Annotated in this window: 106 protein-coding genes, 2 tRNA genes, 5 pseudogenes and 1 riboswitch (1 of these 114 cut by a window edge); of the genes and pseudogenes, 49 read left to right on the forward strand and 64 right to left on the reverse strand. The window is 57.9% G+C overall.

The annotated features are described in order from the left end of the window. Positions 1-343 precede the first annotated feature (343 nt). Entirely contained in the window at positions 344-703 is a 360-nt protein-coding gene (locus HMPREF1287_RS02285; protein WP_023017562.1) for a hypothetical protein, read from the forward strand. Positions 704-772: 69 nt separating this feature from the next. Here HMPREF1287_RS02285 and HMPREF1287_RS02290 read toward each other — a convergent pair. Both HMPREF1287_RS02290 and HMPREF1287_RS02300 read right to left on the reverse strand, forming a co-directional pair. Then, positions 773-1,991: pseudogene (locus HMPREF1287_RS02290) on the reverse strand (IS3 family transposase). A gap of 98 nt (positions 1,992-2,089) precedes the next feature. Then, the gene (locus tag HMPREF1287_RS02300; protein ID WP_023017559.1) at positions 2,090-2,761 is read right to left on the reverse strand and encodes a hypothetical protein; all 672 of its coding nucleotides are present in this window, start codon (positions 2,759-2,761) and stop codon (positions 2,090-2,092) included. Positions 2,762-3,333: 572 nt separating this feature from the next. Here HMPREF1287_RS02300 and HMPREF1287_RS02305 point away from each other — a divergent pair. The 18 genes and pseudogenes from HMPREF1287_RS02305 to HMPREF1287_RS02385 form a co-directional block, all read left to right on the forward strand. Continuing rightward, a pseudogene (locus tag HMPREF1287_RS02305) lies at positions 3,334-4,131 on the forward strand (tetratricopeptide repeat protein); the annotation flags it as partial. Continuing rightward, positions 4,131-5,114 (forward strand): HAD-IIA family hydrolase, encoded by a 984-nt coding sequence (locus HMPREF1287_RS02310; protein WP_023017557.1) that lies wholly within the window; start codon positions 4,131-4,133, stop codon positions 5,112-5,114. The pseudogene HMPREF1287_RS02305 and the gene HMPREF1287_RS02310, both read left to right, overlap by 1 nt. Further along, the gene (locus tag HMPREF1287_RS12565; protein ID WP_005279308.1) at positions 5,105-5,266 is read left to right on the forward strand and encodes a hypothetical protein; all 162 of its coding nucleotides are present in this window, start codon (positions 5,105-5,107) and stop codon (positions 5,264-5,266) included. Before HMPREF1287_RS02310 ends, HMPREF1287_RS12565 begins: the two co-directional genes overlap by 10 nt. After that, positions 5,266-6,072, forward strand: a complete 807-nt coding sequence (locus HMPREF1287_RS02315) for a TlyA family RNA methyltransferase (RefSeq protein ID WP_023017556.1) — start codon at positions 5,266-5,268, stop codon at positions 6,070-6,072. Before HMPREF1287_RS12565 ends, HMPREF1287_RS02315 begins: the two co-directional genes overlap by 1 nt. Further along, positions 6,072-6,953 (forward strand): NAD kinase, encoded by an 882-nt coding sequence (locus HMPREF1287_RS02320; protein ID WP_005279304.1) that lies wholly within the window; start codon positions 6,072-6,074, stop codon positions 6,951-6,953. Before HMPREF1287_RS02315 ends, HMPREF1287_RS02320 begins: the two co-directional genes overlap by 1 nt. Then, positions 6,953-8,623, forward strand: a complete 1,671-nt coding sequence (recN, locus tag HMPREF1287_RS02325) for a DNA repair protein RecN (RefSeq protein WP_023017555.1) — start codon at positions 6,953-6,955, stop codon at positions 8,621-8,623. Before HMPREF1287_RS02320 ends, recN begins: the two co-directional genes overlap by 1 nt. Positions 8,624-8,633: 10 nt before the next feature. After that, positions 8,634-9,794 carry a putative cytokinetic ring protein SteA gene (gene steA / locus HMPREF1287_RS02330; protein ID WP_198010361.1) on the forward strand — a complete coding sequence of 387 codons (1,161 nt, stop codon included), beginning with the start codon at positions 8,634-8,636 and terminating at the stop codon, positions 9,792-9,794. A 14-nt stretch (positions 9,795-9,808) separates the two neighbouring features. Continuing rightward, complete coding sequence (locus HMPREF1287_RS02335) at positions 9,809-10,720, forward strand: copper transporter (protein WP_023017553.1); 912 nt, start codon at positions 9,809-9,811, stop codon at positions 10,718-10,720. Then, positions 10,720-11,358 carry an NUDIX hydrolase gene (locus HMPREF1287_RS02340; RefSeq protein ID WP_023017552.1) on the forward strand — a complete coding sequence of 213 codons (639 nt, stop codon included), beginning with the start codon at positions 10,720-10,722 and terminating at the stop codon, positions 11,356-11,358. Before HMPREF1287_RS02335 ends, HMPREF1287_RS02340 begins: the two co-directional genes overlap by 1 nt. Beyond that, complete coding sequence (gene xerD / locus HMPREF1287_RS02345) at positions 11,355-12,245, forward strand: site-specific tyrosine recombinase XerD (protein ID WP_023017551.1); 891 nt, start codon at positions 11,355-11,357, stop codon at positions 12,243-12,245. Before HMPREF1287_RS02340 ends, xerD begins: the two co-directional genes overlap by 4 nt. A gap of 152 nt (positions 12,246-12,397) precedes the next feature. Continuing rightward, entirely contained in the window at positions 12,398-13,270 is an 873-nt protein-coding gene (locus HMPREF1287_RS02350) for a ParA family protein (RefSeq protein ID WP_023017550.1), read from the forward strand. A 6-nt stretch (positions 13,271-13,276) separates the two neighbouring features. After that, positions 13,277-14,074 (forward strand): ScpA family protein, encoded by a 798-nt coding sequence (locus tag HMPREF1287_RS02355; RefSeq protein ID WP_023017549.1) that lies wholly within the window; start codon positions 13,277-13,279, stop codon positions 14,072-14,074. 37 nt (positions 14,075-14,111) lie between these two features. Next, positions 14,112-14,666 (forward strand): SMC-Scp complex subunit ScpB, encoded by a 555-nt coding sequence (scpB, locus tag HMPREF1287_RS02360; protein ID WP_023017548.1) that lies wholly within the window; start codon positions 14,112-14,114, stop codon positions 14,664-14,666. A gap of 55 nt (positions 14,667-14,721) precedes the next feature. Further along, positions 14,722-15,633 (forward strand): pseudouridine synthase, encoded by a 912-nt coding sequence (locus HMPREF1287_RS02365; RefSeq protein WP_023017547.1) that lies wholly within the window; start codon positions 14,722-14,724, stop codon positions 15,631-15,633. Then, complete coding sequence (cmk, locus tag HMPREF1287_RS02370; protein ID WP_023019837.1) at positions 15,633-16,325, forward strand: (d)CMP kinase; 693 nt, start codon at positions 15,633-15,635, stop codon at positions 16,323-16,325. The genes HMPREF1287_RS02365 and cmk overlap by 1 nt, the downstream gene beginning before the upstream one ends. Next, the gene (der, locus tag HMPREF1287_RS02375; RefSeq protein WP_023017545.1) at positions 16,322-17,905 is read left to right on the forward strand and encodes a ribosome biogenesis GTPase Der; all 1,584 of its coding nucleotides are present in this window, start codon (positions 16,322-16,324) and stop codon (positions 17,903-17,905) included. Before cmk ends, der begins: the two co-directional genes overlap by 4 nt. 75 nt (positions 17,906-17,980) lie before the next feature. After that, positions 17,981-18,649 carry a GNAT family N-acetyltransferase gene (locus HMPREF1287_RS02380; protein WP_232218884.1) on the forward strand — a complete coding sequence of 223 codons (669 nt, stop codon included), beginning with the start codon at positions 17,981-17,983 and terminating at the stop codon, positions 18,647-18,649. A gap of 285 nt (positions 18,650-18,934) precedes the next feature. After that, the gene (locus tag HMPREF1287_RS02385) at positions 18,935-20,320 is read left to right on the forward strand and encodes an anaerobic C4-dicarboxylate transporter (protein ID WP_005279282.1); all 1,386 of its coding nucleotides are present in this window, start codon (positions 18,935-18,937) and stop codon (positions 20,318-20,320) included. On the opposite strand, the gene HMPREF1287_RS02390 is transcribed toward HMPREF1287_RS02385, so the two are convergent. Next, positions 20,321-21,136, reverse strand: a complete 816-nt coding sequence (locus HMPREF1287_RS02390; RefSeq protein ID WP_023017543.1) for a class I SAM-dependent methyltransferase — start codon at positions 21,134-21,136, stop codon at positions 20,321-20,323. A 37-nt stretch (positions 21,137-21,173) separates the two neighbouring features. Between HMPREF1287_RS02390 and HMPREF1287_RS02395 the strand changes: the two genes are divergently transcribed. The 3 genes from HMPREF1287_RS02395 to HMPREF1287_RS02405 are packed head-to-tail and all read left to right on the forward strand — an operon-like array spanning position 21,174 to position 25,326. Further along, the gene (locus HMPREF1287_RS02395; RefSeq protein WP_034654032.1) at positions 21,174-22,607 is read left to right on the forward strand and encodes an ABC transporter ATP-binding protein; all 1,434 of its coding nucleotides are present in this window, start codon (positions 21,174-21,176) and stop codon (positions 22,605-22,607) included. Further along, positions 22,607-24,349 carry an ABC transporter ATP-binding protein gene (locus HMPREF1287_RS02400; protein WP_023017541.1) on the forward strand — a complete coding sequence of 581 codons (1,743 nt, stop codon included), beginning with the start codon at positions 22,607-22,609 and terminating at the stop codon, positions 24,347-24,349. The genes HMPREF1287_RS02395 and HMPREF1287_RS02400 overlap by 1 nt, the downstream gene beginning before the upstream one ends. After that, positions 24,346-25,326: a PHB depolymerase family esterase gene (locus tag HMPREF1287_RS02405; RefSeq protein ID WP_023017540.1), complete on the forward strand. Its 981-nt coding sequence runs from the start codon at positions 24,346-24,348 to the stop codon at positions 25,324-25,326. The genes HMPREF1287_RS02400 and HMPREF1287_RS02405 overlap by 4 nt, the downstream gene beginning before the upstream one ends. On the opposite strand, the gene HMPREF1287_RS02410 is transcribed toward HMPREF1287_RS02405, so the two are convergent. Next, positions 25,323-26,573, reverse strand: a complete 1,251-nt coding sequence (locus HMPREF1287_RS02410; protein ID WP_023017539.1) for a site-specific DNA-methyltransferase — start codon at positions 26,571-26,573, stop codon at positions 25,323-25,325. The two genes, HMPREF1287_RS02405 and HMPREF1287_RS02410, sit on opposite strands and share 4 nt — an antisense overlap. 161 nt (positions 26,574-26,734) lie before the next feature. Here HMPREF1287_RS02410 and HMPREF1287_RS02415 point away from each other — a divergent pair, with 161 nt between their 5' ends. Next, complete coding sequence (locus tag HMPREF1287_RS02415) at positions 26,735-26,932, forward strand: antitoxin (protein WP_005279274.1); 198 nt, start codon at positions 26,735-26,737, stop codon at positions 26,930-26,932. Positions 26,933-27,060: 128 nt separating this feature from the next. Here HMPREF1287_RS02415 and HMPREF1287_RS02420 read toward each other — a convergent pair whose 3' ends face one another. The 4 genes from HMPREF1287_RS02420 to HMPREF1287_RS02435 form a co-directional block, all read right to left on the reverse strand. Continuing rightward, positions 27,061-27,678, reverse strand: a complete 618-nt coding sequence (locus HMPREF1287_RS02420) for a response regulator transcription factor (RefSeq protein WP_005282866.1) — start codon at positions 27,676-27,678, stop codon at positions 27,061-27,063. Then, positions 27,671-28,807 carry a sensor histidine kinase gene (locus HMPREF1287_RS02425; RefSeq protein WP_023028788.1) on the reverse strand — a complete coding sequence of 379 codons (1,137 nt, stop codon included), beginning with the start codon at positions 28,805-28,807 and terminating at the stop codon, positions 27,671-27,673. Before HMPREF1287_RS02425 ends, HMPREF1287_RS02420 begins: the two co-directional genes overlap by 8 nt. A 163-nt stretch (positions 28,808-28,970) precedes the next feature. Beyond that, complete coding sequence (locus HMPREF1287_RS02430) at positions 28,971-29,600, reverse strand: ABC transporter permease (protein WP_232218805.1); 630 nt, start codon at positions 29,598-29,600, stop codon at positions 28,971-28,973. A 43-nt stretch (positions 29,601-29,643) separates the two neighbouring features. Then, complete coding sequence (locus tag HMPREF1287_RS02435; protein WP_023017536.1) at positions 29,644-30,570, reverse strand: ABC transporter ATP-binding protein; 927 nt, start codon at positions 30,568-30,570, stop codon at positions 29,644-29,646. A 96-nt stretch (positions 30,571-30,666) separates the two neighbouring features. Here HMPREF1287_RS02435 and HMPREF1287_RS02440 point away from each other — a divergent pair, with 96 nt between their 5' ends. After that, positions 30,667-31,236, forward strand: coding sequence for a cadmium resistance transporter (locus HMPREF1287_RS02440; protein ID WP_023017535.1), 570 nt, complete (start codon positions 30,667-30,669; stop codon positions 31,234-31,236). A gap of 59 nt (positions 31,237-31,295) precedes the next feature. Here the strand turns inward: HMPREF1287_RS02440 and HMPREF1287_RS02445 are convergent. The 3 genes from HMPREF1287_RS02445 to HMPREF1287_RS02455 form a co-directional block, all read right to left on the reverse strand. Further along, a tRNA-Pro gene (locus HMPREF1287_RS02445) sits at positions 31,296-31,369 on the reverse strand. A 76-nt stretch (positions 31,370-31,445) separates the two neighbouring features. Next, positions 31,446-31,844 (reverse strand): YchJ family protein, encoded by a 399-nt coding sequence (locus HMPREF1287_RS02450; protein ID WP_023017534.1) that lies wholly within the window; start codon positions 31,842-31,844, stop codon positions 31,446-31,448. Then, on the reverse strand, positions 31,844-33,004 hold the full coding sequence (locus HMPREF1287_RS02455) for an alpha/beta fold hydrolase (RefSeq protein WP_023017533.1): 1,161 nt from the start codon (positions 33,002-33,004) through the stop codon (positions 31,844-31,846). Before HMPREF1287_RS02455 ends, HMPREF1287_RS02450 begins: the two co-directional genes overlap by 1 nt. Before the next feature lie 87 nt (positions 33,005-33,091). On the opposite strand from HMPREF1287_RS02455, the gene secA2 reads away from it, so the two are divergent. From secA2 to HMPREF1287_RS12680, 6 genes are all read left to right on the forward strand, one after another. Beyond that, positions 33,092-35,383, forward strand: coding sequence for an accessory Sec system translocase SecA2 (secA2, locus tag HMPREF1287_RS02460; RefSeq protein ID WP_023017532.1), 2,292 nt, complete (start codon positions 33,092-33,094; stop codon positions 35,381-35,383). An 85-nt stretch (positions 35,384-35,468) separates the two neighbouring features. Continuing rightward, entirely contained in the window at positions 35,469-35,903 is a 435-nt protein-coding gene (gene odhI / locus HMPREF1287_RS02465; RefSeq protein ID WP_023017531.1) for an oxoglutarate dehydrogenase inhibitor Odhl, read from the forward strand. Positions 35,904-36,003: 100 nt separating this feature from the next. Continuing rightward, positions 36,004-36,750, forward strand: a complete 747-nt coding sequence (locus tag HMPREF1287_RS02470; RefSeq protein ID WP_023017530.1) for a MerR family transcriptional regulator — start codon at positions 36,004-36,006, stop codon at positions 36,748-36,750. Positions 36,751-36,788: 38 nt separating this feature from the next. Further along, positions 36,789-37,382 (forward strand): bifunctional nuclease family protein, encoded by a 594-nt coding sequence (locus tag HMPREF1287_RS02475; RefSeq protein WP_023017529.1) that lies wholly within the window; start codon positions 36,789-36,791, stop codon positions 37,380-37,382. Between the two features lie 146 nt (positions 37,383-37,528). After that, complete coding sequence (locus HMPREF1287_RS02480; protein ID WP_005282882.1) at positions 37,529-38,092, forward strand: MerR family transcriptional regulator; 564 nt, start codon at positions 37,529-37,531, stop codon at positions 38,090-38,092. A gap of 194 nt (positions 38,093-38,286) precedes the next feature. After that, a complete protein-coding gene (locus HMPREF1287_RS12680) occupies positions 38,287-38,850 on the forward strand; it encodes a DUF2283 domain-containing protein (protein WP_023017528.1) in 564 nt (187 codons plus the stop codon). 513 nt (positions 38,851-39,363) lie between these two features. Here the strand turns inward: HMPREF1287_RS12680 and HMPREF1287_RS02490 are convergent. The 3 genes from HMPREF1287_RS02490 to HMPREF1287_RS02505 all read right to left on the reverse strand — a co-directional run bounded on the left by HMPREF1287_RS02490 (position 39,364) and on the right by HMPREF1287_RS02505 (position 42,715). Then, positions 39,364-40,556 (reverse strand): IS3 family transposase gene (locus HMPREF1287_RS02490; protein ID WP_156905094.1). Its coding sequence is split into 2 segments (ribosomal slippage): positions 39,364-40,277 and positions 40,277-40,556, totalling 1,194 coding nucleotides; the frame shifts between segments, so codons are not numbered across the junction. A 166-nt stretch (positions 40,557-40,722) separates the two neighbouring features. After that, entirely contained in the window at positions 40,723-42,045 is a 1,323-nt protein-coding gene (locus HMPREF1287_RS02500; protein WP_023017527.1) for a hypothetical protein, read from the reverse strand. After that, positions 42,038-42,715, reverse strand: a complete 678-nt coding sequence (locus HMPREF1287_RS02505; RefSeq protein WP_084519553.1) for an ATP-binding cassette domain-containing protein — start codon at positions 42,713-42,715, stop codon at positions 42,038-42,040. Before HMPREF1287_RS02505 ends, HMPREF1287_RS02500 begins: the two co-directional genes overlap by 8 nt. A 213-nt stretch (positions 42,716-42,928) precedes the next feature. Here HMPREF1287_RS02505 and HMPREF1287_RS12685 point away from each other — a divergent pair. Next, positions 42,929-43,118: pseudogene (locus tag HMPREF1287_RS12685) on the forward strand (hypothetical protein); the annotation flags it as partial. 163 nt (positions 43,119-43,281) lie between these two features. Here HMPREF1287_RS12685 and HMPREF1287_RS02515 read toward each other — a convergent pair. The 3 genes from HMPREF1287_RS02515 to HMPREF1287_RS02525 all read right to left on the reverse strand — a co-directional run bounded on the left by HMPREF1287_RS02515 (position 43,282) and on the right by HMPREF1287_RS02525 (position 46,358). Next, a complete protein-coding gene (locus HMPREF1287_RS02515) occupies positions 43,282-44,121 on the reverse strand; it encodes a vWA domain-containing protein (protein WP_023017523.1) in 840 nt (279 codons plus the stop codon). 49 nt (positions 44,122-44,170) lie between these two features. Beyond that, positions 44,171-44,983, reverse strand: coding sequence for a hypothetical protein (locus tag HMPREF1287_RS02520; protein WP_042404057.1), 813 nt, complete (start codon positions 44,981-44,983; stop codon positions 44,171-44,173). A gap of 67 nt (positions 44,984-45,050) precedes the next feature. After that, the gene (locus HMPREF1287_RS02525) at positions 45,051-46,358 is read right to left on the reverse strand and encodes a DEAD/DEAH box helicase (RefSeq protein WP_023017521.1); all 1,308 of its coding nucleotides are present in this window, start codon (positions 46,356-46,358) and stop codon (positions 45,051-45,053) included. Positions 46,359-46,585: 227 nt separating this feature from the next. On the opposite strand from HMPREF1287_RS02525, the gene HMPREF1287_RS02530 reads away from it, so the two are divergent. Then, positions 46,586-48,115 (forward strand): DASS family sodium-coupled anion symporter, encoded by a 1,530-nt coding sequence (locus HMPREF1287_RS02530; protein WP_023017520.1) that lies wholly within the window; start codon positions 46,586-46,588, stop codon positions 48,113-48,115. 63 nt (positions 48,116-48,178) lie between these two features. On the opposite strand, the gene gndA is transcribed toward HMPREF1287_RS02530, so the two are convergent. Further along, positions 48,179-49,630, reverse strand: a complete 1,452-nt coding sequence (gndA, locus tag HMPREF1287_RS02535; RefSeq protein ID WP_023017519.1) for an NADP-dependent phosphogluconate dehydrogenase — start codon at positions 49,628-49,630, stop codon at positions 48,179-48,181. A gap of 59 nt (positions 49,631-49,689) precedes the next feature. Here gndA and HMPREF1287_RS02540 point away from each other — a divergent pair, with 59 nt between their 5' ends. Then, on the forward strand, positions 49,690-50,145 hold the full coding sequence (locus tag HMPREF1287_RS02540; RefSeq protein WP_023017518.1) for a PaaI family thioesterase: 456 nt from the start codon (positions 49,690-49,692) through the stop codon (positions 50,143-50,145). Here HMPREF1287_RS02540 and corA read toward each other — a convergent pair. Continuing rightward, positions 50,142-51,215 carry a magnesium/cobalt transporter CorA gene (gene corA, locus HMPREF1287_RS02545; RefSeq protein ID WP_023017517.1) on the reverse strand — a complete coding sequence of 358 codons (1,074 nt, stop codon included), beginning with the start codon at positions 51,213-51,215 and terminating at the stop codon, positions 50,142-50,144. The genes HMPREF1287_RS02540 and corA overlap by 4 nt on opposite strands. Before the next feature lie 116 nt (positions 51,216-51,331). Between corA and HMPREF1287_RS02550 the strand changes: the two genes are divergently transcribed. After that, positions 51,332-51,934, forward strand: a complete 603-nt coding sequence (locus HMPREF1287_RS02550; protein ID WP_023017516.1) for a bifunctional 2-polyprenyl-6-hydroxyphenol methylase/3-demethylubiquinol 3-O-methyltransferase UbiG — start codon at positions 51,332-51,334, stop codon at positions 51,932-51,934. Between the two features lie 4 nt (positions 51,935-51,938). Here HMPREF1287_RS02550 and HMPREF1287_RS02555 read toward each other — a convergent pair whose 3' ends face one another. From HMPREF1287_RS02555 to HMPREF1287_RS02570, 4 genes are all read right to left on the reverse strand, one after another. Next, positions 51,939-53,474, reverse strand: a complete 1,536-nt coding sequence (locus tag HMPREF1287_RS02555) for a bifunctional hydroxymethylpyrimidine kinase/phosphomethylpyrimidine kinase (RefSeq protein WP_023017515.1) — start codon at positions 53,472-53,474, stop codon at positions 51,939-51,941. After that, entirely contained in the window at positions 53,467-54,096 is a 630-nt protein-coding gene (thiE, locus tag HMPREF1287_RS02560; protein WP_023017514.1) for a thiamine phosphate synthase, read from the reverse strand. Before thiE ends, HMPREF1287_RS02555 begins: the two co-directional genes overlap by 8 nt. Then, positions 54,093-54,917, reverse strand: a complete 825-nt coding sequence (gene thiM, locus HMPREF1287_RS02565; RefSeq protein ID WP_023017513.1) for a hydroxyethylthiazole kinase — start codon at positions 54,915-54,917, stop codon at positions 54,093-54,095. Before thiM ends, thiE begins: the two co-directional genes overlap by 4 nt. Further along, a riboswitch (TPP riboswitch) is annotated at positions 54,905-55,000 on the reverse strand. Its footprint overlaps the gene before it by 13 nt. A gap of 106 nt (positions 55,001-55,106) precedes the next feature. Then, the gene (locus tag HMPREF1287_RS02570; RefSeq protein WP_023017512.1) at positions 55,107-56,459 is read right to left on the reverse strand and encodes an NAD(P)/FAD-dependent oxidoreductase; all 1,353 of its coding nucleotides are present in this window, start codon (positions 56,457-56,459) and stop codon (positions 55,107-55,109) included. Between the two features lie 204 nt (positions 56,460-56,663). Here HMPREF1287_RS02570 and HMPREF1287_RS02575 point away from each other — a divergent pair, with 204 nt between their 5' ends. Next, entirely contained in the window at positions 56,664-57,977 is a 1,314-nt protein-coding gene (locus HMPREF1287_RS02575) for a class I SAM-dependent methyltransferase (protein WP_005279232.1), read from the forward strand. A 15-nt stretch (positions 57,978-57,992) separates the two neighbouring features. Here HMPREF1287_RS02575 and HMPREF1287_RS02580 read toward each other — a convergent pair. The 4 genes and pseudogenes from HMPREF1287_RS02580 to HMPREF1287_RS12035 form a co-directional block, all read right to left on the reverse strand. Further along, positions 57,993-58,897, reverse strand: a pseudogene (locus tag HMPREF1287_RS02580) (Dyp-type peroxidase). Positions 58,898-59,557: 660 nt separating this feature from the next. After that, positions 59,558-59,722, reverse strand: coding sequence for a hypothetical protein (locus HMPREF1287_RS12570; protein WP_023017510.1), 165 nt, complete (start codon positions 59,720-59,722; stop codon positions 59,558-59,560). A gap of 16 nt (positions 59,723-59,738) precedes the next feature. Beyond that, positions 59,739-60,440, reverse strand: coding sequence for a YceI family protein (locus tag HMPREF1287_RS02590; protein ID WP_023017509.1), 702 nt, complete (start codon positions 60,438-60,440; stop codon positions 59,739-59,741). Between the two features lie 3 nt (positions 60,441-60,443). After that, the gene (locus tag HMPREF1287_RS12035) at positions 60,444-60,785 is read right to left on the reverse strand and encodes a hypothetical protein (RefSeq protein WP_042403724.1); all 342 of its coding nucleotides are present in this window, start codon (positions 60,783-60,785) and stop codon (positions 60,444-60,446) included. A gap of 127 nt (positions 60,786-60,912) precedes the next feature. Here HMPREF1287_RS12035 and HMPREF1287_RS02600 point away from each other — a divergent pair, with 127 nt between their 5' ends. Next, positions 60,913-61,290 carry an RNA polymerase-binding protein RbpA gene (locus HMPREF1287_RS02600; RefSeq protein ID WP_023017508.1) on the forward strand — a complete coding sequence of 126 codons (378 nt, stop codon included), beginning with the start codon at positions 60,913-60,915 and terminating at the stop codon, positions 61,288-61,290. Positions 61,291-61,367: 77 nt separating this feature from the next. Here HMPREF1287_RS02600 and HMPREF1287_RS02605 read toward each other — a convergent pair whose 3' ends face one another. The 3 genes from HMPREF1287_RS02605 to HMPREF1287_RS02615 are packed head-to-tail and all read right to left on the reverse strand — an operon-like array spanning position 61,368 to position 64,402. After that, a complete protein-coding gene (locus HMPREF1287_RS02605; RefSeq protein ID WP_023017507.1) occupies positions 61,368-62,267 on the reverse strand; it encodes a polyprenol monophosphomannose synthase in 900 nt (299 codons plus the stop codon). 14 nt (positions 62,268-62,281) lie between these two features. Beyond that, complete coding sequence (gene lnt, locus HMPREF1287_RS02610) at positions 62,282-63,763, reverse strand: apolipoprotein N-acyltransferase (protein WP_369707517.1); 1,482 nt, start codon at positions 63,761-63,763, stop codon at positions 62,282-62,284. 36 nt (positions 63,764-63,799) lie between these two features. Continuing rightward, positions 63,800-64,402 carry an FxsA family protein gene (locus HMPREF1287_RS02615; protein ID WP_023017505.1) on the reverse strand — a complete coding sequence of 201 codons (603 nt, stop codon included), beginning with the start codon at positions 64,400-64,402 and terminating at the stop codon, positions 63,800-63,802. Between the two features lie 64 nt (positions 64,403-64,466). On the opposite strand from HMPREF1287_RS02615, the gene HMPREF1287_RS02620 reads away from it, so the two are divergent. Next, complete coding sequence (locus HMPREF1287_RS02620) at positions 64,467-65,279, forward strand: precorrin-3B synthase (protein ID WP_232218807.1); 813 nt, start codon at positions 64,467-64,469, stop codon at positions 65,277-65,279. Here HMPREF1287_RS02620 and HMPREF1287_RS02625 read toward each other — a convergent pair. The 13 genes from HMPREF1287_RS02625 to HMPREF1287_RS02685 all read right to left on the reverse strand — a co-directional run bounded on the left by HMPREF1287_RS02625 (position 65,276) and on the right by HMPREF1287_RS02685 (position 80,566). Next, a complete protein-coding gene (locus HMPREF1287_RS02625) occupies positions 65,276-66,022 on the reverse strand; it encodes an SDR family oxidoreductase (RefSeq protein WP_023017503.1) in 747 nt (248 codons plus the stop codon). The two genes, HMPREF1287_RS02620 and HMPREF1287_RS02625, sit on opposite strands and share 4 nt — an antisense overlap. Then, complete coding sequence (locus tag HMPREF1287_RS02630) at positions 66,023-67,144, reverse strand: Xaa-Pro peptidase family protein (protein ID WP_023017502.1); 1,122 nt, start codon at positions 67,142-67,144, stop codon at positions 66,023-66,025. Positions 67,145-67,178: 34 nt separating this feature from the next. Further along, complete coding sequence (locus tag HMPREF1287_RS02635; protein ID WP_023017501.1) at positions 67,179-69,995, reverse strand: RNA helicase; 2,817 nt, start codon at positions 69,993-69,995, stop codon at positions 67,179-67,181. 21 nt (positions 69,996-70,016) lie between these two features. Beyond that, entirely contained in the window at positions 70,017-71,126 is a 1,110-nt protein-coding gene (gene tatC / locus HMPREF1287_RS02640; protein WP_369707511.1) for a twin-arginine translocase subunit TatC, read from the reverse strand. Positions 71,127-71,250: 124 nt separating this feature from the next. Continuing rightward, on the reverse strand, positions 71,251-71,520 hold the full coding sequence (tatA, locus tag HMPREF1287_RS02645; RefSeq protein ID WP_005279210.1) for a Sec-independent protein translocase subunit TatA: 270 nt from the start codon (positions 71,518-71,520) through the stop codon (positions 71,251-71,253). 114 nt (positions 71,521-71,634) lie between these two features. After that, positions 71,635-72,588 carry a YafY family protein gene (locus tag HMPREF1287_RS02650; protein WP_023017499.1) on the reverse strand — a complete coding sequence of 318 codons (954 nt, stop codon included), beginning with the start codon at positions 72,586-72,588 and terminating at the stop codon, positions 71,635-71,637. Positions 72,589-72,592: 4 nt separating this feature from the next. Further along, on the reverse strand, positions 72,593-73,579 hold the full coding sequence (locus HMPREF1287_RS02655; protein ID WP_023017498.1) for a YafY family protein: 987 nt from the start codon (positions 73,577-73,579) through the stop codon (positions 72,593-72,595). A 35-nt stretch (positions 73,580-73,614) separates the two neighbouring features. Then, the gene (pafA, locus tag HMPREF1287_RS02660) at positions 73,615-74,994 is read right to left on the reverse strand and encodes a Pup--protein ligase (RefSeq protein ID WP_042404059.1); all 1,380 of its coding nucleotides are present in this window, start codon (positions 74,992-74,994) and stop codon (positions 73,615-73,617) included. A 38-nt stretch (positions 74,995-75,032) separates the two neighbouring features. Beyond that, entirely contained in the window at positions 75,033-75,224 is a 192-nt protein-coding gene (locus HMPREF1287_RS02665; RefSeq protein ID WP_005279201.1) for a ubiquitin-like protein Pup, read from the reverse strand. A 31-nt stretch (positions 75,225-75,255) separates the two neighbouring features. Beyond that, positions 75,256-76,800, reverse strand: a complete 1,545-nt coding sequence (gene dop / locus HMPREF1287_RS02670; protein ID WP_005279199.1) for a depupylase/deamidase Dop — start codon at positions 76,798-76,800, stop codon at positions 75,256-75,258. Next, on the reverse strand, positions 76,785-78,365 hold the full coding sequence (gene arc, locus HMPREF1287_RS02675) for a proteasome ATPase (protein ID WP_023017496.1): 1,581 nt from the start codon (positions 78,363-78,365) through the stop codon (positions 76,785-76,787). Before arc ends, dop begins: the two co-directional genes overlap by 16 nt. A gap of 82 nt (positions 78,366-78,447) precedes the next feature. Continuing rightward, complete coding sequence (locus HMPREF1287_RS02680; protein WP_005279195.1) at positions 78,448-79,284, reverse strand: tRNA (adenine-N1)-methyltransferase; 837 nt, start codon at positions 79,282-79,284, stop codon at positions 78,448-78,450. Positions 79,285-79,312: 28 nt separating this feature from the next. Further along, positions 79,313-80,566, reverse strand: coding sequence for a M18 family aminopeptidase (locus HMPREF1287_RS02685; protein WP_023017495.1), 1,254 nt, complete (start codon positions 80,564-80,566; stop codon positions 79,313-79,315). A gap of 46 nt (positions 80,567-80,612) precedes the next feature. Between HMPREF1287_RS02685 and HMPREF1287_RS02690 the strand changes: the two genes are divergently transcribed. Continuing rightward, a complete protein-coding gene (locus tag HMPREF1287_RS02690) occupies positions 80,613-81,434 on the forward strand; it encodes a RecB family exonuclease (protein WP_023017494.1) in 822 nt (273 codons plus the stop codon). A gap of 6 nt (positions 81,435-81,440) precedes the next feature. On the opposite strand, the gene HMPREF1287_RS02695 is transcribed toward HMPREF1287_RS02690, so the two are convergent. The 9 genes from HMPREF1287_RS02695 to HMPREF1287_RS02735 form a co-directional block, all read right to left on the reverse strand. Further along, positions 81,441-83,108 carry a formate--tetrahydrofolate ligase gene (locus HMPREF1287_RS02695; RefSeq protein WP_023017493.1) on the reverse strand — a complete coding sequence of 556 codons (1,668 nt, stop codon included), beginning with the start codon at positions 83,106-83,108 and terminating at the stop codon, positions 81,441-81,443. A gap of 147 nt (positions 83,109-83,255) precedes the next feature. Next, positions 83,256-84,563, reverse strand: coding sequence for an anaerobic C4-dicarboxylate transporter (locus HMPREF1287_RS02700; RefSeq protein ID WP_005279191.1), 1,308 nt, complete (start codon positions 84,561-84,563; stop codon positions 83,256-83,258). 325 nt (positions 84,564-84,888) lie between these two features. Further along, positions 84,889-86,448, reverse strand: a complete 1,560-nt coding sequence (aspA, locus tag HMPREF1287_RS02705) for an aspartate ammonia-lyase (RefSeq protein WP_023017492.1) — start codon at positions 86,446-86,448, stop codon at positions 84,889-84,891. Between the two features lie 111 nt (positions 86,449-86,559). Continuing rightward, the gene (gene hisG / locus HMPREF1287_RS02710) at positions 86,560-87,405 is read right to left on the reverse strand and encodes an ATP phosphoribosyltransferase (protein WP_023017491.1); all 846 of its coding nucleotides are present in this window, start codon (positions 87,403-87,405) and stop codon (positions 86,560-86,562) included. A gap of 42 nt (positions 87,406-87,447) precedes the next feature. Further along, positions 87,448-87,711 carry a phosphoribosyl-ATP diphosphatase gene (locus HMPREF1287_RS02715; protein WP_023017490.1) on the reverse strand — a complete coding sequence of 88 codons (264 nt, stop codon included), beginning with the start codon at positions 87,709-87,711 and terminating at the stop codon, positions 87,448-87,450. Between the two features lie 43 nt (positions 87,712-87,754). Then, positions 87,755-88,477: an HAD family phosphatase gene (locus HMPREF1287_RS02720; protein WP_023017489.1), complete on the reverse strand. Its 723-nt coding sequence runs from the start codon at positions 88,475-88,477 to the stop codon at positions 87,755-87,757. Between the two features lie 121 nt (positions 88,478-88,598). Beyond that, positions 88,599-88,982, reverse strand: a complete 384-nt coding sequence (locus HMPREF1287_RS02725) for a hypothetical protein (protein ID WP_005279186.1) — start codon at positions 88,980-88,982, stop codon at positions 88,599-88,601. Positions 88,983-89,006: 24 nt separating this feature from the next. Further along, entirely contained in the window at positions 89,007-90,245 is a 1,239-nt protein-coding gene (gene mshC / locus HMPREF1287_RS02730) for a cysteine--1-D-myo-inosityl 2-amino-2-deoxy-alpha-D-glucopyranoside ligase (RefSeq protein WP_023017488.1), read from the reverse strand. A gap of 33 nt (positions 90,246-90,278) precedes the next feature. Continuing rightward, positions 90,279-91,133, reverse strand: coding sequence for an undecaprenyl-diphosphate phosphatase (locus HMPREF1287_RS02735; RefSeq protein WP_034654042.1), 855 nt, complete (start codon positions 91,131-91,133; stop codon positions 90,279-90,281). Between the two features lie 66 nt (positions 91,134-91,199). Between HMPREF1287_RS02735 and HMPREF1287_RS02740 the strand changes: the two genes are divergently transcribed. Together HMPREF1287_RS02740 and HMPREF1287_RS02745 are read left to right on the forward strand one after the other, a co-directional pair. Continuing rightward, on the forward strand, positions 91,200-92,252 hold the full coding sequence (locus HMPREF1287_RS02740; protein WP_005282979.1) for a hypothetical protein: 1,053 nt from the start codon (positions 91,200-91,202) through the stop codon (positions 92,250-92,252). 3 nt (positions 92,253-92,255) lie between these two features. Beyond that, on the forward strand, positions 92,256-93,371 hold the full coding sequence (locus HMPREF1287_RS02745) for a quinone-dependent dihydroorotate dehydrogenase (RefSeq protein ID WP_023017486.1): 1,116 nt from the start codon (positions 92,256-92,258) through the stop codon (positions 93,369-93,371). A gap of 66 nt (positions 93,372-93,437) precedes the next feature. Here HMPREF1287_RS02745 and HMPREF1287_RS02750 read toward each other — a convergent pair whose 3' ends face one another. After that, the gene (locus HMPREF1287_RS02750) at positions 93,438-93,830 is read right to left on the reverse strand and encodes a hypothetical protein (protein WP_005279178.1); all 393 of its coding nucleotides are present in this window, start codon (positions 93,828-93,830) and stop codon (positions 93,438-93,440) included. Continuing rightward, a complete protein-coding gene (locus HMPREF1287_RS02755; RefSeq protein ID WP_005279176.1) occupies positions 93,830-94,369 on the reverse strand; it encodes a YbhB/YbcL family Raf kinase inhibitor-like protein in 540 nt (179 codons plus the stop codon). Before HMPREF1287_RS02755 ends, HMPREF1287_RS02750 begins: the two co-directional genes overlap by 1 nt. A gap of 238 nt (positions 94,370-94,607) precedes the next feature. Between HMPREF1287_RS02755 and HMPREF1287_RS02760 the strand changes: the two genes are divergently transcribed. From HMPREF1287_RS02760 to HMPREF1287_RS02770, 3 genes are all read left to right on the forward strand, one after another. After that, positions 94,608-94,693 (forward strand) — tRNA-Leu (locus HMPREF1287_RS02760). A 102-nt stretch (positions 94,694-94,795) separates the two neighbouring features. Further along, positions 94,796-95,536 (forward strand): TVP38/TMEM64 family protein, encoded by a 741-nt coding sequence (locus HMPREF1287_RS02765; protein WP_023017485.1) that lies wholly within the window; start codon positions 94,796-94,798, stop codon positions 95,534-95,536. A 29-nt stretch (positions 95,537-95,565) separates the two neighbouring features. After that, complete coding sequence (locus tag HMPREF1287_RS02770) at positions 95,566-96,138, forward strand: hypothetical protein (RefSeq protein WP_023017484.1); 573 nt, start codon at positions 95,566-95,568, stop codon at positions 96,136-96,138. Between the two features lie 26 nt (positions 96,139-96,164). Here the strand turns inward: HMPREF1287_RS02770 and HMPREF1287_RS02775 are convergent, their stop codons facing one another. Continuing rightward, positions 96,165-97,004 (reverse strand): DUF3097 domain-containing protein, encoded by an 840-nt coding sequence (locus tag HMPREF1287_RS02775; RefSeq protein ID WP_023017483.1) that lies wholly within the window; start codon positions 97,002-97,004, stop codon positions 96,165-96,167. 33 nt (positions 97,005-97,037) lie between these two features. Here HMPREF1287_RS02775 and HMPREF1287_RS02780 point away from each other — a divergent pair, with 33 nt between their 5' ends. Next, complete coding sequence (locus tag HMPREF1287_RS02780; RefSeq protein ID WP_023017482.1) at positions 97,038-97,811, forward strand: hypothetical protein; 774 nt, start codon at positions 97,038-97,040, stop codon at positions 97,809-97,811. A 22-nt stretch (positions 97,812-97,833) separates the two neighbouring features. On the opposite strand, the gene HMPREF1287_RS02785 is transcribed toward HMPREF1287_RS02780, so the two are convergent. The 3 genes from HMPREF1287_RS02785 to HMPREF1287_RS02795 all read right to left on the reverse strand — a co-directional run bounded on the left by HMPREF1287_RS02785 (position 97,834) and on the right by HMPREF1287_RS02795 (position 102,450). Beyond that, on the reverse strand, positions 97,834-98,907 hold the full coding sequence (locus HMPREF1287_RS02785; RefSeq protein ID WP_023017481.1) for a ferrochelatase: 1,074 nt from the start codon (positions 98,905-98,907) through the stop codon (positions 97,834-97,836). Positions 98,908-98,939: 32 nt separating this feature from the next. Beyond that, positions 98,940-100,295 carry an NlpC/P60 family protein gene (locus tag HMPREF1287_RS02790; RefSeq protein WP_023017480.1) on the reverse strand — a complete coding sequence of 452 codons (1,356 nt, stop codon included), beginning with the start codon at positions 100,293-100,295 and terminating at the stop codon, positions 98,940-98,942. A gap of 1,651 nt (positions 100,296-101,946) precedes the next feature. After that, positions 101,947-102,450: a DUF6676 family protein gene (locus HMPREF1287_RS02795; protein WP_023019838.1), complete on the reverse strand. Its 504-nt coding sequence runs from the start codon at positions 102,448-102,450 to the stop codon at positions 101,947-101,949. Between the two features lie 374 nt (positions 102,451-102,824). Here HMPREF1287_RS02795 and can point away from each other — a divergent pair, with 374 nt between their 5' ends. Both can and HMPREF1287_RS02805 read left to right on the forward strand, forming a co-directional pair. Further along, entirely contained in the window at positions 102,825-105,641 is a 2,817-nt protein-coding gene (gene can, locus HMPREF1287_RS02800; RefSeq protein WP_023017477.1) for an aconitate hydratase, read from the forward strand. A gap of 194 nt (positions 105,642-105,835) precedes the next feature. Next, positions 105,836-106,411, forward strand: a complete 576-nt coding sequence (locus HMPREF1287_RS02805; RefSeq protein WP_005279159.1) for a TetR/AcrR family transcriptional regulator — start codon at positions 105,836-105,838, stop codon at positions 106,409-106,411. Positions 106,412-106,540: 129 nt separating this feature from the next. On the opposite strand, the gene HMPREF1287_RS02810 is transcribed toward HMPREF1287_RS02805, so the two are convergent. Continuing rightward, positions 106,541-108,034: an integrase core domain-containing protein gene (locus HMPREF1287_RS02810; protein WP_023017476.1), complete on the reverse strand. Its 1,494-nt coding sequence runs from the start codon at positions 108,032-108,034 to the stop codon at positions 106,541-106,543. Between the two features lie 221 nt (positions 108,035-108,255). On the opposite strand from HMPREF1287_RS02810, the pseudogene HMPREF1287_RS12040 reads away from it, so the two are divergent. Beyond that, a pseudogene (locus HMPREF1287_RS12040) lies at positions 108,256-108,408 on the forward strand (IS110 family transposase); the annotation flags it as partial. A 203-nt stretch (positions 108,409-108,611) separates the two neighbouring features. Here HMPREF1287_RS12040 and HMPREF1287_RS02815 read toward each other — a convergent pair. The 5 genes from HMPREF1287_RS02815 to HMPREF1287_RS02835 form a co-directional block, all read right to left on the reverse strand. Next, a complete protein-coding gene (locus HMPREF1287_RS02815; RefSeq protein WP_023017475.1) occupies positions 108,612-109,766 on the reverse strand; it encodes an ATP-binding cassette domain-containing protein in 1,155 nt (384 codons plus the stop codon). After that, a complete protein-coding gene (locus HMPREF1287_RS02820) occupies positions 109,757-110,449 on the reverse strand; it encodes an energy-coupling factor transporter transmembrane protein EcfT (protein WP_023017474.1) in 693 nt (230 codons plus the stop codon). The genes HMPREF1287_RS02815 and HMPREF1287_RS02820 overlap by 10 nt, the downstream gene beginning before the upstream one ends. Continuing rightward, positions 110,449-111,195, reverse strand: coding sequence for an ECF transporter S component (locus HMPREF1287_RS02825; protein ID WP_005283022.1), 747 nt, complete (start codon positions 111,193-111,195; stop codon positions 110,449-110,451). The genes HMPREF1287_RS02820 and HMPREF1287_RS02825 overlap by 1 nt, the downstream gene beginning before the upstream one ends. A 120-nt stretch (positions 111,196-111,315) precedes the next feature. Then, complete coding sequence (locus HMPREF1287_RS02830; RefSeq protein WP_023017473.1) at positions 111,316-112,293, reverse strand: nucleoside hydrolase; 978 nt, start codon at positions 112,291-112,293, stop codon at positions 111,316-111,318. 18 nt (positions 112,294-112,311) lie between these two features. Further along, positions 112,312-112,980 carry an NAD(P)-binding oxidoreductase gene (locus HMPREF1287_RS02835; protein WP_023017472.1) on the reverse strand — a complete coding sequence of 223 codons (669 nt, stop codon included), beginning with the start codon at positions 112,978-112,980 and terminating at the stop codon, positions 112,312-112,314. A 115-nt stretch (positions 112,981-113,095) separates the two neighbouring features. Between HMPREF1287_RS02835 and HMPREF1287_RS02840 the strand changes: the two genes are divergently transcribed. Both HMPREF1287_RS02840 and HMPREF1287_RS02845 read left to right on the forward strand, forming a co-directional pair. Then, entirely contained in the window at positions 113,096-113,365 is a 270-nt protein-coding gene (locus HMPREF1287_RS02840) for an ACT domain-containing protein (protein ID WP_034654051.1), read from the forward strand. 1 nt (position 113,366) lies between these two features. Continuing rightward, positions 113,367-113,537: the beginning of a PFL family protein gene (locus HMPREF1287_RS02845; protein WP_023017471.1), read on the forward strand. 1,194 nt of this gene lie beyond the right edge of the window; only the first 171 of its 1,365 coding nucleotides appear in the window; it begins with the start codon at positions 113,367-113,369; the stop codon falls past the right edge of the window.

The raw sequence follows: 113,537 nt of genomic DNA on the forward strand, positions 1-113,537 counted from the left end.
CCGGAAGCTAAGCCTGTACGCGCTGATGGTACTGCAACCGGGAGGTTGTGGGAGAGTAAGTCACCGCCGACACCAAACAACAAAACAACAAAATAGTGATTCTGGTAGTCCCCGAAAGACCACCACCCCGAATAATTCTGGGTGGTTGGTGTTTCGGGGACTACTTGGTGTTTTACCCCCGTTGGTATTTGCGACGTGTACCCTGTCGAGCTGGGGGAATGCGTGGTAGGTGTCGTGGTTTTACCCCCTAGTGTCAGGTGTGGTGGATAGGGTGAATCCCTGTTAGGCGAAAACACATTCGACACTTTTGAGGGTGTAGTACTCCCCGGGGGATACGACCACGATGACAACTAACACACCACCACCTACCACGACAGACCACGAGCCAGTAGGCGACACCACGCCGGGGAATACCCGTAAAGCCGGCGAGCCACTGGACTACGACACCAACACTGATCCTGATTACGACTCTGATGGTGAGGCTGAGAGGGAGGTACCGGTAGTCTTTTACGCCACCAACACGCCAGACAATCCTATTGCCGCAGCTGGAGCACACGCCCGGAAGAACTCCTGGTTTTTCTATCAGTCACTGTTGCCAGACCTCGACGACGACGTTGACTTGACACTGACCAGCCTGGCTAAAGATTTAGGCTTAACCTACAGCACCCTGTCGGGGATTATTCGCGCACACTTCCGCATGTAAGAACTACCGCTAGTGCCAGCCACTGGGGTTGCCCGCAAATCGTGGACACGTAGTGGAGCTACCTAGTGGTTAGGCAGCTATTTCTTTTCTGCTGGTGGTTAAACCAATCTGGTTCTCGAAGTCGACGGGGCTGACCATCCCGAGTGCGGAGTGCCGGCGCCGACGGTTGTAGACGGCTTCAATCCAGTAGGCAACGGCCTGACGCGCAGCATCGCGGGTTGGCCAGCGCTTCCGGTCGTAGAACTCGGTCTTAAGCGTCGACCAGAACGACTCAGCCATCGCATTATCGAAACACACCCCAGTACGCCCCACAGACTGAGCAACACCTAGGTTGCGGCACACCTCCCAGAGCTGCTCGCTGGTAAATTGTGTTCCCCGGTCGGCGTGAAACACCAGCCCGTCAGGAACGTCACCACGGAAGTGTATGTGCCATCCGCAGTGCTCGTTCGACCAGGAATGTATCTTGCACGCTATCCATAGCCCAGCCCAGCACCCTGCGGGAATGACCATCGCAAACTGCGCATAAGTACAACCAACCCTCGCCGGTTCGCAGGTAGGTAATGTCTGACATCCATACTCGATTGAGCTCGCCGGTATCAAACATGCGCTTTACCAGGTCAGGAAGACTCGACTTACGTTTAGATTGAATCGTTGTCGCTGGGACGAAAGCACGCGGTGAAATTCCTTCAATCCCCATCAGGCGCATCCGCTTAGCCACAGTCTTGCGGTTAAGAACAATCTGGTAGCGCTCACCTAGTTCTGCGGTGATTCGCGGGGCACCGTAGACCTCGTTGGAGTCTTTCCAGATCTGATGAATCTTGCGATCAACATCATCGTAAAATGCTGCACGATCATCCTTACCGGATAAGCGTTGCTGCTGCATATGGGCCCATTTGTAGTATCCAGACCGAGATACCTTCAACAAGCGTGCCATGCGCTTGATACTGAAATTCGCCTTGCTCTGGCTGCATTAATTCGAACTTTTCTGATCGCGTTGCTTCGCGGCGAAGAAGGCTGTCGCTTTTGACAAAAACTCATTATCCATCTTCGCTTCTGCTAATTCACGGCGCAGACGAGCATTTTCAGCACGAAGATCAGCCTCGCTTAGCCCATCAGAGGATCCTCGACGCTCACGCTCATTTTTCACCCACCGACCTAAAAGGCCAGGTGCGACACCAATTTCTTTCGCTACATGAGCAATCGGGCGTTCTGACTCGATTACTAGGTTTGCGGCTTCACGCCGGTACTCCGGCGTGTATTTCTGGCGTTGTTGACTCACAATGAACATCCTCTCTTACGGACACAAGATCCGCACTAATCGGGTGTCCACTAAACGAGGGTAACCTCACGCTCACATCTAGAGCGTCGGGGCGGTGGTCTTTGTCTTTAGTTGTCTTTATCGTTCTTGTCACGAGGAATATCTAGGAACTCATGCGAGGCAACGTTTACCAACTTTCTAAGTGAATCCTCCATCTTCGGGCCTATCGCATTCATTTCCATAGCGACCACCCCAACTTCCCCTTGACCCCTACGTTCAGCGTCTAATAATTCCCTGTACTCCTCGTTAGTGCTGTCCATTAAGTGGCGAATCGCCATCTTTACTTGCGCGTTGGAAACCTCAAGTTCTGCAACATTAAGCGCACGTACAATTGCGCGGTAAAAGGATAGTAGTTCTGTGCCTTTATCAATGTAAATGTCCAATTCAGAAACATCTTGGTCGGTTGGTATACCCACTCGTAAGTTACCAAGCGGGGGAAATTCTTCCTTGACAACAGATATGCAGTCGGCCACTGCCCGGCGTTGCCGTGTCCAATCCTCACGCCGTAGTTGTTCGCGCCGTTCCCGTTCCCGTCGGTCGTCGTCGGCCTTACGCCTAGCGTCCTCGGCCGCTTGGTCGTCTTTGCGCCGTTGGTCGGCCGCCGCTTGGTCGGCACGACGCCGCTTATCGGCCGCGCGGTTGTTCCACCACGTCGTGACAAGGACACCTACAAGGGCAACGAGGGCAACCAACAACGACACGCCACTTTGAGAGGTGAACCACGAAAAGAAAGCTTCCATGAGACAAGCATAGAGGCGTTGGCCCCTACCCAGACCCCACCGACGCCCGTTCAACGCCTTAAATCGCGTTTCCCACCTGCATGTTTGCAACCCAAGGCGGTGGCAGTGTCACTAATCGACTTACCCCCACAAGGGTTTACACCAATCCACTGATTAGCAACCTCGTCACCCTCTGCCAACACCACCACAACATCAAAACCGACAAACGCGTCCACTACATCATTGACCCGGTCACTGGCACCATCGCCTGGCTACACACCGACGGCACCTACCACATAGACCACCCCCAAGGACCATTAGCCACCACAAACACACACTGGCACTACACCTGGACACAATTCCTCAACCACAAAAGAAACAAACACAACAACAAAAATAAAAGCCCACCAACCCAACACCACCACACCAGTTCGCCCAAAAGCAGTGGCCGGGTTCATCAAACTACGGGCAATCGACGAGGATATTCTAGATTCTTTGAATGTCGTTTGGCACTGTAGAATGGGTGCGGTATTTCTGTGCGAGTTCCAACCAAGAAAGGGTAGGACTGAATGTCGGAGCGCAACCAGCACGGCCGTAATGGCCGCGGACAAGACCGTCGGGGTCGAAATCCACGCAACTCGGGGGACCGCGATTCTCGCGGCGGGGGAAAGAAGAAGTCTTTCTCTCCACAGCGCTCTGGGTATCGGGAAGAGCGAATCAACCGTCGTATGACCGATCCGGATATTCCTGAAGAGGTCGATATCAATGACTTGGACCCATTGGTGCTCCAAGACCTGAAGTCTCTCTCTAAAGAGAACTCGGAGGCCGTCGCTAAGCACATGATCATGGCAGCAACCTGGATGGACGATGATCCTAAACTGGCGCTGCGGCATGCGCGTGCGGCTAAGGATCGTGCAGGACGTGTGGCTATCGCTCGGGAAGTTAACGGTATCGCTGCATACCGCGCCGGCGAGTGGAAAGAGGCGCTCGCTGAGCTTCGTGCTGCCCGTCGTATTTCTGGCGGCCCGGGGATGCTCGCGGTTATGGCCGACTGTGAACGTGGGTTGGGTCGGCCGGAAAGGGCATTAGAGCTGGGGCGCAGCGAAGAGGCGAAGGAACTAGACAAAGAATCCGCCATTGAATTAGCGATCGTGCTGGCGGGTGCTCGCCTTGACCTCGATCAACCTGAATCAGCGGTGGTTACAATTCAGCGGGCACAACCGGACCGCAGCGATCGTGGAGTAAGTGCTTGTAGGTTGTCGTATGCCTATGCAAATGCTCTGCTTGCCGCAGGGCGCAAGGACGAAGCCCGAGAGTGGTTCGGGCACACCATCGCCATTGATGAGGGTGATTGGACCGATGCCGTTGACCGATTGGCGGAATGTAAGTAATGAGTGTTTTAAGCAAACATGATGCCTTATTGTTGGACTTGGATGGAACCGTCTGGGAAGGCGGTCGTCCGCTCAGCAACGTCGTAGACGTTATTAATACGTGCGGTGTTCCCGCAGTATATGTAACAAATAATGCGTCGCGCAGCCCTGAAGCCGTTGCGACGATGCTAACGGATATCGGCTTGACGGCTGATTCAGGTGACATCGTCACCTCCGCCCAAGCGGTATTGCAATTGGCTGCCGAGGAAATTCCTTCGGGTGCCAAGGTACTAATTATTGGCGCGGATTCTTTCCGCGATTTGGCTAAAGACAGGGGTTTTTCCGTGGTCTCGAGTGCCGATGATAAACCAGCCGCCGTCCTGCAAGGTTTTGATAAGTCCGTTGGTTGGGAACAGTTAACGGAGGGGGCTCTGGCTATCCGGGCAGGCGCGAAATATTTTGCGTCGAACTTGGATACGTCCCTTCCAATCGAGCGAGGACTAGGCGTTGGCAATGGTTCCCTTGTTGCTGCTGTCCAGAAGGCGACGGGAGTAGAGCCCGTTTCTGCCGGCAAACCTGAACCAGCGATGTTCTTCCTCGCAGCGAAAAAGGTCGGGTCGAAAAAGCCATTGGCGGTGGGCGACAGGCTAGATACGGATATCGTTGGGGGTAACACCGCAGCGATGAATACTTTCCATGTATTGACCGGTGTCTCGGGCGAGCTTGAGCTTATCGAGGCCCCCGTGGAGGCGCGGCCCAACTTTATTGGTGCGGGCATGCACGAGCTTTCATTGCCTATTTCGCAGGTGCGACCGGGGCCGCAAGGAGACTTTACCGCGCGGTGCGATGGGTATGACGTTCTTTTGCAGGGCGGAAATGAGTCCTCTACCTCGGTGCAAGCATTGCGGACCGTATTGGAAGTGGCGTGGTCAATGCCGGCACCACCTCGGTATATTCAGCCGCGTAGCGAATTTGCGGAAAAGGTTGTGTCGAAATGGCGGTAAAGCCACACGATTTTCGGGCCGTGAAAGAGCCTGAAGCAGTAGATTCGGAGATTTCGACAATTCTTGGCGAAGATGCGCCATCACTTGCAGAAGAAGTCGATCAACTGGACAGGGCGCATTCCGTATTGCGGAATGCTTTGCAGGAGAACTAATGCCACCACAACGCCGCAGGCTGGATGCAGAACTTGTGCGCCGAAAGATTGCGCGATCTCGTGAGCAAGCCCGCGAGATGATCAAGTCTGGCCGTGTGACGGTCGGCGGATTCAAAGCAGAAAAGCCTGCAACAGTTGTGGATCCTGAAGTCTCCATCAAGGTCGAGGAGTCCGAGGAAGACAAGTGGGCGTCCCGCGGCGCACATAAGCTCTTGGGCGCGCTTGCCGCATTCGACGTCGACATGGACGGTCGCATCTTAGATGCAGGGGCATCGACGGGAGGCTTTACGGATGTGTGCCTGGCCTCTGGTGCGAGGGAAGTGCTTTCTGTTGACGTTGGGTATGGGCAATTACTGTGGCGGCTGCAAAATGACGACCGCGTAACCGTCTTGGATAGGACCAATATCCGCACTATTAATCCAGAAATGACCAATGGCCTGTGTGATGGCATGGTCGGGGATTTATCCTTCATTTCCTTAAAGCTGGTACTGCCAGCAATTGTGGAGTGTATGAAGGACGGAGCGTGGCTGCTGCCGATGGTTAAGCCGCAGTTTGAGGTGGGCAAGGATCGCATTGGCAGCGGCGGGGTGGTCCGCTCTCCCGAGATGCGGAAAGAGGTTACACAGGATGTCGCCGAGTTTGCCGTGTCTTTAGGCCTTAGCCTGCACGGTGTTGTGGCTTCACCATTGCCTGGCCCGAGTGGAAACGTGGAATATTTCCTTTGGCTGAAAAAGGACGGTATGTCAACGGACGCAGCTACAATGAAACAGATGATTGATACTGCCGTTGAAGAAGGTCCGCAATAATGCGAGAGATATTGTTGGTTCCGCATGCCAATCGTGCAGAGAACCTGCAGGCTACCTCCCGTGCAGCCGAATTATTGCAGGAAGCGGGGATAACGGTGCGCGTGTGCGCGGACGAAACCGTCTTGCCGGGACTCCAACATGTGTCGCATTCTGATGCTGCTGCGGCGGGATGCGAACTGGTCCTTGTTTTAGGCGGTGATGGCACCTTCCTGCGCGCCGCCGATATGGCGCGGGCGGTAGATATCCCGGTCCTCGGAGTGAATCTGGGCCACGTAGGCTTCCTCGCGGAATGGGAAGTGGAGTCATTAGACCGTGCCGTCGCTCGCGTGATTGAGAAAAGCTACCGGGTAGAGGACAGGTTGACGGTGGATGTCTCTATTTCGGATGCCAACGGTCACCAACTGGCTAGCAGTTGGGCTTTGAATGAGGCCTCGGTTGAAAACCAGAACAGGTCGGGCGTGCTGGATGCGATTTTGGAGATCGACCGGCGCCCCGTTTCGTCGTTCGGTTGTGATGGCGTACTGATTTCTACCCCAACGGGTTCTACGGCGTATGCGTTTTCAGCTGGAGGCCCAGTGCTGTGGCCATCCCTGGATGCAATCTTGGTCGTGCCGAATAATGCCCATGCGCTCTTTACCAAACCATTAGTGGTTTCCCCGAACTCTTTGGTGGCGGTGGAATCAACCATGCAAACCACACCGGCCGTGGTTATCTTGGATGGGTGCAGGGAACTTATTATGCCGCCGGGTGCCCGCGTCGAGGTGGTGCGCGGTAAGCGCCCCGTACGCTGGGTGCGGTTGGATGATCAGCCCTTTACGGATCGATTGGTCTCTAAGCTGCGGTTGCCCGTGGAAGGCTGGCGCGGACCGAAGGAGAAATAGTGCTTGTCGATATTTCTATTAATGATTTAGGAGTCATTCGCCATAGCTCTGCGGAATTGTCGGAGGGCTTGACCGTATTGACCGGTGAAACCGGTGCAGGAAAAACCATGGTGGTCACGGGGCTTCGACTGTTGGCAGGCGGGCGTGCGGATGCCTCTCGGGTGCGCGATGGCGCTAAAAAAGCAGCCGTGGAAGGCCACTTTAGTTCCGCGAAAGAGAGCATTAGCCAGCTGGTGGACTCGGTGGGCGGCGAGCCAGATGAAAATGGTGAATTTATTGTCTCGCGCACCGTTTCAGCTGCGGGGCGATCGCGGGCGTATCTGGGTGGCCGCGCCGTACCGGCCGCCACGTTGGGAGATTTCGCGCGGGAGATAATTACCGTGCATGGTCAGAATGACCAATTGCGCCTCCTAGCCCCAGAAGAGCAGCTCGCGGCGGTAGACCGTGCGGACCCGCAATTGGCGGGCATCCGGGAAGACTATGTGGAGGCCTTTAAAAAGTGGCGTGGTTTAGCCAAGGATTATCGCCGGCGCACCGAGTCCCGTAGGGAGCTTGCCCAGGAAGCTGACCGCCTGCAATATGCCTTAGAGGAAATCAACGGTGTGGCACCCGAGCCAGGCGAAGACGCGGAGCTGGTGCAGTTGGTGCAGCGCTTGCAAGACGTCGACGGCCTGCGCGAATCCGCGCACACTGCCTTGGCAGCGATCGATGGTACTGAAGAGCTTGATGAGGCTGCGTCTTCGCTGCTCGGGCGCGCGGGCTCGGCGCTGGTGGGATCCTCGGATAAACAGTTGGCGGATTTGGGCGAGCGCATCTCTGAGCTCACCTCGCAGCTAGGCGATATCTCGGCCGAGCTCGGTGGATACCTCGCGGGGCTGCCGGCGGATCCGAATCTGTTGGAAAAATCGCTGCAGCGCCAGCAGGATCTTCGAGCATTGACCCGGAAATACGCCAGCGATATCGATGGCGTTTTGGCGTGGCGCGATGAGGCGGAGGCCAAACTGCAGTCGATGGATACCTCGACGGAGGTCCTCGAGGAACTTAAGGCACAGGTCAAAGAGGCCGAGCAGGAGATGAAGCAGAAGGCGGCGGAGCTTACGAAGGGCCGCCAGAAAGCCGCGGAAGCGCTGGGCAAGCTGGTGACTGAGGAGTTGCATGGATTGGCTATGCCCAATTCCACGTTGTCGGTTGAGCTGTCCACGGCTAAGTATTCCAAGACGGGCGCCGATGCCGCGGAGTTGCAGCTCAATGGGAAGCCTTTGGCCACCGCGGCCTCCGGTGGCGAGCTGTCTCGCGTCATGCTTGCCCTCGAGGTCGTGCTCGCCAGCGAAGACGGTGCGACCTTGGTCTTCGATGAGGTCGATGCCGGCGTGGGCGGGCGTGCGGCGGTAGAAATTGGGCGTCGGCTAGCGCGGCTCGCTGCGCATAATCAGGTTATCGTCGTCACCCACTTGCCGCAGGTAGCTGCGTATGCAGATGCGCATTTGCATGTTTCTAAGGATAAATTTACCTCTGGGGTAGCCGAATTATCGGAACAGGAGCGCGTGGAGGAATTGGCGCGCATGCTGGCCGGTTTGGATGACACGGACACTGGGCGCGCGCACGCCCAAGAGCTTTTTGACCGCGCACAAAAGGAAGCTTCCGCGCGCCTTACCCAGCTGGCGGACTAAGCAAGGAAGAATGGGGCACATGGCTCTGTTTTCCCGTACCCCTGAGCAACCCGGTGAGTCTGCCGCATTGCGCGATTGCACCCCGGGCGCGAAAGGTCTTAAGAAGTTTTCTGCAGGTGATATCGCCGTTATCGATGCGGCGAATATTTCCCGGCCCGAGGCACAAACGCTTGTGGACTTGCAGCCCTCCGCGGTGGTCAATGTCGCCAGGTTTTCTACCGGTTCCATCCCTAATTGCGGTCCGCACATGCTTCTCGATGCCGATATTGACCTCCTCGAGGGCCTCGGCGAGGAATTTATCTCGGAGTTTAAAGACGGCAAAAAGGCGCATATCGGCGAGGATGGAAAGGTCTACGTTGGCGATAAAGTAATCGGGACGGGGCAGAAGATTTCCCGGGAGCGCGCAGACAAGAACTTCAAGGCGGCACAAAGCGCACTCATTGACCACATGGAGTCCTATTTTGCGCGTTCCATTGATTTCATTAACTCTGAAGGCCCGCTGCTTATCGATGGCCTCGGTGTCCCCGCATCCGGTGCCGAGATAGCTGGCAGGAAGGTCATTGTTTTATCTCCCACCGAAGACCACCGAGCCCTGCTGAAAGACTTGCGGAATTTCATCCGGGAATATGAGCCGCTGCTCGTTGCGGTTGAGGAAGCCGCGGATTCCTTGCTGGAGCAGGGATATAAGCCTGACTTCGTTATTGGGGATCCGGCCAAGGTAAGCGATGAGGCGCTGCGCTGCGGCGCGCGCATCGTCGTACCCGCGGATCCAGAAGGCAGCGTGGAAGGCCTTGACCGCATCCAAGAGCTGGGTATTGGGGCCATGACGTTCCCGGCGGCATCGGAATCGGCCACGGATTTAGCGCTGCTCTTTGCTGATTACCACGGTGCGGGCCTCATCGTGCAGGCAGGCGGCGGCTTTGACCTCGATGATGTTTTTGCCAACCGGGTGGCACCGTCTGCCGTCTTGTCTCGGCTGAAGGCTGGAACCAAGGCGGTTGATGCGGAGGCTGTGATCAACCTGTATTCTGTTCCATCTTCACACCTTGGCTGGCTATGGGCCCTCCTCAGCATCTTGGTCGCGATTGCAGCGATCATCTTGATCGTGGGCTTTGGCGGGAGCCAGGATTTCTTGAGTAATTTGAGCCAAACGTGGTCGAGCCTATTCTGAGCGGGGGTAGCAGTATGGCGAAAACGCAACTAATTACGGGCCTTGGACTCGGCGCAGCGGTCGGTGTAGCCCTCGGAGCCTTGGTGATCGCGCCCAACCTGACTACCAGCGTGGCCGATGATGACCCGATCCGTGCGGAACACCGCAAGGTGGTGCAAGAAAACAAGATCTTGCAGAACCAAAATGAGGCGAGCGATGACATAGTCAAGAACGTGGCACCGGACTTGGTATCTGGGACGTTATCGCAGCGGCCAGTGCTGGTCATTTCCACCGATGATGCAAATAGCAGGGACCTGTCTGATATCACGAAGCTCTTAGAAGCCTCCGGGGCCACCAAGGCAGGAGAAATCAAGCTGAGCAAAGACTTCCTGCGCGGGGAAAGCAAAGACGATATCGTATCGATCCTTAAAGATAAGGCCCCGAAAAAGGCAGATCTCAAGGGGCTCGATAAAACCGTGGGAAGCTATGGCGGCGAGGCTTTGGGCGCGGCCCTCTCCATGGACCAAGAAAGCACGGAGCCGCTCGCAAGCGTGAAGGAGCGATCTGAGCTGCTGCGTGCTTTGCGCGACAAGGAATTTATTGATTATGAAGACGGGACCATCCTTCCCGCCCAGTCCATCATCATCGTCTCCGGCAGCGGGGTGCGCGGATATTATTCGGATACCTTGGCAGAGTTCGCCACCGCCTTGGACGAGGTCAATGGCAGCGTGGTCCTTAGCGCGCGGGCCAAACAGACCCAAGATGAAAAGACAATAGAGCAGCTGCGCACCAAAGACGTGGATCTTTCTACCGTAGATGGCATCGAGCGAGCAGTAGAGCGCATCGCCGTCATTTCTGCCACCGAGGAACAGCTCAATGGGGGCAGGGGAGACTACGGTTCTGCAGAAAGCGCGGATTCCGCCCTACCTGAAGAGGAGAAAGAATAGTGGCCCACGATTTTCGAGTCTTGGATTCAGAGTTAATTTTTGATGCCCCGATCGTCGCCGTACGCCGCGATACGTTGTCCATGCCGGGAGGAAACACCGCGGATAGGGAGATCATTGAGCACCTGGGCGCCGTCGCGGTGGTGGCCCTAGATGCGGATCGGCGCATCGCGATGGTGCATCAGTACCGGCATAGCGTCGGCAAGCGGCTCTGGGAGCTGCCTGCAGGACTGTTAGATGTAAAGGGCGAGGATGAGCTTTCCGGCGCGCAGCGCGAGCTGCAGGAGGAAGCGGGCCTTGCCGCGAAGGACTGGGAAACTCTCACGGATATGGTGACTTCACCGGGGTTTTGTGAGGAAGCCGTGCGGATTTTCCTTGCCCGCGACCTTAGTGAGGTCCCAGCGCTGCACGATACCGGCGATGAAGAAGCCGATATGGATTTTGCCTGGGTGGATTTAGACAGGGCAGTAAATAAGGTGCTGGCCGGTGAGATAGTTAATTCCGTCGCATGCGCGGGTATTTTAGCCGCATATGCCACGGTGATTGGTGGGAAGCCGACGCGTTCGGTGGATGCGCCGTTCGATTTGCGCCCGACCCATATGGCTGCCCGCCGCAGCGGACCGGACCTGAAAAAGCAGTGACTGCTGCGGAGGATGTCGCTCAGACTTGGTTGAATCACCTCGCCGTCGAACGCGGGGTGTCAGCTAATACCCTGAGCAACTACCGGCGGGATATTCGCCGGTACGTGGATTGGCTGGCGGACAATGGGGTCCAGGACCTGCGGCAGGTAACCCGGCCGATGGTGGAGGCCTATTTGAAGGACCTGCGCGAAAAGATGGCGGTGTCTTCTGCCAACCGTGCCCTCATCGTGGCGCGCGGGTTGCACAAATTCGCCGTTGCGGAAGGTGAAGTCGATAGCGATGTTGCCGCCGAGGTGAGCCCGCCTTCCACGGGGCAACACCTGCCAGAGACCTTGAGCGTTGATGAGGTGACGCAGCTTATCGAAGCGACGCCGACGGAAACGCCGGTCGACCTTCGCGATAGGGCGCTATTGGAAGTACTCTATGGCACTGGGGCGCGCATTTCTGAGGTAATTTCGCTCAACGTCGATGACGTAGCTACTGGCGATGACGTCCTAGTCCTGCACGGCAAAGGTGATAAGGAGCGGCTCGTACCCCTTGGCTCGCATGCTCGCCAGGCCATCGATGCCTATCTGGTGCGCGCCCGTCCCGTGCTGGGAAAGGGCAAAACGGCTGCGCTGTTTTTGAATACCCGCGGTGGCGCGCTATCGCGGCAAAGCGCGTGGTCCATCATTAAGACCGCCGCGCAGCGCAGCCAGTTGGATAAGTCCATTTCCCCGCACACGCTGCGTCATTCCTTTGCCACGCACCTTCTCGAAGGCGGTGCCGATGTGCGCACCGTGCAGGAGCTTTTAGGGCATTCCTCCGTGACTACCACGCAGATCTATACGCACGTGACTGCTGATTCCTTGCGGGAGGTGTGGCGGACAGCGCATCCGCGGGCGTAGCTTTCAGCGTTTAAGTCAAAGTTAGAGGCTTGATATTTGCAAAGTCTCGGTAGTCATAAAGGGGAGCGGGTACGCTATAGTTACAACGTTGTAAGCAACCCTATGCCAAATGTCATGGTCCATGACTTGGCGTCAAGGAAGAAGGTTTGACTGTGAGCGAAGAGGGTCTCTTTTCAACCTCTGATGTAGAGACGGGGCTAACTGGCCGCCCTGTCCGCGAGCTGCCGGAACCCGCCCCCTTGGAAAAACATGGGCCCGCCACCATCATCTCGATGTGTAACCAGAAGGGCGGCGTGGGCAAGACCACGTCCACCATCAATATGGGGGCCTGCCTCGCAGAGTATGGGCGCAAGGTCCTCTTGGTTGACTTGGACCCGCAGGGTGCTCTTTCGGCTGGGCTGGGATTAAACCATGATGACATCGAGGACTCGATTTATGACGTGATGCTGGATAGCCATACCTCTATCCACTCCGCCATTCACCACACCAGCGTGTCCGGCATGGACCTCGTTCCGGCCAATATTGACCTTTCCGCAGCAGAGATTCAGATGGTCAATGAAGTAGGCCGCGAGCACACCTTGGCCCGCGCCCTGCGTCCGGTGCGCCGCGACTATGACTTCATCATCATTGATTGCCAGCCTTCTTTGGGTCTGCTTACGGTCAACGCCCTAGCTTGTTCCCAGGGCGTCATCATCCCGATGGAATGCGAGTTCTTCTCGCTGCGCGGGCTTGCCTTGCTCACGGACACGGTGGAAAAGGTCTCTGACCGCATCAACTTCGATCTGGAAGTAATGGGCATTCTGGTCACCATGTTTGATCGGCGCACCAAGCATGCCCGTGAGGTGATGTCCCGCGTGGTGGAATACTTTGGGGATCAAGTATTCGATACCGTCATTACCCGTACCGTGCGCTTCCCAGAAACCTCCGTGGCCGGCGAGCCCATCACCTCGTGGGCGCCCAATTCGCAGGCCGCGCAGCAATACCGCGATCTGGCGAAGGAAGTCATCGAACGCTCGACCGTTTAAACTACCGTGACGCAGCCAGAGATTACGGGCTTCCGCATTGCGCTGCGGAATTTCGAGGGCCCATTTGATCTGCTTTTGCAGCTCATCCAGGCCAAAAAGATGGATATCACGGATGTGGCCTTGTCTGAGGTGACGGATGAATTCGTTGGCTACACCCGCCAATTGGGCGAGAACGCGGATTTGGATGAGACGACTGATTTCTTGGTCGTGGCGGCAACGCTGTTGGACTTAAAGGCCGCACGGCTATTGCCGCGGGGCGAAGTCGATGACCTAGAGGACCTGGAGCTGCTGGAATCGCGCGACCTGCTCTTTGCCCGCCTTTTGCAGTACAAGGCCTATAAACAGGCGGCGGATCAATTTGCCCGTTGGCAACGGGAGGCACAGCGCAGTTACCCGCGCGCCGTGAGCATCGAGGAGCAATTTGCGGAGCTTCTACCTCCCGTGACGTTGGGGCATACTCCAGCGAGCTTTGCGGAAATGGCGGCGGGCGTCTTTCGCCCCAAGCCGCCGGAAGAAGTGGCAACGGGCCATATTCATGGCGTCGCCGTCTCCGTGCCCGAGCAGGCTGGAAAGATCCTCGAAACGCTCAAACTCATGGGCGCAGGGCAGTGGACAAGTTTTTCCTCGCTTACCCGGGATTGCACCACAACCATGCATATCGTCGGCAGGTTCTTGGCGCTCTTGGAACTGTTTAAGGCCAAGGCGGTTGATGCCCAGCAGGAGGAGGCGTTGGGCCAGCTGGACCTTTCCTGGACCGGCTTGGACGTAGATCCTGCGGTCGTTGCCGCAGCAAATTGGGACTAGTGCTAGCACCGCCGTCGGTGGTTGTAATCTAAGGGGCATGGATCTTCCGCTCATTTCGCAATTGCGATCCCGGCTTGAATCGATCTTGCTGGTGCTCGATTCGCCGGCATCCGTAGAGTCCTTGGCGCGGGCGCTTAGCGTAGAACCTGCGGTCATTAGTGACTGCTTGCGGGCCATCCAACGTGAATTCGATAGCCGCGGCTCTGGAATTGAGCTGCGCGAAACGCCAGAAGGTTGGCGGTTTTATACCCGCCAGGAAAACGCCAGCGCGGTGGAGGAGTTTTTATTGGATGGGGCGCAAACGAAGCTCTCGCGCGCGGCCTTGGAAACCCTCGCCGTCGTGGCCTATCGCCAACCGGTCACGCGCCAGCAGGTCTCTGCGGTCCGCGGGGTCAACGTGGACGGCGTGATGCGCACCCTTAACCTGCGCGGGCTCATCCGTGAGCTCCCGCAGGACGAGTTCGAGGGGGCGTCGCACCGATATGAAACCACCGAGCTTTTCCTCGAACTGCTAGGTATAGACTCGCTGGAACGCCTTCCGGATCTGGCGCCGCTGCTTCCAGACGTCGATGCAATCGACGAAGAGTACTGAGGTGGGGTAGACTCACGCAGGTAATTTCATATCTTCGAGAGAAAAGGACACTTAAGTGACTCCTCCCGCTCGCCGTGACGGCACACCGGATAAGAAGCAGCGAGACAGCGATATCGTTGTCTCTAATGCCAAACCGGCCCGTAATCAACACGTATCCAAGAAAAAGCAGAAGGCGACTGCTGAGTCAGTGGCGCGCGATTTGGGCGCTGATTGGCTGGTCGATGACGATAAGCCCAAAGGCGAGCGCCTGCAGAAGGTCTTGGCCAAGGCGGGCGTCGCATCGCGGCGTCACGCAGAAATCCTTATTGATGCTGGTCGCGTTGAAGTCAATGGCAATGTAATTATCAAGCAGGGCGTCAAGGTCAATCCTGCTGTGGACGTCATCCGCGTGGATGGCGTTCGCGTGAACGTCAACGAGGATCAAGAGTATTTCATCCTCAATAAACCCCGCGGAATGCAGTCCACGATGTCGGATGATCTCGGCCGTCCCTGCGTGGGTGACGTGGTTTCTGAAAAGGTTGCCTCGGGCCAGCGCCTATTCCACGTAGGCCGCTTGGATGCGGATACGGAAGGCCTGCTCATCCTCACCAACGATGGGGAATTGGCCAACCGCCTGATGCACCCCAAATATGAGGTGAAGAAAACCTACCTGGCCACGGTATTGGGCGAGGCCGATAATAAGTTAGTGCGCCAGCTTAAAGAGGGCATCGAGCTAGAAGATGGCCTAGCAAAGGCCGATTTCGTGCAGGTAGTGGACAAGAACCAGGGATTCTCTTTGGTCCGAGTCGAGCTGCACGAAGGGCGCAAGCACATCGTCCGCCGCCTGCTGAAGGAAGCTGGCTATCCCGTGCAGCGCCTGGTGCGCACCAAGCTGCACACGGTCCAATTGGGCGATATGAAGCCCGGCGGGCTGCGCGCGCTGAATTCCAACGAGTTGACGAGCTTGTACAAGGCGGTGGGGATGTAATGATTTCGAATATGCCTGATGAAGGCCTGATTCTCGCGGTCGATGGCCCCTCCGGAACGGGAAAGTCCACGACCTGCCGGGCCTTGGCCAAGCAGTTGGATGCAAAATACATCGATACCGGTGCCATGTACCGCGTGGCAACCCTTGCGGTATTGCGCCAAGGCGTGGACCCCGCGGACAAGCAGGCGGTGATTTCCGCGACGGCCAACCTGCCCTTGGAGGTTTCCGATGATCCCGATTCCACGCAGGTGCTTTTCGATGGCGCCGATGTCTCCCGCGTCATCAGGGAAGACGAGGTCACCCAGAACGTTTCCGCAGTATCCGCCATCCCAGAGGTCCGGGAGAACTTGGTGGCATTGCAGCGCACGCTCGCACAGCGCGCCCACCGCGCCATCGTAGAGGGCCGCGACATCGGCACCGTGGTACTGGCAGATGCTCCGGCGAAGGCCTTTATGACGGCTTCTGCGGAAGTGCGTGCGCAGCGCCGACACGATCAAAACGAAAAGGCCGGCATTGCCTCCGATTTTGAATCGGTGCTGGCAGATGTGCAGCGCCGCGATGCTGCGGATTCTTCGCGTGTCACCTCGCCGCTTCGCCCAGCCGACGACGCCACTATTGTCGATACCTCTGACATGAGCCCGGAGGATGTCGTGCAGGCTCTTATTAACGTGGTTAAGGAGTCCCGCTCATGAGCAATAAAGATTTTGAGTCCCCAGAGGAAGAAGTCACGCAGTTCCATTACCCTGCGGGTAAGTTCGACGAGGAAACGGTAGAGACCTCGCCGGGGTGGGCTACGGACGATTTTGATGCCGAAGAATTCGACTACGACTTTGATGAGTCAGAATTCGGCGAGGCCGATTACGGGGATGACGAAGACCTAGAGCAGCCTCTCAGTGAGGACGAGTGGGAGCAGCTCTCGCAATCGCTGGGCTTCGCCGATGCCACCGAAGAAGCCCTGTGCACCGTCGCTATTGTGGGCAGGCCGAACGTGGGCAAGTCTTCGCTGGTTAATCGCTTCCTCGGCCGCCGCGAGGCCGTCGTAGAAGACCACCCTGGCGTTACCCGTGACCGCGTGTCCTACGTGGCGGACTGGAATGGGCAGCGCTTTATCGTGCAGGATACCGGCGGTTGGGATCCCAACGTTAAAGGCATGCACGCCGATATCGCCCGCCAGGCAGAAATGGCGATGGATACCGCCGATGTCATCGTGATGGTGGTAGACACCAAAGTGGGCATTACCGAAACCGATGAGGTTATGGCGCGCCGCCTGCAAAAATCACCGGTTCCGGTGATCGTGGTATCGAATAAGTTCGATTCCGATAACCAGTATGCGGATATGGCGCAGTTTTACGCCTTGGGCCTCGGGGACCCGTGGCCGGTGTCTGCACAGCACGGGCGCGGTGGCGCGGACGTGCTGGATGAGATCCTGCGCAGCTTCCCCGAAGAACCGCGCGAGACTTCGATTACATCGGGCCCTCGCCGCGTCGCGCTCGTCGGCAGGCCTAATGTGGGCAAGTCCTCGTTGCTCAATAAGCTCACCAGCGAGGAGCGCTCGGTGGTAGATAATGTCGCCGGCACCACGGTGGATCCCGTGGACTCGCTGGTGCAGTTAGATGAGCAGTTGTGGAAGTTTATTGATACCGCGGGCCTGCGCAAGAAGGTCAAGAACGCGCAGGGCCACGAGTATTATGCGTCCTTGCGCACCCGTGGCGTGATCGATGCGGCCGAGGTATGCATCATGCTTATCGATGCCTCCGAGGAGATCTCCGAGCAGGACCAGCGCGTGCTCAATATGGTGCTGGAATCCGGCAAAGCGCTGGTCATCGCGTTCAATAAGTGGGACCTTATGGACGAGGACCGCCGCTATTACCTCGACCGCGAGATTGACGAGCAGCTGCGGCACTTGCCGTGGGTAACCCGCGTTAATATTTCGGCTGAGACCGGCCGCGCCTTGCAAAAGCTGGAGCCTGCCATGATTGAGGCCCTAGAAAGCTGGGATCAGCGCGTGTCCACCGGCCAGCTCAATAACTGGATGCGTGAGGCGATTGCTGCCAACCCGCCGCCGATGAAGAATAATCGTTTGCCGCGCGTGCTCTTTGCTACGCAAGCATCGACCCAGCCGCCGACGATTGTTCTCTTTACCACTGGATTCCTCGACGCATCCTACCGGCGCTACCTTGAGCGCAAGTTCCGCGAGCGCTTTGGTTTCCACGGCACTCCAATCCGCATTGCCGTGCGCGTGCGCGAACGCCGAGGTAAAAAGCGGAAATAAGAGTTCACTGCGAAAACGAGCGAAGCCTTCACAACCGTGGGGCTTCGCTCGTTTTTATCTATCTCATTACGCTCGGTGTCATTGGCAGCTAAGCTTGACAGACATCAGATCATTGGCTTAGGCCCAGAAAGCAAGAAGGTAAATACGGTGTCACAGAAAATCGAGATCTTGCGCGGGCAACATGTCACTCTCAAGGCGTTGAGCGTGGACCATACTCCTGGACTAGCTGAGGCGGTACAGGACGGGGAGTTATGGAAGCGGTGGTACACCAAGGTTCCATCACCGAGCGAGATGGAAAAAGCCGTGGAAGAGCGCATTTCTTGGTATGACTCCCACGGGGCGCAGCTTTTTACGGTCTTTGATTCAGCCGGCACTACAGTGGGAATGACTGGGTATCAGGCCTTTGATCTGGGTAATAGGCGCTCACAAATCGGATACACCTGGTACAGGCAATCAGCGCAGAATACTGCGGTTAATGCAGACTGCAAACTGGCCCTCATGGGCCATGCATTTGAGCAGCTTGATTGCTTATCCGTGTTCTTCACCACCAACTCCTTTAACCGCGAAAGCCGCCGCGCGTTGGAATCCCTAGGGGCACATCTTGATGGAATCCTTCGTGGCCACCAGATACTCGATAACGGGTTAGTCAGAGATACCTGCGTGTATAGCGTGCTGCGGCATGAGTGGCCCGCAGTGAAAAATCACTTACAGTACAAGGTCGAATTAAAGTCCGGGAAGGACTAGGCCTGAGGAATCGACAACTAATAGTGCACAACATCTTTCGGGGTTGGCACGTGAGGTGTAGTTGAGCTTGTCTCGCCAGCAAAGCCGGAGCTTACTGTAGAGGCATCAGGGGGCCTCAAAACTACATAATTTTGCCGGTTAACCCGGTATTTTACCACTTAGGAGAGCAAAAGTGTCACCAACAATGGTGTGACACTTCGCTCTCCTTTTCGCTTCGGTGAAAGCATTATGGCGCCGATAGGATAAAACTTGTCAACCATTTACTTTCTGTTTGAAAGGCATGACATGTTAGCGAATGTGATTGCCCCGGATTCAGTCCTGGCTATCGTGCTTCAAGTCATAATCATTTTAAGTGCTTTGCTTTTGGGCACCCGCTATGGCGGGATCGGCCTAGGATTAATTTCTGGCATCGGCTTGATGCTGATGGTCTTCGTATTTGGCTTGGCACCGGGCGAGCCCCCCGTGTCGGTCATGCTTACGATCATTGCCGTTATCGGCTGTGCAGCCACACTGCAACAAGCACAAGGTTTGGAAGTGATGATGCAGCATGCGGAGAAGTTCTTGCGTGCTCATCCAGAGCGCATCACCATTTTGGCACCACTGACTACTTGGTTCCTTACCGTACTGTGCGGCACTGGCCACGTGGTCTACACCATGTTTCCGATCATTGAAGACATCGCGCTCAAAAAGGGAATCCGTCCTGAGCGTCCTATGGCAGTGGCCTCGACCTCGGCGCAGATGGGTATTACCGCTTCACCGGTGTCTGTGGCTACCGTTTCTCTTGCGTCGATCCTTGCGGAAAATGCTGGAGCTATCGACAAGGCTTATTCGATTCCGCAGATTCTTACGGTGGCGCTACCCGCGTCCTTGTGCGGTGTTCTTCTCGCCGCGTTATGGTCGCTGCGTCGCGGCAAGGACCTGGACAAGGATCCGGCTTTCCAAGAACGGATGAAAGACCCAGAGTTTGCCGCCAGCATCAATGAGAGCGCCGATTCGCTCATCGGTAAGGAATTTTCCCGCGAGGCTAAGCGTTCAGTAGTCGTTTTCCTTGTCGCTATTGCCTGCGTGGTCCTCCTCGGCGCCTTCGAGTTCCTGCGCCCACTGGTTCCTGGTGATGACGGCGAGCTGAGCCCTGTATCCATGAACCTAGTCATCCAGATGGTCATGCTCGTCGCCGGTGCCATCATCCTTCTTAGCTGCAAGGTAGATACTAAAAAGATTGCATCTACGCCAGTATTCAAGGCCGGCATGACAGCTGTATTTTCCGTCTTTGGTGTTGCGTGGATGGCAGATACGTTCTTCCAATCCCACATCGATGCACTGGAGACGAACTTGGGCTCTGTCGTTGAGGCGGCCCCTTGGACCTACGCCGTCGTGTTGGTAATTGTATCCAAATTGGTAAATTCGCAGGCTGCTGCACTGGTAGCAATTGCTCCCATTGGCTTGCAATTGGGCATTGACCCGGCTGTCATCGTTGGTTTCTACGGTGCGGCTTATGGTTACTTCATCTTGCCCACGTATCCTTCCGACTTGGCCTGCATCGGCTTCGATCGCACGGGTACGACGCGAATTGGCAAATACGTCATCAACCACTCGTTCCTTATCCCCGGAGCGATCTCCGTATTTACCTCCTGTGTGGTCGGCTCCCTCTTGGCCCAGGTTCTCCTGTAATCAGTCGCGAGACTTCGACTCCCGTACCAGCACGAAAGCATCCGTGCGGTACGGGATGTGCAGTTTTTGGCCGGCGGAAAAGCCCATGTGTTCGTAGAGGTACCAGTTCAAGTTGTGGGTCATGCGCTCGTGGATGGCCTCGTTATTTCTGAGCCAGTAGGAACGGGTGTGCATGAGTTGGTGGAGCTGTTCTGGGGTAAGCTCGTGGGTCCAGCTTAGACGGACCTCGCGGTCTAAGGTCCAGGGTGCTTTGTATTCGGGATAGAAGCCTGGCTTATGCACGTCGCCGGAGTGCATAATGCGGCTTAACCGAAGGATCCAGGGATCCGCGTGTACGTCGAGGGTATTCCACACTAAAAGGATCCGTCCGCCCGGCGCGAGGATGCGGTCCAGCTCGGCCGAGGCTGCTGCAACGTCGACCCAGTGCCAGGTTTGGGCAAGGCAGGCGGCGTTGAGGGAGGCATCGGCAAGCGCGGTGTGCTCGGCCGTGGCGCGGATGATGGGAATGTCTAGGTGGCGTTGGAGTACGCGGGCCATATCCGCTGAAGGCTCGACCGCGAGCACGCGGGGATTGGAGAGGGATTCAGTAAGTTTGCCGGTGCCGGCGCCGATGTCAGCAACAGTGTCGGCATCGGCGATGAGTTGGGCGACCTCCGCTGGGTAGCCGGGGCGCACGTCCTGATAGGTATGCGCGCCGTGGCGGAAGGCGCGCGCTGCTTGGGTACGCTGGGGGTCGGTGCTAAAGGTAGGTTTCTGCTTGGCAGAGGGATTGCGATAGCTGGGGAAGTGTTGGGGGTTGGGGTGGCGAGTCGACATAGCCTATCTAACCTACCTCGAATTAGAATGGCTCTTTATGACAACACTTCCAGAACCATCAGATCCGCGGTGGTTGCTGAAGACTGTGTTCTCCCGGCCTGGGATGACCATCCCCGCCGCTGTGTGCATGGCTATCTCCTTCGTGCTCAATGGCACTACACCGGTCATCGTGGGCTATGCCATCGATGAAGCGGTAGTACAAGGTTCGATCGAGCGACTGTGGTGGTGGCTTGCACTTCTGGTTTTAGCCTTCGCGGTTAATGTCGTTACTGGGTGGTTTGGCCGCGGACTCAATGCGCGCAGCATGCTCGTTATCGGCCATGACGTGCGCATGGCCATTACGGACCGAATTTTGGATCCGAAGGGGATGGGCGGGCCCAAACGCACGCCAGGGGAGTTATTGGCCATTGCCTCGACCGATGCAACCCGTGTGCAGAATGCCGTGATGATGACGGTATTTCCGGTGGCGGAGATTACGTCGATCATTTATGTCGCGGTGATGACCAGCCGGGTGAATGTGCCGCTAGGAGTGGCCATTTTATGCGGCGGCCCCATCGTGGTGTGGGGATCGCTGCGCTCGGCTGGTCCCTTGCGCAAGCGTTCTGGTATCCGGCAAGAAGCATTGGGCCGGGCGAGCGCGACGGCGACGGATATTGTCCATGGCCTGCGCATTATTAAAGGGATCGGTGCGATAGGTACCGTGCGTAAGCGTTATGCGGGTGATTCCGATGCCGCCTACGAGCGAACCGTTGAAGCCAATGCGGCGCAGGCAGGATTGAATGCTTCTACGGAGGCGCTGGGCTCGATTTATGTCATCGCCGTCGCGGTTGCCGCCGGCTACCTGGCGCTGGATGGGCAGATGAGCATTGGTGAGCTCATTATGATCATTGGCCTTACCCAATTCATCATTACCCCGATGACCATGCTGGGAAGGAATATTGCCTCCCGGTGGGCCGCGGCGCAGGCGAGTGCGCAGCGAATCGTGGGCCTGCTGGGCGCTCCTGGACTTCCCGAGGACGCCGCACCACAGGTTCCTGCGCTGCGGCCAGGGGTGACCGCCATCGATGGACATGCTCCGGAAGAACTGCGAGACCTACCCCGGGAAAAATTCATCGTCGTGCCACATGAGGTCATGCTGTTTGACGGGACCGTACAAGACAATATTCATCCGGATGCGGATACGGCCGCACGGGCTTTAGAGGTGGCCGCGGGCGAGGATATTCCCGGTGGGCTGGACCGCGCGGTGGGTGAGCGCGGAAACAATTTGTCCGGCGGCCAGCAGCAACGAGTCGCGCTTGCGCGTGCTATAGCCGCGGATCCAGAGGTGCTGATCCTTTCTGATCCCACCACAGCGGTCGATTCAGTTACCGAGCAAGACGTAGCTCATCGCGTTGCGGGCTACCGGAAGGACAAACCCACCATCGTCTATACGTCGGCGCCTGCTTGGCATGCCGTGGGGGTGGAGTCCTAATGCGTTTTCCCACCGCTACGTGGTCACAGGTGCGAGAGGTTGTGGCGCAGCAACTAGCAGTTATCCCGAACGCGCGTCGCCGCGCCCTTATCGCCGTGGTGTTTTTGATCGCCGGAGCAGCGGCCAATGTCACCATCCCGATCCTGCTTGGCAAAATTGTTGATGCCGTTACGACGGGCGCCAGCATCGCCCTCCTTGGCGTCGTGCTTATCGGGGTTGCCGCCGCGTCTGCCGCATTATCAGCGGCGGGGTTCTACGTCCTATCCCAGCTCACCGAGCGAGTCATCGCTTCTCTGCGCGAGGATATGGTCTCTACGGCGCTCGGCCTTCCCACGCACCGCGTCGAAGACGCCGGAACCGGGGACTTGGTATCGCGTTCTACTGATGACGTGGCAGAGCTATCCGCCGCGGTCACAGAGACGGTCCCCGTGCTGGCGAAGTCCATTTTTGCCATTGCCTCAACGGGGGTGGCGCTGCTTACAGTGGATTGGCAATACCTCGTGGTTATCCTTGCCGTGACCCCTCTGTATTTCTTGGCTGGCCGGTATTACTTGCGGCGTGCCCCTGACAGGTATGCCGCAGAACGCGCCGCCATGGCGGACCGCGCCCGCCGCCTTTTGGAGGCAATCCACGGCAGGGAGACGGTGCGCGCGTTCCGCATGGAAAATACGATGCACGATCGGATCGGCGCGGCTTCAACGCGTGTGGTGGAAGAGGGGTATAACGCGCGCCGGACGATGATGGTGCTCCAGGCCCACCTCACCGGCATTGAGCTGGTCTTATTGGGCAGCGGTTTGGCGGTAAGCTTCTGGGTGGTGCAGGCCAATGCGCTTACAGTCGGCGCGGTCACCGCGGCGATGTTATTGCTCATTCGCCTGCGCGGGCCGCTGATGGGGCTGATGCGTGTGCTCGATACGGTGCAATCAGGGTATGCCTCGTTAGCGCGCATCGTGGGCGTGGTTATCGATCCGCCCGCGCCGGTGCCGGATAGCGGTGCGCCGAGGGGCGATGGCAGCGTGGATATGCGGAATATTTCCTTTCGCTATGGCGATAGTTCATGGGCCGTCGAGGGGCTCAACCTTGCGATTAAGCCTGGTGAAACGGTTGCCCTCGTCGGGGCGTCTGGGGCAGGAAAATCCACCGTGGCTGCGTTGCTCGCGGGCTTGCGGGTCCCAGATGAAGGCACCGTGCTTGTCGATGGCGTCGAGGTTGCCCTGCTTTCCGATGCCGAGCGTATCCAGCGCCTCGCCCTCGTCTCCCAGGAGGTGCACGTCTTTTCTGGGAGTTTGCGCGAGGATCTTGCACTCGCAGCGCCACAGGCCACCGATGAGGAAATGGTGCAGACCCTACGCCAAGTGCAGGCTGACTGGTTTTTCGATCTGGAAGCGGGCCTCGATACCATCGTGGGCGCGCAAGGCATGCCGTTGGACCCGGTGGCTGCGCAGCAATTGGCACTTGCCCGAATCGTGCTGCTGGATCCCCGCATTATTATCTTGGACGAAGCCACGGCGGAAGCAGGCTCGGTGGGCGCTGAATCCTTAGAGGACGCCGCAGAGACTGTGATGGAGGGTCGGACCGCCTTGGTAGTTGCGCACCGCCTGGATCAGGCTTCGCGCGCCGATGCCATCGTGGTCATGGACAATGGCCGGGTGGTAGAACAGGGGAGCCATGCAGAACTGCTAAATTATGGGGGCCGTTATAAACAATTATGGGCCGCTTGGCAGAAGGGACGAACATCATGAGACGGAGGCCGGTGCGCGCTGCGTTGAGCACCGCAGTCTTGTGCTGCGTGGCGGCGCTGGGCGTGTCATGCGCAAATAACGAGGAAGAATCAGGCTCGGCGGCACGCAGCGAAAGCACGCAATCGCACGGTTCGGCTGCCTCGCAGCTCGGGATTCCTACCTCTGCGCCGCTTAGTGGCCCAGAACCGGGATCGCATACGACGATCAATCTGCCGTCCGGGCGCTCATTTATCCTCAGCGTGCCGGAAAAGTACACGTCCCAAAAACAGTGGCCAGTGGTCATGGCATTTCACGGGTGGGGGCAGTCAGCGGAAAACCTGCGCGGCTATTCCCGCCTCGATGCGGCACAAGCCATTACCGTCTTTCCCACGGGCAAGAAAAAGGCGTGGAGTCCAGCCCCATATGCGGAAACGAGCGGGAGCGAGGACAAGAAATTCGTGCTCGATATCCTCGATTCCCTCCGCGCGACCTATAACGTCGATGATTCCCGGCTTTATGCCACCGGCATGTCCAATGGCGGCGGTTTTGCTGCCTACCTGGCCTGCCAGATGCCCGGCATCTTCCACTCGGTCGCGACCATTTCCGCTGCATATTACGAAGATATTCTGAAAGATTGCGCCCATGAACCCGTAGGGCGCCTCGATATGCACGGCACCGATGACCCTGTCGTGGGCTATTATGGCGGAACCCGGCACAAGACCAAATATTTCTCGGTCGAATCCGTCCTAGAGCAGGACCGCAAGCGCAATGAATGCTCGGAGAAGGTAGACACCAACCGCTTGGTTAATAATGCCCTCGACATGCATTGGCGGGGATGCTCTGCACCGCTGGAGCATATCCGAATCGGCGGCGGCTCCCACGTGTGGCCGGGTGGTCTTGGAGACAAAAATAATGAAGTAGGAAAGTTCTTCGCCACTGACCGAGTCTTGGACTTCTTCGGTATTCCGGGCAGGCCCGACGGCACCCGCGAAACCTAGTTTGCGCGGTAGGCCCGGAAAGAGGATCCAGGCACGGATCGCACGCGCTCTACGCAAATATCCGCCACGCTGAGAAAGCCTGCTCGGTGCGCCGAACTGTCCGGGGCGGTAGGCTCTGGAATTTGCACCAAATGAAAACTGCGCCCGCCCTTATCTTCTCGGTTGAGTTCGATGACCGCCTGCGCCGTGGTGCCTGAGCCTGCGAAAAAGTCGAGCACACGGGCATCGGGCCCGCCGCCAATGGCGATGAGGTGCTTGATAAGGCGCACTGGCTTAGGAAACTCAAAGATTCCCTCCACGCCCATGACCTCTTCTGCGTCGCGGCGTCCGGTGCGCGTTACGCCAAACCTCTGTCCATCGAGAATGGATCGCGGCCGCGCCCCTGCCTTTTGATAATTCTTGGTGTAGACGAATCCGCGCCGAAAGACCAACTCATCGTAGCGTTTTTCCACCATGTCCTTGCCCCAGCGCCAGCGTGCTACCTGGCTGTGTCCAGCCGGTTGGTCCGGCCAGTGTTGCGTGCCATCGGGTGAGGCAATGGGAAAATCCAGCGATGGCAGGTACCCCAGGGTCTTAGAATCAAGGCGCACCAAGGAGTATTTGCCGCGTTCATCCTCGTGGTTATATTTGGTGCTGGTGTAGCCCTCTGCATCCAGGTTAAATCCAGGGTTATCCGGGTTCTTGGCATAGCAGAGGATGTATTCGTGTTCGACCACCGCATACTTGGAATCGTTTTTCCCAGTGCCGGCCTTTTTCCAAATGAATTGCCCTGCATAGCAGCCCTCACCGAAAACCTCGTCTAAAACCTTGCGGGTATTGGCGGCCTCGTCCTCTCCAATGGAGACGAATATAAAGCCGTTCTCCGCCAAAACGCGCCGCGCCAAGATGAGCCGCGGGAGCATCATGGACAGCCATTCGGCGTGCCACTGGGCATAGCTGCCGGAATTTACCTCGCGCCGCGCGCGGTAATTATCGCGGTAGACAAAGTCTCGGCCGGTGTTATACGGCGGGTCGATGTAGATGACGTCAAAGGTTTCGCCAGAGGTAACCCAGTGCTGTAGAACCGGCAGGTTATCGGCCAGGTGGATGCTATTGGGCGAGGTAGGAGAGGTGCTTAACGCAGCATCGAGCTCAAACTCGGCGGTTAGGGAAGCCTCTGCTGCCGCGCGTGCGGCTTGCTTGCCAGGCCATACCAGCCCAAAGAATTCCGCGGCGTTGCCATCTGCACTAGGGCTAGTGTGCGTCATTTTCTGCCTTTTCCGTGCGAGCTGGTCATTGATCTTATTAACGCTATCACTTTAGAACTTCTAACAACCTTTGGTGGCGAAGTCTCGGCAGCGTCGTTATCGTGGGCAGTGTTGCCGGATGCGGCAATGGTTAGATGAAGTAAACAACGAAAGGATTAGCAATGGGTATCTTTGACAAGGCAAAGGAAGCACTGAACTCCGAAAAGGGCGAGGAAGTTACCAAGGAAGGCCTGGACAAGGCCGAGGACTTTGCCAAGGACAAGCTGGGCGAGGACAAGGCAGACCAGGTAGATAAGGCCCGCGATGCCATTGATGACAAGCTCGGCACCAATAATGACGGCGACGACGAGAACAAGTAGTTCTCGCCCTAGTTTCTAATTAAATATCGCTTAAGCCCCGTTCCAGACAGGAGCGGGGCTTAAGCCTATGTCTATGGCCGATTTTTCTGGAATACGCGGTCCGATTGGACTGGTGAAAAATGCGCTTTTTAAATCCAACCCTGAGTTTGGGCTTTCGTCGCAGCCTCATAGCGATTATTTGCATCGGTTTTTGTCATGATACTGGACACGACATTGCGTACACTGCCTGGACTAAGATGCACTTTGCGCGCCAGTTCTGAGGAAGTCACCCCAGATAATAAAAGCCGCGCGATTTCTCGTTCCCGGGGTGTGAGCGGGTTGTCCGGGGTAAAAAGACTTTCTCGTGCTAAGGCAGGATCGATCACCCGCAGCCCAGCCTTTACTCGGCGAATTGCCTCCGCGAGTTGTTCTGGGGGAGTGTCTTTGACTATGAATCCAGCGATGTCAGCATCAATAGCACGTTTTACATAGCCGCCACGGCCAAAAGTAGTAACGATGAGGCATTTGCATGGACCGCCGGAGAGCTCTTCAGCTACGTCTAGACCGCTCTTTCCAGGCATCTCAATATCGAGTAGAGCTACCTCCACATTGTGCTTGGCAACGAGCCCTGCAACCTCGTTGCCCGTTGCGCATTGAGCAACTACCTCGATATCTGGTTCGGTAGCTAGGAGAGCGACAAGGGCACCGCGAACCAATGATTGATCCTCCGCGATGAGGATGCGGATGGGTGGAGATGTATCAGCCATCGGACTCCACTTCACTGTCTAAGGGTAGTAACTCAGTATCACCATTCATAGTAATCAGCGCTACGGTGCGGTCGTCCTTCCTCATAATAATCAACTTTCCGCCGCTGTCCTTCATTCGCTTGTGCAGCCCGTGTAGCCCGCCACTTTGGTACTGCTTTTTCGGATCGAAGCCGCAACCGTCGTCTACGACTTGGAGCTTATTTTGGGTTATGCTAACCCAGCAGTTCTGTGCTCCTGAGTGGCGAATAACGTTAGTGGTGAGCTCACGTAATGCCCAGGAAAAGGCGGCGTCATAAAGTCCTACGGCTTGGACGTTGGCAGGAAGATGCGCTTGAATCCCTGTAGTATCGAATGCTCGTCGTGCTGCCTGAACTTCTCCTTCGAAGGTCGGCATACGCATCCGGGTAACTGTGGAGCGGACTTCTGCCAAACTCTTACGGGAAAGGTCACTTATTTCTTGAAGCTCGTTTCGAGCTCGAGTTGGATCTACGTCTACTAGCCGCTGTGCCAACTCAGATTTTAAATTGATGACGGTAAGCGAGTGACCGAGCAAATCATGGACGTCTGTGGCAATGTCTTCACGTTGGCGAGCGAGATCGAGTTGATGCTCTAAATCCGTGCGCGAGTCTTCTCTTTGAGACATTGTGCCTAGCAACACCAGCAAAATTGGCCAGCCGAATATCACAATGAATGTCCCTAAGAGGTCCTGCGAATCGACGCTCCATAAGGCACCTGTGACTACGAGTCCGGTAAGAAGTACCCATAATAATGCCCGACGCAACGGTAATTGAAACCCGAGGAAAGCAGCTAGATAGGGCACAAACGTCGTAGCATAAACTCCGAAGAAGGGTATGGAGATAAGTGCTATGAGCGCTAAGGCAGACCACCGAGCGGCCAAGCGATAACGTAAGTTCCAGCCCCGCGGGTAGTAAGTCACTGAACCAAAGCTGAAGAAATATAGGGCGCTGAAAGCGATAACACAGGCAGTGGAACCTAGGCGCTGCGTAGCGTCCACACCAGGCTGAGCGAAACTGAGAATTAAGCCGAAGAGCAGAAATATAAGCCAAACGCTAGCAAACACCGCATTATTTGTAGCGAATCCCTTGAAGGGCGAATGGAATGAATCCATTACATTCGTGATTTGTCGCGGTGGAGCAGCATTGCGCAGGCTCCGACGAAAATTGCGGTCCATACGGCGAAGTTTAGTCCCGCGCTCCACAAGGAATGGTTAACCGTGCCATCGGCATCATTGAGCAGTTGCATCCCTTCTGCCAACGGCCATTGAGCCAGCACTACTGGGCCAAAAGGGGTGTAAAGCGGGCAAACGCCATAAGTGAGGAAGATAGGGGGATAAAGACATTGGCGGCGAACAGCAGGAGGACAATAGAGGAAGAAGCAATGGCCACGGAGTTATCCGTCGGTAAAGCAAGTGCCCATATCATCCCATATAAGCCAAAGGGAATAGAGACAACAACGCACGCAAGAAAGGACAGAACCCATTGGTGGGGCTCCATGTCAGCTTTAGTTAATGCACCAGTGAGAAACACTGCTGCAATGGGGAGCAGAGCTTGCAATGCTATGGAGGTGATATTCGCCCAGAAGATCTGGTGAGGGCGCAGCGGAGTAAGCGCTAGTTGGCGTCTCCAACCGGATCGAGCATCAGTGACTGAAGCAGCAGCGGCTCCCACCGCACCGGCGACGCCGCCGTACAGGGCCATGCTGATCATTTGGAGAGCTGCAAAGTTACCGTTGTGAATGGGAAGGTTGCCAAAGTCCATTAGTGTGCCGAAAAGTAAATAGAAAAATACCGGCAAAATGGTGGTGAAAAATAGCGGGGCGAGGTTGCGGCGTAGCCGGAGGAAATTGTACCCAGCAAAACGCATTGTGTTACTAAACCCAGGCGCAGTGGAACTATTAGACATGGTTGGAATCTTTCGTTTGGGGGCTGGCGGGAGGAGAATTGGGTTAGCTGTGCTCATCGGTGAGCGCGAGGAAAGTATTTTCCAGACTATGAGCTCTAATGGTGAGGTCATAGGCGCCTGTGTGGTTAAGAAGATGGCGGGCCAGTGAATCTGAATCTGAGGTAGTCATTTGAATGTGATCTCCAGTGCGGGTGACTTCGGTAACGCCTGGTAGCGCACTCATTGGAGGGATACTGCCGTCAAATTGGGCCGTAATTCTTCGGACCTCGCCGCGGCTACGTATATCAATTACCTTGTCATCGGCCACAACTTCCCCTTTGTGCAAAAGCACTATCCTTTCAGCAAAATTGTCCGCTTCTTCGAGATAGTGTGTCGCGAAGAAGATGGTGCGACCGAGTTCAGCCTGGTGCTGCATGGACGCCCAAAAATCCCGGCGAGCGCCTGGATCCATACCGGCAGTCGGCTCGTCAAGGATGAGGATCTGCGGGTCACCGAGGAGCGCAAGCGCGAAACGAAGACGTTGTTGCTCGCCGCCGGAGCACTTGCCCACTCGTCGAGACAATATCGGTTCTAAGTTGGTGTGATGTGCGACCTCGCCAATGTCTAGGGGCTGGGCAAAGGTAGCGGAAATCATCTTTAAGGTATCGCTTACGGTGAGCTCGGGGAGAAGACCTCCGGATTGGAGCACCGCTGCTAGCTGTGCGTTGTTGATCGCTTCCTGGGGGCTTTTGCCTAGGACTGTGACAGTGCCGGAAGATGGTTCGGTAAGCCCCAAGATGAGGTCAATGAGTGTGGACTTTCCAGCGCCGTTGGTACCTAGCAACGCTACGATTTCCCCGGGGGCGATGGAGACTGATACGTCATTAAGTGCTCGCACTGAATGCGAGGAATTTGCTGCGAAGACTTTTTCTACGTCGCGTACTTTAATCGCTGGTGAGGAAATTGAGCTTGGGGTGCGTGTCGTTTTCATGTTTTGCACTTAACCAGGCTTGTGTTCGTAATAGCAGGAACTGTGTCACTAGGTTTCCATGACAATTGTCATCGGTGGATGCGTTAAGCTAGCTGGGTGCTTACTACTCTCGCATCCGCAATCGTCTTATTCATCGTCACCAATATCGACGATATCGTTGTTCTCTCGCTGTTCTTTGCCCGTGGCGCGGGCAGGAAGGGCACGACCAAAGCCATTCTTTTGGGTCAATACCTGGGATTTTTGGGGATCCTTGCGGTCTCCGTGGCACTTGGATTGGGGCTTAGCGCCATCCTTCCGGAAGACTGGATTCGCTTTTTCGGGCTTATTCCCTTGGCCATTGGCCTCTGGGCAGCCTGGGAGGCCTTTCGCGGGGAAGACGATGATGACGTTTCCGGAAAGAAGCTCAGTATTGCTGCGGTAGCCGGGGTCACCTTTGCCAATGGCGGCGATAATATCGGAGTGTACCTGCCAGTATTTACCACGTCTTCGCCCGCAGACATCGCGGTGTACTGCATCGTATTCCTCGTTTTGGTCGCCGGCCTTGTAGCGGTAGCGAAGTTCGTGGCCACACGGCCAGCCGTAGCAGAAGCACTAGAGAAGTGGGAGAGCGTGTTATTTCCCACGGTGCTTATCCTGCTGGGCATCGCCATCCTATTTGCGGTGTAGGCGAGGAATGCAGAAATCCCACGGCGGCGGAAATGAATCCGTGGCCGTGGGATAATTTGTCGGGCTAACAGGATTTGAACCTGCGACCCCTACACCCCCAGTGTAGTGCGCTACCAAACTGCGCCATAGCCCGGCGTCGCATTATTTGTTGCGACTGCCCTAGATTACATCAGGATAATTCCACAGTGAAATCTAGGCCGTGACCTGCATTAAAGCTCGCCGGTGGAATAGACCCAAGCGCCATTAAGGCGCCGGAAAGACGATCGCTCCCGCTGGGAGCCCACTGCCTCGCCCTTGTAGAAGGCCTCAAATTCCACGATGCCTTCATCGTCTACAAGACCACCTCGCTCGGTATCGAGGATATCGAGGCGGTAGAACCTGATGGGGGAGTCAGCCAAGTCCAATGAGCCCGGCCGAGTCACCGGATCCCAGGTGCGCAGGAGGTAGTCCTCATCGCCGCTGACGAAGGCGCTAAACCGCGAACGCATCAAGGCCTCGGCGGTGGGAGCTTTGGCACCGGCATGGTACTTACCGCAGCATTCGCCAAAGCTCAGCCCGCTCGTGCAGGGGCAGCGGCGGGAACCGGCGATGGGGTTGAGGGCCACCATTAGTTGGCGTCCACGACATCGGTGATGGTGGCGCCGACGGCCATGCGCTCGACATCAGTATCGCGTGCGGCCGCACGTAGTGCATCGACATCGGCAGCGCTCAAGGAGCCTTTTAGTTCGATGCGGCGCTCGAAGGAGGTGGTACCGGTTTGGGTGATGGTCACGTGAACATCGTCAAGCGCAAGCTTCTTGCCGACCTCCTTGATGGCCTGGGTGGAAGCAGATGCAAGGGCAGACATGAGCAGTCCGGTTGCGGTAAAGCCCTTACCCTTGCCGCCTTCCTTTTTGGTGCGATCCGCGGTCACGGAGTGATCATTGTGGCGGACCACAACGCCGAATTTGGTGCCGGTAGCGGGACGGGCAACGGCGGCATCCGTGCCCACTTCCTCAGGGTCATAGTCGGGAACGATAAACTGCCGCGACCAAGCACCGATCAGATCAGCGGCGCGGGCCGCCGTACCCTGTTTCGTGAGCAGGTGATCGGCCTTATCCAACGAGACGAGGGACTTGGGGTAGCGGGTCATGCGGAAGATATTTTGCGCATTGTCGATGCCCACCGTTTGGTCGATGGGGGAATGCAGGGACAAGAGGGGCTTGCGCAACCGCGGTAGATATTCTTCCGGATTGGTTTCTGCCAAATCCTCCAGGAATTTGCGCGAAATGGTCAGGGCCCTGCCGCCCAAGACGACCTCGACCTCACCATTAGCGTCTACCTCGCCGATCTTATCCGCGTAGTGCAGCACGGAGTGCGCGGGATCGAAGGGGGCGCCGATGGTGGCCACGGCGCGAATCTTTTTCATTGCCGTGGCGGCCTTGAGCACCGCTGCGCCGCCCAAGGAGTGACCAATGAGCATCTGTGGTGCGGAATAGTGTTCTTCTAGCCAGTCCGCGGCGGCGCGGATATCGTCGACATTCTGGTTAAACGTGGTGTCCGCGAACTCGCCTTCTGATTGCCCCAAACCGGGAAAATCAAAGCGCAAGGTTGCGATACCGAATTCCGTTAATTGCTTCGAGGTGCGGGCCGCGCCAGGGGTATGGCGCGAGCCGGCAAAGCAATGCGCGAAGACGGCGAAGGCGAGAGGGGGAGCATCAGGAAAGTCGATGGTTCCTGCCATCTCGGTTCCTCGGCTGGACGGCAGCTTAACATTGACGGATTGCATGGCACCTACAATAACGGCCCCATAAGTTCCAAGCCAGATGAGGTTGACTAGAGTCGTAGGCAGCCAGCCCCTAAAGGAGGAATTGTCGTGGGAGCATTCGATTGGTTCTGGAAAGCGATGGGCTCGCAAAGCGAGCGAAACGATAAGAAATCCAAGGCCATCGTGGATGAAGCTCGCTCCGCCGCGGAGAAACTCGCACAGAGCGACGATGCTGCCGTGGCTCAAGCCGCCCGCGATGCGGTGCGCGGCGGTGAGGTCGCAGACAAGGCGCAATTCCTCGGTGCCTTGGCCGTCGCGTGCGAACGCACCCTGGGTTTGCACCCGTTTACCGTGCAATCGCAGGCGGTACTGCGACTGCTTACCGGCGATGTCATTCAAATGGCTACCGGTGAGGGCAAGACACTCGTCGGCGCGATGGCCGCAACGGGTTTCGCGCTGACCGGAAAGCGGGTCCACGTTGTGACGGTCAATGACTACCTAGCCAGCCGCGATGCCGAGTGGATGCGACCTGTCGTGGAATTTTTTGGCCTGCAGGTAGCTTCCGTGACAGAAAGCATGAGCGCGGATGAGCGCCGCGCGGCTTATGCGCAGAATATTATTTACGCCCCCGTCAATGAATTGGGCTTTGACCTATTGCGCGATAATCAGATCACCGAACGCGCACAGACGGTGCAGGCTCCTGGCGATGTCGCCTTGGTAGACGAGGCCGATTCTGTCTTGGTAGACGAGGCCCTCGTGCCGCTGGTGCTCGCCGGAAATCGCCCCGGTGAGGCGCCCACGGGCCAAATTACCAATGTGGTCTCCCGCCTCCGAGAGAACCACGAGTACGTCATCTCGGATGATGGGCGCACGGTGCAGCTTACCGATGTCGGCGCAGCCCGCGTAGAGCGAGAGCTCGGCATCGATTCCCTTTATTCCGAGGACACTATCGGTACCGTCCTAGTCAAGGTCAACTTGGCGCTGCACGCAAAGGCGCTGTTGATCCGCGATATTCACTACATCGTGGTGGACGGCAAGCTGCAGCTTATCGATGCCTCCCGTGGCCGCGTCGCCGATCTGCAACGCTGGCCCGACGGGCTGCAGGCAGCTGTAGAGGCCAAAGAGGGCTTGGAAGTCTCTGAGGGCGGGCGCATCCTCGATACGATTACCCTGCAAGAACTCATGCGCCGGTACCCGCTGGTCTGTGGAATGACGGGTACTGCGGTAGAGGCCACCGACCAGCTGCGGCAATTTTATGACCTGCACGTCTCCGTCATCGATCGGAACAAGCCCTTGCGGCGCTTCGATGAGCAGGACCGTATTTTTGCCACCATAGGGGAGAAGTCGGCGGCCATCGTCGAAGAAATTGCCCGCCTGCACGATGCTGGTCAACCAGTGCTTGTGGGAACCCAAGACGTGGCGGAATCAGAAAATTTGGCTGAGGCCTTGCGCGATAGAGATATCGAAGTCAATGTGCTCAACGCCAAAAATGACCGCGAAGAGGCACAGATAGTTGCCGAAGCAGGCGATATTGGGCGGGTAACTGTCTCCACACAAATGGCCGGCCGCGGTACCGACATCAAGCTCGGTGGTGCCGATGAGGCCGACCACGATGAGGTGGCCGAGCGCGGCGGCCTTGCCGTGATCGGAACCTCTCGGCACCGCACCGCGCGGCTCGATAACCAGCTGCGTGGGCGTGCAGGGCGGCAAGGGGACCCAGGCTTGGCCCTGTTTTTCGTCTCGCTGGAAGATGATGTGGTGCAACAAGGCGGCGCTGGGGAAAAGGTCAGTGCGCAACCTGGCCCTGGCGGGCTCATCGAATCCAAACGGGTGCAGGACTTTGTGGCCCATTGCCAGCGGGTAACAGAGGGCCAATTGCTAGAGATTCACGCGCAAACCTGGAAATATAACCAGCTCTTGGCGGATCAGCGCATCATCATCGATAAGCGCCGTGCAACGCTATTGGATACGGACCAAGCCTGGCAGGAACTAGCCGAGCGCGCCCCAGAGCGGGCGAGCGAGCTTGCGGATATCCCGGAGGCGGCGCGCATCCAGGCGGCGCGCGAAATCATGCTGTATCACCTAGACATGGGCTGGGCCGATCACCTCGAGCTGCTCGATGATGTGCGCGAATCCATTCACCTGCGCGCCATCGCGCGCGAGACCCCGATCGATGAATATCACCGCATTGCGGTGCGCGAGTTTAAGGACTTGGCGCAGCGGGCGGTGGATCAGTCAGTAGAGACCTTCAGACAGGTGCCTATTGACTCTGAGGGGGCACACCTTGCAGACTCAGGATTGAACCGTCCAAGCGCAACGTGGACCTATATGGTCTCTGATAACCCCCTTGCGGGGCAGGGAAATTCCGTGTTGAGCGGCATCGGAAACATTTTCCGGTGAAATAATTGCCCACTGAGAGATCACAGACTCGGAAGAGTCGCTATTATTGGTATAAGTAACTCAAAACTAATCCCCGGAGGTAACAATGAGCGAGAACACCGGAACCCCGGAACCACAGGTGGAGACCACCTCTGTATTCCGCGCTGACCTGCTCAAGGAAATGGAAAATGGCACCAAGGGAACCGATACCTCTGCGGTAGGTACGGAAAACTTGGAAGATGGCCAGGCGTTGCTCGTCGTCAAGCGCGGCTCCAACGCCGGTGCCCGCTTCTTGCTTGACCAGGACACCACCACGGCGGGGCGCCACCCGGAGGCAGATATCTTCCTGGATGATGTCACCGTTTCCCGCCGCCACGCTGAATTCCGCAAGAATGATGAAGGCCAATTCGAGGTTGTAGACGTGGGATCCTTGAACGGCACCTACGTCAACCGCGAGCCGCGCAATTCGCAGGCGCTCGAGGTTGGAGATGAGATTCAAATCGGTAAATTCCGCCTCGTATTCATCACCAAGCAGGACTAAAACCGCAGCAGACAAACCGTTTTGCCGGACTCGGTTAAAGCGGTTTAGTCTCCTTTTTATATCCAACGACTACTGAGACACTTTTAAAGAGATAGACACAGTGAGCGCAGCAGAATCCGCGGCGGCATCAGCTCGCCGCAAGAGCCCGAACACGAAGAAGGCTAAGACCATGTCCATTGGCGTGGTCTTAGAAACGCTGAATCAGCAATTCCCTGATGTCACTGTGTCTAAAATCCGCTTCCTCGAATCAGAGGGGCTGATTTCTCCCCAGCGCACTGCCTCCGGCTACCGCCGGTTCACGCAGGAAGACGTGGATAGGCTGCGCTATATCTTGACCACACAGCGGGATAACTACACCCCGCTCAAGGTCATTCGCGAGCAGCTGGAAGCAATGGATTCCGGCCAGGTCACCGCCATTGTTTCTGCTGGCAATGCGGAGACCTTGCTGTCCCCGCAGCAGTTCAAAGCACCCGCGGTAACGCGCCTGACCGATGCCGAGGTAGCAGAGCAGGCGGGGGCATCGGAGGCGGATATTGCCTCTTTTATCAAGGACAAGCTGATTAAGCCGGATGCCGCAGGATTTTTCAATACCGATGACGTGGCCATTGCCTCTGCCGCAGTTGCACTGCAGGCTTTTGGCTTTAGCTCTAGCCAGCTGAAGTCCCTGCGCAATAGCGCCCGCCGCCAGGCGGATTTAATCTCCCAAGTCGCAGCCCCCGTAGCGCACTCGAATTCCGATACCGCACACCAGCAGGCAGAAGAACTATCCCAGCAGATGACGGCGCTAGTGGTTTCCTTGCATGCCACCTTGGTAAAGACGGATTTGCGCCACGAATTTAACGCCTAACTCACCATGGCCGCCTCCCGTGTGGGAGAGTGGTAGCTATGAGTGATGTAACCCTTGAATTTCACGGCATTCACCAGCTTGGGCCAGAAGATGATGTCTGCGCACTGCTGCGTTGGCCCGAAGAAAATCGCCTCATTCCCGTCTGGCTTTCGGCCGTAGACGGAATCCAATTGGCCGCCGTTTTTGCTGACCAGCGCCCGAACCGCCCCACGACCCACGATCTTCTGTGCGAGGTCTTGGAGGCTGCAGGTGGCGTCGAAGCCATCGAGATTGTCAACCATCATCAAGGCACCTTCATGGTGGATATTCAGACCGCGCAAGGTGAAGTTTTTGATGCGCGTGTAAGCGATGCCTTGGCGGTAGCCGAGTATTTTAAGGTGCCCATCGTTGCCGAATCTGCGCTCTTGGCGCAGGTATCCGTCTTCGCCAGCGAGGAGGACATCAAGGAATACTTCGACCTTGAGCTTCCTACCCCCACGCAGGACTGGGAAGATAGCGATGCCTCCTCTGCCGAGGAAAGTACTTCTGCATCTGGAAACGCGCAGGCCGATGCCGATTTCGAAGAGATGATGCGCAGCCTTGGCATGGATGAATCCGATTTCCACACGGGGGAAGAAGACGAAAAAAAATAATGACACGCGTGTGACTAATGGTGACAATGTGGTTTTTAAAGTCTAAAGTTGTACTCGAAGGTTAAGCAAGCACCGCTTGACGGGGGTGTGCGCTTGGCATTTAATTGATCTTTAGAGCTTCCAACAAACCCCATTGGAGTAATTACGTGAGCATCACCGAGGACACTCAGTCCGAGTCCCAGTACGTCCAAGAATCCCTCTTTGATGTGGGACCGGACGAAGAAGTGGGGTACCGCGTGCCCATTGCCTGCCAGGTTGCTGGCATTACCTACCGCCAGTTGGATTACTGGGCACGCACCAACCTGGTCAACCCCTCCATTCGCACTGCCCGCGGTTCGGGTTCGCAGCGCTTATATTCTTTCAAGGACGTCTTGGTCCTGAAGATTGTGAAGCGCTTGCTTGATACCGGCATTTCCCTGCAGAACATCCGTCTGGCGGTGGAATCGTTGCATGACCGCGGCGTCAATGACTTGGCGGAGCTTACCCTCGTCTCCGATGGCACCACCGTGTACGAGTGCCGCTCCAATGATGAGGTCATTGACCTGCTGGCCGGCGGCCAAGGCGTCTTTGGCATCGCAGTGCCGGGAATCTTGAAGGAACTGTCTGGCACGATTACGTCCTTCCCCGCAGAGCGCATCGAGGAATTGCCCGATGACAATGTGGTTGGCCTAGATGAGCTAGCCGCTCGCCGCAACCGCAAGAGTTCCTAAGCCCCCTATAGGTTCTCCCTCCAGACCCCAGCTCACGGGGGTGGAGGGAGTTTTTATACCAAGGCTTGGCTCCTAGATTCTAGGGGTCGCTGCAACGATGATGGTTACTTTGGTTTGTTGCTACGTAATCACACTGTGGACGATAAAGGGAAAGGCCTCCCTACCTAATAAGGAACTTGAATCATTAGGTTTAGATGAATACTCGACCTCGCCCAGCGGTGCTTCTAGTGCAGTCACTAATGAAGGCGGGGGAGCTTTCCGATCTCTTAGGTACTCTTGATGCGCCTTGGGCTATAGATACGACAGGGGCCTCAGTTCATACATGGTATGAAATTCGTCAAAGCACGATAGTTCAACATATTTCACCAAATTCTTCAACGCAATTTCCCGTAGTAGTAGATCCTTTTTGGATCCCATTCTTGGGAATCATTGGTGGAAATCTCCCGCGTCATGCGTTGACCCAGATGGCTAGGCGGAAGATCAATAAAGAGCTAGTTGAGCACGTTATAAAACAGGCAGAACAAGCAAGGGTAATTATGAATTTTGATTATGACCCAGAAGCTGATGCAGCCTATCTAGCTATAGCGCAGCCAGGCACCCTCTCTGAACGGCAGATATCAGCAATAACTATAGAAGAAATGGAAGGAGAAATAGAGATAGATATCGACGAAAATGGAAAAGTTATTGGTATCGAGTTCGTGAATGCCTCCTTGATTCTTCCGTCAGCCTTCCTAAATAAAGCAAACCGGATATCATAGGCATCATCTAAAGGGGCGCCGCCGAGATAGAATATCTTCTCCTGCGCAGGTTTCTGCAAAAATAGGTCCCAGACCCCATCATCACGTGTAAAAGACGTCCATAACAGGCTAGCCCAGTTCACAGGATCACCTCGTGATCATGTCCACGGCTTTGATTTATCCGAATTGCTGATCCGTACTCAGATGAGCACTCGATGACTTGCAACGTAATGATGTATTCACACTAAACGTCCTTGGCTGTAGCTCCTCCGCAAACGCAAACTCCTCCAGGCCTGCAGGGCTTGCGATTTGTTTTGAGCCGCGTATATCTCCTTCAACGCTTGACACGCGTCCTTGTGATCCACATGGAACCCATCCTGGTTCGCCAGCTCAGCACAGGCATGAGCCAAAACGATGCCCCTTCATTGATTTGGATTCATATGCCAAGCACACGGCTTGTGGCCGTTCGTGTCTACCCTGACAGTCAGTTAGGTAGGGGCCCGACCCCCGGAAAGTGGACACATCGGGGGTTAACTATGCGACTTTAGCTAGTATAGCTGAAGTCTCGGCTTCAAAGACATCAGGAGCCACAAGATTGCACCAGGAGTGGCGCCTGCGGGTGTTGTAGCGCATGCACCACCGGAAGACTTCCTGACGGCAGATAATGGGATTATCAAAGACTTTCCGATCACGCAGCACTTCACGTTTTAAGGTGGCGTTAAATGACTCTGCCAGGGCATTATCGGCACTCGTTCCCACCGCGCCCATGGATTGGCGTACACCCAGCGACGAGCAGTAGTTTCTAAACGCTTGTGAGGTGTACACGCTGCCGTGATCGGAATGGAAAATAGCCCCGTCAAGACTGCCACGCACACCGTGTGCGTGGGCTAGGGCATCGATGACCAGTGAGACACGCATGTGGTCTGCGAGTGCATAACCTGCAAGTTTCCGTGAATAGGTGTCAATGACTGTAGCCAAATACATGTTTTTGCCTCCCTTGCACGGCAGGTAGGTGATGTCGCCTACATAGACGTGGTTCGGCCTGTCAGCGGTGAAATTGCGGCCTACTAAATCTGGCATGACACGGTGGCCAGGCTTGCGCTTGGTGGTGATGCATCGACGTCGTTTGGTAAAGCCTTTGATCCCCATCGATTTCATGATGCGTGCGACCTTCTTATGATTGGTCGGGCCGAGGTCCGTATCGTCGTTGAGGCTTGCGGCGATGCGTTTGGCACCATAAAGCCCGTGCTCATCATCGAAGATGGTCTTGATTCTTGCACCAATAAGAGCATCAGAGCACATCTTTAACCTGCGATTTTCGCGGGTATTGACCCATTTGTAGAACGAGGAGCGATTGAGCTTTAACACATGGCACATCCGCTTGACCGAGTACTCGGTTCGGTGGTCATAGACAAACTGGAAGCGGATCACCAGCGTGTCTCTTCGGCAAAATATTTGGCGGCCTTGCGCAGAATATCGCGCTCTTCGCGCAATTTTGCGTTCTCTTTTTCTAGCTGGCGGATTCGCTCGGAATCATTCGCCGCTTGGGCTTTATCGTGCATGGCCTTTGTGCGAGCACGTTTGCCGGTGCCGTACTTTTTGACCCAAGAATGCAGCGAGGCTCGATTGATTCCGAGCTCGGCTGATGCTGAGTTCAGCGAGAGGTCCTCATTGTTCTCATAGAGGGCCACGGCATCGCGTTTGAACTGTTCGGAGTACCTGGACATGGTGGTAGATTACCAATCTTGCCAGCTCGACTGGGCTGGATATCAGGTGTCCACCACATGGGGGTCAGGTCCTAGCCTTGTTGATAGCTGAAGTGTCCCAGATTTTCCCATCTACTCAAACGGAACAAAACCTGGGACTTCACTTAAGCGAGAGATTCCTTTTAAGCTATTTCCTCGATGCCAAAGTGTTTTGAGTCTCTTTGCCCTTTACACCAGAGAATCCCAGATACAAAAGTGGCACAAAAATCATAACGAGAATAAACACAGATATTAGTGGTTGCCAATATAACTCACTCAACATCTCAATCAAACTGATATTCCAGACGAACATCATGAGTAGTCCTAGAAAAAACACGCCAACAAGCACTAATACCTGCGAAGAAAAAACTATTGAAGCAAGTGTGAGAAGTAATGCGAAATGGTATTCACGACTCATAATCCCTAGCTTGAGGAATTTATGGAGGCTACGGTTGAGCAATTGGCTAAGTATGAGACTTGCGGAGATAATCGCTAGTAGCGTAAAGGCTAGAGGCACGGCCATGAGCACCCAGAAGTCCCACTGCGCAATGCCGCCTTCTCCCATGGCGCGGGCTTGCATACCAGATGCGCTGAAAAGTAATGCAGGGATGCTTGCAATGAGGAACAGGAATAACGAGATACCTGAAAAACGTGACCGGTATTCAGAAGTCACAGATTTACTCAAAATGGGGCTGGGACGGTACGAGGATAACCTTGAAACGAGTGTCGTAAGGTTGAGTGCAATACGCGGAGCTGCCTGGGGAACAAGAGTAGAACCAACAAGCAGTATCCCTACCGTGAAAAGAATTCCACCTTGTTGTCCGTTTTCATAGACTATTCCGAATATAATTAATGCGGTCCCGCCTAAAGCGAAAATCCCCGGCAAGAGCCAGCGTTTGATGGATCGTAAAGTTCTGAAGCTATTGTTCACCCTCGTCACTAAATTCGTACTCAGAAACAATACCGAGATAGTTAGTGGAATGAAGAGGCTGATTATTGCGAGAACAATGCCGAAAAAAGTAGGAACGCCAAATGCACTGACACTGATTAATGGAGCTCCGTTATCATCAGGAAGCCATTCTAACAGTGCAGAAAATGGTAAATAAAGCACGACTGTGAGGAGTAAGGCGCCGACGATCGGCTTCCACATTTGCCCAAGCATTATGCGGATAAAGTGACGCCGACCTAGTCCAAAGCGTATAAGCGTTATGGATTGCTCGCGAAGGAGTAAAGACCCGAGAACTGCAAGCGGAATGTTCATGGCGATGGCGACAAATGTTGCCCAAAAGAGCATATTGCCACCAATAAACTTGAATTGGTCATCCGGAAACTCATCAATCAATCGCGACCAAACTGACCCTAGAACAAGAACAAAGCTGGTGGTTATTCCGAGGGCTAGTGCAAGGACAAAGAAATATATTTTGGCCTCGCCGACGATCGACGTCCCAATTTTTTGCAAATTCTTATTCATGGTTTGCATCGTCCTTTTCCATAGTGATTACAGAATCAACGAAGCTTTCGACGACTGGATCGTGTGACACCATGAGAACACCCGTTCCCTCGTGCACCGCATCGTCAATGACACGGAATAAGCTGTCCCTCGAGTCGCTATCTAACGCACTGCTCGGCTCGTCAAGTAGAAGTAATTTAGGTTGTCGTATGAGTCCACCAGTGATCATGACTCTCTGTAATTGACCCTTTGAAAGTTCATTCAGCATCTGGTTTACAGTGTGTTCTACACCTAACGATTCAAGAATTCCGACATAGAATGCTGAATTCACTTCTTTCTTACAAATTTGTAGATTGAATTCTAAATATTCTTTTACCGTAAGGCCTGGGAAAGCTACTAATTCTTGGCCAACGTAGGAAATATCGCTTCGGAGTAATTTCTGGCGGGTCGATACTGAGGTCTTAGATATGTTGAACTCGTTAAGTAGCACTACGTTTCCTTCATGGAGGGGGTGCAAGCCTACGATTGCGTTCAGAAATGTGGTCTTGCCGCATCCAGAAGGACCTGACAATAATGCCTTTTGCCCGCGAGTAAGCTCAAAATCTAGTGGCAACGCTAGAGGGGAGCTATGCCTTGGGGTCGCCTTAACAGTAACTGCTTGAACTTCGAGTACGGGGCTAACGGTTCTCATGGAAGTGTCTTTCTAATAGAGCAAGGAAGGAAATAATCAGGGGGTTGTAGCTGAAATTGTCTGATAGCCTCCGAAATGAGGGGTGGACAAGATACATGGGTCCTGATCCCCGGAAAGTGGACACGTAGGTGGTTAATTATGCAATTTTAGCCAGTGTAGCTGAAATCTCGGCAAAAACATCAGGAGCCACAAGATTGCACTAGGAGTGTTGAAGTGTCCCAGGTTTTGTTCCGTTTGAGTAGATGGGAAAATCTGGAACATGCCAAGAAAATTTGACCAGGATGCAAAGGACCGTGTGGTCCGTCTCGTGGAAGATTGCATCTTGGCGGAAAATATGTCGATGCGCCCCGCGTGCCAGGCAATAGCCCCAAAGCTGGGGGTTTCATGGAACACGGCGGGTCCTTGGTTTCTAGTGGTCGTGGAAACACCTGACATGGGTTGGGTGATTGTGTGGAGTCGAAATGGGATCCGAGTTCTGGGGTAGTGGCGCGGTTTGCGGCGTTGGTTCGGGCTGGTAGTTCAATCCGGGCGGCTGCTGGAGTGGGGTTTGTTTACCAGAGTCCCCGTTAAACCCCAGCGGCTTTATCCATTGCCGCATTAAGATCCTCCTGCGTGCCCGCATCGACGCTGGTGAAGTTGTCTGCTCCGTTTTTTAGCTGTTCATCGACTGCCCCTGGGCCGACGTGAACAACGGATAGCTCTACGTTGTCTGACTTCGCGCCGTCAAGGGCGGCGGCAAATTGGGCTTCGTCCATGTCGAGCTCGGTGCCGGTAGTAACGAGGACGACGCGCGCCTTCTGGTTGGTGCCCGCGGCTTGATCCGCTGCGGTATTCAGTGCGGCTATTGTGGCGCTGCGCGATTGCGGCACGCCACCGGTGCCAAATGCCGCGAGCGTCTCCGGCACCGCAGCGCCGTTGCCGAATCCAAGATTATCCCGGTAACCCACCGTGGCGGCTTCCGAAATGGGCGACGAATAGTTCCACAAGGCAACCTGGCTATTGTTGTGGCTCAGCTTTCCCGCGGTGCCAGATAGCGCTTGTTGCGTTGCATCAAACATTGCCGTCATATTCGCGGAAGTATCAACGAGCAGGAGCGTATTGGGCGCCATTTCCACGGTGGAGGAGGAAGCTGGGGAAGAAGAATCTTTGCCTTCTTGGGCGCCGTCCGCCGTGGAAGGCTTCGATGCATCTGCGTCCGTCGTGGCAGGAGTGGAAGAGGAGACTGCGGTACTGCTTTCCACAGCAGATTCGGATGCGGTCTCGGCGGCAGTAGTCTCGCTCGAGTCATCCCCGCCGCGCAACAGAAAAATCACTAGTGCAATGACAGCAAGGATCGCGATGATGGCGACCGCGACAACCCAGCCGGCTAGTGTGAATTTATTTTCCCCGTTTGAGTGCCGTGCCATGTAGTGCCTTTCTCCGAAGTCTCCCGAGCCAGCGCATGATGCGTTTAATCTAGTGTAACTGGGAGTAAGCCGTTTCCATTACTGCGACAAGCCGCTCACGCAACGGTTGGGCGCGCTGGGCCAAGCCGCGTTGACGATTGACGTATATTGCCTTTCCCTCCGGCGTTTCAATGGGCACTACCCCAAGGCCCCAGTCGCGGCAATCGTACGGGGAGGCCTCCATGTCAAGAATGCGGGCATCGATAGCCAGATCCAGGCAATCGAGGAAGAGAGCACCTGGGACCAAGGGCCCCAGCTTCCATGCCCATTTATAAAGATCCATGCTCACGTGCACGCAGCCTGCCTGGTCGTTGGCTGGTTGATCCTCGCGGTGGAGCACCGTCAGATTGAGCGGGCGCGCCGGCGGAGTAAAGAAACGGAAGGCATCATAATGCGAGCACTTGAGGGAGTGAGTATCCACGACGCGGTTGGTCCCTTCGGCGCCTAAGCGCAGCGGGAGATCGTGGCGCGGGGAATCGGTGTGGTAGACCATCGCCCATTCATGCAGGCCGAAGCAGTCAAAGTGCGCCGGGTTGGTAGAAGAGCGCCGCAGTAAGTCCAGAATATAGTCAACGGAGCTGCCGCGGCGTTGCATGTAGGATTCCACGTCCACGGTGACGCCGTCCGCAGTCTCGCGGTAATCGCGCCAGCTAGCCTGGGGCGCGTCGCCCTCGAGCGCCGTGCCGATGCCTGGGTGCCAACGCTTCAGATGCGATGGGCGCACCGGGTAATACTCAAAGAGGAAATCAAACACCGGGTGATAGCTGCCCGGATGGCGAAACCGCTCCAGGCGGTCCGTTGCCCGCCGCTCGTGCTCATCCATGCGGGCGGTCCAGTCAGCGGTAGATAAAACCTGCACGGGCCTATCCTCCTTTCTATTGCGCCAGCGCTTAACGACGCCGCCCCTTACCCCTCCTGGCACCACCAACCGGTTTCTTCTGCTGGCGTGGGGGTTGTTTCTTTTGTTGCTGGCCCGAGCCGTGCGAACCGTCTTGGCCCGGCGGTGGAAGGGCCGGTCCGTGCGGTTTGCGGGCACCGGTGACCGTGCGCAGCTCGGGAGCGCCGGCCGGGTTATCGCGGTGGGAAATATCGTGTTCGGTTGCGTCCACACCGGCCTTTTTGATGAGCGCAGCTACTTCTGAGCGCTGTTCATCGGTGACCAGGGTAACCACCGTGCCTGTTGCGCCGCCGCGCGCCGTTCGTCCGGCGCGGTGCAGGTAGGCCTTGTGTTCTGCCGGTGGATCCACGTGGACGACGAGGGAGACGTCTGCGATATCGATGCCGCGTGCTGCGATATCGGTGGCAACGAGGACGGGAATGGAGCCATCGGCAAAGCCGGAAATGGCGCGGGTGCGCGCGCCTTGGCCCTTATCCCCGTGGAGTGGATAGGCGTTGATGCCGACGCGCCTTAGCTTTTTCACCTGCCTATCCACGCCGTGCTTGGTTCGCATGAACATAATGGTCTTGCCCGCGCGTGCGGCGATGCGCATAACCACCTCGTTGCGGGCGGGGCGATCGCCGACGAAAAACAGGTGGTGCGACATCGATTCCACCGCCGCGGTCACCGGTGCGGTGGAATGGACTACGGGATCGTGCAGGAATTGCTCGACCAGCTTATTGACGTCCCCGTCGAGGGTCGCCGAAAACAGCAACCGCTGACCGGTGGGCGGGGTGTAGTTTAAGAGCTTGCGCACTTGGGGAAGAAACCCCATATCGGCCATCTGGTCCGCCTCGTCCAAAGTGGTGATCTGCACCTTGTCAAAGGACAACTTGCCTTGGGCGATGAGATCCTGGGCGCGACCAGGTGTAGCGACCAAGAGATCCACTGGGCGCGCCAAAGACCGGATGTGGTGGTTGATATTGACGCCGCCAACCACCGCGAGGACGCGCAGCCCTAATGCGGCGGCGGGCTCATCGAGGCGTTGTTGGATCTGCGTCGCCAACTCGCGGGTGGGGGCTAGGACAACCGCGCGGGGGTGGCCCGGGGTCGAGGCACCCGAGCCAGCCAGCCGGGCTAGCGTGGGAAGCCCGAAGGTAAAGGTCTTTCCGGATCCGGTAGGCCCGCGGCCGAGTACGTCCTTGCCCGCAAGTACATCCGGGATGGCTGCGGCTTGGATGGGAAATGCTTCCGTGATTCCTTGGTCGTTCAAAACGTGAACCACGCGCTGAGGTAAGCCGAGTTCGGCAAAAGTAGTCATCGTTGGGCAATTCTAACTGGTGGGTGCGCAAAATTCCGCATCGGCCAGCGCACGATTGGGCACCGTCTTTATGAGTGAGAAATGCCATAGCAAAAATAGGGCTCTACTTTAGGTATTTCACTGGTTATTACCTAACGTGGAAGGTGGTGCTGGGAAGCACACACGATTTATTCCTCCACTCACCGGCCCATCCCAGGGCCACAACGAACTGTTAAGGAGTCGTCTCCATGGCTCAAGCACAAGCATCCACAGCCAGTTCTTCTTCCCACTCCTCGCCGCAGGAATCTACCGAACCCACGAAAAAGGAGAAATTTCACCTTGATGCCGTGTGGTTCGCGCTGGCCTTCCTGGCCCTAGCGGCCGTCTTACTTATCCCGATCCCGGGACTCGACTGGCCCGCTAAAGTGGCCCTAGGCATGCTGGCCTTCGCGGTAATCATGTGGGTGACCGAGGCCGTGAGCTATCCGGTGAGCGCACTGTTGATCGTCGGCCTTATCTCCCTACTTTTGGGGCTCGGGCCGGATCCAGAATCCGATGGTATCTATGGCACCTCTAATGCCCTCAAGGTCGCGATGGCAGGATTTTCCTCGTCTGCGGTAGCGCTCGTGGCCGCGGCGCTGATCTTGGCCGGAGCGATGCAGGCTACGGGCCTGCACAAGCGGATTGCGCTGTACGTGCTGAAGATCGCGGGGGAGAAGACCTCCCACATCGTTATCGGCGCCATCGCGATCGCCATCATCTTGGCCTTCTTCGTTCCCTCTGCCACCGCGCGTGCGGGCGCCGTGGTGCCTATCTTGCTCGGTATGGTAGCCGCCTTCGGCTTGTCCTATGAGTCGAAGCTGGGCGCCCTACTCGTCATTACCGCAGCGCAGGCCGTATCGATCTGGAACGTGGGCATTAAAACCGCCGCCGCCCAAAACCTCGTGGCGGTGGGATTTATTGAGGATCAAATGGGGCAGTCGGTCTCCTGGGGGCAGTGGTTTATTTGGGCCGCACCCTGGTCCATCCTGATGTCCGTCGCGTTGTACTTCATCATGCGCGCCGTCATCAAACCGGAAACGGAGCGCATTGAGGGAGGAAAGGAGCTCATCGCCAAGCAGCTAGAGGACCTCGGGCCCACCTCACCGGAAGAGAAAAGGCTCATCGGGTTTTCCCTCCTCCTGCTCTTTTTCTGGGCCACGGAGGGGCTGCTGCACCCGATTAGCTCGGCCGTCATTACCGCGGTGGCCGTCGCCTTGATGCTGCTGCCCAAGATCGGCGTATTTACCTGGCCAGAGGCGCAGAAGTCCGTGAGCTGGGGAACCCTCATCGTCTTTGCCATTGGTATTTCCCTCGGCTCCTTCCTGCTGGATACTGGCGCTGCCACGTGGCTATCAGAAAAGACCTTCGGATTGATGGGGCTGGATTCGCTGCCGATTCTGGCAACGATTGCGCTGGTATCGCTATTTAATATCCTCATCCACTTGGGCTTTGCCTCAGCGACGTCGCTGGCCTCCGCACTCATCCCGGTCTTTATTGCCTTGGCCTCCACGCTGGATGTGCCCAACGGCGGAATCGGCTTCGTGGTCATCCAACAGTTTGTCATCTGCTTCGGATTCTTGCTGCCTGTCTCGGCGCCGCAGAACATGCTGGCCTATGGCACCGGTGCCTTTAGCACCAAGCAATTCCTGCGCTCCGGTATCCCGCTGACCATTGTCGGGTACCTGCTCATCCTGCTGCTGTCTGCCACCTACTGGTCGTGGCTGGGCTTGGTCTAAATCCAGAGACGAAAAAGGGGAGGGCCTGCACCGTGCATGTCCTCCCCTTTTTATTTGCAGTACTTAGTCCGTCTGCGTCAGGCTGCGGTCGCCGGACCACTCGACGTGGAAGGTGCCCGGCTTATCGGTGCGCTTAAAGGTGTGCGCCCCAAAGAAGTCGCGCTGTCCCTGGATTAGGGCGGCGGGCAGGCGCGTGGCGCGCAGGCTGTCGTAGTAGGACAGCGAAGAGGCAAAGACCGGGGCGGGCAGGCCCATCTGGGTTGCCGCGACGACGACGCGGCGCCACGGTTCGATGAGGTCTTCCAGCTCGCCCTTGAAGTAGGGATCAAGGATCAGGGCGGGCAGCTCTGGGTTGTTATCAAATGCCTCGCGGATGCGGTCCAAGAACTTAGCGCGGATGATGCAGCCGCCGCGCCAGATGGTGGCTAGGTCACGCGGATCGACATCCCAACCGAATTCGGCGGAACCGGCCTTGATCTCATCGAAGCCCTGGGAGTAGGCGATGAGCTTGGCTGCGTAAAGGGCCCGGCGAACGTCTTCGATGAAGGCATCCTTATCGATGTCGAAGTCCGTGTCCGTGCCTGCCGGAAGCTGGCCCTCCTGCGCGGCGGCGCGCTGCTGGCTCGAAGAAGACAGTGCGCGGGCAAAGACGGACTCGGCAATGCCGGTAATCGGCACGCCCAATTCGAGGCCGTTGATGGCGGTCCAGCGGCCGGTGCCTTTCTGGCCGGCGGCGTCCAAGATGACATCGACAAGCGGGGCGCCCGTATCCGGGTCCTTTTGTGCGAGAACCTCAGCGGTGATCTCAATGAGGTAAGAATCCAGGTCGCCGGAGTTCCACTCCTTGAAGATTTCCGCGATCTCGCCCGGCTCCATGCCCGCGCCGTAGCGCAGCAACTGGTAGGCCTCACCGATGACCTGCATATCGGCGTACTCGATGCCGTTGTGGACCATTTTGACGAAGTGGCCGGCGCCATCTGGGCCGATGTGGGTCACGCACGGGGTACCGTCCACCTCGGCGGCGATGGACTCTAGGATGGGGCCCAAAGTCTCCCAGGACTCGGCCGGACCACCAGGCATGATGGACGGGCCGTTCAAGGCGCCTTCCTCACCGCCGGAAATGCCCGCGCCGACGAAGTGCTTGCCGCGCTCGGCCACTTCCTTTTCCCGGCGAATGGTATCCGTAAACAGCGCATTGCCGCCATCGATGATGATGTCGCCGTCATCCATGGCATCGGCAAGCTGATCAATGACCGCATCGGTGGCCTTGCCTGCCTGCACCATGATGATGGCCTTGCGGGGGCGCTCCAGGGAAGCGACGAAATCCGCGATGGACTCGGAAGGAATAAAGTTTCCTTCGTTACCGTGGGCCTCAATGAGGGCGCGGGTCTTTTCCGGGCTGCGATTATAGACGGCGACGGTATTGCCATTGCGGGCAAAGTTGCGGGCGAGGTTGGAGCCCATTACCGCCAGGCCGACAACACCAATGTGCGCGAGTTCGTTCTTTTCAGTCATGGTGCCTATCCTACGTCACCGCCGCGCTTTCGCCGCGCTGGCGGTTAAGCTTGAAGACTATGTCAGATACCCAGATACTCAATGACTTGCTTCATACCGCGCACACGCGCTTGCTCAACGAGGAGGAACTGGAGAAACTAAATTCGGTTAACGGCGGGCTTGCTGAGTTCATCGGGCTCACCTTCGACCGCGTGGGCCCGACCGAGGCCCGCGCGCGCCTTACCGTGACTCCTCAGCATCACCAGCCGTGGGGCGTGGCCAATGGCGGTCTTTATTGCACCATCGCGGAATCGGTGGCGTCTATCGCCAGCGTCGCGGCTGCCGATGCCCCGGCGATGGGCGTCAATAACTCCACGGACTTCATCAAGGCGACAGGCGAGGGCGAGCTAGAAGCGGTGGCCACCCCCATTCAATTGGGCACGCGGACCCACGTATGGAGCGTAGAAATGCGCCAGGGAGACACCCTGGTTGCACGCACCACGCTGCGCACGATGATTATGGATAAGCGCAGCTAGAGCCAGTGGTTTTTCCGGAACCACGCCCACAGGCCGCCAACGACAGCGACCATGATGACGATTGCCATGGGATAGCCAAAGGCCCAGTGAAGCTCCGGCATGATATCGAAGTTCATGCCGTAAATACCGGCGACGAGAGTCGGCGCGGCCCACATGCCGACGACCGCGGAGATCGTGCGCATATCCGAGTTTTGCTGCATGGTGACCTTGGCCACCGAGGCATCGATAAGCGAGGTCAGGCGTTCATCGAAGCTGGCGACCAAATCATTGACCACGAGCTCGTGGTCATAGACATCGCGCAGGTAGGACCGGATCTGCTTAGAAATGAGATCCTTGTGATCCGAGACCATCGCCTTTAGCGCCGCAGAGAGCGGATAAATGGCGTGTTTCATCTCCAAGACTTCGCGCTTGAACATATAAATGCGGTCAACATCGAATTTGAGGTTCGGGGTAAAGATTTCCTCTTCGAGTTCATCGACTTCATCGCTAATCAGGCGGGCGACCTCGGAGTAGCGGTCCACCATCATGTCCAGGATCTTCCAAGCCATGGCGACGGGCCCGAGCTCCACCAGGTCCTGCTCGTCTTCGACCGTGTACGCCAAGTTAGGCAGCTTCGCACCGTGGCGAACGGTGATGATGAAGTTAGAGCCCATAATCATCTGGATTTCGCCCGTGGAAATAATCTGGCGCTTATCTTTCACCTCATCGTGGTCGCGGTAATTCACTGAGCGCGCCACTACAAAGAGCTGGTCATCGTAGCGCTCCAGCTTCGGTCGCTGGTGGGCCATAACGGCGTCTTCCACGATGAGCTCGTGGATGCCAAATTGCGAAGCGATCTTCGTCATCTGGGATTCATAGGGCTCATGCAGGCCCACCCAGACGAACCCGCGGCCGTATTCCGCCACGGTTTCCAGGGCGGAATGCGCGGAATACTCGCCGGGTAGGGCCTCACCATCGACGAAGACCCGGCAGTGCTCAATGGCGCGCTCCGCGGGAACCGGCGGGAAGGAGGGCTGACTAGGAGGCGTGGATTTCTTTCGGCCCCTAAAGGGCGTGGGTACGGACGGCATCGTTTCAGCCTCCTTTGCACGGTAGTGCGGATAGTAACGCAATCAAGTAGTAAAACGCGCCACGTTTTACGCAGCGGGTAAAGCTTACACCGACGGTGGGTAATATAATCGAATCTATGCCTACGTGGAAAGAAGTTACCGAAGCCAATCCCGCCCACTCCCATAATTTCGCCCGCAAATGGAAGATGCTTGAGGCGCAGGGCAAAGACATTCATGGGGAGGCCCGGCTTGTCGATGCCATGGTAGAACGCAATTCCACCATCCTCGACGCCGGCTGTGGAACCGGCCGCGTCGGCGGGGAATTGCTGCGCCGCGGACACAGCGTGGTGGGCATCGACGTGGATCCCATTTTGATCGAACACGCCGAACATGACTTCCCAGACGGCGAATGGTTCGTCGGAGACCTGTGCACCGAAGAGGTTCCTGAAGGACCCTTTGACCTCGCTGTTTCTGCGGGAAACGTCATGGGCTTTTTGGCCGTGGACGGCCGCGAGGAAGCCCTGCGAAATATTTTTAACTCGCTGACCCCCGGCGGGCGCTTCGTCACTGGCTTTGGGGAAGGCCGCGGTTGGGATTTCCAGGACTTCCTCGATATGGCGCAGAAGGTGGGCTACCGCGTTGACTTCACGTTTTCCTCTTGGGACATGAAGCTATTTTCGGAGCATTCCACCTTCTTGGTCGCCGTGCTATCTAGGCCTGGCGCGGACCTCTTGGCCTAAGGCTTTAAAAGCGCCGGTCCGCTTGGTCGAAGAAATCGACCTCGTGGATGCTGGCGCTGATAAAGGCGCGCTCGGCGCGGGTCCGGGTGGCCTCATCCGCCTTCTCCAGGGTTTCCTCCACAATCTTGATGCTCTCGCGCACTCCGGCGAGGAAATCTTCGCCGCCGTAGACCTCCAACCAGGCATGGTAGGGGTGATCGGGCGAATCGAACTCCGCCAAGTGCAGACCCACCTCTGCATACAGCCAGTAGCAGGGAAGTACGGCTGCGATGCCTACGGCGTAGTCGTCCGTATGGGTGCTGCGGATGAGAAAATCCGTGTAGGCGCTGGTGACCCGCGATGGCGCGGTGGTGGCCGAATCCTTCAACCACCCGCGGTGCAGCTCAGCCTCTTCCGCGAGGCATTCATAGGCGCCTTGCGCCCAGTGCAATTGCTGCGCGGTATCGGGCGCTTGGCTGGCCAGGCGGGCCAGGGCCTTCGAGTAGGACGCCAGGTATTGCGAATCCTGATCGAGGTAGAAGCTGAAAGCATCATTGGCGAGCGCACCGGAACCTAGCTTCTGAATAAAGGGGAGTGCCTTTACCTGCTCCCAGTGATCCGCAGCGATATTCCACAGGCGCTGCGTGTACGGTCCTGCGGGCGCAACGCGCGGCTGGTCTGGGTTTTCCACCTCTTCCAAAGGCCCAGCCAGGTGAGGAAGCGGGACCGAGGATGCAGCCCGCATCAAGCGCTGCGAGCGGTGCAGGTGGTCTACCGGCCCGCTGCCCTTGCCGACGGCCAGCGCATCCGCGTTGGCAATCGCCTCGTGCAGCCAGTCCGTGGACCACTCTAGGGCGGTGGCGGCATCATCGCCTGCACCTAGCCGCGTTGCTAGGGCAGAGGAGAGGGAGCAGCCCGTGCCGTGGGTATTCTTGGTTTGCACTCGAGCCGATTCCACGCGGTGAACCTTGCCGTCGGCAGTGACCACGGCGTTATCGGCAATCGCCGAGTCGAGGTGCCCGCCCTTGACGATGACCGCCGTATTCGCCTCAGCGGCCCACGTCTTAGCCACCTCGATGGCACGGTCCAAGTCCGTGGCTTCCTCCGTCTGCGTCAGTACGGCCAGCTCTTTTAGGTTGGGTGTGATGACATCAGCACGAGAGCACAGCTCGCGCACCGCCTTTTCTGCCTCGGGGGCCAAAAGCCGGTCGCCGCTGGTGGCCACCATGACCGGATCCAAGACCACGGGGACGGACGGGTCGATGCGGTCGAGGAATGCGGCTACGAGGTCGGTGATGTCGGCATCGGCAAGCATGCCGATCTTAATGGCGTCGATGTCAACGTCCTCCCGGACCGAATCCAGCTGCTCCTGGAGGAAGTCCAGCGGCGGGACGTGGACGCTGCGCACACCCTGGGTGTTTTGTGCAACCAACGCGGTGACCACGCTCATTCCATATCCGCCCGCGGCGGCGATCGACTTCAAATCAGCCTGGATGCCGGCTCCGCCCGTAGGGTCGGTTCCAGCAATCGAGAGAATTCGGGGATAGGTTCCTTTAGCCACGGTAGGCCTCCTTTAGATTGTGTGCGGCAGCTGCCGGGTCATCGGCAGCCATGATGTCGCTGACCACGCAGATCCCTGCGAAGCCGCTTCCGGAAAGTTCGTGGGCATTGTGTGCCTTGATGCCGCCGATGGCGACGGACTCGATGCCGCGTTCGCGCGCCGCGGTGGCAAGGTGCCCGGCTGCTTCGGCGCCAATTCCTGCTGGGGCATTCTTCTTGGTTGCCGTCGAGTAAACCGGGCCAATCCCAATGACATCGGGAACGTGCTCTGGGTCGATGGCATCCAACTGATCCAGCGTTCCCACCGAAAGCCCGATGAGGCTATCGGGGCCGAGCAGCGCGCGGGCCTGGGAGAAGTCCATATCGTCTTGGCCAATGTGCAGGTGGCAGCCCACCTTGGCCGCTACCTCGACGCGGTCATTGATAAAGAGCGGTACGTCGCCCAAGACCTTCATGAGCTCGCGGGCGGTAGCCTCGACTTCCTCGTCGCTGGCCTCCTTATCGCGCAATTGCACGACGGTAGCCCCACCACGCACCGCCTCTTGCACGATGGGTATGACCTTGTCCCGCCCGCCGGCGAGCTTAGGATCGGTGATGAGATACAGCGTCCAATCGATGCTCATGCTAGCCCCGCAACGTCCGCGACCTCGGAGGCAGAGATGCGCTCTTCGATGGCGTCAGTGGTGAGCTCATGCAGCGCATCGAGCCAGGCAACCGCAAAGGAGCCAGGTGCCGTGGATGTCTCAGCGGCAACGCTGCCCGCGGCTCCTACATGCGCATGCGCGGCGATGATAGCCGCGAATGGATCCTCCCATGCTGCCAGGTAAGCCGCGCAGATGGCGCCGAGCGAACACCCAGTGCCGATGACGTTTTGCAGCATCGGGTGCCCAGATTCGAGGCTTACCGCACGCGGCCTTTCGCCTGCCTGCACGATGAGATCCGTGGGGCCGGATACGCCAATAACGGTCCCGGTTTCGCGGGAAAGTTTGAGCGCCGGTTCCAGCGCCGCCTCCACGCCATCGGTAGATTCCACGCCGCGCCCGCCGGCTCCGGTTCCTGCCAAGGCGATGATTTCGGAGGCGTTGCCGCGAATCGCCGTCGGGCCCTGCGGCAAGACTTCATGCATAAATTCGGTGCGCTTTTCCAGCCCACCCGCACCGACGGGGTCAAGGACCCACGGGTTTCCGGCCGCGGTCGCACCGGCGATGGCCTCGCGCATGCCGGCGTATTGCTCGGAATTCGGGGTTCCGCAATTGATGAGCACGCCGCTGGCGATCTTCGCAAAATCTTGCGACTCATCTGGAGTATCTACCATTGCTGGGCTGGCGCCGATGGCCAATAGCGCATTGGCAGAAATATTGCTGACGACCTTATTGGTCAAGCACTGAATAAGTGGAGCGGTATCGCGCACCGCATCGTGGGCACGCAGAAATGATAAGTCCACAACAATCCCTTCGCTAGTTCTAACTAAGTGCAGGTTCAATGGGTTTATCTCAGCCACGGTGTGTGGCACCCCATGTTGTAATGCTCAAGCCTAGCAAAACTGCGAAAATGGGAACGAAAACAACAATAGCCGCCGCCCATAGCCCCATAGGCGGGGTAGGGGGAGGCGGCGGCTGGTGCCGAGGAGGATTTAGTTCTTTTCTTCTTCTGCCTCGTCGATGAGGTTACGGGCGATGCGCTGCTGGGTAGTAATTTCCAGGTTGCCGCGGTTGCGGGAGAGGATATTAGCTGCCCAGTTGACCAATACGGCCAAGCGGCTGCGCAGGCCAATGACGTAGGTCAGGTGCAGGGCCAACCAAGCCAACCAGCCCGGGAAGCCGGAGAACTCGGTCTTGCCCAACTTCACGACGGCATTGAAGCGGGTGACGATGGCCATGGAGCCCTTGTCGAAGTACTCGAAAGGTTCCTTTTCATCGGCCGTGGATTCCTCGTCCACCTTGGTCTCGATGAGCTTGGCGACGTGCTCGCCGCCCTGGATGGCCACCTGTGCCAAGCCCGGCAGGCGGTTCAGAGACATCATGTCACCGATGATGTAGACGTTGTTGAAGTCACCAACCGTCATGTCATCGTTGACGGAGACGCGGCCGGCGCGGTCAGCCTCGACGCCGGCCTGGTCAGCGACCATCTTGCCCAGCGGGGAAGCGGCAACACCGGCGGACCAGATCTTGGTCGCGCCCTCGAGGGTGACCTCTTCATCGGTCTTCATGTTCTTGTAGGTCACGGAGTCCTCGTTGACATCGGTCACCATGGCGTTCAGGCGAACGTTGACGCCTTCCTTCTCCAGGGTGCGCTGGGCACGGCGTCCGAGGCGCTTGCCAAACGGCGGGAGTACCTGTGGTGCGCCGTCAAGCAGGTAAATCTTGGCGGCGGAGGTGCCGTAGGTGGAATAGACATCGCTTAGCGTGCGGTTAGCCAACTCCGCGATCTGGCCGGTGAGCTCCACACCGGTCGGGCCGGCGCCGACGATGATGAAGGTGAGGAGGCGCTCGCGCTCTGCGGGGTCATCGGTAAGCTCAGCCTTTTCGAAGGCTGAAATGATGCGGGAACGCAGCTCCAAGGCATCATCCAGGGTCTTCATGCCAGGGGCAAACTTCGCAAAGTGGTCATTGCCAAAGTACGACTGGCTGGAACCAGCGGCGACGACGAGGGAGTCATAGGAGTAGGTGCGCGAAAAGTCATCGAGCTCGGCCGTAACCGTCTGGTCCTCCAGGTTAATGTCGGTCACGTTGCCGTTGACAAAGTCCACATTATCCTGGTTGCGCAGCAGCTGGCGGGTCGAGGGAGCAACCTCACCTGCGGAAATCATGCCGGTTGCCACCTGGTAGAGCATCGGCTGGAACAGGTGGTGGTTTTTCTTATCGATGAGGGTGATCTCAACATCGGCGTTCTTCAACTTCTTCACAGTGTTAAGACCGCCGAATCCACCGCCAACCACGACAACGTGGTGACGGCTTCCGTTTGGACGATAAGGGGTATCAGTCATGGAATTAATGCGACCTTCCTCGAGAAAGCTTAATTTAAGTACCCGTATAGTGTAAACGCTCGTCACATAACGTGCATACTTGATACCCATTTACATGCGTTTCGGGTTTACTTTCCTGCGGAGCGTCTTGACCGAAACCGCTCAGAAACTGGCTAAAATAAGCCCACACCGTGACCCTTTGCACCCAGGAGCGCTCCTCAAACCATGAGTTTTTCCACCCCCGAGCATTTACGCTCCATCGACGCGGAGGCATGGCCCAATATCGCGACCGTGCCATCGCAGCGCTGGGCGACGCTAAAATCCCGCCGGGCCGAGGCGGAATTTGCCAAGGCCTGCGATAATGCCGGCTTGGAGCTCGAACTCGATGCAGCGGGCGGTCCCGATTTAAAGGTGGGCCACGATGCGCTCTTCGAGCGAATCGCCGCTACCGGATGGTTAGGTTTTGCCGAAAGCTACATGGCAGGCGAGTGGACCGTCGAATCCTCCGCCCAATTGGTAAAGGTTTTGGGCAAGCTCCTGCAGGTGGGATACCTCCCCAAGCCGCAGGGAGTAAGCGTCCGCGATTCCGAGCCAGGGGAGCTGCCACTCGACTTGGTGCGCCTCTATGCCGGCGATGGCCTCAGCCACGTTGGCGGGATTTTCTCCAGCGGCGTGCCGACGACGATCCGGGAAACGGTCGAAAGCTTTAGCCCAAAGGCCGGCGGCAGGGAGCCGAAGAGCCACTTTGTCGATGTCACCACGGTCAGCGAGCCCACCAACGTGGACCGGGATGACTTGGGTGAGGCGCAGCGCAGGGCGGCAGATTGGCTCCTCGATGCCACCCGCACCGGCGCCGGTACCCACCTTCTGGTCTATCCCGCTGCCGGGATGCAGGCCGCGATACGCGCTACCAAACGCCGCGCCACAGTCGACGTCCTGACCAGCGATGTCGAACAAATCACCCAGATGCGCGAGGCGCTTGTCTTTGCCGGAACGGAAGACTCTATCCACGTAGAGCGGATTCCGGATTCCGTTCCGAGCCCCAAGCAGTGGCGCGGGCACTACGACGCGATTATCAGCGTGGAAAAATTCGAGCAATTGAGCCCGCGCGAGCGCAAGGCCTATATCCGAGTCCTCGATCGCTTCCTTACCGCAAACGGGCGGGCGGCTTTTCAATCCATCGTGGCCACCGAATCCATGTCGGATGCTGCCCGAGCATCGTTGCAGGCCATGCGGGCCTATATTTGGCCAGGCCTCGACTACCCGCTGACTATGGATGTGCACCGGCTCGTGGATAAGAACTCTCACCTGCGCATCGTGTCCGAGACGCACGTGGGCAGCCACTATATTGAGTCCCTGCGCCAGCAGCGATCCTTTTTTGATGGGCACCTTCGCGAGGCCGCCGCTGCCGGCTTTGATCCGGTTTTCCGCAGGTTATGGACCTTCCAATTCGCACTTCGCGAGGCGCTCATGACGCTCGGGATGATCGATTCCGTCCAATTTGGCCTAACCCACCGCAATCGCGGCGGGCGCCGTTAGGATTTTTATTGCTTTTTAGTGCGGAAGCTCGTCGAATTCGTCTAGCAGGTCAACGCTCGGGACGAAAAAGTTCGTACCGGTCAGGGCCGTGGAGAAGTCCAGGATCCGGTCGTAATTTCCCTCAGGATCGCCGATAAACATATTGCGCAAACGTTCGTTGATATCTTCTGGGTCTTTGGCATATCCAATGAAGTACGTGCCCATCTCACCTGCGGCAAAGGAACCGAAGACCATGTTCTCGCGGTAGATATCCTCCTCAAGGTCATTGAGGGCCACGTGGGAATTGGAGGGCTGCGCATCCTCATCGAGCTCCACGTCATCGGCCTTGGTGCGCCCGATAACGCGTTCTTGCTCTTCGGTGCTGATGCCGCTCCACTTATCTAGGTCATGGGTGTACTTTTGCACGGTGACGTAGGAGCCGCGGGGATAATCGGCGTCATCGGAAAGCAGTACCGTCTCTAAAGCTTCCTCGGGGAGGGGATTGGCGGTGCCATCCACAAAGCCCAGGAGATCGCGCTGGTCCAGGTACTTGAAGCCCTGGGTCTCATCGACCACGGTGGCGGCATCGCCCAGCTGGCGCAGAACCTGGCGCGCCATCTCGTGGCAAAGGTCATAGGTATTCGCGCGGAAATGCAGAGAATATCGCCGGGCGTAGAGGGAGCCTTGTACGTACCCTCCAGCGGCTCGAACTCCTTGAGCTTGTCCGGGCGGGGAGCGCTGGTAAGGCGCGGCCACATAGACGCGCCGATGCCGACGACCGTATAAAGCTCGCCCTCATTGTGGCGGAAATTGACGGACTTGAAGGTATCGCCAAATGCGGAGAGCATGTCCCGAGTAGCTTGCTCGCCGCCTTCCGCAATGTCCAAGACCAGGAACAGGGCGGCGCGGGAAGGCCTTTTAACAACGCGTTGAATAGTCATGAGCTCCAGCATATGTGTTGGCCTTGGGCGTTGCACGTTTGGCGTATGTGGTGCTGTGGGTGGGATTTGATGCGGGATGTGGATGCTTTGATGCGTTTTGACAAATAGAGGGCCAGTTTAGGGCTTTTGGAGGGCACTATTTGTCAATTTGGAACATACTGCGCTGTGAGTGACTTGAACATTCTTGACTGACGGGCCTCGGCACGATGGGAGGGACCGACAGAGATCTAAAATGACATAATGTACATTATCGGACAATAATGGAGTTCGGGGGGTTCAAGCTGAGGATGTGGGACGCTCTGGGCAGTCTCAAAGATTCGACTCCCGCGCCTTGGCGGGCCCGCTTGTTTCGGATGCTGCGCGCTGAGGCTTCGAATGCTTCGGCGGCCCTGGACTAAATTGCCTAACTATTGTCTTCGTTGCGGACTCAGTTGAATTGCCTTTGAATGACTGAAACCAGCCGGGCTTGTGAATTCGTCGCGCCCTGGCCTGTTTGGCGCGTCCGACAAACGACTCTGCAGCTTTGAGACCCAACAACAATTGCGCGCAGGGACACCTCAAACGGGACTTTCCCGCCCCTGTGGCTAGCCCACTTATACCGCACACTTTAGTCACAGTGACGTAAAATTCGGGTAATGAAGGGTACGTAGCACTGTGGGTTTATTGGTTTTTATAGGCGCTCCACAGCTGCCAGATGGTTAATACCGCCAGCAATACTGCAACCGCAGTGACAATCCACATCTGCTGGACCGCGACGAAAATCGAGAAAGCTATGACGACTACGAGGCGGAACCACAGGGCGGAAATTAAGCGTCGAGAATTCACGGTTTAGTCCTAATTCTTAGTCCTTGTTTAAGGAGATGCGCAGGTTGATCTCGCCATCTTCAGCGACCTTGGCCGCCAGCATGTCAGGCGTCTCCACGTTGTAGTCCAGGCGGTTGATCGGAATGTCTCCGCCAATGACGATATCGTCACCGTCCCGCAGAACATCGAACTCCTGGGTGATTTCCTGGGTCTTATCCTTGATCGTGAGGTCGCCGGTGAGCTTAACGGAGCCGATGGTGCCGTCTTCGGGGACATCGGCAAGCGAGGCGGGCTTAGTAAGCGTGAAGGAAGACTCTGGGAAGTCTGAAGTCTTAAAGAGTTTGGATTTCATGTTTTGATCGCGGACCTTCTTGTCCGTGGTGAGGGCATCCATATTCACTGTAACGGTGGCGGACTCCAGCGTGGAATCAGAAATCTCTGCCTGGCCGGTAACCTCCGTCGTCGATCCGGAGGTGGACGTTCTTTCCGCCGGCAGCACCTCGTCAAAGGTAAAGCCTACCGAGGTATGGTTATCGGCGCGGCCCTTGGCCACTGACCAGGAGCCGTCGAGCGGAGTCGAGGCTGCCTTGGCGCCATCGGCAGTCACGGGCTCCGTCTTGACGCCGCCGCTTTTGAAAAGCGAGTACACAATCGGGCCGATCGCTACGGCGGTAAGCACGAGGATTAAAACCACGAAGATGGAAACGACGAGTTTCCGGTTATAAAAAAGATTTTTCATCTACTATCGAAGTCCTTCTAAACGCCGAGCCAGCGAAATAAGCTCCTCACACAGACTGGAAAGCTCTTCCGCGCTCGCGCCTTCTTCTGCGGCGGTTTGAATGTCTTCTGCGGAGCACCGCAATTCAAAAAGGCCGTCGCGCAAACCTTGCACTTTATCTGGGCTTAAGATTACTGCATCGGCAGGAATATCCGTGCCACTAACATTGTTTCTTTGTTCATAAGCACGCTGTTTGCACGAGGCGCTGCAAAACTTACGTGGTCGTCCCCTACCGCCTTGGTCAATATCCTTTCCACACCATTGGCAGGAACCGACATTGCTTTCACGACTAGCTGTACGGATCACTCGATACACTTTAGTCCATTAAACGGCGGGCTGGGAACAATACTGCGTGGGTGTTCGTTATAATAAATAGCTCTTAGGCGAAACTATCGCCGTCAATCAGGGATCTCTTTGAAAAGGATGATGTTGCATGGCAGATCGCGTACTCCGTGGCAGCCGTATGGGTGCAGTCAGCTACGAAACTGACCGCGACCACGACCTCGCACCGCGCCAGATGGTGAAATACCGCACGGATGATGGTGAGACTTATGAGGTGCCCTTTGCACATGAGGCAGAAATCCCTGAAGAATGGATGTGCAAGAATGGCAAACTGGGCCACCTCGTAGAGGGCGAAGGCGTGGAAGCTAAGCCCATCAAGCCACCGCGCACCCACTGGGATATGCTGCGGGAGCGTCGCTCCATCGAGGAGCTCGATGAGCTTTTGGAAGAGCGCATTAACCACCTGCGCTCCCGCCGTCGGACCGCTGCTCGCCTCCTCAAGGAACAGGAACAGCAGAAGAAGTCTTAAAGGCTCAAGCGGAATTAATTTAAGCCCGTACCCTGACTGCCATTTTGGCACGGGGTACGGGCTTTATGCTGCTTAGATTATTTCTTCTTGGTCAGCTGGCCCACCTGGTGCTTGACCAAGTAGCCCAGCTCATTGGCAAAATTGGTGGCCCAACCTACACCGTTGCGGGCCTTCTGGCCGGCATTGTGAACGGAGCCGTATTTCACCTCGTGGTCCGCCAGCTTGGACACCTCGCCGGCGAAGTCCTTCACCTGTTCCGCGCGGTGGGCCACTCCCCACTTGGTTACCTCGAAGAGGGAGTCCTTGACAAAGGAGCCATCCAGCTTGGATTCGCCGTACTCGCGCTCGGTGAAGGTGATGGGCACCTCGCGGATATCGTATCCAGCCTTGACCGCGCGGAAGGCCAAGTCCACCTGGAAGATGTAGCCGGCCTTGGACAGCTCATCAAAGTCGATGTCTTCCAACAGCTCGCGGCGGAAGGCGCGGTAGCCTGCGGTCATATCGGACAGGTCGGTTCCAAGCGCGAAGGAAATGTACAGGTTGCCCAAGCGGGACAGGTACTCGCGGGATGCCGGCCAGTTAACGGTCTCGCCGCCCGGCACGTAGCGGGAACCGATGACGAGGTCCGCGCCCTTGTCAATCTCCTCCAGCAGCAAGTGCAGCTGCTCTGGGGCGTGGGAGCCGTCAGCATCCATTTCACAAAGGACCTGGTAGTCGCGCTCCAGGCCCCATTCGAAGCCGGCGATATAAGCGCCCAAGAGGCCGCCCTTGCCCTCGCGGTGCAGCACGTGAATGTGGTCATCTTCTGCTGCGAAAGCGTCGGCCTTCTCGCCGGTGCCGTCGGGGGAATTATCATCCACAACGAGGATGTGAACCTCTGGCAGCGCCTCGCGGACGCGGCCGGTAATCAGGGGAAGGTTTTCAATCTCGTTATACGTTGGGATGATAACCAGCGTCGCAGAATCAAGAGTGCTCACAGTAATTAATGCTCCTACTTTTCTTTAGCGCCGACACCGCGAGGTGTACGACCCAATCGGTTGGTACGCACGGCAATGAGTGCGCAGACGGTACCAATAATAACCATCAGCCACTGCATGAGCGAACCGTAGCGCACCGAAAATGTTTCGCCGGTTTTCAGCGGCAGGCTTTCTACCAGTGCCGCGGGCTCAAAGAGCTCCGTGGATTGGCTTACGCTGCCGTCTGGGTGCACGAGTGCGGAGACCCCAGAGGTGGCTGCGACCACGACGGCGCGGTCGGTTTCGAGCGCGCGCAGCCTGCTCATGGCCAGCTGTTGGTACGTCATATCGGAAAAGCCGAACGTGGCGTTATTGGTAGGCGTCGTAAGAATCTGTGCGCCGTTTTTGACGGATTCGTGGAAGGCGTTATCGAAGGAGACCTCGTAACAGGTCGCCACACCTACCGCGACGGAATTCATGGAGACCACACCGGGTCCATCCCCTGCCTTGAAATCCCCGGCGAGGTCGACGTAGTCCGAAAAATGCGCGAAGAAGTCCCGCATGGGCATGGTCTCACCGAACGGCTGCAGGTACTTCTTATAGTGATGGTCGCCCACGCCGTGGCCGGGAGTAAAGACTTGCATGGTATTGCGCGCGCCCACCTCATCGCGGGTGGCGGTGCCAACCAGCACTGGCGCGTCAATGGCATCGACGGCCCCGCTAATGGCTTGGGCCGCCTCGCCGTCGCGGAAAGGGTCGATATCGGAAGAGTTTTCCGGCCAGATCACCAGATCTATATCGTCTTCACGGCGGGCTAGCTTCTCCGTTTCCTGGACGTGGTTATTCAGCACCGCCCGCCGTTGCCCGGCGAAATCTAAACCGCTGCGTGGCACGTTGCCTTGAATGGCAGCCACCTTGGTCTCGCCAACCTTGGTCTCGGCAGAATCGATGCCTCGCCCGGCCATTAGTCCAACGATGAGCGGGAGAATTAGGGCGGCGGCAGCGGCCACCTTTACCCGCCCGCCGCGCAGCAACAAGCCGGCCAGGCCGCAGGCGCACAATACCGTTGCCGCCGTAATCAGCGAGGTCCCACCCCACGGGGCGAGGTTGGCTAGGGGGCCTTCAATTTGCCCCCACGCCAGCTTGACCCAAGGAAAACCGCCAAAGGGAACCGAGGAACGCAGGACCTCAACGGCGAGGTATACGAAGGGAAAGACCAAAAATCCGTATCGCCACCGAGCCACAGCGGCCCCGAAGATGCCTAAAAAGATGGCATAGACCGAAAGCCAGATAGAAAGTGCTGCATAGGGCACGGTCCCTACCAACTCGCCAATCCAGGGCAGGCTCAGCAGGTACAAGACCAACCCGTGCGTCACCGCCAAAAGCGCGCCTACGGATCCGCGCACCTGTCGCCCACGCCACGGCATCAGGCTCACATATAACAGGGCGATGCCAATAATCGCGCCCCACCACCAGCCGCGCGGCTCAACGGCGGTAAAGGTCAGCGCACCAGACATGCCCGCTATGACGAGGCGGGCGAAAAATACCGCCACTTATTTTCCACCCTGTGAGTTATCGTCGCCTCCGCGGGGACCGAAGTCATCAGGATCCAGGTTCTCGGACCAGTTGCGCAGCTCTTCCTCATCGATTACCTCGTGGGAGTCGCTCTGACCAGAGGACTGACCAAAGGATTGCCCCACTGCTTGCCCAAAGGAACCAAAGTTGCCATAGCTATCGTGCTGTTGCGCCATGGGCGATGCCTCGTAAATGCGCACACCCATCCTCTCCACCTTGCGGTAGATGGATACGGCCATAAACTTTCGAAACAGCGACCGCGTTGGGGCGAAGATGAGCAGAATCCCCAGAAAACTGGTCAAGAACCCAGGCAGGGACAGCAACATGCCACCGGCCAAGGTCAAGCCCACGTTGCCGGCGGTTTTTCCTACGTTGTCATCGCGCACGTAGTAGGTCCCGTCACCGGCCTGCTCTACTTGTTTACCCATCAACCGGCGCACCTCAATGCCAGCGATGGACATGCCAAAGAACATCGTGATGAACAGGGCAATGAGCGCCCAAAAGACGCCAATCCACTCGGCGACGGCCCAGAACGCTAAGGTTTCCGCCAGCATATAGAGGACGAGATATAAAATCGGCATAGCTTCCAGTTTAACGAGCAATGCTGACGATATGCTGGCAACACTCAGGCTAGACTGGCAAGCTATGCATTACCCCGAATTTTTCCAGCACCCCGAGTCCGGCACTTGCCTGCGCCTGCACGTTGTGGGCGGTTTTACCAGCCCCAATGATTGGATCCATTTGGGTTATTGCGCGGCGCACTGGGCCGATGGCAGCGTCTATATCCGCCCCAATTCCGCCATCGAGTTGCGGGGAGTTACAGACAAGGCCCAGCTTGCGGCGGAGCTGGATAAATTAGAGCTGCAGAGCTTCCACATTCCTATGCTGGCCTCTCCCCTTTCTGCCGCGGCGAAGCAGGCCGCGCGCGAGCTGGCCACGCACCTGTATACCGAACAGCCCGGCTTGGAGTCGCTCGCGATTACCACTACCGACGACGATCTCCCGGCTTCTGCCACGCAGGTCAGCATGCGGCTGCTTGACGATGCCACCTTGGATATCATCCAGTCCCCCGCCACCAACAGCCCTTCCGCAGGCCTCTCGCTTGCCGATGCCGCAGCCCACCTCCAACGCCTCGGTGCGCAAAGCACCGAGACGAAGGGCACTGGGGCAAGTGGCGCGGAGCTTAACGCGGAACCAGGGCCGATTGGCTGGCTGGACGAGCACCAGGCAGATGGCGTGGTCGACCTTGGCGCGGGCGTCCACCAAGGCGCCATCCCGGCGCAGTTCGCGCAGCTTATCGGCCAGCTCGAGGTGGCCATCACCGTCACCCCGTGGGGTGGCTTAGTCTTTCACGACATCGCGGAGGGCGATGCCGAGGTCGTCCTCCGCGTGCTCGCCCCGCGCGGTTTCATCTTCGACATCAACTCGCCCCTGTTGCGGGACGGCGAGGCCGACTAACGCGGCATGTGCCGCCACACGGGTCGGGGCACCAACCGCATAACCCATGCCAATGCTTGCAGCGCCTTTGGGATCCACAGGGTGTGGCTGCGCGCCTGACCGCGGCGGTCATCGGTATCTATGCAGGCGACGACGGCATCGGCGACATCGCCTGGCCAGACCGATAGTGGGGCCGGTTTCATTCCTTGGGTCATGGATCCAATGACGAACCCGGGCCGCGCGGTAATCAGCCCGAGCCCGCTGCCGTGCAACCTGTCCGCGAGGCCCTGGCAAAAAGCATCCAGGCCAGCCTTGGTGGAACCGTAGACATAATTGGCGCGGCGGGCCCGCCACCCAGCGATGGAGGAAAAGGCCACGATATGGCCGCGCGGCATCGATTGCGCCGCCACCGTGAGCACGGAGACCTGGGCGGTGTAGTCAATGGTGGCGATCTGTGCCGCGTGGGCAGGATCGGTGTCCGCCCTATCTTGATCCCCCAGGATGCCAAAGGCGACCACGGTAAGTTCAATGGCGCCGACGCGTTCCTTGGCCTCGGCAAAGATTTGGCGGTGCTGGGAAAAGTCCTCCGCGTCAAAGGACAGCTGGTGGACGCTGCGCGCACCAGCGGCCTTTAGCTGGGAGGTAATCTCCTCAAGCCCATGCGTCCCGCGCGCGGCGAGGACGATGTCGTTGCCACGGGCCACGCGCTGGGCGATTTCGCCGCCGATATCGCTGCGCCCGCCCAAGATCAGTACGCCAGCCACTTAGCGCACTTCGCGTTCAACGACGTTGAGGGACTCGTAGCCATCCTTGGTAAGTACCACGATGTCCTCGAGGCGCATGCCCCACTGGCCCTCCAGGTAAATGCCCGGCTCGATGGAAAAGGCCATGCCCTCTTCCAGCGTCAGGTCATTGCCCTCCATGATGAAGGGCTCCTCGTGGGTCGAAAGGCCAATTCCGTGGCCGGTGCGGTGAACGAATTTATCGCCCCAGCCGGCATCGGCAATAGCCTTCCTCGCAACACCGTCGATTTCTTCGGCCGTGCTGCCGGGCTTGGCGGCGGCACGGGCGGCCGCTTGGGCATCGTAAAGCACCGCATAGGCATCCTGGAAGTCCTGCGGCGCCTGGCTGAGATCGCTGCCTACGACGTAGGTGCGGGTGCAATCGGAGTGGTAGCCGGAGGGCAAGGTGCCTCCGAGATCCACGACGACGGGCTCGCCCGCAGCCAGCTTCCGGTCGGAGAAACTGTGGTGCGGATTGGCGCCATTCGGGCCGGAACCCACGATGACGAAGTCAATGATGGAATGCTCTTTGAGGATGAGCTTTTCCAGTTCATGGGCCACCTCGGCCTCGGTGCGGCCGGGCTGCAGGAGCTCGGGAACCTGCGCATGCACGGCGTCGATGGCCTGGCCGGCCTTGCGCAGCTCCGCGATTTCCGCCTCGTCCTTGCGGGTAAACAGCTCCGCGAGCGCGTAGGTGGCAAGAACGTAGTCTGCATCAGATACGAGCCCCTGGAACTGCAAAATATGATCCGCCGTCAGGGATTGGCCCAGCGCGACCTTCTTGATCGACGCAGCACCCTGGAGGGCGAGTTCGTAGGGATTATCGCCGTCATTCCACCCGCGCAGCTCCACATCGAGCTTGCCGACGGGCGCCGATTTAATATCCGTAATATCCGTATTCGGCGAGACGATCCACGGCGTGCCGCTTTGGGGAACGGCCAGCACCGTCAGGCGCTCGTGGGACGATACCCACGAACCGGTCAAGTAGGCGAAATCGGGGCCGGTGCCAATCAGCAAAAGGTCAATGCCCTGCTGGGCGGCCGCTTCTTGTGCGGCCGCGAGCCGGCGGGAATATACTTCGGGAGAAAAAGCCTGAGTAGTCATGCCCTCAGTCTACTAGTCAGTAGGACGAGCTAGCTTAAGCCCCGATCGCGACGACCCCGCGTTGGATGGCATCGATTGCGCGGCGCGCGTTGCGCTGGATCTGGCCATCGTAGCCAGTTTTGGCGATTTGCTGCAGGAGGTCCACAACTTGGCGGCACCACCGCACGAAATCACCGGGGGTAAGCTCCGCGCCCGCTTCATTGGCCGCCGCCATGCAATAGCCCAAGGGCGCACCCGCTGACCACTGGTGAATCGCCAGCGCAAATCCGGCTTCCGGCTCGCGCGTTGGGGGCAGGCGGTGGCGCCGTTCATCCGCGCTGAGCTCGGTATAGATGCGCCAGGTCGCATTCATGGCATCGGCCATGCGGTCCGTAGCTGCCTCCGGCTGGCCACCAGTGGCCTTCCTATTTTCAAAGCAGCACAGGGAAGCAACGCCGGCCAATTCCGCCGGATCCAGCTCATCCCAAATGCCGCGCTTCAAGCACTGGGCAACGAGCAGATCGGATTCGCTATGAATCTTGGCCAGGCGCTCGCCTTCCTCAGTGATGACCGGCGTGCGATCGCTGCCCGCGCCAGAGGACTCGACATAGTCCATCTCCGCGAGCAGATCCACGATGCGTTCAAAGGTGCGGCCCAGCGTATCGGTCGCCTTATTCACCTTGGCCTGCAGCTTTTCGAGGTCGCGCTCGCGCCGTGCCAACTTCTGCGCCACGCCAGCCAGTTGCTCCCTATCGGTGGCGGGCCACTCGTGTGCAGGGTGCTCGCGAATGGCATCGCGCAACTCGCCTACCCGCTTATTTGGCCGCAGGCGCGGCTTCGACTTCATCCGCTTCGGGCGGTCAAACTTTTCGCGGCGGAAGAGATCCTGGATGTACTTGGTATTGCGCCGCGGATTCTTCCGTACCGGCTTCGGGATCTTAATGCGGCCCAGCTGAATCGGTGGATTGCTAATCCCGGTGGCATCGATGCGCCCTGACCAGCCGGATTCCGTGGTGACCCACGGGCGTGGATCTTCAGTCTGGTTGGCCGGGGTGACCACTGCGGCAAGGGTGGGCCGTTTCTTCCCGGCAAGCGCGATGACGTCACCTAATTGCAGGCGGGCTAGCACTGCGACCACTTCCTGGGTGCGTTGGTGTTCCTTATCAACCTTGGATTGCTTTTCTTCTGCCGTCAGCTCGCGGCGCAGCCGGATATAATCCATGAGCACCTCGGCGGGATCCTCGCCGTCCTTGGCTGGTGGTGCGAGGGCAGCGACGGCATCGTCAAGCTGCTCCCGCAACTCGCGCACGCGATGCTCCGCCCGTTCAAGTTCACGAGTTTCTTCCACCACGGAGCCATCGGCTTGGAACTGTGCAAAAGACTTTTCTAGCAGCCGCAGCGAGTCTTCAAAACCGAGCATGCCCAGCAGGTTAATGGCCATGTTATAGCCCGGCGCAAACGTGGAAATGAGCGGATACGTGCGCGTCGATGCCAAACCGGCGACAAAACGCGGATCCATAGCAGGAGCCCACTGCACGACCGCGTTGCCCAGGGTATCGATTCCGCGCCGGCCGGCACGCCCGGTTAGCTGCGTGTATTGGCCCGGCGTGAGATCCACGTGCGCTTCGCCATTGAACTTAATCAACTTCTCAAGCACCACCGTGCGAGCGGGCATATTAATGCCCAGGGCAAGGGTTTCGGTAGCGAATACGGCGCGCACCAAACCGCGGACGAAGAGATCTTCTACGATGTGGCGAAACGCCGGGAGCATCCCTGCGTGGTGGGCGGCAAAACCGCGCGAAAGCGCCTCGCGCCACCGACGGAAATCCAAGACCTGCAAGTCCTCCTCTGGGATGCCTTCGACGCCGGCATCGACGATGGCCTTGATCTCTTCTGCTTCCTCTTGCGTCGTCAGCACCATCCTGCTGCGCAGGCACTGATAGAGGGCGCCATCGCAACCGGCGCGGGAAAAGATGAAGGTAATCGCGGGCAGCATATCTTGCGATTGCAGCACCTTGAGCACCTCAGGGCGCCCTAAGGGGCGGTAGCGATCTTGCGGCCGGGAGGAACCAGAACGCCCGCCCGCTTTACCATGAAATTCGCTGCGCCCTCCGCCCTTGTGGCGCGCCCTCGCGCGAAAACCCTTGCCGGATTTATAGTCCGCGCGTCCATCATCGCTATCGCCTGCCTCCAAGCGCTGAATGCGGCGCTCTAACTCAGAATTGACCTGGCCGCCGGATTCCGGCTCAAAGAGCGGATAAATCTTGCGGCCCAACATCATCCATTGATCGAGCGGAACGGGACGGTGTTCGGTCACAATGACCGAGGTATCACCCCGGACCGTAGCGAGCCATTCACCGAATTCCTCGGAATTGGACACGGTGGCAGATAGTCCAATGATGGATACGTGGTCCGCCAAGTTCAAGATGACTTCCTCCCAGACCGCACCGCGGGAGGCATCTGCAAGGAAGTGGATTTCATCCATGACCACGTGGGTAAGCCTATCCAGCGCGGGAGAATCCGCGTAGATCATATTCCGCAGCACCTCGGTGGTCATGACGACGATTTCGGCATCGGCGTTGATAGAGACATCGCCAGTGAGCAGACCAACGGCATCATCGCCGTGCTCAGCAACGAGGTCGTGGTATTTCTGGTTGCTCAGCGCCTTAATCGGGGTGGTATAAAAGCACTTCGTGCCGCGGCTTAGTGCCAAAGACACGGCGAACTCGCCAACGACGGTTTTACCTGCGCCGGTAGGGGCGCAAACGAGCACCCCTTGGCCATTTTCTACCGCCTCACACCCCTGCACCTGGAACTCATCCAAGGGGTATGGGAGGCCGGCGGCGAAGGTATCCAGGTGAGTTTCAGTCATATCTCACAAGGCTACCCGTGCTTAAAGCACATCGTCGAAAAAGCCGCCTGCATCGGTAGGCCGGTGCGGCCCCTTGCGATACTCAGCCTGTTGCGAAGCGCTATCCGATGCCCCCTTTTCCCCGCGGACCATCTGCGATGACGCACTAGGTGCCGCGGGCTTTGGCGAGGCATACACTCCCGAGGGGGCATCGACAGGCGCGGGCCCGCCTACGCCCGTGGGGCCCTCATCAAGCGCGGACGCGGATTCATCATCGAGATCCATCCATGCAGGGCGCTCACGGTTCTGACGTTTATCGTGAACGCGGCAGAACTGGAATGCAATCTCAATAAGCAATAAGAGGCAGGCGGACAAGACCACCATCGTGAAGGGATCTTGGCCCGGAGTCACGAAGGCGGCGAAGATCATCACGGCGACGATGATAATGCGGCGCTTGTCCTTGACGTGGTTATATTCCAAGACGCCAATAAGGTTGAGCGAGACGATCAACAGCGGAATCTCGAAGCTGATGCCGAAGATGAGCAAGAGCGCCAAGAGGAAGTAGAAGTATCGCTCACCGGTTAATGCTGCTGTTTGATACTCGGCGCCGATGCCGATGAGGAATTCTAGGCCCACGGACAAGATGAAGTAGGCCAAGATGGCGCCCACCAAGAACAGGAAGACGGCCACAGCGACGAAGCTTAAGGTATAGCGGCGCTCATTCTTATGCAGCCCAGGGACGATGAATGCCCACACCTGGTAGAGCCAGACCGGGGATGAAAGCACCGTGCCTGCCAAGGTGCCGACCTTCAGGCGCAAAATCAGCATCTCGAAGGGGCTGGTGGCAAGCAACCGACACTCGCCGTCGTTATTGAAATTGGCCCGCTTATCTTCCGGCAAAGAGCAATACGGTTCGCGCAGGATTTCTCCCAGCGGCGGAATCCGGAAGGGCGCCTGCTGGTACCAAATGAAACCGATGATCGCGCCGATGACCAAGGCCAGCAAGGAGATGATGATCCTTCGCCGCAGCTCTTGCAGGTGCTGCACCAAGGTCATCTCGCCCGTAGGGTTCTTGGGCTTGCGTGAAAAACCTCGCCGCTTGCGGCGCACGCGGGTTCCTGGTTCGCCGGCAGGGTGGGACTGTGAGGACATCAATTTGGCTCTTTCAACGCACAAGAGCGAACACTACCCTGCCCACTCGATTTCTGAGGGCCGGTCTCCGACACGGCCGACGAGTGCATAGGCAGAGCGTGTTCGCCTTTTTAGCTGGCAGGCGTTAATTCTGAGAGGAAGAGTTTCCCTGCTGGTGGCCAGGTTGCATATCCGGGCGGTTCCAGAACTCCTCATCGGACTGCTGGCGCTTCTGGCTCAATTGAGCTTGCGCCTCAGAGCGCTTGGAGTCCTCCGATTGCATTTCATTGACCTCGGATTTGAAAATGCGCATCGAACGGCCCATGGAACGAGCAAGATCGGGCAATTTCTTCGCGCCAAATAGCAAGATGATGACAAGAACAATCAGGCCGATTTCCAATGGTCCTAAGGTCATAAGATCCTCTTTCGGTTCTTCTTTGCCTGCGCCGGGTAGCCGCCGCGGGCGCTCCCTTCGCGGGGAATAGTCGCGGGGCACGTGTAAGACGCATGTGCGTGCAGTAACTGAAAATTAAGTATAGCCCTTCAACGCGGCATTCCCGCGTTCCGCAATGAGATTCACGATAGATTGCGGGGCTATAACGCGTAACCTATCTGCCTGACCGAGGGCGAAACGAACCACCCAATCTACCGAACCCACCTGCATTGTCGCAGCTATGGTGCCGTTTTCTAGGCGTTTTCCTAGTTGCATGTCGTAGTATTCTGCCAACCAGGTGAATTCTTCGCGGATGGCTAATTCCACGGAATCCGCCGTACCTAAATTAAAGGGTGCCGCAGCGTCGAAATCCAACTCCTTGAGACGCGGATGAGCGGTTTCCTCGGTCAATTCGGCATGCTTGATGCGGTCGATGCGGAAGGTCCTGTGCCCCTGCTTTTCTTCCTCCCACGCCGCGAGATAAGGCTCCGCATCCACGATGAAGATCCGGGCCGGATCAACTAGGCGCTCGGTTTCCTTATTAGATGAAGCACTCCAATAGCGCATCCGGATGCGCCGTTTTTCATTGAGCCCGCGGTTTAAGGTTGCCTGGATATCGAATTCTTGCGGGTCCACCGTCGATAATGTGTCATAAATGCTCAGCGTGCGCTCATCCATAATGGAGCGCAATTTTTCCGCGGCCGACTTAATCGCTCTGGCATCCAGCAGCCCGGGCATAGCCTCGAGGGATTCTAGGGTAAGCAGGAGTGCGCCGGCCTCGGTTGGGGTAAGCCGCAATGCTTGTCCGAGACCTTGGTCGTTGTAGATGGTGACCCCATCGCGGTAACTGAAAGAGAGATCGATGAGCTCCTCGGTATTGCGGCCGGTCCCAGAGCAAAATAGCCGGTCCACGGCATCTTTGAGCTCTCCTGGGTCCATCCCCAAATCCGCGGCTGCCTCCATCGGGGTTTTATCCGGATGGTTTTGAAAATATGGGATGAGGTTGAGCGACCGGACGAGCGCCTGCAGTTTATGAGATCCATCGGCCATTGGTTTACTCAGCTCCGTTGTGGTTGGCGGCTGTGCGCAATAGGTTAATGATGTCAGTGCTCACCTCAGGGGGATCGAGCACTTTTACTTCTGGGGCATAGCCCGCTGCGGTGCGCACCAACCAATCTTTTTGGACCCCGGTCAGCACTACGGTGCCTTCGGCGGTGCGCTCCCCCGCGCTTTCTAGCTCTTGGGCTTGACCTTCAGGGATATGCAGGGTCGCGTCCACCTTTTCGCCGCGTTGTAGTGCTTCTTTGACGAGCTTGTCGATGTCCACCGTCGGCTCGATATACTCAGCCGGCTGGTGGGACCTTTTGATATCGGAAAGCCTTAAGGCCCGGAAGACGCGCGGGGCGGCGCGGTCCACATCAAAGCCAACGATATAAATGCGGCTCTGGTGGTTGACCACTCCCCAGGGATCCATGGTCCGGCGCACGGTCTCTGCTGCCGGGTGGGGGCGGTAGGCAAAGGTAATGCGGACTTTATTTCGCACGGCGGCGAGGACGAAGGTGATGACCTCGGGGGCAAGGCGGGTGATGTCATTGACCGCGGTATAGACGGGCGCGCCCTCCAGGTTGCGAGAAGCGCCCGAGGCGGCGATCTTGGTCCACCCGGACAGGGAGAAATCGCTCAATCCACCAGGGGTTCCCACTCCCCCTGCGATGCCAAGCACCATCGCTTCTTCCGGTGAAAATTCCACCGGCGGGAGCTGATAATTGCTTTGGTCGAGGCGGTATGAGGCCCCGTCTTCCCCACCGGTGTGCACGATGGGGACTCCGGCGCGTTGCAAGGTGGCGATATCGCGTGCCAGCGCCTTGGTAAAAGCCTCGTCGGATTTATCGCTATAGCCTGCGACGTGGCTGCGGATCCAGGCTGCAGAGCGGTCCGGTGAACCACCCGAATTCGCCACTCCTTGCAGCGCAAAGGATAGGTTGGTGAGCCTTTCTACCGCCGCATCCTGCCGGCTCGGCGTGGATCGTGATGCCACCACGTTGTCTACTCTCCCCAGTGCTCAATGTGCACGCCCTAGGCGTGATTATCGTGCATATAGTCTAGCAATGCCTCAACGCGCGGATCTGTGGACGCGAAGGGATCGAGCAGTTCCTCGGTGCGCGGTTCTGGGCGGTTGACCTTCAGCCGCGTCCAATCCACGGTCACGTGCGCGCCGCATTCTTCGGCCGCAGCAAGGAACTTTCCGCGCAGCGCCGCGCGCGTAGTCGGCGGTGCGCTGGTTACCGCACGCTCGATGTCTTCATCTTCAATCCAACGCTCAATCATTCCGCGGCGAAGCAGCACGTCGTACAGTCCTCGCCTTGGCCGGATATCGTGATAGGTCATATCAACCTGCGTCAGCTTCGGATGCGCCCAGTCACCGCCCAAACGGGAGCGGTAGCGCTCGAGCAGCTCGAGCTTGATCACCCAATCAATCTCGCGGTTCACGCCGGAGAAATCTCCGGTCTCGATGGCGCGCAGGATGCGCTCCCACAGGTCAACGACGCGCTCCAATTCCGCCGTGGGCGTCCCGGCGTCTTCGCGGTGAGCAAGCCAATCGCGGGCCCGCGCGCAAAGCTGCTGCTGGACCTCCAAGGCTGTAATGGTTCCCCCGCTAACAAGCGGCAACGGTGTTGAGCCGGTCACATCGCGCGCAATGGAGCGAATGTGGTGGATTGGATCTGCGATCTCGAGCTCGGGTAGCTCGAAGCCTGCCTCCAGCATCTCTAACATGAGCAGGGTGGAGCCGACCTTTAGTGCGATGGTGGGCTCTGCCATATTGGAATCGCCGACGATGATGTGCATGCGGCGGAAGCGCTTGGAATCCCCATGCGGCTCATCGCGGGTATTGATGATGGGCCGGGAACGGGTGGTCGCGGACGATACGCCCTCCCATACCTGATCGGCGCGCTGGGATAAGAGGAATTGCGCGGGGTGATCGCCCTTGGCAGGCTGTACCATTCCCGCCCCGCAGATAAGTTGGCGGGTAATCAAGAACGGCAAGAGCGCCACGCCCAGGTCTTTGAGCACCATGTGCCGGCTAATGAGGTAATTCTCGTGGCAGCCAAAGGAGTGCCCGGCGGAATCGACGTTGTTCTTAAAAAGGTAGACCGCGCGCTCGTTTCCTTCTTCGGCCAAAGCGTCTTCTGCCTGCAGGGCTAGGCGGTTCATCACGCGGTCACCGGCGCATTCATGGGCGATGAGCTGGCTGAGGCTATCGCATTCGGCGGTGGCTACCTCAGGGTGCGAGCCGACGTCGAGGTACAGGCGGCTGGCATTGATGGCAAAGATATTGGACGAGGCGTACTTTTCCACGATCGGCCGAAAGAGCACGCGCGCAACCTCATCCGGACTTAATGCCCGCTGGCTCTTCGGCGTCGCGGTGGACAGGCCGTACTCGGTTTCGATGCCCATGATCCGCCGGGCAAAAACGGGACGGGTGGATTCCACGCCTACTGTCCGCCCTTTTGGACGTACGAGCGGACGAATTCTTCCGCGTTATTTTCTAGCAGGCCATCGATCTCATCCAAGAGATCATCGGTGCCAGAGGTGTTGATATTGAGCTGGGTAGCGGTAAATTCTTCCTCTGACTCGGGGCCATTTCCCCCATTATTGCTAGAAACCTGGCGATTCGAAGTGGACACGGTGTCATCCTTTCGTCATATTAGGTGATCATTACTTACGATACTCGGGCTGGATGCCGATGGCAGCAAGCCCTTCAAGTAACTCCTCTACGCTGCTGGCGCCCTCGATAATGCCTTCGCAGTCCGCGCGGGTAAGGCCGCGGGTATCATCCATGGCCACGGTGGCCCAGACGCCATTGCGGGAGCGCCCGTCCGTAGCACCACGGCGCAGGGTGAGGCTTTGCCAACTGGCGGCGATGATGTCTTCGCCGAATTTCTGCGTTATGCGCCCGCGGAAATATGCTCGGGTGTCGGCGGGCGGCTCGGCCGCAGCGTGGTGTAGGTCTTCAGCGGTAAAGAGCTGGCGCATCTGCCCCTTGCGCACCAGCGCATGGTGCAGCGACTTCTCGGGATCGATTTCCGCGTATTGCAGGTCGATCAGGCGCAGCTTGGGATCATCTGGGGCGATGCCGCGGTCGAGGTAGCTCTTGATCAACCGGTACTTGGCCACCCAATCTAGGAGGTGGGCGGCCTTGAGGGGGTCATCGGCAAGCAGCTCTACTGCCTCGTCCCAGGCCGCCAGCACCTTGTGGTCGGCGGAAGTCTCCGGCTGCAGGCGGCGACGGTATTCGGCGAGCAGCTCGAGGGCGGTGAGCGTGCGGCCATCGGCAAGCGTGAGCCGGTGGCGCAATTCAAGGTCGCGGCTTACCAGGGGGACCTCCGCGACGGCATCGGCCAAGCGCAGGTCGCTAAAGTCCGTGCCCGCCTCAATGGCATCGAGCACCAGCGAGGTCATGCCCAATTTCAGCAGCGTCGAGGTCTGCGACATATTCGCATCGCCGATGATGACGTGCAGGCGGCCGAAGTCATCGTGGATGGCATGGGGCTCGTCGCGGGTATTGATAATGCCGCGGTTGAGGGTGGTTTCCAGGGAGATTTCCTGCTCAATATAATCCGCGCGCTGGGAAATCTGGAACCCCGGTTCCTCTCCAAACTCCCCGCGCCCCATGCGCCCAGCACCAATGACGACCTGCCGGGCCACGAAGAAGGGAATCAGCGCCTGGGCCATGACCGAAAAATCGGTGCTGCGAGCATACTGATAGTTCTCATGCGAACCGTAGCTGGCGCCCTTGCCATCGACGTTATTCTTGTACAACCGCAGCGGCGGGCACGGCTGCCGGTCCGCCAAGACGGAGTTTCCCTGTGCCGTCAGCTCCGCCACAGCATCCCGGGCCTGCAGCAACGTGTGATCGCCGGCGGCGTCATAGAGCGTCGCGTCCCAAGCATTCGTGCACTCCGGAGCGGAATATTCGGGGTGGGCATGGTCCACATAGAACCGCGCCCCGCTCGGGGTGACAACATTGGCCACACCAACCGCATTGGGGTCTACCACGGGCACCGTATCGTAGCGCTTGAGATCAAAACCGCGCGAGTCCCGCAAGGGGTGCTCTTCCGCAAAATCCCAGCGCGAACGCGCGCCCGTATACAGCGCAGCATAGGCCACCACCGCATGGGTCGAGGTAATGATTGGGGAATGCTCCGGCGAATCCGGAGTAGAAATACCGTATTCCGTTTCCGTTCCTAGCACACGGGCCACGTACAGCTCCTTCCACTCAAAAGTTCCACACTGGTCACACGCGATCCGCCGTGATCCGCGGAAACGATCTTGCTCCATTCCTCGGGGTTGGTCGAGGTTGGCATGTATTCCGATTCTTCCTGCTCGGCGGCGATGGCGGTGCGCAGATGCTGCTTGCCGATGCCCCCTTTAACGCCCCCATCGCCTTCCTCCGCGGCGCGCTGCGCACCGTGGTGCGATAACGCCTCCTTGATGGCCAGCTTCTTTGCCCGGGCCAGGATATTGGCGATCATCGCGCCAGAGACGAAATCCCGGTAGTGCAGGACCTGGCGCTGCCCATTGCTAAAGTGCAGCTGTGCAAACGGCCTATCGCTATACAGCTCATCCACGGCATCGCCAATGAGCTCGTCAATATCACCCACATGCGGAATGGACGGATCGAAGTGGCGGGCGAAGATCTCGCGCGCGCCGCGCTTGGTGGGGCGATTGATGCGCACCTTCATATCCAGCCGGCCCGGGCGCATGATCGCGGGGTCAATGAGCTCTTCCCGGTTGGTGGCGCCGATGATGACCACATTGCTCAGGCCCTCCACTCCATCGAGTTCCGTGAGCAACTGCGGCACGACGGTGGTTTCCATATCGGATGAGACCCCTGATCCGCGGGTGCGGAAGATAGATTCCATCTCATCAAAGAAGATGACCACGGGGCGATCCGCGCTGGCTTGTGCGAGCTCGCGTGCGCGCTCAAAAATCAACCGAATGCGGCGTTCGGTCTCACCGACGTACTTATTCAGCAGCTCTGGGCCCTTGACGTTAAGGAAGTAGCTGGAGCCGTCTCCGCCCATCTGGGTAGACAAGGAGTTTGCCACCGCCTTGGCAATGAGCGTCTTTCCGCAGCCGGGCGGGCCATAAAGCAACACGCCCTTGGGCGGTTGCAGGCCATATTGGCGGTAGAGCTCGGGGTGGACAAAGGGTAGCTCGACGGAATCGCGGATCTGCGAAATTTGCTCATCCAGACCGCCGATGTCCTCGTAGCGCACATCGGGTACCTCTTCCAGCGAAAGCTGGGAAACCTCTGCTTGATCGACCTTTTCCACGGCCACGGAAGCCTTTGTATCCAGCAGTACTACCTCGCCCGCGCGCACGCTTTCTTGCAGCGCCTGTGCGAGCAGAACAACGCGGTTATCCCCCGCAGAATTAGCCACGACGGCGCGGCGCTGGTCCAAGCGCTCGACCACGGTGGCAAGCTCGCCAGTCCTCGTAGGAGCGCAGCCTTCGACGACCACGAAGCCATCGCCCAGCCGGACCTGTTGGCCCACCTGCAGGCTGCCCGGCTCCACGTTGGGAGAGACCTTGAGCTGCATGACGCGGCCGTTGGTATAGACCTCCGCGGTGGTGCCTACCTCGCTTTGGTGCGGCGAGTAGGCCAAAAAGACCCCATATGTAGAGGCGGGCTCTGCAAGCGCATTGACCTCAGCAAATAACTGCTCGAGCTCGGCGCGCGATTTCTGTAATAGCTCCACCAGCTTTTGGTTGCGCGCAGCAAGCTGGCTGAGTTGCCGCTTATTATCCGTGGCTTCATCCATGCACACCACTTTAACGTGCGAGCAGCTATGAGCGAGGCCACTTTAGTAATTAATTACACCCGTGTACTTAAAACTGTGCACCTTATTTGCGGGCGCGGCGCTGGGGGCGCGGCGGGGTGACGCCATCGGCAAGCCGCCTGGTCCAAATAAGGAATGCGGTATGCGCGTTCATGCGGTGCTCCGGGCGGGTGGCTAGGCCTTCTACCTTCCATTCGCGCACGAGGGATTCCCACGCCTTCGGCTCGGTAAAGCATTGCAGCTCGCGGATGCCCTCCATGACCTTCATCAGCTGCGGGACCGTTGCCACATAGGTCATGAATACGCCGCCGGGGATCAGCAGATCGCGCACGGTCTCCAGGTTCTCCCAGGGCTCAAGCATGTCCAAGATGATGCGGTCGACCGGGCCGCCGAGGTCCTCAGCGGTAACATCGCCTAGATCGCCTAGGCGCGGCGACCACCACTCGGGGCGGGCGCCAAAGTATTCCTCGACGTTATCGACCGCGTACTCCAAGTGATCGTCGCGGATCTCGTAGGAATAGACGTGGCCTTCGGGGCCCACGGCGCGCAGGAGGGACATCGACAAGGCGCCGGAGCCCGCACCAGCCTCCAGCACGCGGGCGCCCATGAAAATATCGCCCTCGACCAAGATTTGCGCGGCGTCCTTGGGATAAATAACGGCGGCGCCGCGCGGCATCGAGAGGACGTGATCCACCATGAGGTGGCGGAAGAGCAGGAAGGACGAGCCCAAGGTGGACTCGATGACGGAACCTTCATCCATCCCCACGATGTCATCGTGGTTGATTATGCCTTTATGGGAATGGAACTGGCCTCCTTCTTTCAAAATGACCGTGTAGTGGCGCCGCTTGGCGTCCGTCAGCTGCACGCGGTCGCCATAGGAAAAGGGGCCAGAATAAGCCATGCCGCAAAACTCCTCGAGGTTGTGGGTACTAACCCTTCAAGTATGCCTCAAGAGCCCGCGAGAGCCATATTTGGTCCTGCTCGCCCACCATCTCGCGCGCGGAGTGCATCGAAAGCATCGGAACGCCCACGTCGACGGTGTCGATACCCAGCCGCGTTGCGGTAATAGGCCCGATGGTCGAGCCGCACGGCACATCGTTATTGCCCACGAAACGCTGCACCGGAACCCCAGCCTTGGCACACGCGGTCTCCCACAGCGCAATCGTCTGGGCATCGGAGGCGTAGCGCTGGTTGCCGTTGATCTTGGTCACTGGGCCCTGCCCAATGATCGGCTGGTGGGTGGGGTCGTGCTTATCCGCGTAATTGGGGTGCACCGAATGCGCGGCATCGGCAGACACGCAGCTAGAACGCGCGAACATCTGGAAGCGCTCCTCTTCATTGGCCCCCAGCGCGCGGGCGGTGCGAGTCAGCACATCCTGCAGGATCGGCCCGGCGGCACCATAGCGGGAGCTCGAGCCCACTTCCTCGTGGTCAAAGGCCATCATGACCAAAATATCGGAGCCGTCATAGTCCTGCGCAGCACGTTGCATAGCCTCCAGCGAGGCGTGCACCGAGGACAGGTTATCCATGCGGCCAGCCGCGATGAACTTTTCGCCCGCGCCAAAGACGGCACCCCGGGCGGCATCGGCCGTAATCAGGTTGAAGGAAGCAATATCCTGCTCAGCGATGCCCGCCTGCTCCCCCACCACCTGCAGGATCGACGCCTCTTCATCGCCCACCGTCAGCACCGGCTGCATGTGCTTTTGGCGGTCCGGCTTGAACTCATCCTTGCGGTACAAGTGGATAGCCAGCGAAGGAAGCCGCAGGACTGGCCCCGTATTCACCAGGTGCTGGCGCCCATCCGTGGTCACAACCTGGCCGGCGACGGTAAGTTCGCGGTCAAACCACGTGTGCAGCAAGGCGCCGCCGTAGATTTCTACCGCGACCTGCTGCCAGCCCGCAGCAGAAAAATCGGGCGTGGGCTTAAGCGCCAGGCCCGGCGAATCAGTATGCGAGCCAACGATGCGGAAACCGGAGTTCTTATCGGCGCCTTCCGGCACGTACCACGCGGTAACCGCGCCGCCGCGGACCATGACGTGCCCGCCAGGTGCGGCCGACCAATCCTCGCGCTCATCCTGAATCTGGAAGCCAGATTCTTGCAGCTGGCGCGCTACCTCATGCGCGGCGTGGTACGACGACGGCGAGGCCGCCAGAAAATCAAGGAACTTATCGGTATAACTCATACCTTCTAGCTTGCCACGAAACTATCGGCGATAGGCTAGATACACCATGGCTACTTCATCTACTCCCCGCCCTCTTGCCCTGTCGCCCTCGCGCGCCTCCGACTACCAGCAGTGCCCGCTGCTCTATCGATTCCGGGCCATCGACAAGATTCCCGAGCCCAAGACCATCGCCCAAGTTAAGGGAACCCTGGTCCACGCGGTCCTAGAAGAAACGCATAAACTCCCGCGTGAAGAGCGCACCTACCCGGCAGCGGTAAAGATGATTAAACCAAGCTGGGCCGCGATGACAGAAAGGGACGCTGAACTGCTCGAGCTCGTGCCCGAAGAAGAAACGTATGACTTCTTCGTCGCGGCCCGCGAGCTGCTCAAGGGCTATTTCCAGATGGAAAACCCGCAGGGCTTCGACTGCCAAGAAACCGAGATGTATGTCAATACGGTCCTGCCCAATGGCGTACCCGTGCGCGGGTTTATTGACCGCGTGGACCGCGCGCCCACCGGCGAGGTGCGCGTCGTGGATTATAAGACGGGAAAGAAACCGGCACCGCGCTTTTCCCACAGCGCCCAATTCCAGATGCGGTTTTATGCCCTGGTGTACTGGCGCCTGCTGGGCACCATCCCCCACCAGCTGCGGCTGATGTATCTCAAGGTGCTGGATTCGATGTTTTTAGCTCCTACCCAGGAGGAACTCGAATACTTCGAGCGCGATCTAGGCCAACTGTGGGCCAAGATTGAAGCCGATGGGCGCGCCGGGGATTTTCGCCCGAAGCGCTCCAAGCTCTGTGATTGGTGCGCGCATCAGGCGATCTGCCCTGAATTTGGCGGCACGCCACCGGAGTACCCGGGGTGGCCGGGCTCCGCGGCGGATTAACTCCTTTTAGAACAGTCCGGATACCGTGCCATCGGCGGCGACGTCGATATTATTGGCCGCCGGCTTCTTGGGCAGGCCCGGCATGGTCATCACGTTGCCGGTAAGCACCACGATAAACCCCGAACCGGTGCGCGGCAGTAGCTCACGCACGTGCAGCGTGTGGCCTTCCGGAGCGCCCAATGCGGTTGCTTCATCCGAGAAGGAATACTGCGTCTTGGAAATGACCACGGGTAATTTATCCCAGCCATTGTCCTTGATGTATTGCAAGTCCTTCACAGCCTTTGAGCCATATTCCACGCGGTCCGCGCGGTAGATCTCGCGGGCGATGGTCTCGATGGAGGCCTCGATGCCTTCTTCCGGATCGTAGAGCTGCTGCGCGCCGCCCTCGAGGTTCTCCAGCAAGGTCTCGGCCAGCTTCGTCGCTCCCGCGCCGCCTTCGGCCCAGACGTTGGCCTCTTCCAAGGCCACGCCGAAGTCCTTGGCCCAATCGCGCATAAACTGGCGCTCCGCCTCGGTATCGGACCAAAAGAGGTTCAGCGCGACGACAGGCTTGATCCCAAACTTGCGCAGGTTTTCTACGTGGCGCTCAAGGTTGACGATGCCCTTCTGCAGAGCCTCAAGGTTTTCCTCGGTGAGCTTGTCCTTGGCAACGCCTCCGTTGTACTTCTGCGAGCGGATCGTCGCCACAACCACCGCGCCGGCCACGTCCAGGTCACCAAACCGGGACTTGATATCCATAAACTTCTCGCCGCCAAGATCCGCGCCGAAGCCGGCTTCAGACAGCACGATATCTCCGAACTGCAGGGCGGTCTGCGTCGCCAGCAAGGAGTTGCAGCCGTGCGCGATATTGGCGAAGGGACCACCGTGCACGAGTGCGGGAACCCCGCCGAGGGTTTGCACGAGGTTCGGGTTCAAGGCATCGCGCATCAATGCGGTCAGCGCACCTTCCGCATCGAGCTCGCGCGCGGTTACTGGGCGCTGGTCATAGGTAAAGCCGACGGTAATATCGCCTAGGCGCTGCTTGAGGTCATCGAGGCTCGTCGCCAAGCACAAAATGGCCATGATCTCGGAGGCCGCCGTAATGGTAAAGCCCGTTTCTGCCGGCACGCCGTGTGCCGATCCGCCGAGGCCGGTCACCACATTGCGCAATGCTCGGTCGTTCACGTCGACGCAGCGCTGCCACGTGACACGGCGAGGGTCAATGCCCAGCTGGTTGCCCTGGTGAATGTGGTTATCGATGATGGCGGCGAGCGTATTGGTTGCCGCGGCAATGGCGTGGAAGTCACCGGTGAAGTGCATGTTGATATCCTCCATCGGCACAATCTGGGCGTAACCGCCGCCCGCAGCGCCGCCCTTGATGCCCATTACCGGGCCCTGGGAGGGCTCGCGAAGGGCCACGATGGCCTTCTTTCCAATCTGATCCAGCGCATCGGTCAAGCCGATAAGCACCGTGGATTTACCCTCGCCGGCCGGTGTCGGGGATACTCCTGTCACCAGCACGAGCTTGCCGCGCTTGTCCTTGGCGTAGTCCACCTTGGTGATATCCACCTTGGCCTTCGTGGAACCAAAAGGAATTACTGCATCTTCGGGAATGCCTGCTTTGGCTGCGATCTCCGCAATCGGCTGCAGGTTATGGGCTTGTGCGATTTCAACATCGGATGGCTGCGTAGTCATAGCACCTACCCTACCGATTTCTGACATAAGCCAAGTCGCATGGGGTAAGAAGTGTGAGACACAACATTCTTCGGGTGGGGTTGCCACATAAAAGTGGCGCCCTCTCTACGGAGAAGACGCCACTGGGAATGCGAATTGAAAGACTCGCTAGATGATTACCGCGCCGAGTGCGTAGCCCAAGAGCACGGAACCGACAATGCTGACCACGCCGGGGATGAGGAATGGGTGGTTAAAGACGGCCTTGCCGATCTTGGTCGTGCCCGTATCATCCATTTCGACTGCTGCCAGCAACGTTGGGTAGGTAGGCAGGATGAACAGGGCAGATACTGCCGGGAATGCGGCCACGGCGGTAACCGGGCTTACTCCCAGCGCCAAGGCGGCGGGCATGAGTGCCTTGGTGGTGGCGGCCTGCGAGTACAGCAGGGCTGCGGCGAAGAAGAGCACCACTGCCAGCAACCATGGCGAAGCTTCGATGACGTCTCCGGCCAAGGCCTGAATATCGTCCAAGTAGTGGTTGATGAGGGTGGTTCCCAACCACGCGACACCCAGCACACAGATGCAGGCGGACATGCCCGATTTAAATACCGGGGTGTTGAGGACGTCAGCTGCCGGAATCTTGGTCTTGAGCACGATGATCGTTGCGGCCGAAAGCATGACGGTCATAATCGCCTCATTGCGCGGCAACGTGGGATCCGTAATGAGACCAACCTGCTCGGAAGAAATGGTAGCCCACGCCATGACGATGACGATGGCGATAAGGAAGATAACGACGGAAGACTTAGCGCCTTCCTTTGGCTCATATTTGCTAGCACCAATCGGCTCTTTGACTAGGCCCTGCGCCTTGCGCTCTTGGTAGACGGGGTCATCTTCCAGTTCCTTGCCAAACCTATTGGCCAGCCACGCTGCCGGGAAGATGGACAGGAAGGTAGCTGGAATCAGCACGCCGAGCACCTGGAGGTACCCCACGCCCATGGGCTCAAGTAGGCCGGCCAGGATGACCACTGCGGCCGAAATTGGCGAGGCACAGATACCCATCTGCGCGGCGACGACCGCGATAGACAGCGGGCGCGACGGACGAACCTTGCCCTCCTTGGCCACCTCGACGATCACCGGCAGCGTGGAAAAGGAGGTGTGGCCGGTACCGGCAAGGACCGTCATCAGCCACGTCACGATGGGTGCGTAGTACGTAATTTTCTTAGGGTTTTTGCGCAGGAACTTCTCGGCCACGTGAACCAAATAGTCCATGCCGCCGGCTTTTTGCATGGCGGCGATGGCCGCAATCACCGTCATGATGATGGCGATGACATCGAACGGAATGTCTTCCCTAGTTACGGGAACTCCCGCAACACCCAAAAGGAGAACGCCCAGGCCACCGGCCATGCCGATACCTATGGACCCAATTCTCGCACCCAAGATAATGGCCGCGAGAACGATGACAATATGAACAATAACCATGGATACACTCCACACGTTCTCAACTACACGTAGTGGACCCGCCTTGACCTGCCGGTCGTGGACCACCCTTACACTTCTATTTTGCTCTGAATGTGTTGTTTTATTGACACAATATGCCCGTTTGTGTCGGTTCCCACATGTGTTCTACCTCGCGTTATAAACCGTTCGGTATATTTCCATGGCACTGCGCTATGGAAGCGGGAGACACCAATTCGGGCATAGACGAAAGAGGCCGCACACACCGTGGAGTACTCCCCTCCCGTTTTCCACGGGAAGAGTGAGCACGGTGTGTGCGGAATGTTGCGCTATGGCTCGCGGGCTTTACTTAGTTTTCGTCCAAGAAAAGCTGGCCGCGGAATTCTGGGTGCATGAGGTTTTCTACCGACAGCACCTTGTTCAGCGTTGCCTCATCCAGAAGGCCCTTTTCCAGGACGAGTTCCTTGACGCCCTTGCCGGTCTTGAGGGATTCCTTGGCAATCTCGTCACCGTTGTGGTGGCCAATGAATGGGTTCAGGTAGGTGACGATACCGATGGAGTTCTCCACGTACTGGCGGCACACATCGGCGTTAGCGGTAATGCCGGTGACGCACTTTTCGCGCAGCGCATCAACCGCGTTGCCCATGATGCGGATGGACTGGAACAGCGCCTCACCGATGACCGGCTCCATCACGTTGAGCTGCAGCTGACCTGCCTCTGCGGCCATGGTCACGACGTGGTCGTTGCCGAAGACCTTGAAGCAGGTCTGGTTGACCACCTCTGGGATAACTGGGTTGACCTTACCCGGCATGATGGAGGAACCTGCCTGGCGGGCCGGCAGATTGATTTCACCAAGGCCAGCGCGTGGACCGGAGGACAGCAGGCGCAGGTCGTTACAGATCTTGGACAGCTTCATGGCAGCGCGCTTGATGGCGGAGTGCAAGAATACGTAGGCACCGCAGTCAGAGGTGGCCTCGATAAGGTCGCTTGCAGTCTTCATCTCCAGGCCGGTGACTTCAGATAGAGCGGCAGTTACCTGGTGACGGTAGCCGGCTGGGGTGTTAACGCCGGTGCCGATGGCGGTGGCGCCGAGGTTGATCTGCAGCAAGCGGCTCTGTGCGTCGCGCAGAACGGCCTGCTCCTCGTTCAGGTTATTGGCAAAGCCCTTGAACTCATCGCCCAAGGTCATGGGGACTGCATCCTGTAGCTGGGTGCGGCCCATCTTCAGGATGTCTTGGAACTCATTGCCCTTGTCTTGGAATGCGGAACGCAGGCTGTCGATGCGCACGACGAGGTCATCGATGGCAGCGTACAGGCCCAGACGGAAGCCAGTTGGGTAAGCATCGTTGGTGGACTGGGACATGTTGACGTCATCGTTGGGGTTGATGATGTCGTAGGAGCCCTTCTCCTCCCCCAAGTGCTCAAGGGCCAGGTTGGCAACGACCTCATTGGTGTTCATGTTCAACGAAGTGCCGGCGCCGCCCTGGAATACATCGAGCGGGAACTGGTCCATGCAGCGGCCTTCGTCCAAGATCTGGTCACAAGCCCAGATAATGGCCTCTGCCTTCTTCTTTGGAAGCACGTGCAGGCGACGGTTGGCCATCGCGGCAGCCTTCTTGACCTGCACCATGCCGCGGATGAAGTGCGGAATGGTGTTAATGGTCACGTAGGAAATCTGGAAGTTATCCATCGCGCGGACGGTGTGGACACCAAAGTAGGCATCAGCAGGAATTTCCAAGTCACCGATCAGGTCGGTCTCCGTACGAGTGTTTTTGCTCGACGTCTTTGGCTGCTTCTGCTCAGCTACCTTTTTCTGTGCAGAATGAGTGGTCTTATCCTCCTGCTTTTCCTGCCCTTCCTTTGCGGCAGACTTAGTGTCTTTTTCTTCTTTCTTAGACGACTTTGCCATGATGGCGCGGCTCCTTTGCCTGTCGAGAATGATGTCCGAGTAAATGTTCTCAAGCGCCAATGGTAGCCACGTTTCGCCCCAGTTGGGACGACCAAGAATTTAATACTCCCCCTAAAAGCGGGCAATGCGGAGATCGGAAGCCAAAATTGCCTCCGCACCGAGTTGGGAAAGTCGATCCATAATCTGGTTGGCTTCCTTCTGCGGAACCATCGCACGCACCGCCACCCAGTCTTGCCGCGCCAACGGTGAGACCGTGGGTCCAGTCAGACCCGGAGTAACACCAGCTGCTTTGTCCAGGTTTTCTTCCGCGATGTTGTAGTCGATCATGAGGTAGGTGCGGGCGTGCAAAATTCCTTGGATGCGGCCTAAGACCACCTGCTCTTCCGGCATCACCTCTGCATCGTGGCGCTTAATAACCACGGCTTCTGAGGTCACGATGGGCTCGCCTAAGGGCGCCAAACCCTGCTGCCGCAGCGTAGTACCAGTTGACACGACATCAGCAATCACATCGGCCACGCCCAAGTGGATGGAGATTTCCACCGCCCCGTCTAGGCGGATCACATCGGCGGAAATTCCCTTCTCCGCCAGGTCCTGGCGGACCAAATTCGGGTACGACGTCGCCACACGCTTGCCCTCTAGGTGAGAGATATCCCACCCCTCTCCTTGGGGTGCGGCGTAGCGGAATGTCGAGTCGCCGAAGCCGAGCGAGAGGACTTCTTTAAATTGGGCATTGGAATCGAGCGCCAAATCGCGCCCCGTAATCCCTAGATCGAGCACGCCGCGGGCAACATAGATCGCGATGTCCTTCGGGCGGAGGAAGAAGAACTCCACCCCGTTATCCAGATCCACCACGTTCAGGGTTTTGGAGTGGCCGCGCCCCTTGTATCCGGCCTCACCAAGGATTTCTAAAGCCGCCTCCGATAAGGACCCTTTATTTGGTACTGCAATTTTGATCATGCTTTTCTCCAGGAATTTTGCTCCACCGCAGGTGGCAACAAGTTATAGGTATTTATAAATATCTTCAGGGCGCAGGCCGCGCCTGATCATCATGACCTGCGTCCAATAGATAAGCTGCGACATTTCTTCCGCCAGTTCCTCATCGGACTGGTATTCGGCGGCGATCCATACCTCGCCTGCCTCTTCGATGATCTTTTTACCAATATGATGGGCGCCTTCTTCCAGCGCCTGAACGGTCCCAGAGCCCTCAGGCTTCTGGTCTACTTTGTTTAGTAGCTCAGCAAAAAGTGTCTCAAAATCCTTCACGGCTAACTATTGTTCCACAGGTAAGCAGACAATGCGAAGGGTTTTAGTTCATTTCCTGGATAGCCCGGAACCACTCGTAGACATCCGTGTGGAGCGCGCCGGCGAGGTGGCGAGAATCGCGCAGCCGGGAGATCTCCACTACCCCGTCCGGTACTTCCACTCCTTCATCCTCTGGCAAACCGATAACGGTGCATCCCGCGGCCACGGCAGCGCGCATACCTGCCGGGGAATCCTCAAATACGAGGCACTGAGCTGGATTAAGCTGCAGGCGCCGGGCCGCTTCCAAGTACATGTCTGGGGCAGGCTTGCCGGTGGGAACTTCATCGCCGCAAATAGTGTCTACGAAATACTCGCTGCCGATGACAGCAATGGCGGCGTCTGCAACGTCGCGGTCCGTATTAGTCGTAACCATCATCGGCATGCCGTCGTGGTGCAGCGAAGTTAAAAGCTCAGGGATGCCGGGGAAGATTTCGAGGCGGCCAGCAAAAAGAGTCTTCATATACTCAAACATCTTGTGCCGGTAGGCCTCGACATCGCCTTCACCCAAGACAACCCCAGCGTTGTCGGCGCAAATGCGCAGCGTCGTCGTAAAAGTAGCCCCCACCGTATCCATCCGTTGGCTTGAGGTAAGGCGTTTTCCCAGCACTTCTGAAAGGTAGTAGGTCGCCTCGCCCCACAGGGGCTCCGAGTTCGTTAAGGTGCCGTCCATGTCCCAGAAAATCGCCGCTGGACGGGACAAAAGCTGGGAATTACTCACTGTGGTCATACACACTCCACCGGCTTTTCCGGCATAGAATTAAGGCTCAGCGAGGATATTCGCGCTGCGCGGTGATCGATCAACTTCACCTTAGGAATCTACCCACAGCGGGCTGGCGCCGTAAAGAGGCTTAGAAGTCCAACTCGGGAATCTGTGATAGCGCCTCATCATCGGCACCGGTTGCCGCGGAGGCGTTGTACATAAGCTCGGCGATTTCTTCCTTTTCCTCCGGCTCCACCACGGCATCGTGTTGCTTGCGATTAAAGGTGGCGAGTTTTTTAACGGTCTTATTCAGCACCGCGGCGAGCTGGCCGCCATCAGGATCATCCGGCAGCCCGTCTAGCCCGTCCAGCATCTGCTCGAGGTGGCCTTTAAGTTCTGGTAGCACCGCCGCGTTAAACGGCGCCTCCCAGAACTCTTTTTCCTCATCCTTGAGGTAATCACCGGTGGCAAAAGACTTCAGATCAGCAATGAACTCATCAACGGTGGGTTGGAAATCTGCGCGAATGCTCATGCTGTCGATATTGCCCTAAGTTGGCTAGGCCCGCACGCCGAGCAGCGAATCAAGTGCGGTACGCACCAACTGCGCAGCCCCTTCCTCGTCCTCGCCACGGTCACTGCCTGCCCAATTGTCGATGGCGCGCAGCGCGGCGGGGGTATCGAGGTCATCGGCAAGCGCTTGGCGAAGCCCCGCTACCGCATCCTCCGCAGCCGACAGGGCCCCAGGGGCCTCCAGGGCGGTCCGCCAGGTGGCCAGGCGGGCCTTGGCCTGGTCGAGCGCCTCATCGGACCAGTCCCGCTCGGCGCGGTAATGGCCGGAGAATACGCCAAGGCGAATGGCGGAGGGATCCTCGCCCTGCTCCACGAGCTTGTGGACGAAGACCAGGTTGCCCAGGGACTTGGACATTTTCACGCCATCGAGGCCGATCATTCCCGTGTGGACATAGAACTGCGCCATGCGGTCTACGCCCAATGCGGCCTCTGCATGCGCGGCGGAAAATTCGTGGTGCGGGAACTTCAGATCGCTGCCGCCGCCTTGGATATCAAAAGTGCTACCCAAGTAGTTGGTGGCGATGGCAGAGCACTCGATGTGCCAACCGGGGCGGCCGGGGCCGAAGGGAGACTCCCACGCCGGTTCGCCTTCGCGGTGGGCGCGCCAAATCAGGGCGTCCATGGGGTGCTTCTTGCCTGGGCGGTCGGGGTCGCCGCCGCGCTCGGCAAAAAATTCCTGCATCTGTTCCATCGAGTAATTGGATTCGTAGCCAAATTCCTCGGTGGCATCGATGGAGGCATATACATCCGGGTACTCCGGGTCATCGACCACGTAAGCGGCGCCGTTATCCAGCAGCTTTTGCACCATGTCCACGATCTCATCGACCGCTTCCATGGCGCCGATAAAGTGCTGTGGCGGGATGACCGATAAAAGCTCCATATCGGAGCGGAAAAGGTCGATCTGGGAGGTGCCGAGTTCGCGCCAATCAACGCCGTCGCGCTCCGCGCGCTCAAAGAGTGGGTCATCGACGTCGGTGATGTTTTGCGCGTAATTGACCTTCTTGCCAGCGTCCAGGAACTGCCGGTAAATCAGATCGAAGGTGAGATAGGTGGCTGCGTGGCCCAAGTGGGTCGAATCATACGGGGTAATGCCGCACACGTACATGGTGGCGGTATCCCCCTTTACCTGCACGGGGTCCTTGGTTTGATTCGCGGAATCGTAGAGATAGAGCTGCGCCGCATCGCCTGGGACGCGACTATAAGAAGGTGTTGGCCAAGAATGCATGGCACCTATCCTAACGCGAACTTATGGGGTGCTTTAAATGGGCTGTAGGACTCCCAAGGCCAGCAGAATCATCACGAGGATGCCTACTGGGATGCGGTAGGCCGCAAACCAGGCAAAGGAGTGGTTGCCCACGAAGTTCAGCAACCAGGCAATCGACGCGTAGCCCAAGGCGAAGGCAATTCCGGTGCCGACGAGCAGCTGCATACCGGAAGCGGCTTGACCGGCCTCGGGCGCGAAGGCATCGGGAAGCGAAAAAAGCCCCGAAGCCAGCACCGCCGGAATGGCCAAGAGGAAGCTAAAGCGCGTGGCCACCTCACGATCAAGGCCCAAGAAAAGACCACCGGAAATGGTGCCGCCCGAACGCGAAACGCCAGGCACCAGCGCCAAGCACTGGCACAAGCCCATGATGATGGCATCCTTCATCGTGAGCTCGTCATAACCGCGCTTTTTGGAGCCCACGCGCTCTGCGGCGATGAAGACGAAGGAGAAAAGGATCAGCATCGCGGCGGTGATCCACAGGTTGCGCAGCGCACCGCGGATGGCATCTTCAAAAACCAACCCGATAACGCCGATGGGAATGGATCCGGCGATGACCATCCAGCCCATGCGCCAGTCCTGTCCGCGCGAGGCGGGGTTGGTCCACCCACGCAGCCATCCGGAGAGGATTTGCCAGATCATCGGGGCGAAATAAACCAGCACGGCAAGCTCGGTGCCGAGCTGGATGACGGCTGTAAAGGAAGCACCGGCATCGTTGCCCCAAAAGAGCTCGGAAACAATGCGCAGGTGCCCCGAGGAGCTTACCGGGAGAAACTCCGTAAGCCCCTGCACAATGGATAAAACGATAACTTGTGCCCAAGAAACTGCTTCGGTCGCGGTATCAGAAATCACCCGCCATACACTACCGCCGCGCACGGCTTCGGGAAATCGCAACGCGCGCTGTTAGGATAAGTATCCGTGAAATCACGATCCCGCTCCACACTCGTACTATCCAGCTTGCTAGCACTCTCCACTGCTGCGCTGGCCGCCTGCGATTCCACCGTGGGCGTAGGCGGTGATCCCGAAACCGCAGTGAAGGGCAACGCCACCCCAGCCGCTTCTCCGAGCGACACCGATCCTGCCGGTACGGTCATCGACCTCGATGAAGACATCACGGATCTGGCCGCGGTGAAGGATACGATTGCCGTTCGCACCGCGGACCAGGTGCGCATTGGCAGCCAGGATGACTTTGCCGCCAAGAAGGCCAAGAGCATCGATGTCGATTCCACCTGCGGCGATTTGAGCTCCTCCGAATCTGGATTCGTCTTGGCTTGCCCGGATAAGGTCCTACTCATTGATCCTTCTGCGCCGGAGTCACCGGAAGAAATCAAGATGGAGGAAGACTTCCAGGTCACCGCTGCGACCCAACTTTCCACCGGCGAAGTCTTTGTCACCGCGAGCGACTCCGCTGTGGTCGGCCGGTACAAGGATGGCACGCGGGACGGCGAAATCTCCGTCGAGGCCGGCTCGGACCAGATGCTCGCCGTTCCCAATGCGGACGGCGATGACGGGATTGTGCGCATTCAGCGTTCGGATTCCACCATCCAGAATATCGATTGGCCCAATGACCGCGCCGGCGGCCGGTTGCGCGCTGGCCAGGGTGTCGGCCAAATCGCGGTGGGTAATAACGGCGTCGTGCTCGCCTCCGATACCGAGGGCGGCCGGATCGCGGTCTATACCTCCGATGACGTCGTCCGCCTGCACCAATACGGCGTGGTCGACGGTACCCCGTGGGCGGTGGCCTGGGATGACTCGCGCGAGCTCGCGTGGGTTACCACCACCGATAACAACATCGCGCACGCCTATTCCATTGACAAGGGCGTTCCCGAATCCCGCGGCGAGATTGCCACGCTTGCCGATGCCCAAAATATTTCCGCTCTTTCCAATGGCACCATCGTGGTTGCCTCCGCATCCGGCCAGGGGCTGCAGTTCGTGGCGGATCCACACCTGACAAAGGCAAAGGAGTCTTAATCCATGGTTTCGACCTTCGATTCGCTGCGCAAAGGCGCCTATCAGCTGGCGCTACGCGGGATGTTTCGCTTAAGCCCCGAGCGCATCCACGGCATTATCAACTCTGGCCTCCACGGCCTGCACGCGGCAGGGCCTGCCAATCGCGCGCTTGGCCGCATCCTGCCGGTCAACGATCCGGTCTTGACACAGGAAGTATGCGGGATCACCTTCCCGCGCCCGCTTGGCCTGGCGGCTGGGTTTGATAAAAACGCCGCTGCCGCCGATGCCTGGTCGCCGCTTGGTTTCGGCTATGCCGAGCTGGGCACCGTCACGGCGCAGGCGCAGCCGGGCAACCCGACTCCCCGCCTCTTCCGCCTCAAAGAAGATGCCGCCATCTTAAACCGGATGGGTTTTAATAATGAGGGTGCGGCCGCCGTGGCAGAGAATCTGCGCAAGCGCCGGTACAACGACGTCATCGGGATTAATATCGGCAAAACCAAGGTCACCCCGGCCGAACGCGCCGTAGATGATTACCGCCGCTCCGCCTCCGTCTTAGGCGGTCTGGCGGACTACCTGGTGGTCAATGTCTCTTCCCCCAATACCCCTGGGTTGCGGGACCTGCAGGCGGTCGAATCGCTGCGCCCCATCCTGCGCGCCGTGCAAGAATCCACCGATGTCCCCGTCATGGTCAAAATCGCGCCGGACCTTTCGGATGCCGATGTCGATGCCGTCGCCGATCTCGCCGTGGAGCTAGGCCTTGCCGGCATCGTCGCCACCAATACCACCATCTCCCGCGAGGGGCTTAGCACTCCCCGCGCGGAGGTAGAAGCCCTTGGCGCCGGCGGCATTTCCGGCCCACCGGTGGCCGAACGCTCCTTAGAAGTACTCCGCCGCCTGCACGCGCGCGTTGGCTCGCAGCTTGTCCTTATTTCCGTTGGTGGAATTTCCACCCCGGAACAGGCGTGGGAGCGGATTTCCGCCGGTGCTTGTCTCCTCCAAGGTTATACCGGGCTCATCTACGGTGGGCCGGATTGGATTCGGGATATTCACCGGGGCATCGCCCAGCAAATTCGCGCCCATGGACTGAGCAATATTTCTGAGGCCGTAGGCTCCAACCTGCCGTGGAAGGCAACAAAGTAGTAGCTCGGTAGAAAAGCAAAAATGCCACGTGGTCCTACACGTGGCATTGTTTGTTGGCGGGGGCGGTTAAGAGGTCGCCATTACGCTGCGCCGCAAGATCAAGGCACAAATGGCGGACATACCGGCATAAAACAGCAGCCAATACTGCTGCTGAATCAGCAAATCGTGTTGCGGAAGAAAGCGACTAGCAATAATCAAGAGCACCGCCACCGCCAAGGCGATGATCTGTGCGCGGCTACCGGCATGCTCCTTGCTCATCGTGCTGAAGGCACCCACCATCACCGCTGCAATAATGATCGCGAGGTTGCTGTAGGTCCAGACAAAGGGTGCGCCCCACCCATCACTAAAAACGGAAATGAGGGCGAACAGGACCAACACAAAAGCGACGACCAAAAAAGCGCCGCCCACCCGCAGCGCTGCGGGTGGGGTCACGGGATCTTTAGAAGCGGAACTCGCCATTATTTGGCCTCGTACCAACCCCAGAGGATTGCCCGGCCCAGTGCATGGAAGTGCAAGTTGAAGCCGAGGACGGTGGGGGAAGAATCTGGATCGATATCAAGTTTTTCGACGTCTACGGCGTGGACTGCGTAGAGGTAGCGGTGCGGAGCGTGGCCGGCCGGCGGGTTGGCACCGAAGTGGGTGCGGTTGCCGGAATCATTGCGCAGGCTAATAACACCGTCGATGCCAAGGTCCTCTGCCGCACCGGCATTGGTGGGCAGCTCCGAGACATCGGTCGGGATATTAAAAGCGGCCCAGTGCCAGAAACCGGAGGCAGTCGGTGCGTCCGGGTCAAAGCAGGTTACCGCCAAGGACTTGGTTCCCTCTGGCAGCCCAGACCATGCCAGCTGTGGGGAGACGCTTTCCGGCGCGCGGTGCTTTTCTGGGATCTCATCGCCTTCTACCAAATCGGTAGAAGACAACCCAAAGCTGGGGAGATCGCGCAGCGGGGCGTACGGATCAGGTCCGGGGAATCGAGTGTCATCTGCATAAGAAGTCATGTACCCATTTGTACCGCAGATCACACGCGCTTGTCGATGCCTCTCGCGCTCACCCCACCACCGTGCCTCCGCTTTCGCCCTGCACGCTTACTTAGAGGCTGCAACCTTTTGAGTTACAAAGGTGTTTTTCCCTACCTTAAGATCACCCGCTTTATTAACCTTTACCTGGCGATTTGTATTCCGATGACGGAACACGATAGAGTTTCGAGGTGCCCAACCGAGAGGTTGCAAACACCCTGCCCGGGTGGCGGAATGGCAGACGCGCTAGCTTGAGGTGCTAGTGTCCTATTAACGGACGTGGGGGTTCAAGTCCCCCTCCGGGCACACTGTGAAGTCTCGAGACATCGTTCCTACGGTGCCTCGAGATTTTTCTATAAGTACTGCTCTTTTCTAAAAGCACGGCCGCGCCGACTACGATACGAACGCATGACCACTTTCCGGGATTGGATACGCAGCTTTGGTAGCTTCTGCGTTCAACTCGCCCACTCTGCGTGGGGCTCAGTCCGCGCGTGGTCACCGCGACGCTGGGCGCTTATCATCGCGCTCGCGCTTGCTGGAGTTGCGCTTTTTGTCTGGCTCGACATTCCCGATCTCTCCCAGATGCGGACGGCCGCTGCCCACCTGGGTGCGTGGTTTCCGGTTACCTTCACGCTAGGTTATGTCATATTTACGCAATTTCCCCTGCCTCGGACCATCTGGACGGTTGCAGCAGGCATCCTTTTCGGCCCCTGGCAGGGTCTTGCCATTTCGCTATTCGCGCTCACAATATCGGCCGTATTATCGCTGCTGATTGTGCGCAGCCTGCTCGGAGAATGGATCAGGCCGCACCTTGCCCACCCCGCGGTTTATACCATCAATGCCCACCTGGAGCGGCGCGGTTGGCTGGCCATCGCTTCCCTGCGCATGGTCGCGGGGGTGCCCTTTAGCCTCCTCAACTACGTCGCTGCGCTTACCCCCATCAGCGTTTCGCACTTTACGGTGGCTACGTTTGTGGGCTCGATTCCCACTACGGTCATCGGCGTCTTTTTCGGCGATGCGCTTACCGGTACGGCCAGCCCTGGGATCATCGCTGCCTTTATCGTCTTTGCCCTCGCCGGCATCGGCGGGCTTGTACTCGATTCGCGCCTGCCGACTCCCGTCCAGTCAAGGTTAAGCGGTAGACTGTAACGAACTGCTCGCAATAAAGGAGGATCCTCGTGCTCGCTGTCTATGCCCGCTACCGTGGGCGTTCCGTGCGCCGCGCTGAGCTCGTGCAGCGCTCGGCGGCCGCGCTATCCACCCTCGAGGGCGTCGGCGAGTTTCACGTCCTTGGTGTGGAGGATATTTGCGCCGTTGTCGATTCCGCCACCGCGGTGTGTGAGGTCGTCATGGCCTTGCTTGCCGATGGCGACTGGGCCATCGGCATTGGTATCAGCCCCGGAAACCAGGCAGACGAGAAAAGCGCGCGCCACGTGGCCACCGCGGCGCTGAAAAATTCCGCCCGCATGGGACAGGTCTACACCAAGCTCAATAAGCGCGGCCGTTCCGCGGAGGCAAGCGATATCGCCGCCGCCTTCGCGCTCATTGGATACGTGCTCAATAAGCGCACCATCGAGGGCCGCGAGGCGACCTCGCTCGTAAGGGCGGGGCTCAATCAAAATGAGGCCGCGGAAGAATTGGGCATTTCCAAACAGGCGATGTCCCAAAGGCTGCAGGCTGCGGGCTGGAGCGCCGAGATGGCCGGGTGGCAATTGGCGGTCAACCTCATTGAACGGGCCAATCTAGCCTAGGCCCAGAAAGATCGGCCCGCGGCGGCTTAGACAAGGTCTGATTTGTGCAGCTCCGGCGTGGTCACAAAATCCACCAGCCGCTCGACCGCCCCGATAAGGCTCGAGTCCAAATCCCGGAACGAATGCACCGCGTTATAAACGTGGCGCCACCCATCGGAGGGATCAGACCATCCCACGCGGCGGCAGATTCCGGTCTTCCAATCTTCACCGCGCGGTACCTCCGGCCATGCTTGCAGGCCTACCCGTTGCGGTTTTACTGCCGCCCAAATATCGACAAAGGGATGGCCGGTGACTAGAACGTGCTCTCCCACAGACTCGGTCATTCGCGTTTCTTTCGACCCCTTGACCAGGTGGTCCGCGAGCACGCCGACCCGGCGGCCAGGGCCAGGCTGAAACTCGGCCAGCCTTTCTTCGAGGTTATCCAAGCCTTCTAGGTATTCCACGACCACGCCTTCGACGCGCAGATCGTGCCCCCACACCTTTTCCACGATGGCGGCATCGTGGACGCCCTCGACCCAAATGCGCGATGGCGCTGCCACCTTGGCCTCCACGTTTTCTACCCGCCTAGAACCCGAATTCGATTTGCGGGGTGCTTGCTTGGGCACGTACCTCGTCAGCGTCACCGGTTGGCCTTCTACTAAGAATCCACCCTTGATAAGGTTAAATACTCGCTCGACACCGTGGCGGTCTTCTAGCCGCACGACCTCACCAAAGACGGTCTTATCCACGCCTAAAACGGCGCCCACAAAGTCATCACCGCGCACTTCCACCACCATGCCCGGCTCTGCCGGCACTTCTGGGTACTGGGTGGGCTTGCTGCGTCGGTGCCCAGCAAAAATATCTCCGCCATAAGGATCTAAACTCATGGCCCGATAGTCTATCTACTACACTTGCTCGCCATGGATATGCGCGCCGAAGTGTGGTCCCCTCTCCAAAACTCCGCCATCTGGCTCGCTGCGTGGTTGTGGGGACATGAGACAACAGATGAGCTGCTCGATGCATTGACGGAACTGGGCGGGCGCCCCGAATGCCTCGATGAATCCCCCTTCATCGACTTGCTCGCCCTGCTGCGCGCCGAAACACAAGAGCTCACCTCTCAGCCAGGCGCGGGCGGGGAGCCCCTCCTCCGGCTCATTTTATCCGGGCCGGGTGAAGCGCCGGCGCTTCCCGCAGGTTCAGAATCTACCCGTGCGGCGGCACAAAGTTCAGCGGGCGCCATCGTTGTGCGCACCAATGATCCGGAAGTCTCGCTCGTCCTTATCCCCCATCCCCGCCGAGCCCATACGGCATGGCAAGTGATCCGCGAGGATCAGCCGCTGCCCTCACCAGCCTGGCTGAGCCCCGGCGAAGCAGACGCCTTGTTAACAAAAGCAACGAATGAATCCGCCGATCTCATTACGGCCACCGGTTACCAGTCCACCGCGCTGACTAATCCCCGGCTCACGGTGGGTACCCTGAGCGATTTTTATGACACGCCCGGCCTGCCATCGGCCACCCCGCCCCGGGCCGCGAAGCTTTTTGCGCGCGCGGATCGCGTTGCCGCGATCATCGAAACCGTCACGGATAGGATCAACGATCACAGCCTCGATCCGCAGCTTCTCCGCCTATGGCGCCATATCCGGCAGGCGCGGATGACGGGAGTGGCTTATTCAGCAGCGGAATTCGCTCGCTGAAGCAGGCTCGCACGCGGGCCCTTTAGTGGGCGCGGATATCGCAGCAGCCTGCAGCGCAGGGCGCGCCGTTGGTGGTACACCCCTGGACGGTGACATTCCCGCTGGTCTCCCACGGTTGCCCTTGTTCGAGTTCTTCCACCAGATCCACGATCATGCCGGCAAAACGCTGGGAGGGGCCAGCGGTACGGGCGCGTTCGACCTGTACGCCCATTTCATCGGCAGCGGCTTGCAGCTCAGAATCCAAGTCCCAGATGACCTCCATGTGATCGGAGATAAAACCGATGGGGCACACAACGACGGCGTCTACGCCGTCGTGGTCATGGATTGTGGTGGTGTGGTCCACGATGTCAGGTTCTAGCCACGGCGTCTTCGGATTGCCGGAGCGCGATTGCCACACCAAATCGTAATCCGAGATTCCGGCGCGCTCGGCCACCAAGCGCGAGGCTTCGGCTACTTGCCGGGAGTAGAGGTTCTTGTCCCCGTCGGCGCCACCGACATTATCGTGTGCATTCGGCACGGAGTGCGCCGTAAACAGCATGCGCGCGCTGCCCATCTTCTCGGCGGGGATACGCTGCCAGGCCTCGGCGACGGCATCGACCATCTCCGCAATGAACTTGGGGTGATCATAAAATTGCCGAATCTTGGTGAATTCGATTTCTGGCAGCCCCTTATCTGCAAGGTGCTGGCGCATCGCCGCAATGTCCTCATCGTATTGCCGGCACGCGGAGTAACCGCCCCAAGCCGAGGTGGCAAAGACGGCCACGTTGCGGATCCCTTCTTCCGCCATTTTCTCTGCGGTAGCCGTACCAAAGGGGTGCCAGTTTCGGTTGCCGAAATAAACCGGTAGATTATGTCCGCGTTTTTTCAGCTCGCTTTCGACGTTATGGATAATTTCCCGATTCAACCCGTTGATCGGGCTTACCCCATCAAAGTGGTAATAGTGCTTGCCCACTACTTCTAAGCGCTCGCGCGGAATGCCTCTTCCCCGCGTAACGTTCTCTAAAAACGGAACGACCTCCTCGTTTCCTTCCGGGCCACCGAAAGAAAGAACGAGGAGGGCGTCGAATTTTTGGGCAGGATGCTGTGCGTCAGTCATGCCCTAAATAGTAGCAACCACAAGGCTAAGAATTAGAGAAGGCGCACGACATCCGGGGTCGCACCAGCCCAGCGCACAGGGGAGACCTGTACGTTCTGCCCAGACTGCGGGGCTTCAATCATTTGGTCATTGCCCAAGTAGATTGCCACGTGCTGGCTGCCGCCGGCACCGTAGAAGATGAGGTCACCGCGTTGCATGTTATCGCGCGAGACCTTATTGCCCATTTGGTACTGCGCACCAGAATAGTGTGGAAGGTCTAGGCCGGCCGCGGCGAACGCGTACTTAGTCAATCCAGAGCAATCAAAGCCGGTTCGGGCGTAGTCGCCAAAGCTATCGGCAATGCCGCCGTCCCGGAGTCCACCGGTGGGGCCATTATTGTCGCCACCGCCCCACACGTATGGGGTTCCGACAACAGATTCTGCGCGAGCGATGACCGCCTCAATCTGGCTGCTGTTGCCCGGGGCAGCGCTGGATGGGGTTCCCGATCCCTGACCGAAGGCGGAAGGATCAGTGCTTGCCGATGGCGCCGTATCCGGGCTGCCAATCCCCAACAGGTCCGCAGAACCCGCCATCAGCGCCCGCACATCGTCCTGATCGACGGCTGCGGCGAGCTCGCCGGCAATGTCCATAACATCCGATGCCGAGGATCCGGTGCCGTAGTCCACCGTGTTAAAGGACGGCGTTGCCCCTTGGTTAAGCGCGGTGCCGAACTCTGCCTTCGGGGTAGTCGAGTGAGCCTGCCCCTCTACAGCGGCGCCATCGTTGGCCGCCTCAGGTAGTGGTGCTTCATCCGGAACGATTTCGTCGGTAAAGTCTTGAACCTTGTCTTTATTCAAGCTTTGGGACTTGACGGAATCATCGGCAAGCGCATCCGCATCTACCCTAAAATCAAGGTTATTATCTTGATTTTGCGCACTTGGAAGGTCGCCCTGGTGGGTCACTTCCCTTGCCTGCTGCTGGTGTGCAAAAGAGGCCTCGGCGAAGTTGCGCGTGGCATTCATTTGCGCTTCCCGCTGGGCCAAGTTGCGGCGGTGCTCGACCAATGCCGTCTCGGCCGCGCGCTTCTCGGCATACGCCTGGTCAAGCTCTGCCGCATCGTCTGCAACCTCAGGGTCGGCCGAAAGCTCGGCGATGCGATCCGTCGCGGCCGCTGCTTGTTCCTCTGCCTGGTCGAGCAGCTGCCGTAGCTGATCTACCTCCCGCTGCTGAGCATCAACATTGGATACAGCGCGGGCGATGGAGGCATCGGCATCGGCCTGGGCGGGATCGGGGTACTCTTCTGCTCCCGCGGGAGCGACGGCGGTCAGGGGTGCTAGCGCTGCGGTACCTGCGACTGCAGCAATGATTGCGCGAACGTGTCGAATGCGCGGTAAACGAATGGTGGCCACTGGAATTCTCCTTGTTGGATCACCTTCCTTTTTAAGATTGGGACACAATGAGCCGTAAATGGACATAGGAATGCCCGAGACCTTTAGCTTGCGCATTTCGCACAGCAGCAAGCCCTGAGTCTTTAGTGGTATATTCCACATCCGATAGCTACCTACCCAGAGGATTATGGGTAGGCGTCTTCGCCCTGGCAGCCCTCGGCTCCAGGAGGTAAACGGCACATGAGCCCGAAAATCTAGAGACTTCACCTAGGGAGTGCGCACGTCTAAAGCCCTATGCACTGATGCTTAACTGTGCTGCCTCACGGCTCAATGCCCATCACTCGCTACTATTTCCCCATACCAGCGACGTATATGGTGCACTTCTCCCACGTGTCTTACGCGGTTTATTGTGAGCGTGAGCGCCCTAGCCTTGCGGGAAGCATCTATGCTCCCATCGCAGTGCCAATCCGGGAGATCCGGAATTGGCGCATCTTCATCGAGCTTCGCTTATGGCGTGCGGTGAGTTTGGGTAGCTGGCAGAGTCCAGGCCCCCTCGCACGCTGCGCTTGGCATAGTGAGAACTGCCCTATGATCCTTGGCGCGACTCGCCGCGGCGCAGTGAAAATACAGCTCCAAATCTGGGCTTATCCCTGCGAGGGCAAGCGGCCACAAACCATGAACAGGCCACACGATGCTGGCCCTAGTGTGATTTCGGTTCCCTCTTTCTCTCATTCTGCGCGTACCCGACTGCGCTCCTCCGCGAACCTTGCGACCGGGTCCCGCTTCACCGGGAGTCCAACGTTGAAGGGTTCAGGGAGAACCACATCCGCATACCCACACGATGGAGCTCTAGCGAACTCGTCTCACCACTTTTAAGGAAGGTGGGTTGATGTTTATTTTTTCGAACATTGTCATCGCTCAAGTGAAAAGTTTTTCTACCCTCCCGTTCGAGAGGTCCCTCTGGTTCATTGACTTCCAAGTACCGCCAATTCCTCGATTCCCGCGAGGCGTGCTTCCCCACATACCCGTGTGAATCTTCAATTGACCGTCAAGGCTAAGCCCATGAACTCAAGAAGATATTCATGTCCCTTGAGTCGACACTCGAACCATACGTCACGACACGCCCTTTTCGCACACATTCCACTTAATTACGTGGAGTCAAGTTAAACCACATGACACAACAGGCGTACCTAACCTGCAATGATTTTGTTACCATCCCGTTATTGTGATGTTCATCACTTCAACTTCTAGATTTTACGGCCTACCCGGCCGTGAGTGTCGCCAAATTCAGGACCGATTCACCGCCCGAGAACCACTCCCCCGGCCCCAGTCAACCACTAAGCCTTTACTTGGACCCCTCCCCCGCTCCCCTGGCCTCCTTTAGGCGTGTGGAGTTTTCTTCATTCGCGGGCGCCCGGTGCCACCCGGCGGAGGCCTATAGATGCCCCAACTACGACGCCGCCGCTTGACGATCATTTTCCATAAATCTCGGTGCGGCTTCTCCACGCCTTTCGGTGCGACGGGCCACGGGAACTCACTCACCCTTGAAGCTTCGGGCCCGCATCGGCGGAAGATTTTGGGCCGCACTGGAGGCTCAAAGAACGGAAAATGTCCACTATTTTTTCGAACAAACGTATTCGGAAGCTGGCTAGTTTTAAGGCCGCTTTTCTTCCTACTCCTGCCTCCCCTGAGGGGTGCTACTTACCCTCGCGTCTCGCGATGCTGGGAGGCGCGCCGGTAACTTAGGCCGCCAAAAACTAGGGGCGAGAATTAAGACGGCGGCGACGATCGCGATCATCGGAAAGCTGCTGTGCTCAAGCCCCGCGTAGTACCGCTCTAGGAGATCGACCTGATTGAGCCCCGGCGTTAACTGAGCTTGGGTGGATTCAATATCCGCGCGGCTATAGTTCTCGCTGACCGAGGAAACATGGCGTGGGGTCTGCACGATGACGGTCTGCAGATCCGTAGCGTCATAAAGCTCTTGTGCAATATCGCGCACGTCCGCAGCCTTGGAGACAAAAACATCAACGACAGCGAGCCCGTCACCCTCACGCAGTTGCTCGGCGACGTGTTCATTCAGCTGAGCATCCGATTCCAAGGAGGGGGCGGAGTAGGCCACGCCGTCCTGCTTGAGCTGCTGAGCCAGCTGCGAGATGTCCACTTCATGTGGAACCATTCAATCCCCTTCCCTCTTCTTTCCTATTACAGGGGCTTGCGCACCCGAGATCGGGGGTTGTGCACTGCGCTTGTGCCTGGGCCAATCTTTTCTAAAGATAAAGGTTACCGCGGCCGTTCGCGCAGTTAACGCGCCGAGAGCCGCCAATAACTTTAAACAGAACGCTTGTCCCGTTACAATGAGAGCAACGGAAGGTTTTTACCTCTACAATAAATAGGTGAACCATCGCGTTCTTTGCCGTCTTTGGCACTGCGGGCCCCATGGCTTCGTCGCAACCATCAATTGGTCGCACGCCTTTTGTTTATCCCGCAACTCCAGCAGGCGGCGAGTACAAAACAGAACACACTGTTTATCAACAAGGAATGGAGCTCCCTGTGACTGAAAGCTTGAACTCCTTCGACGCCAAGAAGACCCTTGATGTCAACGGTAAGTCTTACGACTACTTCGACATCAACACGGTTCCTGGCATGGAGAAGTTGCCGTACTCCCTCAAGGTGCTGGCAGAAAACCTGCTGCGCAATGAGGACGGCAAGAATGTAAACGAGGACCACATCAAGGCCCTTGCCAATTGGGACCCAAAGTCCGAGCCGGATACTGAAATCCAGTTCACCCCGGCCCGCGTCCTCATGCAGGACTTCACCGGCGTTCCCTGTGTCGTCGACCTCGCAACCATGCGTGAGGCCGTGTCCGCTCTTGGCGGCACGCCAGACCAGGTGAACCCGCTGAACCCTGCCGAGATGGTTATTGACCACTCCGTTATCGTTGAGGCCTTTGGTTCCACCGACGCTCTTGAGAAGAACGTCGAAATCGAGTACCAGCGCAACGAAGAGCGCTACCAGTTCCTGCGTTGGGGTGCTGAGAACTTCTCCAACTTCCGCGTTGTTCCTCCGGGAACAGGTATTGTCCACCAGGTCAACATCGAGTACCTGTCCCGCGTTGTCTTTGACAACGAGGGCCTTGCATACCCGGATACCTGTATCGGTACCGATTCCCACACCACCATGGAAAACGGCCTGGGCATCCTGGGCTGGGGCGTTGGCGGCATCGAGGCAGAGGCTGCCATGCTCGGCCAGCCGGTATCGATGCTCATCCCGAAGGTCGTCGGCTTCAAGCTGACCGGCGAAATTCCGACCGGCGTTACCGCAACCGACGTCGTCTTGACCATTACGGAGATGCTGCGTGAGCACGGCGTTGTCCAGAAGTTCGTAGAGTTCTATGGCAACGGCGTTAAGTCCGTCCCGCTGGCTAACCGCGCCACCATCGGCAACATGTCGCCAGAGTTCGGTTCCACCGCGGCCATCTTCCCCATCGACGAAGAGACCACCAAGTACCTCGAGCTCACCGGTCGCCCGCAAGAGCAGATCGACCGCGTGGAGCAGTACGCCAAGGCCCAGGGCATGTGGCTGGCAGAGGACACTCCGGAGCCGGAGTACTCCGAGTACATCGAGCTCGACCTGTCCACCGTTGAGCCGTCCATCGCCGGCCCGAAGCGCCCGCAGGACCGCATCCTTCTTTCGGAGGCCAAGGAGCAGTTCCGTAAGGATCTGTCCAACTACACCACCGACGAAGTATGCGTCGACGACTCCTCCGTTGAGGCTAAGCGCATGTCCGGTGAAGGCGGCGCGCCTGGCGACGATGATGTCACCGGTGGCTTGAACAAGTCTCGCGAGGGCCACGGCGAATCCGCCGCGGTTGGCGCTAAGGGACGTCACTCCAACCCCATTACCGTTGAACCTGACAACGGCGGCGAGTACACCCTTGACCACGGCATGGTGGCCATTGCCTCCATCACCTCGTGCACCAACACCTCTAACCCATCCGTCATGGTGGGTGCTGGTCTGATTGCGCGTAAGGCCGCTGAAAAGGGCTTGCGCTCCAAGCCATGGGTCAAGACCATTTGTGCGCCTGGTTCCCAGGTTGTCGATGGCTACTTCCAGCGTGCAGACCTCTGGAAGGACCTCGAGGCTATGGGCTTCTACCTGTCCGGCTTCGGCTGCACCACCTGCATTGGTAACTCCGGCCCGCTGCCAGAGGAAGTTTCTGCAGCCATCAACGAGAACGACTTGGCAGCTACCGCAGTTCTGTCCGGTAACCGCAACTTCGAGGGTCGTATCTCCCCGGACGTCAAGATGAACTACTTGGCATCCCCAATCATGGTTATCGCTTACGCTATTGCCGGCACCATGGACTTCGACTTTGACAACCAGCCGCTGGGTCAGGACGAAGACGGCAACGATGTCTTCCTGAAGGACATCTGGCCTACCCCGCAGGAGATCGAGGACACCATCCAGTCCGCCATCTCCCGCGAGATGTACGAGGCCGACTACGCTGACGTCTTCAAGGGCGACGATGCATGGCGCAACTTGGATGTTCCAGAGGGCGAGACCTTCGAGTGGGATGAGGACTCCACCTACATCCGCAAGGCTCCGTACTTCGAGGGCATGCCGACCGAACCGGACCCAGTTGAGGACATCAAGGGCGCTCGCGTTCTTGCGAAGCTGGGCGATTCCGTCACCACCGACCACATCTCCCCTGCTTCTGCCATCAAGCCGGGCACCCCAGCCGCGCAGTACCTGGATGAGAACGGCGTGTCCCGCTCTGACTACAACTCCTTGGGTTCCCGCCGCGGTAACCACGAGGTCATGATGCGCGGTACCTTCGCCAACATCCGCCTGGCTAACCAGCTGGTGGATGAGACCGGTGGTTACACCCGCGACTTCACCCAAGAGGGAGCACCGCAGGCATACATCTACGATGCATGCGAGAACTACAAGGAAGCCGGCATCCCACTGGTCGTTATCGCTGGTAAGGAATACGGCACCGGTTCTTCCCGTGACTGGGCTGCAAAGGGCACCAACCTCCTGGGTGTTAAGGCAGTCATCACCGAGTCCTTCGAGCGCATCCACCGCTCGAACCTCATCGGTATGGGCGTTATCCCGCTGCAGTTCCCTGAGGGCGAGTCCCACGAGTCCCTGGGTCTGGACGGCACGGAGACCTTCGACATCGAAGGCATCACCGGATTCAACGACGGCTCCATCCCGAAGACTGTTCACGTCACCGCTACCAAGCAGGACTCCGACGACGCCGTCGAGTTCGACGCTAACGTACGTATCGACACCCCGGGTGAGGCAGAGTACTTCCGCCACGGCGGCATCCTGCAGTACGTGCTGCGCCAGATGGTGAAGAACTAAGCCATTTGATGCGACGACAAAGTACTAAGTCCCTTGGGCTTAGTACTCGTCGCTGAGCTTGAAGACGCGGGGTCGCACCGCTCTCTCCCGTAGAGGGCTCTGCGGCCCCGCGTTTCTTCGTTGTCGTTCTATGTTCGTTTTAGAACATACTTAACTTGAAGCATTAAACATTCCTAAAAGGAGACGACCTCACCATGCCAATCGTGAGTGAATCTGAGTTAAATCGGCGCAGGCACGAAATTCTCGTCGGAGCTCGCCGGTGCTTTGCCGAACATGGCTATGAGGGCGCGACTGTCCGCCTCTTAGAACAAGCCACGGGGAAATCACGCGGCGCCATATTCCACCACTTTGGGGACAAGGAGTCCTTATTCCTCTCTTTAGCCCGCGAGGATGCCGCACGCCAGGCAGAAGTAGTGGCCAATAACGGCCTCGTCGAGGTTATGCGGGAGATGTTGCGTCACCCAGAACGCCACGATTGGCTTGCCACGCGTCTGGAGATCACTTCCCTCTTGCGCACGGACCCATCGTTTGCTGCTCGGTGGAAAGAACACCAGTCCATTCGTGACGAGGCTATCCGCGCCCGCCTCGCTTCCAACGCGGAACAAGGCCGTCTGCGAGACGATGTCGATATAGATACCCTGGTGTGCTATTTGGAAACCTTCATGGATGGGTTTATTAATAGGCTCGCCTTAGGGGATACGGATGGCCTGGAGCGTGTCCTCGATCTGGTGGAGCAATCCATTCGGAGTTCTAGGTCTCCACAGCGCTAACCGTGTTATGTCCATGAGGTTTTTGGACTTGGAGTCCAGCTACTTTGTGGACTCGGAGTCTTGGGACTTTGTGGACGCGGAGTCTCCCCGCTTTTTGGACGGGGAGTCCACGGAGTTTTTGTACTGGTGCTAGCTTGGCTTCTTCCGGCGGCTTGGCCGTGGCCCAGAGAGGTTGGGTTTTAGCTCTGGGGGTTGTCGGTGCCACATGCCGACAACGTGGTTTATGTTGATTTGACCGCCGGGTGGACGCTGATTCAGTTGGATCGGTAGCGGAAATGAAAACAGTTTCTCACCGTCGTGATCAGTAAAAAATTCCACATAGTCATCGGCTACGCTGCTGTAGATGGCTCGATTTTTGAAGCGCAGCCCGACGTAGAGGCCGTGCCCCATGACGCGTACCACCCCGCTTTTGTTGATCCACAGCTTGTCCGGGATAGGCCAGAGTGCATTTACACCGGTAGAGCTTGGCATTACGGTTGAGGAATCGGCATGGGGTGTATCTTGCTGGATTGCCTGAGTGTCGTTACTTGGTGCCCTGTCTGAAGCTGCAACTTCAGGCAGGGCATTATCTGTTGCGACCACTGTGTCGGCTGCTAAGGCATCTGCCTGGTTGTCGGGGTGAATCCGGTGATATTGTTTCGCGATTTTTGTCCATAAAACATCTGGGTCAATCGGCTGCGTCGGTGGCTGGGCATGCGAGATAATCTCCCAGGCTTGGGCTGGGGTGATGTGCATCTTGCCCCTGAGAAGTCCTTGGTGGCGACGGCGTGTGTTGTAGAAGTTGCGGTAGTCGACAATCAGCTGTTGGACCTGCGCCAGCGTCGTCGGGGTACGAGCATCCAAAAACCTGGTCATGGTTTGGTGCGATCGCTCGTCTTTGCCTTGCGTCGTGGGAGCAAAGCCCGCACTTGATTGAACTCCCAGGCTGGCGAGCCAGCGTTCGGTTTGCGACAGCCGGCCGCGATGGTAGGTGGCAAAGGCATCACCGTTGTCAGAGAGGACTTCTTGGAAAAGTCCGTAAGCATCAATGGCTCCACTTAGCGTGATGCGGGCATCGGTGCCGTTTTCTGGAGTTCCAAAAGCTTGGGAGCCGACGTCGAAGCGGCTGGCATCGTCGACGACTTGGTAGATAGTCACTTGCGTGTGAGGCACATCGAAGAGTCTGTAGGCAAACGCATCGATCTGCCACAGTTCATTGACTTCGCCCCTGGCAAAGTGCCTGTAGGACTTACGCGGTCGTTTACGTGCATTGATGTCAGCGACGCCAGCCTCGTGCAACCATTGTGCGATTAAAGCTCGTGACGGTGGTTGGTCGTAGCCGAGTTCGTCGAGGAAGAAGTAGAAGATTGACCATGGGCCGCAGTCTTGGCCGCGGGCTCTTAACGTACCGCGAGCTTGCAGGACCTGTTGTCGAATCTTGTCATCGTAGACCCGTCGCGGGTTCAGCGGTGCCGTGCTGTCGGGCACGATGCCAGCCCGCCCGCGTTCGGCGATACGTGCTTTGATGTTGTAGTACGTCTGCTTCGATACGCCGATGTTCTTGCAGAACTGCTGGACCGTGATGCCCTCACGGATGGGGTCGAAATCCGCTATCTTCTTGCGGAGAGTAATGGGAATTGCCATCCCCACATTGTCAAGAAGCCAGAGTCCAAAAAGTCGTTAGACATCCTGTCCATAAACTTCCTGGACTCCGCGTCAAAAAACTAACTGGACTCCGCGTCCAAAAAGTCAATGGACTCCGAGTCCAAAAAGTCACTAGACATCACACCACAGCGCTAACCGAGCCCATTACGTTGCTCTTGGGGCCTGACCCCGGAAAGTGGACACGTCGGGGGTTAGGCTCGCAATTCTTTGAACGAAAGTGCAAGGAAGGCAAGCGTCACAACGCTGCGGTTGTAGCACTCGCCCGCAGATGAATCAACGTCCTCTGCGCCATGATGCGCAACCACGAGTATTACCGCGATCCCGCCCCAGCAAAGGAAGCCGCAGCAGCCTAACCTCTAACAACGAAACAAGCCGACTGGAAACCCCCAGTCGGCTACCAGCCACGCGCAAAACAACATACCTAAAAATCCCGAGTTGAGGATCCTCCCCCGTCAACCCCGTCCGCGAGACCGACAAATTTTATAGGAACACCCCCGCTTTCGTCACTCCGCTTTTCTCACTGGGAGGCGAAGGCGCCAGCTGAACGCGGACTTGGTTAGTCGGTGCTCTCTGCCAAGCCACCGGTATTGGAAAGTTCTACTTCCTGGACGCTGACATACTGCGCGATCTCTGCGACGAACCCTGGATCATGGCACGTAAGGACGATTGCCGTTCCTGATTCCAGCGCCCTATGAATCAGTTGATGCATGAGTGCTCGATCCGTTAGCGAAAGCAAGCTATCGGGCTCATCCATGAGCAAGATGGCGTGGCCCATCCCCACCACATGTGCAGTTTGGGCAAGCCTCAGCCGGGAAGCGGATAGATCCAATGGGTGCTCATCGGCGTCAAGCTCTAGCAACTCCCTCAACGCGTCACTGGGAACAAAGTCACCCAAGGTGGAATATATTACCTGGTCATAAGGAGATTGTAGGACCAATCCCCTGGGCTCTGTTGGGCGCTGTGCCCCATCAAGACCTGCGGCGGAGCGCAGGAGTGACGTTTTTCCAGTGCCGTTTGCCCCGCGTAACCAGGTCACGCCTCCGCCGCGAATAGGGATGGTGACGGGTCCGACGCTAAAGGTAGTGCCGGAAGGCTTCGCCGATTGCCACCACCGCTTCTTTTCTTGTCCGCGGCGCGCAGTAAGCGGCCCGAGGTATTCTTGCGCCCCATAATCCGAAATCGATTGCAGGTGTATAGGAGCAGGTTGTGGGGTCTCTCCTACGACCATCCCGCCCAATTCGGGCCAGTGCATGGATGACACGGCGAGAACGCACGTATTGCGCAGCGAATGCAATAGCTGCACCATCATCGTCAGCGATGTGGGATCAAGCCCCGCACTCGGCTCACACATAATGAGCACCTCGGGCTCGCGGATCGCTACGCATGCAGCGGCGAGCCTCCGGGTCTGACCGCCAGAAAGCTGGGTGGGGTTTTTCTCCGCGTAATCGCTAAGCCCCACCGCCGCGAGCATTTCCTCTCCGCGTACCTGCATGCGGGCTGGGTCCTCACCCTGGTTTTCTAATCCTAGGACCACTTCTTCGATGCAGGTATCGCGCAGGTAGCTCATCTGCGCGGAAGAGTCAGTACCAATGATGGCGGATGATGAGAATTTTTCGCCCAGCTCTTGCGCCACGTTTTCTGTGATGGCATCCGAAGGCACAAGTACTTGGATGATGCTGCCTTGATCTGGCTGAATATCGTCTAAATCCATACAAAGACCATGACTCCTATGGTTCCAATGGGAATGATGTAGCGCAGCACGCGGGACACTGCTGAATCCGGCACCGGCCGCAAAAGGGTCCTGGTCCCCTCTTCATCAAAGCCCACGGCGGCAAGGGCGTGGCCGCGCTCGGTGCCTTGGATCAGGAGGCGCGAAATTACTGGGATGACCACCCGGGAAATGGTATTGCGCCACGTCACCTTGATTCCCGCCAGCTGGTTGGCATCGCGGACGGTCCGCCAGGCTTGCGCACCTTGCGGTAAGGACTGCAATGATGCACCAACGATGTAGGCGATTTTGTGCCCCGCGCGCGAGACTTGTAGCCATTTCGCAATATCGGAGATTCGCAGTACGGACATCGCCACGATGAAGCACACCATGAGTGCGAAAAAGCGCAGGGCTAGTGTGGCGGCGATGAGCAGGCCATCGCTTGTGACGAGCGGAATCAGTTGGTTATCGCCATAGGGGGCGTGGATCACCAACATCGATAAGGCCACCGGAACACAGAGCGCTGCAGAGGCCAAGACGATCGCAAGGGATCTCGTGGCCCACACGCCATAGGCAAGCATTGCGCCAGCTACCACTGCAGAGGCTAGTGGGCTATTGAGAGCGAGGATAAGTAGCCAACCGCACGCAGCAATGGTGAGGACCGTCGACGGGTGAAGGCGATACATTAGCGAGGCTGCAAGGATTCCCGGGTGCGCTTAGGCAAGGATTTCACGGCAGCCCACACGATGAGGAAGACAACGGCCTTATCCAATGGGTCAGAGATAAGTGATTGCATCGTCACGGACGCAATCAAGGAGTTGCCGAGTTCGCGGAAGAGGGACGTGAGCGCGCCGGTACCGACACCAGCCGTACCGCCGTAGACGAATGCGGCCACGGGTGCGGCGAGCATGCCGCAGATGATGCCGATGATGGCACCGCTGACGATGACCTTCCAGATCTTGGTAAACGCGCCCTTTTGGATGGCCCAGCCGGAAAGGAAGCCGGTAGCAGCGGACACCGCGGCGAATGGGAGCGCCATCGGGTTGAGCAATCCCCAGACCACTGAAGACAGCGTACCGGTAGCAAGCCCGGCAATGGGGCCTGCCAGTGCCGCCACCAGGATGGTTCCCACGGAGTCGATATACAGCGGAATGCCGCTCGATCCGATGATTTGGCCCACCACGATGTTGAGCACCAACGCGATGGGAATAATGGCGATGGTACGAGCTGGAAGGGATGGCACGGTGCCGGCAAGCAGCAGCGCTGCGCCAATGAGGTAGCCGGCCAAGGTGATCAACGCTTCGGCAGAGCCCGCTACGGACTCCCAATCGGTGGGGCGGAAAAGCACCAAGTAGATCCACGTGGCGACGACTAGCGCGGCGCCCGCGATGACCATCCCCCGGCGGGCAGGGGTAAGAGAAAGCTGAGGCATAGAGGTATTCCTAATCCATCAATGTGTAAAAGAGATCGGGGCACACTGCTTTTAGTTCCAGCCTATGTCACCTCAGCGTAGGAAAATGTGGCGTATGCGCTGCGGATTAGGGTAAAAGATTTATTCGCCTAGAGCAACACGCGCGCTCAATGCGCGCAACGCCCTATCGAATTCACGGTGGGCGGCTGGAATATCCGCGCTGGTCACCAGCGAGGCATTAGCCGGCCGGCGCCAGTGATTGCGGAGGTCTGCGACGCTGGTCCCGCGCATCAGCGCAGAGTCCGCTTCCACGTCAATAGTCGTTTCTACCGCCTCGAACGGCACCTTCTTTAGCGCGATGATGCAGGTCAGCAGGTCATGGATCTGGGCTTGGTAGCCTTCTTCTTGCGCTTGATGGAATTCGAAGTAGAACCGCAGTAGCTCCGGCAGCTTTTCCGCCATTGGGTGTGTACCAAGAAGCCCTTGAATTTCTGCCAAGCGCTCTGGAGTGATGAGAAATTGCTCGGTGACCTCGAGCGAGCACAGCGTACTGTCCAATTCTGCTGAGGCTGAAAAATGACGTGCTGCCGCGTGGGGATCTACCCAGAAATTCCACTCCGCGGTCGGCGTCGTATTACCGCGGTAATTAACGGCACCGCCCATGATGGTAATCGAGCCGCACCGCGCGACGGCATCGCCGTGCTCCCGCTCGAAGTCCGCCAAATTAGTTACCGGCCCAGTAATGATGAGGTGCAGACCTGGGTTGCGGGCAATGGCGGTAGACCACAACTCCAGCCACTGCATATCGCCGAAATCGTGATCGGGCGCGGAAAGATAACCCAAGCCGGACGCACCGTGGGTTTCAGGTGTCGTGGTCAGCTCTACTTCGAGCGGGGCCGACCGCCCTGGGGCGACGGGGACCTCCGGTAATCCACAAAGATCCAAAATCCACCGTGCATTGGCGGCTGTCTGCTGGACCGCGACGTTACCAGCAGTGGTACTCACGCCCACCAACTCGATCTCGCCTGCGTGATGCAGCCCCGCCAGGTACATCAGGGCGAGGCAGTCATCAATGCCTGGATCGCAGTCGAGCAGGACGGCTGGGCGCGAGAGACTCATAGCTAGCCTGGCTAACTATTACTTAATCGAGCTGACTGGCTTGTCGCCGTCAACGAATACGACTGGAGACGTTGGAAGCTCCTCGCGGCCCAGTACCTCTACGATGACGTCTGCCACCAAGTCGCGGGAAGAGGTCTGGCCCTCCTGCAGCATCTTGTCCTCAACAAATTCCAGCCCCTGCGCAGGCTCCTCCGTCAGGCCAGCGGGTTTCAGGATGATGTGCGGGATAGAGCTATCGGCCAAGCGGTTGTCCACTTCCTTCTTGGACTCCACATAGGCGTACCACTTTTCATCGGCTGGGTCCGTCGTCGCAACCTGGGAGCCGACATAAGAAATCATGACGAACTGAGGAACGTCTTTGCCCAGCTTTTCCAGGGCCTCGATGGCGGCCAATGCGCCGTCGCGGTCGACGGCCCACGTCAGTTCCGCGCCGCCACGGCCGCCGTTTCCGGCACCCCATACAACTGCGTCATAATCTGCGAATAGCTCGGCCCATTGGTCAACGGACTGCTCGGTAATATCTGCAATAACCGGCGTAGCGTTGGCCTGCTCAATATCGGCCTTCTGGTCTGGGTTACGGATAAGCGAGTGAACCTCGTGGCCAGCTTCCGCTAATTTTGGAGCCGCCAGCAGGCCAACCTTGCCGTGTCCACCGATGTACAAAACCTTTTTCTTGGTATCAGCCATAGCGCCCCATGGTAACAGCGCGATTTTTATGCTGCAGCGGTTCTTTTCAGCAGTGCCAGAACATGCCGCGACCGTGGTGCGAGCGTTGCCCACCGAACCAGATAGAATACTGGTTATGTATGCCATTATGACCGTCACCGGTGCCGATAGCACCGGAATCATTGCCGCAGTGACCACGACTCTTGCTGATCTGGACATCAACGTCATTGATGTCTCGCAGACCATTATGGGTGACTATTTCACCATGATCCTCCGCGTTGAATTCGATGCGGATGCCGTATCCATCCAGACCATCAAGGAGCGGATGCGCCCGGTTGCGGAGGAAAAGCAGCAATCCATCCGCATTCAGTCCGAAGACCTCTTTACCGCCATGAACGAGATTTAACATGAGCACGCGTTTTAATACCACCAATATCTTGGACACCATCGAGATGATTGAAAACTATCGTCTCGATATCCGCACCGTGACGATGGGCATTTCCCTGCTGGGATGCACGCGCTCGACCATGGAGTCAACCTGCCAGGCCATCTATGACCGCGTAACGCAGCAAGCGGGC

It is taken from the genome of Corynebacterium sp. KPL1986 (genome assembly GCF_000477975.1).
Taxonomy (GTDB): domain Bacteria; phylum Actinomycetota; class Actinomycetes; order Mycobacteriales; family Mycobacteriaceae; genus Corynebacterium; species Corynebacterium accolens.

What these genes read in the sequence shown, in the direction of transcription:
- HMPREF1287_RS02385 (WP_005279282.1), top strand. Translation starts at nt 18,935, where the DNA reads ATGTTAGCGAATGTGATTGCCCCGGATTCAGTCCTGGCTATCGTGCTT.
- HMPREF1287_RS02690 (WP_023017494.1), top strand. Translation starts at nt 80,613, where the DNA reads ATGGCTACTTCATCTACTCCCCGCCCTCTTGCCCTGTCGCCCTCGCGC.
- HMPREF1287_RS02430 (WP_232218805.1), bottom strand. Translation starts at nt 29,600, where the DNA reads ATGTCTAATAGTTCCACTGCGCCTGGGTTTAGTAACACAATGCGTTTT.
- HMPREF1287_RS02775 (WP_023017483.1), bottom strand. Translation starts at nt 97,004, where the DNA reads ATGAGTTTAGATCCTTATGGCGGAGATATTTTTGCTGGGCACCGACGC.
- odhI (WP_023017531.1), top strand. Translation starts at nt 35,469, where the DNA reads ATGAGCGAGAACACCGGAACCCCGGAACCACAGGTGGAGACCACCTCT.
- thiE (WP_023017514.1), bottom strand. Translation starts at nt 54,096, where the DNA reads ATGAGCATCGATTGGACGCTGTATCTCATCACCGATCCTAAGCTCGCC.
- corA (WP_023017517.1), bottom strand. Translation starts at nt 51,215, where the DNA reads ATGCCGTCCGTACCCACGCCCTTTAGGGGCCGAAAGAAATCCACGCCT.
- HMPREF1287_RS02525 (WP_023017521.1), bottom strand. Translation starts at nt 46,358, where the DNA reads ATGACTACTTTTGCCGAACTCGGCTTACCTCAGCGCGTGGTTCACGTT.
- HMPREF1287_RS02825 (WP_005283022.1), bottom strand. Translation starts at nt 111,195, where the DNA reads ATGCCTCAGCTTTCTCTTACCCCTGCCCGCCGGGGGATGGTCATCGCG.
- HMPREF1287_RS02400 (WP_023017541.1), top strand. Translation starts at nt 22,607, where the DNA reads ATGCGTTTTCCCACCGCTACGTGGTCACAGGTGCGAGAGGTTGTGGCG.
- HMPREF1287_RS02815 (WP_023017475.1), bottom strand. Translation starts at nt 109,766, where the DNA reads ATGGATTTAGACGATATTCAGCCAGATCAAGGCAGCATCATCCAAGTA.
- HMPREF1287_RS02530 (WP_023017520.1), top strand. Translation starts at nt 46,586, where the DNA reads ATGGCTCAAGCACAAGCATCCACAGCCAGTTCTTCTTCCCACTCCTCG.
- steA (WP_198010361.1), top strand. Translation starts at nt 8,634, where the DNA reads ATGGGGCACATGGCTCTGTTTTCCCGTACCCCTGAGCAACCCGGTGAG.
- HMPREF1287_RS02285 (WP_023017562.1), top strand. Translation starts at nt 344, where the DNA reads ATGACAACTAACACACCACCACCTACCACGACAGACCACGAGCCAGTA.
- HMPREF1287_RS02515 (WP_023017523.1), bottom strand. Translation starts at nt 44,121, where the DNA reads ATGGCACGGCACTCAAACGGGGAAAATAAATTCACACTAGCCGGCTGG.
- HMPREF1287_RS02840 (WP_034654051.1), top strand. Translation starts at nt 113,096, where the DNA reads ATGTATGCCATTATGACCGTCACCGGTGCCGATAGCACCGGAATCATT.
- HMPREF1287_RS02410 (WP_023017539.1), bottom strand. Translation starts at nt 26,573, where the DNA reads ATGACGCACACTAGCCCTAGTGCAGATGGCAACGCCGCGGAATTCTTT.
- HMPREF1287_RS02405 (WP_023017540.1), top strand. Translation starts at nt 24,346, where the DNA reads ATGAGACGGAGGCCGGTGCGCGCTGCGTTGAGCACCGCAGTCTTGTGC.
- HMPREF1287_RS02500 (WP_023017527.1), bottom strand. Translation starts at nt 42,045, where the DNA reads ATGAATAAGAATTTGCAAAAAATTGGGACGTCGATCGTCGGCGAGGCC.
- HMPREF1287_RS02395 (WP_034654032.1), top strand. Translation starts at nt 21,174, where the DNA reads ATGACAACACTTCCAGAACCATCAGATCCGCGGTGGTTGCTGAAGACT.
- HMPREF1287_RS02450 (WP_023017534.1), bottom strand. Translation starts at nt 31,844, where the DNA reads ATGGTGGCCCTCAACCCCATCGCCGGTTCCCGCCGCTGCCCCTGCACG.
- HMPREF1287_RS02420 (WP_005282866.1), bottom strand. Translation starts at nt 27,678, where the DNA reads ATGGCTGATACATCTCCACCCATCCGCATCCTCATCGCGGAGGATCAA.
- HMPREF1287_RS02425 (WP_023028788.1), bottom strand. Translation starts at nt 28,807, where the DNA reads ATGGATTCATTCCATTCGCCCTTCAAGGGATTCGCTACAAATAATGCG.
- HMPREF1287_RS02755 (WP_005279176.1), bottom strand. Translation starts at nt 94,369, where the DNA reads ATGACTTCTTATGCAGATGACACTCGATTCCCCGGACCTGATCCGTAC.
- HMPREF1287_RS02520 (WP_042404057.1), bottom strand. Translation starts at nt 44,983, where the DNA reads ATGGATGAGCACGAGCGGCGGGCAACGGACCGCCTGGAGCGGTTTCGC.
- HMPREF1287_RS02390 (WP_023017543.1), bottom strand. Translation starts at nt 21,136, where the DNA reads ATGTCGACTCGCCACCCCAACCCCCAACACTTCCCCAGCTATCGCAAT.
- hisG (WP_023017491.1), bottom strand. Translation starts at nt 87,405, where the DNA reads ATGATCAAAATTGCAGTACCAAATAAAGGGTCCTTATCGGAGGCGGCT.
- HMPREF1287_RS02475 (WP_023017529.1), top strand. Translation starts at nt 36,789, where the DNA reads ATGAGTGATGTAACCCTTGAATTTCACGGCATTCACCAGCTTGGGCCA.
- HMPREF1287_RS02700 (WP_005279191.1), bottom strand. Translation starts at nt 84,563, where the DNA reads ATGGTTATTGTTCATATTGTCATCGTTCTCGCGGCCATTATCTTGGGT.
- HMPREF1287_RS02320 (WP_005279304.1), top strand. Translation starts at nt 6,072, where the DNA reads ATGCGAGAGATATTGTTGGTTCCGCATGCCAATCGTGCAGAGAACCTG.
- HMPREF1287_RS02720 (WP_023017489.1), bottom strand. Translation starts at nt 88,477, where the DNA reads ATGACCACAGTGAGTAATTCCCAGCTTTTGTCCCGTCCAGCGGCGATT.
- HMPREF1287_RS12565 (WP_005279308.1), top strand. Translation starts at nt 5,105, where the DNA reads ATGGCGGTAAAGCCACACGATTTTCGGGCCGTGAAAGAGCCTGAAGCA.
- aspA (WP_023017492.1), bottom strand. Translation starts at nt 86,448, where the DNA reads ATGGCAAAGTCGTCTAAGAAAGAAGAAAAAGACACTAAGTCTGCCGCA.
- HMPREF1287_RS02820 (WP_023017474.1), bottom strand. Translation starts at nt 110,449, where the DNA reads ATGTATCGCCTTCACCCGTCGACGGTCCTCACCATTGCTGCGTGCGGT.
- HMPREF1287_RS02590 (WP_023017509.1), bottom strand. Translation starts at nt 60,440, where the DNA reads ATGAAAAATCTTTTTTATAACCGGAAACTCGTCGTTTCCATCTTCGTG.
- arc (WP_023017496.1), bottom strand. Translation starts at nt 78,365, where the DNA reads ATGGATGAAGCCACGGATAATAAGCGGCAACTCAGCCAGCTTGCTGCG.
- HMPREF1287_RS02505 (WP_084519553.1), bottom strand. Translation starts at nt 42,715, where the DNA reads ATGAGAACCGTTAGCCCCGTACTCGAAGTTCAAGCAGTTACTGTTAAG.
- HMPREF1287_RS02455 (WP_023017533.1), bottom strand. Translation starts at nt 33,004, where the DNA reads ATGCAATCCGTCAATGTTAAGCTGCCGTCCAGCCGAGGAACCGAGATG.
- HMPREF1287_RS02415 (WP_005279274.1), top strand. Translation starts at nt 26,735, where the DNA reads ATGGGTATCTTTGACAAGGCAAAGGAAGCACTGAACTCCGAAAAGGGC.
- pafA (WP_042404059.1), bottom strand. Translation starts at nt 74,994, where the DNA reads ATGGGCATCGAAACCGAGTACGGCCTGTCCACCGCGACGCCGAAGAGC.
- HMPREF1287_RS02600 (WP_023017508.1), top strand. Translation starts at nt 60,913, where the DNA reads ATGGCAGATCGCGTACTCCGTGGCAGCCGTATGGGTGCAGTCAGCTAC.
- cmk (WP_023019837.1), top strand. Translation starts at nt 15,633, where the DNA reads ATGATTTCGAATATGCCTGATGAAGGCCTGATTCTCGCGGTCGATGGC.
- HMPREF1287_RS02315 (WP_023017556.1), top strand. Translation starts at nt 5,266, where the DNA reads ATGCCACCACAACGCCGCAGGCTGGATGCAGAACTTGTGCGCCGAAAG.
- HMPREF1287_RS02680 (WP_005279195.1), bottom strand. Translation starts at nt 79,284, where the DNA reads ATGGCTTATTCTGGCCCCTTTTCCTATGGCGACCGCGTGCAGCTGACG.
- mshC (WP_023017488.1), bottom strand. Translation starts at nt 90,245, where the DNA reads ATGCATTCTTGGCCAACACCTTCTTATAGTCGCGTCCCAGGCGATGCG.
- scpB (WP_023017548.1), top strand. Translation starts at nt 14,112, where the DNA reads ATGGATCTTCCGCTCATTTCGCAATTGCGATCCCGGCTTGAATCGATC.
- HMPREF1287_RS02630 (WP_023017502.1), bottom strand. Translation starts at nt 67,144, where the DNA reads ATGACTACTCAGGCTTTTTCTCCCGAAGTATATTCCCGCCGGCTCGCG.
- HMPREF1287_RS02810 (WP_023017476.1), bottom strand. Translation starts at nt 108,034, where the DNA reads ATGGCAATTCCCATTACTCTCCGCAAGAAGATAGCGGATTTCGACCCC.
- HMPREF1287_RS12680 (WP_023017528.1), top strand. Translation starts at nt 38,287, where the DNA reads ATGAATACTCGACCTCGCCCAGCGGTGCTTCTAGTGCAGTCACTAATG.
- HMPREF1287_RS02550 (WP_023017516.1), top strand. Translation starts at nt 51,332, where the DNA reads ATGCCTACGTGGAAAGAAGTTACCGAAGCCAATCCCGCCCACTCCCAT.
- HMPREF1287_RS02300 (WP_023017559.1), bottom strand. Translation starts at nt 2,761, where the DNA reads ATGGAAGCTTTCTTTTCGTGGTTCACCTCTCAAAGTGGCGTGTCGTTG.
- tatC (WP_369707511.1), bottom strand. Translation starts at nt 71,126, where the DNA reads ATGTCCTCACAGTCCCACCCTGCCGGCGAACCAGGAACCCGCGTGCGC.
- HMPREF1287_RS02745 (WP_023017486.1), top strand. Translation starts at nt 92,256, where the DNA reads ATGGTTTCGACCTTCGATTCGCTGCGCAAAGGCGCCTATCAGCTGGCG.
- HMPREF1287_RS02830 (WP_023017473.1), bottom strand. Translation starts at nt 112,293, where the DNA reads ATGAGTCTCTCGCGCCCAGCCGTCCTGCTCGACTGCGATCCAGGCATT.
- HMPREF1287_RS02795 (WP_023019838.1), bottom strand. Translation starts at nt 102,450, where the DNA reads ATGGTTCCACATGAAGTGGACATCTCGCAGCTGGCTCAGCAGCTCAAG.
- HMPREF1287_RS02785 (WP_023017481.1), bottom strand. Translation starts at nt 98,907, where the DNA reads ATGACTGACGCACAGCATCCTGCCCAAAAATTCGACGCCCTCCTCGTT.
- HMPREF1287_RS02750 (WP_005279178.1), bottom strand. Translation starts at nt 93,830, where the DNA reads ATGGCGAGTTCCGCTTCTAAAGATCCCGTGACCCCACCCGCAGCGCTG.
- gndA (WP_023017519.1), bottom strand. Translation starts at nt 49,630, where the DNA reads ATGACTGAAAAGAACGAACTCGCGCACATTGGTGTTGTCGGCCTGGCG.
- HMPREF1287_RS02435 (WP_023017536.1), bottom strand. Translation starts at nt 30,570, where the DNA reads ATGAAAACGACACGCACCCCAAGCTCAATTTCCTCACCAGCGATTAAA.
- HMPREF1287_RS02310 (WP_023017557.1), top strand. Translation starts at nt 4,131, where the DNA reads ATGAGTGTTTTAAGCAAACATGATGCCTTATTGTTGGACTTGGATGGA.
- lnt (WP_369707517.1), bottom strand. Translation starts at nt 63,763, where the DNA reads ATGTCTGGTGCGCTGACCTTTACCGCCGTTGAGCCGCGCGGCTGGTGG.
- HMPREF1287_RS02540 (WP_023017518.1), top strand. Translation starts at nt 49,690, where the DNA reads ATGTCAGATACCCAGATACTCAATGACTTGCTTCATACCGCGCACACG.
- HMPREF1287_RS02635 (WP_023017501.1), bottom strand. Translation starts at nt 69,995, where the DNA reads ATGACTGAAACTCACCTGGATACCTTCGCCGCCGGCCTCCCATACCCC.
- HMPREF1287_RS02570 (WP_023017512.1), bottom strand. Translation starts at nt 56,459, where the DNA reads ATGACTGATACCCCTTATCGTCCAAACGGAAGCCGTCACCACGTTGTC.
- HMPREF1287_RS02835 (WP_023017472.1), bottom strand. Translation starts at nt 112,980, where the DNA reads ATGGCTGATACCAAGAAAAAGGTTTTGTACATCGGTGGACACGGCAAG.
- HMPREF1287_RS02695 (WP_023017493.1), bottom strand. Translation starts at nt 83,108, where the DNA reads ATGACTACGCAGCCATCCGATGTTGAAATCGCACAAGCCCATAACCTG.
- HMPREF1287_RS02685 (WP_023017495.1), bottom strand. Translation starts at nt 80,566, where the DNA reads ATGAGTTATACCGATAAGTTCCTTGATTTTCTGGCGGCCTCGCCGTCG.
- HMPREF1287_RS02765 (WP_023017485.1), top strand. Translation starts at nt 94,796, where the DNA reads ATGACCACTTTCCGGGATTGGATACGCAGCTTTGGTAGCTTCTGCGTT.
- HMPREF1287_RS02780 (WP_023017482.1), top strand. Translation starts at nt 97,038, where the DNA reads ATGGATATGCGCGCCGAAGTGTGGTCCCCTCTCCAAAACTCCGCCATC.
- HMPREF1287_RS02725 (WP_005279186.1), bottom strand. Translation starts at nt 88,982, where the DNA reads ATGAGCATTCGCGCAGATTTCCAACCCACCGTTGATGAGTTCATTGCT.
- HMPREF1287_RS02575 (WP_005279232.1), top strand. Translation starts at nt 56,664, where the DNA reads ATGAGTTTTTCCACCCCCGAGCATTTACGCTCCATCGACGCGGAGGCA.
- HMPREF1287_RS02335 (WP_023017553.1), top strand. Translation starts at nt 9,809, where the DNA reads ATGGCGAAAACGCAACTAATTACGGGCCTTGGACTCGGCGCAGCGGTC.
- HMPREF1287_RS02650 (WP_023017499.1), bottom strand. Translation starts at nt 72,588, where the DNA reads ATGGCCGATGGATCTCATAAACTGCAGGCGCTCGTCCGGTCGCTCAAC.
- tatA (WP_005279210.1), bottom strand. Translation starts at nt 71,520, where the DNA reads ATGACCTTAGGACCATTGGAAATCGGCCTGATTGTTCTTGTCATCATC.
- HMPREF1287_RS02615 (WP_023017505.1), bottom strand. Translation starts at nt 64,402, where the DNA reads ATGCCGATTTTATATCTCGTCCTCTATATGCTGGCGGAAACCTTAGCG.
- HMPREF1287_RS02620 (WP_232218807.1), top strand. Translation starts at nt 64,467, where the DNA reads ATGCATTACCCCGAATTTTTCCAGCACCCCGAGTCCGGCACTTGCCTG.
- der (WP_023017545.1), top strand. Translation starts at nt 16,322, where the DNA reads ATGAGCAATAAAGATTTTGAGTCCCCAGAGGAAGAAGTCACGCAGTTC.
- HMPREF1287_RS02805 (WP_005279159.1), top strand. Translation starts at nt 105,836, where the DNA reads ATGCCAATCGTGAGTGAATCTGAGTTAAATCGGCGCAGGCACGAAATT.